At 58.4% G+C, this 115,343-nt stretch carries 100 protein-coding genes (2 of these 100 running past the window's edge); 48 read left to right on the top strand and 52 right to left on the bottom strand.

All coding sequences use genetic code 11. From position 1 onward, the window contains the following. Both Pan181_RS07905 and Pan181_RS07900 read right to left on the bottom strand, forming a co-directional pair. A protein-coding gene (locus Pan181_RS07905; protein WP_145246313.1) for a lamin tail domain-containing protein crosses the window boundary here: on the bottom strand, nt 1-201 show its 5' portion. The gene continues 507 nt to the left of window position 1, outside the view; 201 of the gene's 708 nt are visible here — the first part of the coding sequence; the start codon lies at nt 199-201; its stop codon lies beyond the left edge, outside the window. A gap of 279 nt (nt 202-480) precedes the next feature. Next, entirely contained in the window at nt 481-1,269 is a 789-nt protein-coding gene (locus Pan181_RS07900; protein WP_197529026.1) for an AMP nucleosidase, read from the bottom strand. Nucleotides 1,270-1,546: 277 nt separating this feature from the next. Between Pan181_RS07900 and Pan181_RS07895 the strand changes: the two genes are divergently transcribed. From Pan181_RS07895 to Pan181_RS07885, 3 genes are all read left to right on the top strand, one after another. Beyond that, nucleotides 1,547-2,269: a hypothetical protein gene (locus Pan181_RS07895; protein WP_145246312.1), complete on the top strand. Its 723-nt coding sequence runs from the start codon at nt 1,547-1,549 to the stop codon at nt 2,267-2,269. A gap of 270 nt (nt 2,270-2,539) precedes the next feature. Continuing rightward, complete coding sequence (locus Pan181_RS07890; protein ID WP_231943783.1) at nt 2,540-4,237, top strand: GspE/PulE family protein; 1,698 nt, start codon at nt 2,540-2,542, stop codon at nt 4,235-4,237. Nucleotides 4,238-4,391: 154 nt separating this feature from the next. Next, the gene (locus Pan181_RS07885; RefSeq protein WP_145246311.1) at nt 4,392-5,603 is read left to right on the top strand and encodes a type II secretion system F family protein; all 1,212 of its coding nucleotides are present in this window, start codon (nt 4,392-4,394) and stop codon (nt 5,601-5,603) included. A gap of 44 nt (nt 5,604-5,647) precedes the next feature. On the opposite strand, the gene Pan181_RS07880 is transcribed toward Pan181_RS07885, so the two are convergent. Together Pan181_RS07880 and Pan181_RS07875 are read right to left on the bottom strand one after the other, a co-directional pair. Then, nucleotides 5,648-6,295, bottom strand: a complete 648-nt coding sequence (locus tag Pan181_RS07880; RefSeq protein ID WP_145244957.1) for an IS630 family transposase — start codon at nt 6,293-6,295, stop codon at nt 5,648-5,650. Next, nucleotides 6,283-6,747 (bottom strand): helix-turn-helix domain-containing protein, encoded by a 465-nt coding sequence (locus tag Pan181_RS07875; protein ID WP_145244956.1) that lies wholly within the window; start codon nt 6,745-6,747, stop codon nt 6,283-6,285. Before Pan181_RS07875 ends, Pan181_RS07880 begins: the two co-directional genes overlap by 13 nt. A gap of 153 nt (nt 6,748-6,900) precedes the next feature. On the opposite strand from Pan181_RS07875, the gene gspG reads away from it, so the two are divergent. From gspG to Pan181_RS07830, 9 genes are all read left to right on the top strand, one after another. Beyond that, nucleotides 6,901-7,326: a type II secretion system major pseudopilin GspG gene (gene gspG / locus Pan181_RS07870; protein ID WP_145246310.1), complete on the top strand. Its 426-nt coding sequence runs from the start codon at nt 6,901-6,903 to the stop codon at nt 7,324-7,326. A gap of 85 nt (nt 7,327-7,411) precedes the next feature. Continuing rightward, nucleotides 7,412-8,020 carry a prepilin-type N-terminal cleavage/methylation domain-containing protein gene (locus tag Pan181_RS07865; RefSeq protein ID WP_145246309.1) on the top strand — a complete coding sequence of 203 codons (609 nt, stop codon included), beginning with the start codon at nt 7,412-7,414 and terminating at the stop codon, nt 8,018-8,020. A 2-nt stretch (nt 8,021-8,022) separates the two neighbouring features. Further along, nucleotides 8,023-8,508: a type IV pilus modification PilV family protein gene (locus tag Pan181_RS07860; RefSeq protein ID WP_197529025.1), complete on the top strand. Its 486-nt coding sequence runs from the start codon at nt 8,023-8,025 to the stop codon at nt 8,506-8,508. A gap of 2 nt (nt 8,509-8,510) precedes the next feature. Then, the gene (locus Pan181_RS07855; protein ID WP_145246307.1) at nt 8,511-9,530 is read left to right on the top strand and encodes a hypothetical protein; all 1,020 of its coding nucleotides are present in this window, start codon (nt 8,511-8,513) and stop codon (nt 9,528-9,530) included. Next, on the top strand, nt 9,530-11,152 hold the full coding sequence (locus tag Pan181_RS07850; RefSeq protein ID WP_145246306.1) for a type II secretion system minor pseudopilin: 1,623 nt from the start codon (nt 9,530-9,532) through the stop codon (nt 11,150-11,152). Before Pan181_RS07855 ends, Pan181_RS07850 begins: the two co-directional genes overlap by 1 nt. A gap of 141 nt (nt 11,153-11,293) precedes the next feature. Continuing rightward, complete coding sequence (locus tag Pan181_RS07845) at nt 11,294-12,775, top strand: type IV pilus biogenesis protein PilM (protein ID WP_145246305.1); 1,482 nt, start codon at nt 11,294-11,296, stop codon at nt 12,773-12,775. Then, on the top strand, nt 12,772-13,740 hold the full coding sequence (locus Pan181_RS07840; protein ID WP_145246304.1) for a hypothetical protein: 969 nt from the start codon (nt 12,772-12,774) through the stop codon (nt 13,738-13,740). The genes Pan181_RS07845 and Pan181_RS07840 overlap by 4 nt, the downstream gene beginning before the upstream one ends. Nucleotides 13,741-13,973: 233 nt before the next feature. After that, nucleotides 13,974-17,756 (top strand): secretin N-terminal domain-containing protein, encoded by a 3,783-nt coding sequence (locus Pan181_RS07835; protein ID WP_197529024.1) that lies wholly within the window; start codon nt 13,974-13,976, stop codon nt 17,754-17,756. 62 nt (nt 17,757-17,818) lie between these two features. Then, a complete protein-coding gene (locus Pan181_RS07830) occupies nt 17,819-18,604 on the top strand; it encodes a hypothetical protein (protein ID WP_145246302.1) in 786 nt (261 codons plus the stop codon). A gap of 39 nt (nt 18,605-18,643) precedes the next feature. Here the strand turns inward: Pan181_RS07830 and Pan181_RS07825 are convergent, their stop codons facing one another. Continuing rightward, complete coding sequence (locus Pan181_RS07825; RefSeq protein ID WP_145246301.1) at nt 18,644-19,345, bottom strand: BON domain-containing protein; 702 nt, start codon at nt 19,343-19,345, stop codon at nt 18,644-18,646. A gap of 239 nt (nt 19,346-19,584) precedes the next feature. Between Pan181_RS07825 and Pan181_RS07820 the strand changes: the two genes are divergently transcribed. Both Pan181_RS07820 and metH read left to right on the top strand, forming a co-directional pair. Next, complete coding sequence (locus tag Pan181_RS07820; RefSeq protein ID WP_145246300.1) at nt 19,585-21,384, top strand: hypothetical protein; 1,800 nt, start codon at nt 19,585-19,587, stop codon at nt 21,382-21,384. A gap of 142 nt (nt 21,385-21,526) precedes the next feature. Continuing rightward, entirely contained in the window at nt 21,527-25,243 is a 3,717-nt protein-coding gene (gene metH / locus Pan181_RS07815; protein WP_145246299.1) for a methionine synthase, read from the top strand. A 6-nt stretch (nt 25,244-25,249) separates the two neighbouring features. Here metH and Pan181_RS07810 read toward each other — a convergent pair whose 3' ends face one another. The 4 genes from Pan181_RS07810 to Pan181_RS07795 all read right to left on the bottom strand — a co-directional run bounded on the left by Pan181_RS07810 (nt 25,250) and on the right by Pan181_RS07795 (nt 28,009). Further along, nucleotides 25,250-25,573: a type II toxin-antitoxin system RelE/ParE family toxin gene (locus tag Pan181_RS07810; RefSeq protein WP_145246298.1), complete on the bottom strand. Its 324-nt coding sequence runs from the start codon at nt 25,571-25,573 to the stop codon at nt 25,250-25,252. Beyond that, complete coding sequence (locus tag Pan181_RS07805; protein WP_145246297.1) at nt 25,573-25,803, bottom strand: type II toxin-antitoxin system ParD family antitoxin; 231 nt, start codon at nt 25,801-25,803, stop codon at nt 25,573-25,575. The genes Pan181_RS07810 and Pan181_RS07805 overlap by 1 nt, the downstream gene beginning before the upstream one ends. Nucleotides 25,804-25,856: 53 nt before the next feature. Continuing rightward, entirely contained in the window at nt 25,857-26,558 is a 702-nt protein-coding gene (gene msrA / locus Pan181_RS07800) for a peptide-methionine (S)-S-oxide reductase MsrA (protein WP_197529023.1), read from the bottom strand. A gap of 71 nt (nt 26,559-26,629) precedes the next feature. After that, nucleotides 26,630-28,009 carry a matrixin family metalloprotease gene (locus Pan181_RS07795; protein WP_145246296.1) on the bottom strand — a complete coding sequence of 460 codons (1,380 nt, stop codon included), beginning with the start codon at nt 28,007-28,009 and terminating at the stop codon, nt 26,630-26,632. 602 nt (nt 28,010-28,611) lie between these two features. Here Pan181_RS07795 and Pan181_RS07790 point away from each other — a divergent pair. After that, on the top strand, nt 28,612-29,454 hold the full coding sequence (locus tag Pan181_RS07790; protein WP_145246295.1) for a class I SAM-dependent methyltransferase: 843 nt from the start codon (nt 28,612-28,614) through the stop codon (nt 29,452-29,454). Between the two features lie 43 nt (nt 29,455-29,497). Here the strand turns inward: Pan181_RS07790 and cdd are convergent, their stop codons facing one another. Continuing rightward, entirely contained in the window at nt 29,498-29,884 is a 387-nt protein-coding gene (gene cdd / locus Pan181_RS07785) for a cytidine deaminase (RefSeq protein ID WP_197529022.1), read from the bottom strand. A 106-nt stretch (nt 29,885-29,990) separates the two neighbouring features. On the opposite strand from cdd, the gene Pan181_RS07780 reads away from it, so the two are divergent. Next, nucleotides 29,991-31,358: an outer membrane protein assembly factor BamB family protein gene (locus Pan181_RS07780; RefSeq protein WP_145246294.1), complete on the top strand. Its 1,368-nt coding sequence runs from the start codon at nt 29,991-29,993 to the stop codon at nt 31,356-31,358. A gap of 24 nt (nt 31,359-31,382) precedes the next feature. Here the strand turns inward: Pan181_RS07780 and Pan181_RS07775 are convergent, their stop codons facing one another. After that, nucleotides 31,383-32,669, bottom strand: a complete 1,287-nt coding sequence (locus Pan181_RS07775; protein WP_145246293.1) for a hypothetical protein — start codon at nt 32,667-32,669, stop codon at nt 31,383-31,385. A 37-nt stretch (nt 32,670-32,706) separates the two neighbouring features. Then, on the bottom strand, nt 32,707-33,198 hold the full coding sequence (locus Pan181_RS07770) for a hypothetical protein (protein ID WP_145246292.1): 492 nt from the start codon (nt 33,196-33,198) through the stop codon (nt 32,707-32,709). Between the two features lie 342 nt (nt 33,199-33,540). Between Pan181_RS07770 and Pan181_RS07765 the strand changes: the two genes are divergently transcribed. Next, on the top strand, nt 33,541-34,452 hold the full coding sequence (locus tag Pan181_RS07765; RefSeq protein WP_145246291.1) for a helix-turn-helix domain-containing protein: 912 nt from the start codon (nt 33,541-33,543) through the stop codon (nt 34,450-34,452). Here Pan181_RS07765 and Pan181_RS07760 read toward each other — a convergent pair whose 3' ends face one another. From Pan181_RS07760 to Pan181_RS07740, 5 genes are all read right to left on the bottom strand, one after another. Next, nucleotides 34,453-34,719, bottom strand: coding sequence for a hypothetical protein (locus Pan181_RS07760; RefSeq protein WP_197529021.1), 267 nt, complete (start codon nt 34,717-34,719; stop codon nt 34,453-34,455). Nucleotides 34,720-35,000: 281 nt separating this feature from the next. Then, nucleotides 35,001-36,515 (bottom strand): MFS transporter, encoded by a 1,515-nt coding sequence (locus tag Pan181_RS07755; RefSeq protein ID WP_145246290.1) that lies wholly within the window; start codon nt 36,513-36,515, stop codon nt 35,001-35,003. 62 nt (nt 36,516-36,577) lie between these two features. Next, nucleotides 36,578-37,672 (bottom strand): calcium/sodium antiporter, encoded by a 1,095-nt coding sequence (locus Pan181_RS07750; protein ID WP_145246289.1) that lies wholly within the window; start codon nt 37,670-37,672, stop codon nt 36,578-36,580. Nucleotides 37,673-37,802: 130 nt separating this feature from the next. Next, entirely contained in the window at nt 37,803-38,009 is a 207-nt protein-coding gene (locus Pan181_RS07745) for a hypothetical protein (protein ID WP_145246288.1), read from the bottom strand. A 56-nt stretch (nt 38,010-38,065) separates the two neighbouring features. Next, on the bottom strand, nt 38,066-38,644 hold the full coding sequence (locus Pan181_RS07740; RefSeq protein ID WP_145246287.1) for a hypothetical protein: 579 nt from the start codon (nt 38,642-38,644) through the stop codon (nt 38,066-38,068). Nucleotides 38,645-38,816: 172 nt separating this feature from the next. On the opposite strand from Pan181_RS07740, the gene proC reads away from it, so the two are divergent. The 4 genes from proC (at nt 38,817) to Pan181_RS07720 (ending at nt 41,187) form a co-directional block, all read left to right on the top strand. After that, the gene (gene proC, locus Pan181_RS07735; protein ID WP_145246286.1) at nt 38,817-39,629 is read left to right on the top strand and encodes a pyrroline-5-carboxylate reductase; all 813 of its coding nucleotides are present in this window, start codon (nt 38,817-38,819) and stop codon (nt 39,627-39,629) included. A 54-nt stretch (nt 39,630-39,683) separates the two neighbouring features. After that, nucleotides 39,684-39,920 (top strand): hypothetical protein, encoded by a 237-nt coding sequence (locus Pan181_RS07730; RefSeq protein ID WP_145246285.1) that lies wholly within the window; start codon nt 39,684-39,686, stop codon nt 39,918-39,920. Between the two features lie 54 nt (nt 39,921-39,974). Continuing rightward, entirely contained in the window at nt 39,975-40,487 is a 513-nt protein-coding gene (locus Pan181_RS07725; protein ID WP_145246284.1) for a hypothetical protein, read from the top strand. Between the two features lie 136 nt (nt 40,488-40,623). Then, nucleotides 40,624-41,187: an elongation factor P gene (locus tag Pan181_RS07720; RefSeq protein ID WP_145246283.1), complete on the top strand. Its 564-nt coding sequence runs from the start codon at nt 40,624-40,626 to the stop codon at nt 41,185-41,187. A 100-nt stretch (nt 41,188-41,287) separates the two neighbouring features. On the opposite strand, the gene Pan181_RS07715 is transcribed toward Pan181_RS07720, so the two are convergent. Beyond that, complete coding sequence (locus Pan181_RS07715; protein WP_145246282.1) at nt 41,288-41,614, bottom strand: hypothetical protein; 327 nt, start codon at nt 41,612-41,614, stop codon at nt 41,288-41,290. 236 nt (nt 41,615-41,850) lie between these two features. On the opposite strand from Pan181_RS07715, the gene Pan181_RS07710 reads away from it, so the two are divergent. Then, nucleotides 41,851-42,096 carry a hypothetical protein gene (locus Pan181_RS07710; protein WP_145246281.1) on the top strand — a complete coding sequence of 82 codons (246 nt, stop codon included), beginning with the start codon at nt 41,851-41,853 and terminating at the stop codon, nt 42,094-42,096. Next, complete coding sequence (locus Pan181_RS07705) at nt 42,023-43,240, top strand: ISKra4 family transposase (RefSeq protein WP_145246280.1); 1,218 nt, start codon at nt 42,023-42,025, stop codon at nt 43,238-43,240. Before Pan181_RS07710 ends, Pan181_RS07705 begins: the two co-directional genes overlap by 74 nt. Nucleotides 43,241-43,391: 151 nt before the next feature. Here the strand turns inward: Pan181_RS07705 and Pan181_RS25960 are convergent, their stop codons facing one another. From Pan181_RS25960 to ettA, 3 genes are all read right to left on the bottom strand, one after another. Continuing rightward, on the bottom strand, nt 43,392-43,640 hold the full coding sequence (locus tag Pan181_RS25960) for a hypothetical protein (RefSeq protein ID WP_197529020.1): 249 nt from the start codon (nt 43,638-43,640) through the stop codon (nt 43,392-43,394). 135 nt (nt 43,641-43,775) lie between these two features. Then, complete coding sequence (locus Pan181_RS07695; RefSeq protein ID WP_145246278.1) at nt 43,776-44,756, bottom strand: C45 family autoproteolytic acyltransferase/hydolase; 981 nt, start codon at nt 44,754-44,756, stop codon at nt 43,776-43,778. Nucleotides 44,757-44,792: 36 nt separating this feature from the next. Continuing rightward, nucleotides 44,793-46,469: an energy-dependent translational throttle protein EttA gene (gene ettA / locus Pan181_RS07690; RefSeq protein WP_145246277.1), complete on the bottom strand. Its 1,677-nt coding sequence runs from the start codon at nt 46,467-46,469 to the stop codon at nt 44,793-44,795. Nucleotides 46,470-46,603: 134 nt separating this feature from the next. Between ettA and Pan181_RS07685 the strand changes: the two genes are divergently transcribed. Further along, nucleotides 46,604-47,293, top strand: coding sequence for a hypothetical protein (locus Pan181_RS07685; RefSeq protein ID WP_145246276.1), 690 nt, complete (start codon nt 46,604-46,606; stop codon nt 47,291-47,293). 396 nt (nt 47,294-47,689) lie between these two features. Next, nucleotides 47,690-48,241: a hypothetical protein gene (locus Pan181_RS07680; protein ID WP_145246275.1), complete on the top strand. Its 552-nt coding sequence runs from the start codon at nt 47,690-47,692 to the stop codon at nt 48,239-48,241. A 23-nt stretch (nt 48,242-48,264) separates the two neighbouring features. On the opposite strand, the gene Pan181_RS25955 is transcribed toward Pan181_RS07680, so the two are convergent. The 3 genes from Pan181_RS25955 to surE form a co-directional block, all read right to left on the bottom strand. Then, nucleotides 48,265-48,747, bottom strand: a complete 483-nt coding sequence (locus Pan181_RS25955; protein WP_197529019.1) for a hypothetical protein — start codon at nt 48,745-48,747, stop codon at nt 48,265-48,267. A gap of 142 nt (nt 48,748-48,889) precedes the next feature. After that, on the bottom strand, nt 48,890-49,354 hold the full coding sequence (locus Pan181_RS07670; RefSeq protein WP_145246274.1) for a hypothetical protein: 465 nt from the start codon (nt 49,352-49,354) through the stop codon (nt 48,890-48,892). After that, nucleotides 49,336-50,106 carry a 5'/3'-nucleotidase SurE gene (gene surE / locus Pan181_RS07665; protein ID WP_145252068.1) on the bottom strand — a complete coding sequence of 257 codons (771 nt, stop codon included), beginning with the start codon at nt 50,104-50,106 and terminating at the stop codon, nt 49,336-49,338. The genes Pan181_RS07670 and surE overlap by 19 nt, the downstream gene beginning before the upstream one ends. Nucleotides 50,107-50,276: 170 nt before the next feature. On the opposite strand from surE, the gene guaA reads away from it, so the two are divergent. The 3 genes from guaA (at nt 50,277) to Pan181_RS07650 (ending at nt 53,223) form a co-directional block, all read left to right on the top strand. Beyond that, a complete protein-coding gene (gene guaA / locus Pan181_RS07660) occupies nt 50,277-51,827 on the top strand; it encodes a glutamine-hydrolyzing GMP synthase (protein WP_145246273.1) in 1,551 nt (516 codons plus the stop codon). A 51-nt stretch (nt 51,828-51,878) separates the two neighbouring features. After that, the gene (locus Pan181_RS07655) at nt 51,879-52,073 is read left to right on the top strand and encodes a hypothetical protein (RefSeq protein ID WP_145246272.1); all 195 of its coding nucleotides are present in this window, start codon (nt 51,879-51,881) and stop codon (nt 52,071-52,073) included. Between the two features lie 118 nt (nt 52,074-52,191). Continuing rightward, a complete protein-coding gene (locus Pan181_RS07650; protein ID WP_145246271.1) occupies nt 52,192-53,223 on the top strand; it encodes a DUF3239 domain-containing protein in 1,032 nt (343 codons plus the stop codon). Here the strand turns inward: Pan181_RS07650 and Pan181_RS07645 are convergent. Both Pan181_RS07645 and Pan181_RS07640 read right to left on the bottom strand, forming a co-directional pair. Next, nucleotides 53,220-53,510 (bottom strand): bS21 family ribosomal protein, encoded by a 291-nt coding sequence (locus tag Pan181_RS07645; RefSeq protein WP_197529018.1) that lies wholly within the window; start codon nt 53,508-53,510, stop codon nt 53,220-53,222. The genes Pan181_RS07650 and Pan181_RS07645 overlap by 4 nt on opposite strands. Nucleotides 53,511-53,648: 138 nt before the next feature. Beyond that, on the bottom strand, nt 53,649-54,605 hold the full coding sequence (locus Pan181_RS07640; RefSeq protein WP_145246269.1) for a bestrophin family protein: 957 nt from the start codon (nt 54,603-54,605) through the stop codon (nt 53,649-53,651). Nucleotides 54,606-55,084: 479 nt separating this feature from the next. On the opposite strand from Pan181_RS07640, the gene Pan181_RS07635 reads away from it, so the two are divergent. Beyond that, a complete protein-coding gene (locus tag Pan181_RS07635) occupies nt 55,085-56,302 on the top strand; it encodes a lactate racemase domain-containing protein (RefSeq protein WP_197529017.1) in 1,218 nt (405 codons plus the stop codon). 24 nt (nt 56,303-56,326) lie between these two features. Here the strand turns inward: Pan181_RS07635 and Pan181_RS07630 are convergent, their stop codons facing one another. Next, the gene (locus Pan181_RS07630; protein ID WP_145246267.1) at nt 56,327-56,581 is read right to left on the bottom strand and encodes a YecH family metal-binding protein; all 255 of its coding nucleotides are present in this window, start codon (nt 56,579-56,581) and stop codon (nt 56,327-56,329) included. Nucleotides 56,582-56,720: 139 nt separating this feature from the next. Here Pan181_RS07630 and Pan181_RS07625 point away from each other — a divergent pair, with 139 nt between their 5' ends. The 3 genes from Pan181_RS07625 (at nt 56,721) to rpsU (ending at nt 59,344) form a co-directional block, all read left to right on the top strand. Next, the gene (locus tag Pan181_RS07625) at nt 56,721-58,262 is read left to right on the top strand and encodes a sulfatase family protein (RefSeq protein WP_145246266.1); all 1,542 of its coding nucleotides are present in this window, start codon (nt 56,721-56,723) and stop codon (nt 58,260-58,262) included. A 420-nt stretch (nt 58,263-58,682) separates the two neighbouring features. Beyond that, nucleotides 58,683-58,883 (top strand): cold-shock protein, encoded by a 201-nt coding sequence (locus tag Pan181_RS07620; protein ID WP_145246265.1) that lies wholly within the window; start codon nt 58,683-58,685, stop codon nt 58,881-58,883. A 263-nt stretch (nt 58,884-59,146) separates the two neighbouring features. Continuing rightward, nucleotides 59,147-59,344 carry a 30S ribosomal protein S21 gene (rpsU, locus tag Pan181_RS07615; protein ID WP_145246264.1) on the top strand — a complete coding sequence of 66 codons (198 nt, stop codon included), beginning with the start codon at nt 59,147-59,149 and terminating at the stop codon, nt 59,342-59,344. Nucleotides 59,345-59,525: 181 nt separating this feature from the next. Here rpsU and Pan181_RS07610 read toward each other — a convergent pair whose 3' ends face one another. From Pan181_RS07610 to nadC, 3 genes are all read right to left on the bottom strand, one after another. Then, complete coding sequence (locus tag Pan181_RS07610) at nt 59,526-60,686, bottom strand: hypothetical protein (protein ID WP_145246263.1); 1,161 nt, start codon at nt 60,684-60,686, stop codon at nt 59,526-59,528. 650 nt (nt 60,687-61,336) lie between these two features. After that, complete coding sequence (locus Pan181_RS07605) at nt 61,337-62,092, bottom strand: PEP-CTERM sorting domain-containing protein (protein ID WP_197529016.1); 756 nt, start codon at nt 62,090-62,092, stop codon at nt 61,337-61,339. Nucleotides 62,093-63,100: 1,008 nt separating this feature from the next. Then, a complete protein-coding gene (gene nadC / locus Pan181_RS07600; protein ID WP_145246261.1) occupies nt 63,101-64,015 on the bottom strand; it encodes a carboxylating nicotinate-nucleotide diphosphorylase in 915 nt (304 codons plus the stop codon). A 190-nt stretch (nt 64,016-64,205) separates the two neighbouring features. Here nadC and Pan181_RS07595 point away from each other — a divergent pair, with 190 nt between their 5' ends. Further along, nucleotides 64,206-64,568 (top strand): helix-hairpin-helix domain-containing protein, encoded by a 363-nt coding sequence (locus Pan181_RS07595; protein ID WP_197529015.1) that lies wholly within the window; start codon nt 64,206-64,208, stop codon nt 64,566-64,568. Nucleotides 64,569-64,586: 18 nt separating this feature from the next. Here Pan181_RS07595 and Pan181_RS07590 read toward each other — a convergent pair whose 3' ends face one another. Continuing rightward, the gene (locus tag Pan181_RS07590) at nt 64,587-66,470 is read right to left on the bottom strand and encodes an ABC transporter permease subunit (protein ID WP_145246259.1); all 1,884 of its coding nucleotides are present in this window, start codon (nt 66,468-66,470) and stop codon (nt 64,587-64,589) included. Between the two features lie 116 nt (nt 66,471-66,586). Then, nucleotides 66,587-68,014, bottom strand: coding sequence for a sulfatase-like hydrolase/transferase (locus Pan181_RS07585; protein WP_145246258.1), 1,428 nt, complete (start codon nt 68,012-68,014; stop codon nt 66,587-66,589). Between the two features lie 222 nt (nt 68,015-68,236). Here Pan181_RS07585 and Pan181_RS07580 point away from each other — a divergent pair, with 222 nt between their 5' ends. Then, nucleotides 68,237-68,650 (top strand): BlaI/MecI/CopY family transcriptional regulator, encoded by a 414-nt coding sequence (locus Pan181_RS07580; protein ID WP_145246257.1) that lies wholly within the window; start codon nt 68,237-68,239, stop codon nt 68,648-68,650. Next, the gene (locus Pan181_RS07575) at nt 68,647-70,833 is read left to right on the top strand and encodes a M56 family metallopeptidase (RefSeq protein WP_145246256.1); all 2,187 of its coding nucleotides are present in this window, start codon (nt 68,647-68,649) and stop codon (nt 70,831-70,833) included. Before Pan181_RS07580 ends, Pan181_RS07575 begins: the two co-directional genes overlap by 4 nt. Nucleotides 70,834-70,866: 33 nt before the next feature. Here Pan181_RS07575 and Pan181_RS07570 read toward each other — a convergent pair whose 3' ends face one another. The 3 genes from Pan181_RS07570 to Pan181_RS07560 form a co-directional block, all read right to left on the bottom strand. After that, nucleotides 70,867-71,301, bottom strand: a complete 435-nt coding sequence (locus Pan181_RS07570) for a zf-HC2 domain-containing protein (RefSeq protein WP_145246255.1) — start codon at nt 71,299-71,301, stop codon at nt 70,867-70,869. Nucleotides 71,302-71,380: 79 nt separating this feature from the next. Continuing rightward, entirely contained in the window at nt 71,381-72,109 is a 729-nt protein-coding gene (locus Pan181_RS07565; RefSeq protein WP_145246254.1) for a Crp/Fnr family transcriptional regulator, read from the bottom strand. 149 nt (nt 72,110-72,258) lie between these two features. After that, the gene (locus Pan181_RS07560; RefSeq protein WP_145246253.1) at nt 72,259-73,590 is read right to left on the bottom strand and encodes a dihydroorotase; all 1,332 of its coding nucleotides are present in this window, start codon (nt 73,588-73,590) and stop codon (nt 72,259-72,261) included. A gap of 150 nt (nt 73,591-73,740) precedes the next feature. Here Pan181_RS07560 and Pan181_RS07555 point away from each other — a divergent pair, with 150 nt between their 5' ends. Beyond that, nucleotides 73,741-74,442 carry a PIG-L deacetylase family protein gene (locus tag Pan181_RS07555; RefSeq protein WP_145246252.1) on the top strand — a complete coding sequence of 234 codons (702 nt, stop codon included), beginning with the start codon at nt 73,741-73,743 and terminating at the stop codon, nt 74,440-74,442. A gap of 39 nt (nt 74,443-74,481) precedes the next feature. Here the strand turns inward: Pan181_RS07555 and Pan181_RS07550 are convergent, their stop codons facing one another. Next, the gene (locus Pan181_RS07550) at nt 74,482-76,353 is read right to left on the bottom strand and encodes a DUF3352 domain-containing protein (RefSeq protein WP_197529014.1); all 1,872 of its coding nucleotides are present in this window, start codon (nt 76,351-76,353) and stop codon (nt 74,482-74,484) included. A 358-nt stretch (nt 76,354-76,711) separates the two neighbouring features. Next, nucleotides 76,712-78,502 (bottom strand): vWA domain-containing protein, encoded by a 1,791-nt coding sequence (locus Pan181_RS07545; protein WP_145246250.1) that lies wholly within the window; start codon nt 78,500-78,502, stop codon nt 76,712-76,714. A gap of 1,022 nt (nt 78,503-79,524) precedes the next feature. Here Pan181_RS07545 and Pan181_RS07535 point away from each other — a divergent pair. From Pan181_RS07535 to Pan181_RS07520, 4 genes are read left to right on the top strand one after another with little or no spacing between them, the layout of a single operon-like run. Further along, complete coding sequence (locus Pan181_RS07535) at nt 79,525-80,067, top strand: hypothetical protein (RefSeq protein ID WP_145246248.1); 543 nt, start codon at nt 79,525-79,527, stop codon at nt 80,065-80,067. A 56-nt stretch (nt 80,068-80,123) separates the two neighbouring features. Then, nucleotides 80,124-81,479: an ATP-binding protein gene (locus Pan181_RS07530; RefSeq protein ID WP_145246247.1), complete on the top strand. Its 1,356-nt coding sequence runs from the start codon at nt 80,124-80,126 to the stop codon at nt 81,477-81,479. Then, on the top strand, nt 81,464-82,813 hold the full coding sequence (locus tag Pan181_RS07525; RefSeq protein WP_231943780.1) for a tetratricopeptide repeat protein: 1,350 nt from the start codon (nt 81,464-81,466) through the stop codon (nt 82,811-82,813). Before Pan181_RS07530 ends, Pan181_RS07525 begins: the two co-directional genes overlap by 16 nt. A 22-nt stretch (nt 82,814-82,835) precedes the next feature. Further along, nucleotides 82,836-84,125 (top strand): tetratricopeptide repeat protein, encoded by a 1,290-nt coding sequence (locus Pan181_RS07520; RefSeq protein ID WP_197529012.1) that lies wholly within the window; start codon nt 82,836-82,838, stop codon nt 84,123-84,125. A 423-nt stretch (nt 84,126-84,548) separates the two neighbouring features. On the opposite strand, the gene Pan181_RS07515 is transcribed toward Pan181_RS07520, so the two are convergent. Next, the gene (locus Pan181_RS07515) at nt 84,549-85,820 is read right to left on the bottom strand and encodes a valine--pyruvate transaminase (RefSeq protein WP_145246244.1); all 1,272 of its coding nucleotides are present in this window, start codon (nt 85,818-85,820) and stop codon (nt 84,549-84,551) included. A 124-nt stretch (nt 85,821-85,944) separates the two neighbouring features. Between Pan181_RS07515 and Pan181_RS07510 the strand changes: the two genes are divergently transcribed. Then, a complete protein-coding gene (locus tag Pan181_RS07510; protein WP_145246243.1) occupies nt 85,945-86,421 on the top strand; it encodes a dihydrofolate reductase in 477 nt (158 codons plus the stop codon). Here Pan181_RS07510 and Pan181_RS07505 read toward each other — a convergent pair whose 3' ends face one another. The 5 genes from Pan181_RS07505 to mtnB form a co-directional block, all read right to left on the bottom strand. Beyond that, nucleotides 86,422-87,690 carry a tetratricopeptide repeat protein gene (locus Pan181_RS07505; protein ID WP_145246242.1) on the bottom strand — a complete coding sequence of 423 codons (1,269 nt, stop codon included), beginning with the start codon at nt 87,688-87,690 and terminating at the stop codon, nt 86,422-86,424. Between the two features lie 153 nt (nt 87,691-87,843). Further along, nucleotides 87,844-89,955, bottom strand: a complete 2,112-nt coding sequence (uvrB, locus tag Pan181_RS07500; protein WP_145246241.1) for an excinuclease ABC subunit UvrB — start codon at nt 89,953-89,955, stop codon at nt 87,844-87,846. Nucleotides 89,956-90,069: 114 nt separating this feature from the next. Further along, nucleotides 90,070-90,768 (bottom strand): acireductone synthase, encoded by a 699-nt coding sequence (gene mtnC, locus Pan181_RS07495; RefSeq protein ID WP_145246240.1) that lies wholly within the window; start codon nt 90,766-90,768, stop codon nt 90,070-90,072. Beyond that, on the bottom strand, nt 90,768-91,349 hold the full coding sequence (locus Pan181_RS07490) for a 1,2-dihydroxy-3-keto-5-methylthiopentene dioxygenase (RefSeq protein ID WP_145246239.1): 582 nt from the start codon (nt 91,347-91,349) through the stop codon (nt 90,768-90,770). The genes mtnC and Pan181_RS07490 overlap by 1 nt, the downstream gene beginning before the upstream one ends. 23 nt (nt 91,350-91,372) lie before the next feature. Next, complete coding sequence (gene mtnB / locus Pan181_RS07485) at nt 91,373-92,089, bottom strand: methylthioribulose 1-phosphate dehydratase (protein ID WP_231943779.1); 717 nt, start codon at nt 92,087-92,089, stop codon at nt 91,373-91,375. A gap of 208 nt (nt 92,090-92,297) precedes the next feature. Here mtnB and Pan181_RS07480 point away from each other — a divergent pair, with 208 nt between their 5' ends. From Pan181_RS07480 to Pan181_RS07455, 6 genes are all read left to right on the top strand, one after another. Next, nucleotides 92,298-93,854, top strand: coding sequence for a hypothetical protein (locus Pan181_RS07480; RefSeq protein WP_145246238.1), 1,557 nt, complete (start codon nt 92,298-92,300; stop codon nt 93,852-93,854). Nucleotides 93,855-93,916: 62 nt separating this feature from the next. Beyond that, the gene (locus Pan181_RS07475) at nt 93,917-94,888 is read left to right on the top strand and encodes a sugar phosphate isomerase/epimerase family protein (protein ID WP_145246237.1); all 972 of its coding nucleotides are present in this window, start codon (nt 93,917-93,919) and stop codon (nt 94,886-94,888) included. Between the two features lie 13 nt (nt 94,889-94,901). Next, a complete protein-coding gene (locus Pan181_RS07470) occupies nt 94,902-95,399 on the top strand; it encodes an acyl-CoA thioesterase (RefSeq protein WP_145246236.1) in 498 nt (165 codons plus the stop codon). Nucleotides 95,400-95,585: 186 nt separating this feature from the next. Beyond that, entirely contained in the window at nt 95,586-96,191 is a 606-nt protein-coding gene (locus tag Pan181_RS07465; protein WP_197529011.1) for a GNAT family N-acetyltransferase, read from the top strand. A 105-nt stretch (nt 96,192-96,296) separates the two neighbouring features. After that, nucleotides 96,297-98,399, top strand: coding sequence for a S9 family peptidase (locus Pan181_RS07460; protein ID WP_145246234.1), 2,103 nt, complete (start codon nt 96,297-96,299; stop codon nt 98,397-98,399). A 26-nt stretch (nt 98,400-98,425) separates the two neighbouring features. Further along, nucleotides 98,426-99,331: a polysaccharide deacetylase family protein gene (locus tag Pan181_RS07455; protein ID WP_145246233.1), complete on the top strand. Its 906-nt coding sequence runs from the start codon at nt 98,426-98,428 to the stop codon at nt 99,329-99,331. Between the two features lie 24 nt (nt 99,332-99,355). On the opposite strand, the gene Pan181_RS07450 is transcribed toward Pan181_RS07455, so the two are convergent. Then, nucleotides 99,356-100,438: a glycosyltransferase family protein gene (locus Pan181_RS07450; RefSeq protein ID WP_145246232.1), complete on the bottom strand. Its 1,083-nt coding sequence runs from the start codon at nt 100,436-100,438 to the stop codon at nt 99,356-99,358. A 394-nt stretch (nt 100,439-100,832) separates the two neighbouring features. Here Pan181_RS07450 and Pan181_RS07445 point away from each other — a divergent pair, with 394 nt between their 5' ends. Next, on the top strand, nt 100,833-102,155 hold the full coding sequence (locus Pan181_RS07445; protein ID WP_145246231.1) for a reverse transcriptase family protein: 1,323 nt from the start codon (nt 100,833-100,835) through the stop codon (nt 102,153-102,155). A 5-nt stretch (nt 102,156-102,160) separates the two neighbouring features. On the opposite strand, the gene Pan181_RS07440 is transcribed toward Pan181_RS07445, so the two are convergent. From Pan181_RS07440 to Pan181_RS07405, 8 genes are all read right to left on the bottom strand, one after another. Next, entirely contained in the window at nt 102,161-102,856 is a 696-nt protein-coding gene (locus Pan181_RS07440; protein WP_231943778.1) for a class I SAM-dependent methyltransferase, read from the bottom strand. Then, a complete protein-coding gene (locus Pan181_RS07435; RefSeq protein WP_145246229.1) occupies nt 102,831-104,114 on the bottom strand; it encodes a DUF3419 family protein in 1,284 nt (427 codons plus the stop codon). Before Pan181_RS07435 ends, Pan181_RS07440 begins: the two co-directional genes overlap by 26 nt. Before the next feature lie 316 nt (nt 104,115-104,430). After that, nucleotides 104,431-105,252: a UDP-2,3-diacylglucosamine diphosphatase gene (locus Pan181_RS07430; RefSeq protein WP_197529010.1), complete on the bottom strand. Its 822-nt coding sequence runs from the start codon at nt 105,250-105,252 to the stop codon at nt 104,431-104,433. A 2,100-nt stretch (nt 105,253-107,352) separates the two neighbouring features. Next, nucleotides 107,353-107,826 carry a DUF6714 family protein gene (locus Pan181_RS07425; RefSeq protein WP_145246227.1) on the bottom strand — a complete coding sequence of 158 codons (474 nt, stop codon included), beginning with the start codon at nt 107,824-107,826 and terminating at the stop codon, nt 107,353-107,355. 171 nt (nt 107,827-107,997) lie between these two features. After that, nucleotides 107,998-108,663 (bottom strand): REP-associated tyrosine transposase, encoded by a 666-nt coding sequence (locus Pan181_RS07420; RefSeq protein ID WP_145246226.1) that lies wholly within the window; start codon nt 108,661-108,663, stop codon nt 107,998-108,000. Between the two features lie 102 nt (nt 108,664-108,765). After that, a complete protein-coding gene (locus Pan181_RS07415; RefSeq protein WP_145246225.1) occupies nt 108,766-110,640 on the bottom strand; it encodes a polysaccharide biosynthesis protein in 1,875 nt (624 codons plus the stop codon). Nucleotides 110,641-110,660: 20 nt separating this feature from the next. Further along, complete coding sequence (locus Pan181_RS07410) at nt 110,661-113,363, bottom strand: O-antigen ligase family protein (RefSeq protein ID WP_145246224.1); 2,703 nt, start codon at nt 113,361-113,363, stop codon at nt 110,661-110,663. 52 nt (nt 113,364-113,415) lie between these two features. After that, a protein-coding gene (locus tag Pan181_RS07405) for a polysaccharide biosynthesis tyrosine autokinase (RefSeq protein WP_145246223.1) crosses the window boundary here: on the bottom strand, nt 113,416-115,343 show its 3' portion. Its footprint extends 355 nt past the window's final position; 1,928 of the gene's 2,283 nt are visible here — the last part of the coding sequence; its start codon lies beyond the right edge, outside the window — the gene reads right to left on this strand; its stop codon occupies nt 113,416-113,418.

Here is a 115,343-nt window from a genome sequence, read left to right as displayed (position 1 = left end):
CAGATCGGTATTGGAGTTCGACTGCACGATGATGCCACCACCACTAAAGGTGTAGTCGGTGGAGCTGGTGTTGGTGATTTCGACGAACTTGGGATTACCGCCAGCGAGGGTGGCGTCGACGACTTCAGAGATAATCAGACCGGCTTGGGCCTGAGTTGCGATCACGCAGAGGACCGCAGCTGCAAGTGAAGCTAACTTCATTAGAACAATTCTCCTTCTCCGACAGAGGGGGCTCTGTCATGCAAGAATAACTAAGGTGCCAATCCGCCTGAAAGATTGAGAGAGATGGGGGCCCTACGGAGCGCACCCGGCTTGACGATTTACAATACGCTCACCATGTTACTTACGGTGAAAAATACTGCCAGTACTAAGCCTTGAATTCATTCAAGATTCACTGACCGTCAATATTACGTGGAGGTTTCTTTCGTCCACGATCTTGTCACAAACAGTGACTAGCACACGAGTTAAGACACAATTCACCTAATAAGTGAAGTGCTTAATCGTTTCACCTTTTTCGCCAATTTCTGTGAGTGATTGGATACCGATGTCGAGGTGAATGTCGGACCAATTCTTCGATACCGCTGCATCGCTTCGACTGGTCTTCACCCCATCAGGGGTCATTGGCTTGTCGGAGACCAACAGCAGCGCTCCGCGAGCGATGTGGTTGCGGTGGCCAACCGCAAAGATCGTTGCGGTCTCCATATCGATTGCATTGCATGAGTAATCCCGCAACTTGTCCTTGAACGCTTCGTCGTGCTCCCACACCCGTCGGTTGGTGGTATGCACCACTCCGGTGCGGTACTCAAGTCCATGCTCAACAAGCACTTGCGACACAAACTTGTGCAGCTTGAACGACGGAAGTGCGGGAACCAGCGGCGGCAGGTAATCGTCCGAAGTGCCTTCGCCGCGGATGGCGCCGATCGGCAATATGAAGTGACCGATCTCGGTGGAGTCCTTCAGTCCACCGCACTTGCCCAGGAACAACACGCACTCGGGCATACAGGCGGTGAGCAGATCCATGATAGTCGCCGCATTCGGCGAACCGATGCCGAAGTTCACGATGGTCAGCCCGTCGGAATTCGTCGCCGCCTGCATCGGTCGATCTTCGCCATGGATTTCGCAGCCAAAGCGATTGGCAAAGCGGCTCATGTAGTCGCGAAAATTCGTGAGCAGGATATAGTCGCCGAATTTCTCAAGCGGCATGCCGGTATACCGGGTAAGCCAGTCGCGTGCGATAGACCGTTTGTCGACCATTTGGTTGCGAACCACGAGAGAACCCCCAACAGGCGTTAAAGCGTTTGACCAAAGCAACTTACGCCTAGTGCCCGGGTTTCGCAATAGTCGTTCGGTCGAGAGTGCTTAGGGGATGAATAATTTGCCTGAAAAGCTCGAAACACTTTGGTTCCGTGGGGGTTAAAACTGTTAGGCCTTGGTTTCCAGTCTCTTGGAGATGGCAAGACTCAACTTAGCCTGTTCGGCTGAAAACCGCTCCACCCGATGGCGGTAGCGTTTGGATTTCACCCTTGTTTTTATGGAGTATATGGCAATGTCATTGGTACGTTTGAGTTTCTGGATGGTGGCTGTATTTGCTGTTTGCGCAGCCCCGGCTCTGGCACAACCTGGCGGACGTGGTGGTCGTGGCCAAGGTGGCTTCGGCGGTATGATGGGCGGCGGCGGCGGTGGCCTGAACGGTCTGCTGATGTCGGAAGATGTCCGCAACGAGCTGGAAATCACCGACGATCAAATGGACGATATCCAGGCCATGGGTCAGGAAATCCGCGACGAAATGCGTTCGATGTTCCAGGACATGCGTGATCTTTCGCCGGAAGAACGCCGTGACCGTATGGAATCGATGCAAGAAGACATGCAGAGCCTGCAGTCGGACATCGAAGATCGCATGGGCGAGATCCTGCTTCCCCATCAAATGGATCGCCTGAAGCAAATCAACGTCCAGCAACAGCTGAGCCGTGGTTTGCAGGGTGGTTTGACCGGTTCGCTGGCTGAAGAACTCGGCATCACCGAAGAGCAACAAGTGGAACTTCGCGAGAAGGCCCAAGAGGTTCAAGCCGAACTGCAAGAGAAGATTGCTGAGCTCCGCAAAGAAGCTCAAAAAGAGATTCTCAGCGTGTTGACTCCTGCTCAACAGGAAAAGCTGGAAGAGATGACTGGCGAAGCCTTCGAAATGTCGAACGCCTTCGGTGGCCCTGGCCAACGTGGTCAGCAGGGTCAGCGTGGCCAACGCGGCCAACGTGGTGGTCCTCAGGGCTAAAACCCCTTGATTTACCGCATGTGACTGGCTGAAGAAATGACCGAAAGCTCCTTGTCGTAATGATTTGCGGCAAGGAGCTCGGTTGTTCATAATAGAGAACTCGATTAGATTTCGCTGGCAGAGTTCCCGCAACGAGAATAAGCCCCACCCCATCCGGCGGTTGGGCAGCAGACCAACACCCCTCGATCCTCCCCTTCCCCCCGGCGCGGCGATTCCCCCTCTCCAGCGCATTCCTGTCCCCCTCCCTCTATTTGGAATTGGCGGCTTTCCGTGGAAACTGGCGCGCTACTCATCGAACGTGGTTTGCTCACCGCCGATCAGGTGACGGAACTGCGTGACTCGGCCAATGGGGCGCCGATCCGTTTGGAGATGGCCGCAGTGGACCGCGGCTGGGTGCGTGAGGACGAAGTACTCGAAGCCCTCGGCGACGCGATTGGTGTCGACGTGGTCGACTTGGAGCACACCGAGGTCGACCTGAGTCTGCTAAACGAATTCCCCCAGCGGCTGATCCACCGCTACGACCTCTTCCCGGTGCGCCGCGAGAATGGCTCGATCGTGGTTGCCACGAGCAACCCGTTCGATCTCTACGCTCTCGACGAACTGGCCAACCAAACCGGCAAGCACATCGAACCGGTGCTGGCCGAACGTCGGCAGATTGCTGAGCGCATTAAGAATCACTTAGGCGTTGGTAGCGAAACGGTCGAAGGCCTGCTCGCCGCCCGCCAGGACGAGATCCAACTACTCGAAGACATCGATGCCGACGCGGCCGAGCTTGCCGAAGAAGCGCAAGAAGCCTCGGTGGTGCGACTGGTGAACGAGATTCTGCTCGAAGCCGTCGAGACGCGAGCGAGCGACGTGCACATCGAGTCGCAAGGCTCCGGCATCAAGATTCGCTACCGTATCGACGGTATCCTCCACGCCCAACCGGTGCCACCGGAAATCAACCATTTTCACGCGGCGATTGTCAGCCGTTTGAAAATTATGGCTCGGCTCAACATCGCCGAAAAACGACTGCCGCAGGACGGCCGCATCAAGCTGCGAGTCTCCGGCCGCGAGGTCGACGTGCGTGTGAGTGTGATCCCCATGATCCATGGCGAGAGCATCGTCATGCGTCTGCTCGACAAGGGATCGATGGAGTTCTCGCTGCTCAAGCTCGGCATGGGCGATGAGCTACACAACAAGTTTGGCAACTTCATTCGCATGCCGCATGGCATCGTGCTGGTGACTGGGCCAACCGGTTCGGGTAAAACAACCACTCTCTACAGCTCACTGATCGAGATCAAAAGCGAAGACACCAAGATCATCACTACCGAAGACCCGGTAGAATACCAGCTCGAAGGCATCAATCAGATCCAGGTGCATCCAAAGATTGGTTTGACGTTTGCAGCATCGCTGCGGTCGATTTTGCGTCATGACCCCGATGTGGTGCTGGTGGGCGAAATCCGCGATCACGAAACCGCCGAAAATGCCATTCAGGCGGCCCTCACGGGTCACTTGGTGTTTAGTACCCTGCACACCAACGATGCCCCCAGTGCTTACACTCGGTTGGTCGATATGGGCATCGAGCCGTTCCTGGTAGCTAGTACCATCGAAGCGGTCATGGCCCAGCGACTGGTTCGCAGACTCTGCCAGGAATGCAAGAAAGCCTACAAGCCCGACCGCGATGACCTGCCTAGTGATTTCCCCTGGGACGAGTTCCAGGAAGCCGGCGGGCTGCTGTATGCCCCTGCGGGCTGCCGGCGATGTCGCGAAATTGGCTTCGCGGGCCGGCAAGGTGTTTTCGAGCTCTGCACCACGACCGACTCGGTCCGCCAGCTTGCCCACGATCGGGCGAGTAGCTGGGACATCCGTCAGGCAGCGCTCAAAGATGGCATGCTCACCCTGCGACAAGATGCCTGGAAGAAAGCCATCGCCGGCATTACGACCGTCGACGAAGTATTGCGTGTCACCAAAGGAGATGTGGTTTAGAATCGCCGCGGTGCTAGGCCGCTGGCTGGTAAGCGGTTTCGCACAAACCAGACAGTCGCCCTCGATTCCTCCCAAAGTCACTGCCAGTTTTTTTGAACAAGTTCGTCGACGCTAGCCGTCCTATTTAGTTGATCCTTCGCCTCGCCAATCCTCCATGCCCGACTTTGCCTATATCGCCCGAAACCTCACTGGCCAACGTGTCGAAGGCACGCTGGTAGCGGGCAGCGAGCGCGAAGCACTCGCCCAACTGGCTGGGCGAGACTTGTTTCCGGTCAAAGTCACCGCCGACAAGAAGTCGCTGGAGAACGCGGCAGGCACCGCAACGATCAAGGTGCCGGTCCGCATTGTGGTGCCGGTTTATTCGCAACTGGCTGCGCTGTTGCGGAGCGGTGTCCCCCTGCTCCGCTCGTTGCAAGTGATCAGCGAGCAATCGTCCAACGAAAAACTGCGCGCGGTACTCGAAGATGTGCGATCGCGGGTCGAAGATGGTGCGAACCTGTCGGACGCCATGGGCCACAATCCGAAGACCTTCGACGAATTGTCGGTCAGCATCGTGCGAGCCGGCGGCGAGGGTGGCTTCCTGGAGGATGCCCTCGAACGCGTCGCTGCGTTTGCCGAACAGCAAGGCGAACTACAAAGCCGCGTGGTGGGTGCCCTGGCTTACCCGATGATGCTCTCGGTAATCGGCACCGGTATCGTGACCGGTTTGATGGTGTTCGTGGTGCCGAACTTCGAAAAGATGTTTGCGACCCTCAAGGAGCAGGGCCAGTTGCCGCTAATGACCACCTGGTTGCTATGGATCAGCGATTTCATGGTGAACTATGGCATTTACATCCTGGTCGCCTTCGTTGCGTTGTATTTCTTGATCAAAAAATACCTGGAGACGCCGGAAGGGCGGATGAGCCTCGATAAACTGCGGCTCAAAGTCCCCATGGCGGGCGACATTTACCTGAGCCTGGCGGTCGCCCGGTTCTGTCGCGTGCTGGGTACTCTGCTGCATGGTGGTGTGCCGATCGTGCGGTCGCTCGAAATTGCTTCCGACTCCACCGGCAACAAAGTGCTGATGGAAGCCGTAAACCATGCAGCCGAAAACATCTCGTCGGGCGAGAGTTTGGCCGAGCCTTTAGGGGCCAGCGGACACTTCCCCCGGAATGTTGTGGAAATGATTGCCGTTGCCGAGCAGTCCAATAGCCTCGAAACGGTGTTAACTCAAATAGCGGAAACACAAGAGAAGACAACCTGGCGTAAGCTGGACCTCGCGGTCCGGTTGCTCGAACCTTTGTTGCTGGTACTGCTAGCCATTGTGGTATTAATGGTGGTGATGGCCTTGCTGCTGCCAGTGCTTAAGATGAATACTGCGATGTAGTGATGTTTTACTTGGGCTTGGAGCCTAGTACGTCGTCCCGGAAGTCATTTCCTATAGAGTTCAGGGAAGACGCGTTTGGCGTCTTTTCGATGGAAGGTCCAATTGATTTTGATTTTCTTCCGATTGCGGTCGCGTGAACAGTGGGAGAGTTCGCTTTGAACCTTGTCGAGCGAAGCCAACCGACGTCCCAGGCATTGTCGCTGTATGGCCGAGATTTCGATCTCGGCCATGTTGAGCCAACTGGCATGCTTGGGGGTAAAATGCCACACAATCCGCTCCAGCATTGGCCGAGCCGCCTCCTCGCCAAAGGTTTCGATCAACGACTTCTCGTTGTGCGTGTTGAGGTTGTCCATCACCAGATGAACCCGCTCTGCGTCGGGATAGCGCTTCAAGAGGTCGCGGACGAACCGGGCGAAGTCGGCTCGCTTGCGGTGACGCTTGGCCTGAACGAATCGCTTGCCCGCCTTCGGCTCGACCGCCACGAACACGCTGCAGGTTCCGCAGCGGCGGTACTCGTAGTCCTGCTTCGCGATCTTGCCGGGTGCCGCGGGCTCGGGCGGCCGCGCGTCGTCGACCCTCTGATAGGGCTGCTCGTCGAGGCAGACGACCGGCTCGTTCGGGTCGAGCGGCTTCTCGTACTGCTCGAGGACGTCCTCCATCCGCTCACAGAACTCGTCGTTCAGCTTGGGCACGCACCAAGTTTTTTTCGCCACGGCTTCAGGTCGTGTTCCTTGAGCCACAGCGAGACCTCCGTCACGCTGAGCGAATCGACGAAGCCTTCCTTCACCGCGTGCTCGCACAACAATTCCAGCGTCCAGCGAGCCCGTCCCTCGGGCGGCTCGCTGCACGCCAGGGCGATTACCTGTTGCTGCTGCCGCTTGGTGAACTCTGGGGGGCGGCCCGAGCGAGGCGCATCGTACACCGCCCGCTGGACGCCCTCTTCGCAGAACCGCTTTCGGACGGCTCGGACGTTGCGCGTCGTGCAGCCCACATGCTCGGCGATCTCTTCGTCGGTGCATCCCGAGTCCGATTTCAATAATATCTGGCAGCGACGCACCACTTGCGCCGCGCGGGCGCCTGAGCGTGCTAGCTGCTCCAAACCTCCACGGGCCTGGTGGTCCAGGCAAACAATGTGCTTTTTCATTCCGCAGCATATAGCAGCGGAATGGATTTCAGGAAAGACGTACTAGTTGCGAGCACCGAAGCTCGCTACGAACCTGCGAGTTCAGCCCTTCCAAACCCCCGCTCCACGGCGAGCAGCCCGCCTCAAAGTGTAGTTGTAACAGGAGATTGAGTCATGCATTCCCAAACAGTTAGCCGTCGCTCGCGTCGCGAAGGCTTCACGCTTATTGAACTGTTGCTCGTGCTGGCCATTTTGGTGGTACTCGGTGCCATGGCAACCGCCATCTTTGGCGGTACCCGCGAAAAGGCCTTGGTCGATGCCGCTAAGGGCGAAATCGGCATTCTGAAGGGTGCTGTGGACCGCTACGAATGGCACATGAAAGAGTATCCAAGCTCTCTAGAAGACCTGATCAATCAACCTTCCGGCGATAACGCTTCGGATTGGGGTGGTCCTTATCTCGATGGCCAGGAAATCAACAAAGACCCCTGGAACAACGACTATCGTCTGGCGGCTCCCGGCAAGCACAACGAGAAGTACGATCTGTGGTCGCTCGGTCCCGATCGCCAAGATGGCACCGACGACGACATCGGCAACTGGTAATGCCGCTGGCCCGTGCGAATTATTGAATACTATGGCTAAGCCGCGGGTCGCTGCTCGCGGCTTAGCCCTTGAATAGCCCTCGACCATGAACACGCCGATCTACCAACGTCGCGGTTTTACGCTCATCGAGCTTTTGCTCGTCATGGCGTTGTTGGTCATTATCTCCGGGTTCGCAGTGATTGCCTTACAAGGTTCGCTACTGCGATCAAAAATGACTAAGGGTGTCAGCCAGGTGCGAACCGCCTGGAGCGACGCTCGTCGCGAGTCGGTGGAAGGGGGCGACCGCATTGCCTTTACCTGCATGTTGGGAGGCCGTGAGTTTCGCCTGACCAAAGTCGGTAACGTACAACCGGCAGATGCTCAGGCAGCAGGAACCGGCGTTGTAGCCAGCGACGTCGATGGAACAGGTAACGCCAGTGGGAACGACGATGCCTTTGGTACAAAGGAATTGCCCGAAGGCGTGAAGTTTGTTTCTGTCACGGCTTGCCCTAGCAAAACGGTGGGTGCGGTTGCCCTGAACGGCGTGCAAGAAGAAGGCACCTGGTCGTCGCCGGTGGTGTTCAGCCCCGACGGCACCTCGTACGATGCGGTGGTGGTGTTCGCTTCGGATTCCGGCAAGCAGACGCAGCTCGCGCTTCGCGGACTGACTTGCACCGTGGAAGAATCCAACATCTTGTCACCTGGGGAGCTATGAGCATGCATCAACGTTCCCCCTCTACGAGCAATGGTTTCACGCTGATCGAGGTGATCCTCGCCCTCGCGATTCTGGCGATCTCGCTGACGATGATCAGCAAGCTGGTCGAAACTTCGTTCGACAATGCAAACAACGCATCGGATCGCCTGGAAGCACGCATGGTCGCCCAGTCGATCATCGATCAAATCAAATGCGGCGCGCTCGAGCCCGAAAATCTTGGCCCCATTCAACTCAACGCCGACGAGGCGTTGGCAGCCTGGTACACCCAAGTAGTTGTCGAACCAGTGAACACCGATGCGGGCTCGATCGATATGCTGCTGCAAGTGCGCGTGTATGTGAGTCGCGACGCCGACTTCAATCAGCCCGCCTGCGAATTGGTTCGCTGGTTCCAAAGTCCCGCGTTTAAGGAAGAGCTGGCCCTCATGGAGTCGGCCGCTGCGACCAGCGCGTCGTCGAGCTCGACCTCCACGGAAACGGAGGAGGAATAGCGATGCGATACCAGCCAAGTGCTAACGTCCGCGGTGGTTTTACGCTCATCGAGTTAATCCTGGCGCTCGGTTTGTCGGCCGTGCTGGTGGTGTTAATCGGCAGCGCCCTGGTGATGGGAGCGGCCGGGGCGATGGAAAGCCGCCAGAAGGTGGAACAAGCTCGCCTGGTGGATGGCGTCGTTTCGCTCATCCGCAGCGACTTGCATCGCGTAGTGATTTACGATCCGCAAGATACCTCGACCGCGATGGAGTTGGCCGAATCGACCGCGGAGTTCGATGTCGATTCGATCGACGACATCTCGGCCATGGGAGCCAGCACCGGCAGTAGTAGCGGTAGCAGCAGCGGCAGCAGTAGCTCCTCTTCGAGCAGCGACGACAGCTCGAGCGACACCGGCGAGGTCGTGCTGCGGCGTCCCCTCGGGCTGTATGGCACCTTGCAAGAGATGCAGATCGACGTGCTCCGCGAACAGTCGCAATACGAAGTCGACAGCGCCGGCAATTTGGTAGCCCCTTCGGCCCTCTCAGGCATTACCACGGTGCGTTACGCTTTGTCTCAAGGGGTCGCGACGCTCGGCATCAGCCAATCGCGTTCGGTAAAAGACCTCACGACCGGCCTAGTGCGACAAGAAGCGAATCGCGACCTACTGAACTGGGCCGATCAGGTTGGCACTACCGTCGATCTGGTCGGCGAACCACAGCTGCTGGCCCCCGAAGTGGTCGGGCTGGAGTTTCGCTACTTTGATGGAATCGACCTGCTCGATACCTGGGACAGTGAACTCATGGATGGCGAGCTACCGGTAGCCGTGGAAATGCGAATCTGGTTCCAACAGAATCGTCTCGACGTGCGAGGCGACGTACTCGAAGAGCGGCAGTCGAACCCTTACGTGGTGACTGTCGCCTTGCCGAGCATCTGGAATGCGGTGGATCCCGACCTGGCGGTGCTCACCGAAGGCACGAGCAGCACCAGTTCGTCGACCAGCTCTGGCAGCACGTCGGGCTCTTCCAGTTCGGGAGGCTACTAATGCTTAGCTCCCCGGCCATCCCTAAGCGAAGCGGAAGCATCCTAATCACGGTGCTGGTCGTCGTGTTGATGATGACCATCACCTGCGCGGCGTTTTACGACTGGTCGTTTTCGCAGTACAAGTCCTCGGATGTCGGTCAGCGTCAGTTGCAAACCAACATGGCTGCCGAGTCGGGCATCGAGTACCTGCGTTACCTGCTCGTCCTCGACGAAGCCACCCTCACCCAGTATGGCGGGCTCACCAACAATCCCGCGGTGATGCAGTCGACCTTCACCGACAGTCAGGGAAGCCTGGCAGCTCAAGCGGCCTTGCGGTATCGCTTCACCGTGCTCTCCCCTGCTCTTGACCAGAGTTACGGCGAGTACTCCGGCATTCGCATCGGGCTCGAAAACGAATCGTCCAAGCTAAACCTGAACACCATCCTGGTGGTCGATGCCAGCGATCCCACCGCTTCGCTCGGACGTACTCTGCTAGTGAACTCACTACCAGGCATGACCGAGTCGATGGCCGACGCGATTCTCGATTGGCTTGACGAGGACGACGACCCGCGCGACTTCGGCGCCGAGCGCGATTACTACTCGGGGCTGAGTCCCGGCTACGAGCCGCAGAATGGCCCACTGGAGAGCCTCGATCAATTGCTGCTGGTCCGCGACGTCACCCCCGAACTTCTGTACGGTTACGATCGCAACCGCAACTTCACGCTTGATGCGGCCGAGCAGCAGATGTTTGCCTTGGAGCAGGTCGACAACTCCACCGGTAGCATGAACCGCGGCTGGTCGGCCTATCTCACGTTGAGCAGCGCCGAGAAGAACCTCACGCCCGAAGGCGAGGCGAAGATCGACCTGAATTCCGATGATCTTGAAACGCTGCACGAGCAGCTCAGCGAGATCCTGGACGAAGAAATGGCGAGCTTCATCATCGCCTATCGGCAAGGTGGAGCTTACGAGGAAGACTCCGAATCAAGCAACGCCGCAGCCACCGGTGGCGAAGAAGTCAAACTGGCCAGCGAAATCGAATTGGACTACGAACAGGGAGGGTCGGTACCTTTGGAGTCGGTGCTCGACCTGATCGGCGTGCAAACCCGCGTGGTCGAGAGCGGCCAGACCCAGCGAACCGTCGTCGAAGCGGCGTTTCTCGACGATACCGGCTCGATGGCGGCCTACCTGCCGATTCTCATGGACTACTGCACCACCAACGGCGATGCGGTGATTCCCGGGCGGCTGAACATCAACCAGGCCCCGCGGACACTGCTCGAAGGGATGAGCTACACGCTCCCCACCGCCTTACCCCCCGATGTGGTGGAGGCCATTATCTCGAATCGAGTATTCGAGCCCGGCATAAATGACCAGATCGACCAATCGCACGAAACTTGGCTACTAACTATGGGGTTAGTAACAGTAGAGGAAATGAAGCAATTGATCCCGATGATCACCGCCGGCGGCGACGTGCACCGTGCCCAGGTGGTCGGTTATTATGAAGCAGAAGGCCCCTACACCCGTCTAGAAGCGATTATCGACGCGTCGGGCACCACACCCAAGGTGCTCTCGATTCGCGACCTGACACCGCTGGGAGCCGGATTTACCGTGGAGCAACTCGGTTACAACGAACAAGTGGCGGAATAACGCCGAAGCGTTCGCGATTTGCCGCCAGGGTGAATAGAATATCCAAATAGTAATTCCAAACAGAACGCGGGTGGCTGCGGCAACCTGCAACAGGTAGTATCCCTGGTTGCTACCCCCCGCCCTCCATCCCCCCTCCCCCGCATGTCCGATTTTGTACTACTCGACTGGGACACCCGCCAAGTTCGATTGCTAGCTTGCAGTCACTCGGGTGGTGTTCTGTCCGTTCGACACGCCGAATCCGCACCGCTGGAGGACGAAGTCTCCGCGGCCAGCCTGATCGCGGCTTTCTCGCCTTTGGTAAAACGCGTGAGCGGCGGCAAGCATAAAGCAGTACTCGTGCTCGGTGGGCGCGACGTGCAGAGTCGCATTCTGCGTATTCCGCCGGTGCCGGCCGAAGAACTGCCCGACATGGTGCGGCTGCGAGCCGGCACCGAGTTCTCGACCGCCGACGAAACTGCGATCGTCGACTACCTGCCGTTGCTCGAGCCGGAAGATGAGCCAGCGACCTTGCTCGTCGCCCGCACCGCGGAGAACCGCCTGGAGTTGGCCAAGCAAGTGTGTGGCAAGTTGCAATTGGGCTTGCAGCATATCTCGCTCCAAGGCGATGGCATCGCCTCGCTGGCAATTGCTGGCAACGAATCACTCGCCCGGGGAACCCATCTGGTGGCTGCTTGCCGCAACGACGGAGTCGATCTGGTCGGCCTGTACGATGGCAAGCTCGCTTCGGTACGAGCGGTACCGCTGCCGAAGGATGGCGACCTGGCGACCCAAACCAAGGCAGTTGCTCGCGAAATCCGCCGCACGATTGCAGCGTTAGCTAGTGGTCTGGAGGCTTCGCAGATTGAGTCGCTTGTCTGGCTCACCGCCAACGAGCACGACCAGGCGCTCGCCGAGAGCTGTGGCAACGAACTCGCCCGCAAGATGGTTGCAGTCGATCTCACGAGTCTTCCAGGTTTGAGATTGAACGACCTGGAGAGCACCGACACCCTGGCGCCGTTCGCCAATCTGCTCGGCACCGCCATCATGGCCGACGAAGCCAAGCTCGGCTTCGATTTCCTTGCTCCCCGCAAGGCCCCCGAGCCGAAAAAGCCGTTCACGATGTACGCCTTGGCCGGCACGCTAGCTGCTATCGTGCTGCTGGGCGGCGGTTGGCTGATTCACTCCAGCGTTGCTAGCATCGAAAGCAAGGCCGATGCTGCTCAGGCACAGCTTGCCACGTTGCGTAACGATATCGAAGAGATGTCGGACGAAGTCAAACAATCGCAACAAATCCAGCAATGGCACAATACAAACGTCAATTGGCTCGACGAGCTCGATCGCATCGCGGTCACTTTGCGTCCCGAACCGCTCGACAACCATGAGAAGTTCGATAAAGAGGGCGACGTGATCCTCACTCGCATTAACGTCCGCCAGGCGGCTGGCAAGAATGGCCGCGGCGGTACTGTGGAGCTTGCCGGCGGGGTCCGCGAGTTCTCGGTGATCGACGAAATGGAACAGCGACTCGGCGGGGCGGATCGCGAAGTGCAGCAAAAGCCTGCGATCGAAGACCCCGATGCCAAACCTTATGTATGGTCGTTCCAAAACGATATCGTGGTGACTACGCCACAGGAGGGCCGATCATGAACGATCGTGAAAAGAAACTTGCTGCTGCCGTCGGGGTGATCTTCGCCCTCTGGGGCTGCTACTGGGGTTGGAACAAGTACTCCGACTGGAAGCAAACCGCCCAGAAGTCGCTGACTTCGGCTCAAAACAGCTTGCAAGAAGCCGAACTCGACAAGCTCAAGGCCGAGGATGCGGTGAAGCAGCTTAATGAATGGCGCAACCAATCGCTGCCCGCCGACCCTGCCAAGGCCCAAGCGCAGTACCGCGGCTGGCTCGTCGAACAATTGCAAGACGCTCGGCTCGATGTCGACAACGTGACTCCTCGCCGAGTCACTGGGCGGAGCGACGCCTACGAACCGGTCAGCTACCAGGTGGAAGCCACTGGCAAGCTCGACTCGGTCGTCAAGTTCCTCGATACATTCTACCGCAGCGACTTGCTGCACAAGATCAGCAGCCTTCGTTTAACTCCCCGCGACGGAAGCAGCGAGCTAAGCGTGTCGCTATCGGTCGAAGCCCTCGTGGTCGACGGCACCGAGCGAACCGAAGGCCTGTCCGAAGGGACCTCCGATCGCTTGAAGCTAGCATCGTCGAAGGAGTACCTCGACCGCATCGTAGGCCGAAACCCCTTCGCGGAGTACAAGGATCCACCTCCCAAGCTTCCCGACCGAGTGGTTACAACTTCCCAACCAGAGCCTCGCCAACCTGCCCCCAAGCCTTCGTTTAATCATGCGGAGTTTGCCACGGTCACTGGCTTTGTGAGCGATGGCGACGACTACCAGGCATGGGTCTGGGCCAAGACCCTGGAAGACGAGCGTCTCCGCGTGAAACGGGGCGATGCGATCGAGGTCGGCGAATTCAAAGGGACCGTGGTCGATGTGTTCAAGCAAGAACTCGTGGTCGAAACGCCCGAAGGTCTGATTGCGTTCCGGCTGGGCGACACGCTTCTGGAAGGCCGAATCATGGCTTCTGCACCGGCTGGCGGCTGAGATTTTCTTCGATTCGTCCCACGAATGGCGGCAAACCCTGCATTCTGTGGGAAAAAGGTTGGCGCGGGTTGTTAAACCTTACCGATTATTCCGGTAGTAACGATCCGGCAGATCGTAGGCGAGCGGTGCGCGTGAGTGCTCGTTTGCTTTCCGTCTAACCTCTGACAAACGAATCGCTCATGGACGGGCTAGTTTTATCCCACAGACATTCGCAATTCACCCGCACTTTCGGCGTGGTTGTTCTGTTGCTTTCTGGATTCTTGGCAGCCGCCGAACCGGTTGCGGCTCAAACATCCATTCAACAGCGAGCCTACCCGGTGAAGCACCTGAGCCTCGACGAGGCAACTCAGCAGGTTCGCCAGCTGCTCTCCGGAGACACCAACTGCGTGGTCTTCGCCGATCAGGAGTCGAATCGCTTGCTGGTGCAGGCCCCGGCCGACAAGCTGGCCCAAGTGGGGCAGTTGCTTGGTCAGGTCGATCGCCCAGCGGCGCCAGCACAGCCTGCTCCGACCGTCGCGGTCGAGCCCTACCTGAAGGCCTACCCGGTGGCTCCTCAGCAACAAGCGGCAGCAGCCGAATGGGCTGCCAAGCTTCAGCTGCCTGCAGGCAACCGCGTGGCTTACGACCAGCACAACAATCAACTGCTGGTGATGGGTCCCGATAACCTGCACCGCTTTGTAGGTCAGCAGCTCGGCACGACCGGAGAGCCAGCCCCAGCGGCGGCCCTTCCGCAAGTCGCGGCCAATCAGGAACCGACGCCAGCTCCTCAGCAGCCCCAGCCAGCTCAAGTCGCCCAGCCAACCGTGGCCACCGGCGGCACCGCCATGCGGTTGCAGCTTCGCACCATGAACGGTGAGCAGCTGCACCAACGCTTGGAGCAGTTGCTCTCGCGTCCGCTTCCAGCCACCGCGACCAACGGCGACCAACGCATTTCGTTCCGTGCGGAAATGATTCCCGGAGCCGGAGTCACCTTAAACGTGGCTCGCGATTCAGGCGACCTGCTGCTCTCGGGCACGCCCGAACAGAAGCGGGCCTGGCAAAGCGTGCTGTCGGCGATGGACACTCCTCAGACCAGCCAATCGTCCACGCACGTGGTCGCTACCAAACCGAAGACCGAAGCCCAAATCCGCGAAGCCCTGCAAGTGGTGCAAGCGAGTGCGGGTCAGCGAGGCACGAATCGCGCCCAAGCACGCATGGTCAACATGCTGTTCCAACCCCAAGACGAATCGGCTCCGGCCGAAGGCGACGATGCAGTAGCCGCGGTGCCGTTTACCGGTGCCGGCGATGAAGAAGGTGTCGAAGGTGCCGACGGAGCCTTGATGGGCCCTGTGCAGATTCAATTTGTCGAAGGCTTGGACATCATCCTGATCAAAGGTAACAAGCGTGATGTCGAACGGGTGAAGGCCATCATCAATCGCATCGAACAGGTGAGCCTCGAAACGGTTCCCAAGGTCGAAGTAGTTTCGCTCGAGCATGTCGAAAGCAGTGCCATGGCACGCTTGCTCGAACGGGTTTACACCGAAGTGCTTGGCCCACGGACTGGTACGCTTAGCATCACTCCGCTCGGCAAGCCCAATTCGCTAATGCTGATTGGCCGCCCCGAGAACGTCGAGACCGCTTTGGAACTGGTCAAGCAAATTGACGTACCAGTGGAACCAACGACTCGCTTCGAGGTGTTCCCACTGAAGTTTGCCGTGGCCGGCGATGTGAAGCAGATTATCGATGCTTATATCACCGACCAGGAACAAACCTTCTCGAGCAACCCTGGCAGCAACAACAACCAAGACGATCTACCAAGCTTGCGTCCGCGAGCCTTGGTGGTAGCCGACTTCCGTACGAACTCACTGTTCGTCAACGCAGGTCCACGCGACATGTCGGAGATTGCCACGATGATTCGCAAACTCGATGTGAATCGCGGGGCAGCCATCGACGAAGTCCGCGTCTTCCCGCTCCGTAACACCTTGGCCGAAGACATGGCTGATGTGCTCCGCGAAGCGGTACTCGCCCGCGACGAAGGCTCCGCCCAAGAGGGTGGCGACGCCACCTCGGCACGGGTTTCGGCTCTGCAGTTGATGATCATCGATCCCGAGAACCAGCGCAAACTCGAATCAGGCGTGCTGGCCAACATTCGCATCGCGGCCGATTCGCAGGCGAACAACCTGGTGATCACCGCTCCCAGCGAAAGTATGGAACTGATCGCCGCGTTGATCGAGCAACTCGATCGCGTGCCGGAAGCCGAAGCGGAAATCAAAGTATTCACCATCGTCAATGGCGATGCAGTCGCTCTGACCGAAATGCTGCAAGAGCTGTTCACCAGCGACAACAACAGCGGCGACGGCCCCAGCATGGGTGCCGGCGACAACTCGCTGGTTAAACTGCAGTTCTCGGTCGACGAACGCACCAACAGCATCATCGCTGCGGGTACGCAGGACAATCTGGCAGTGGTCTACGCGATCCTTCTGCAACTCGATGCAAGTGAGACTCGCGAGCGACGCACCGAGGTGTATCGCTTGAAGAACTCGCCGGCGGAAGACGTTGCCGAAGCCCTGAACGAATGGCTGCAAGAAAAACGCGATGCCGAAGAAGCGGCCGAACTCACCATGAGTCCGTTCGAACAAATCGATCGCGAAGTGATCATCGTTCCCGAATTGGTGAACAACAGCCTGATCGTCAGTGCGACCGATCGCTACTTCAAAGAGATTGCTCAGCTGATTGAGCAGCTCGACGAGCGGCCACCGATGGTGATGATTCAGGTCTTGATTGCTGAAGTCCGCCTGAATGATACCGACGAGTTTGGTGTGGAGCTGGGCCTGCAGGATTCGATTCTGTTCGACCGCTCGGTGCTCGATAGCTTCGAAACGATCGACACGACCACCACGACCCAGTCGGCGGGTGGAGCCACGATTACCACGACTCAACAGAACGTGATTAACTCGCCTTTGTCGCCTGGTTTCAACTTTAACAACCAGACGCCAGGCAACAACGGTAGCACCCAAGCCTTGGCAACCGCGGGCACCGTGGCCACGCAGGGACTTTCGAGCTTTGCTTTGAATCGGGTGAACCAGGAACTTGGTTTTGGTGGCTTCGTGTTCTCGGCCAGCAGCAACAGCGTGAGCACCTTGCTGCGGGCGTTGCAGGAAAACCGCCGACTCGAGGTGCTTAGCCGTCCTCAGGTTTCGGCCCTTGATAATCAGGTTGCCACGGTAAGCATCGGTCAGAGCGTGCCGCGTATCGTGGGTACCAGCATCTCGGAATATGGCCAGCAGAACTCGGTATCGTACGAGGACGTTGGTATTATCATGCAGGTCACCCCACGGGTGAGCCCCGATGGCATGGTGGTGATGAATATCGAAGCCACGAAGTCGGACGTTGGTTCCGAGTCGGAAGGTATTCCCATCTTCGCTGGTACCGATGGCACCGTGATTCGGGCTCCGAAGATCGATCAGATCACAGCGACCACCACCGTGGCTGCGGCCTCGGGTCAAACCGTGGTGCTCAGCGGTCTGCTCTCCAAGGAAACCTTGGACGTCCATCGCCGGGTGCCGATTCTGTCGGAGATTCCGCTGCTGGGCGACCTGTTCCGCTACGACGGCGTTACCGAACAACGTAGCGAACTACTCATCATCATGACACCTCGCGTGATCCGCAACGAAGAAGATGCCGAAATGATCAAGCAGGTGGAATCGGCTCGCATGAGCTGGGTGCTGGGCGACGTGATCAGCATGCATGGTCCGAGCGGGCTGCGTAGCCGCTGCGACGACTGGAGCGATGCCGATAGCGTGTTCCCCACGCAGATCCCAGGCGATAGCGAACTGATGCCGGTACCGACCGAAGGCGACATGTACGAACCTCAGGAAGCAGAACCTCAACTGCAGCAACCTGAGCAAGCTTACGATGTCGTGATTCCCGAGAGCCAATCGGCCAACTCGCGAACCGGTTCGGCCACGGTACCAGTTGGGTACCAACAGCCCACCGGCCCTGCGATTCGTCGCCTGCCAGCCTTGGGCACTCCTTAGTCGATTGTGTGTTGCTGGTGTCATCCCTTACGAATTGTTTCTTGCTTTACGCGAACACTGCCATGTCGATTCTGAACTCACGATTCCTTGCGGCTACCCTGGTTTGTGGAACCGTCCTGACGGCCATTGGCTGTCAATCGACTGGCGAGAAGCAAAGCAAGTTCAATCCGCTGGCTTCATTCCAGGAAGCAGAACCGACACCTCAGACTCCCGACCGCGTGGTCGCCACTTGGTCGGAAGCGGTGTTGCACCAAAATGGTGCTGGTTCGCGAGGCTTTGGCGGTCGACTCTACTTCTACGACCGAGTCTCGGATGAGCCGGTCATGGTCGAGGGACAGCTAGTCGTCTACGCGTTCGCCGAAGACGATCGTGCCGAAACCGATAACCGCCCGACTCGGCGTTATGTATTCCCCCCCGAGCAGTTCGCCAAGCATCAGAGCGACTCGGAAATTGGGGTGTCCTACAGTATTTGGCTGCCGTGGGACGAACTTGGCGGAGAACAAGCTGAGGTGAGCTTGATCGCCCGCTTCGAGCCCCTCAAGGGGGGCGGGCTCGTTGTGAGCGATCAAGCTCGCCAATTCTTACCAGGGCGGGCGAAGACCCCCACCCTCGTTGCGCAGAGCACCAAGCCGGCCAATATCGAGCAGGCAGGGTACACCACCAAGGTGGAAGTGCGTGATGCCACTACCGCTGAGCAGAACAAGCTGCAGATGAAGGCCACTACGATCTCGCTGCCGGGCAAGTTCCGTCGCTCGCCAGTGGTGACCACGCAAGAAGGGGACGTTACCACCAGAGTGGAAGTGGGCAACGCACCTTCGACGGCCACGTTGCCTTCGATCAAGAAGTAAGCAGGGCCTTAGTTCCCAACAAGTAACGCGCGTAGCAGTCTATTCCGGCGAGGGAGTGCTGACCGTTTCGGAAACACTCATCTCGTTCGATACGCTGACCACGGTAGGCTGCAGCGAGACGAGTTTCTCAGCGACCTTGCGATCCCAAGCCGTGGGAGCGGTGCCACCGAGCACTACGCGTCCTTCGCTACGAGACATGCTGACGCCCGACAGATTCTGGTCGGTGAGCAGCTCCATTACTTTTTCGTTCTCAGCAATCGTTCGCTGTGGAGTACGAATCGCGGGGTGATCGAAAGCCACTTTCAGGGTCACACGAACTGGCTGCTGGACTCGGTTGGAGCTACTGCTCCGAGTGCTACGGTTGCTGCTGTTTCGCGTGCGTCCCGACTGACCGCCCTGGGTATTCTGGCGGGTCATGTTGTTAAACATGTTGGTTACGTCGTCACTCGTGCGACCGACGAACCCACTGTTGGACTGATTTCCAATGCCAGAAGTGCTTTGGCCGAAGCCGCCTTGGCCGATTCCGCTGGTGCCAAAGCCGCCGGAACCAATTCCGCTAGTTCCGATGCCGCCCCCCAGCGAGCTACCTCCAATGCCGGAGGTGCCAATTCCCGAGCTCATTCCGGTAGTGCCTGTGCCGGTGGTCCGGCTGCCGCCGATGCCTTGCCCCCAAACAGGGGATACGGCAAAAAAGCCGGCAACGGTCGCGACGATCATTAGCTGGCGAAAGTGGCGAGACATAAGAAAACTCCAGATTGCGAGAAACAACTTGCTATTTGCGGGGGTAAATGGCAGTAGGACAGCACGCAGTAGTATAACTTATGAACAGGTGCTGACCGCCTCGGACCAACTAATCTGCTCTCCATTTGGCATCTTCTATTATGAAACCCCGCTATTTTTTGCCGGTTCTCCTTCTTGTCTCACTCCTCACGCCCCCGCAGCTCCACGCCCAGGAGGCCGTAGAATCCCGACCTTCGGCAATGCGGCTATTTCCCTACGAAACAGCTGCTTTTTTCCGAATTGCCCATGGTCGCGAGCTTTACGAGCGCTGGCGTCAAACTGGCGTCGGAGCCATGCTGAACGATCCCGAAGTCGCCCCCCTAGTGGGTGGTATATGGAGCCTAGTCGGCGACCAGTTTAACGAGCGGAATTCGGAAGAAGCTGGCTTTGAGTGGGCCGACCTCGATCGTATTCCCCAAGGTGAAGTCGCCATCGGCCTCATCGATCGCGGCGACGACAACCTCGGCATCCTGCTGCTGGCCGACTTCGACGGCGCCCAGGAGAACGTCGACTTCCTGGTCGAGGTACTCGATCAACGATGGGCCGATCGGGCCATGGTGGTCGAAGAGCAAGAAATCGGTGGCGAAACCGTAACGATCGTCCGCGACGGCGACGACCGCTCGAGTTCGTTCGGCTACTTGATCAAAGATTGCTGCCTGATCGGAAGCAACGACGAAGTGCTGCTCGGCCACGTGCTTGATCGCTGGGCGGGGCGGACTCCCACGGTTGAACTGACCGAAGAGGACGTTGCCGAAAGCGATGACGACACCCTGGAACCAGGCCCGCTGCCAGGCGAGCGGTCGTTTGCCGAGAATCCCCAATTCCAGACCATTCTCAAGGAGTGCAGCACCCAACTCGAAGAACCTCCGCAGATTGTTGCCTATATCGACCCGATTCTCGTGGTGCGTCGCACGATGCGAGGCAACGTCGGCGCGTCGATCACGCTGGCCACGTTCCCCGCTCTGGGGCTCGATGGTATCCTGTCGCTCGGCGGCACCTCGAGCTTTGCCACCGAAAACTGGGACACGCTGATGCACATGCATCTGCTGCTCGATAATCCTCGCGCAGGGGTGCTCACCCTGCTGCGTTTCGTCGATGGCGATATCACTCCGCCAGACTACGTGCCTGCTCAAGCCTGCAACTATGGCACCACCTATCTCGATCCGGTCGGCATCTATGACCGCGTGATCCAACTCTACGACCACTTCCGCTACGACGGAGCGTTCCTCGACGAAGTCGAGTCGGGCGCGACCAATGCTTGGGGAGTCGACTTCCGTGAGTATTTCATTGACAACCTCTCGGGCAGGGTCACTCTATATTCTGGCTTTGACGAACCAAACCGTATTCAAGGTGAGCAACATGCAATCTGCCTGGAGCTGATTGATCCCGAAGTAGGCCAAGAGCTGCTGGATGCGATCCGCGAAACAGCGGGCGAATTCTGGGAAGACGTGGAATTCGGCGGAGTACAGTACTACTCGATGGCTCCTCCGTGGATGCGGAACATGCCGGAAGAAAATCGCCCGTTCACGCCAGCGGTCGGCATTTTGGACAACACACTGATCGTCACGATGTCGTCGAACGTGCTGGAACAGATGATCGAAGCCCACCAGGATTCGCGTCCTCGTTTGTCGGATTCGATCGAGTACAAAGTGATTCAAAGCCGGGTCGAGCGTCTGACCCGCGGCAAGCAGATGGTTGGCTTCCTGTATAACAATCCCGCAGAGACGTTCCGTCACTGGTTTGAGACCTCGCAGTCCGATGGCACTCGGAGCTTCCTCGGCACGATCGGCGAAAACAGCCCGTTTGCTAGCAACATGCTCGGCGTGCTCGAAGCGAACGAACTGCCTGAATTCGACAAGCTGGAGGGCTACTTCGCCCCGACCGGCGGCTACTTGCTCGATACCAATACCGGGTTGCACGCGATGATGTTCAACATGGGTCGCGAACTGCCCGAAGCCGAGGTGGAAGCGGCCGAAGAAGAGCTATCGGAACAACCGTAAACCGCGGAAATTGGCCCCCCAGCGAACATCGCCCCAGGCATAACTGTCCTGGGGATAGGGTTAAGTAGCCCCGGGTTCCATGTTATCATGGTCCACTTTGGCTATCGCAACGAATCGATCCCTATCCCCAAGATACTCATTTATGCTGACACAATCGGCGGTGAAAAATCGTACGGCTGAACTGGACGAACTGCTCCAACGCCGCATCCTGTTCCTCGATGGAGCCACTGGCACCCAGGTGCAAGCACTTGGCATCGGCGAGGCAGAGATCCGTGGCGAGCGATTTGCCGATCATCACAAAGATCTCAAGAACTTTGCCGACCTGATCTGCATTACGCAACCCGAAGCGCAGCTCACCATCCATCGCAAGTACCTGGCTGCTGGTGCCGACATCGTCGAAACCAATACGTTTGGTGCCAGCCCGATCGGCATGGGGGACTTCGAGTTCGCCGATCCGGTAGGTCTGACTCGCGAACTAAACGTCGCCGCGGTGCAGCTGGCCAAACAAGCCTGCGCGGAATTCACCGAGCAAACGCCCGACAAGCCACGGTTCGTCGCCGGATCGATTGGTCCCACATCGAAGCAGATGGCCATCTCGACGAGCGTGGAAGATCCCGCCCATCGCGACGTGAACTTCATGCAGATGGTCGATTCGTACCGGGTGCAGGTCGAAGCCATGGTGGAAGCCGGCGTCGACATCCTGCTGCCCGAAACCGTGATCGACACGCTGAACCTCAAGGCCTGCTTGTTTGCAATTGAGGATTACTTCCGCGAAAGCGACAATCGCGTGCCGGTGATGATCTCCGGCACGTTCGACAAAGGTGGCGGCACCTTCGTGTCGGGTCAATCGATCGAAGCGTTCTGGAACTCGATCGAGCACTTCCCAATGCTCTCGGTCGGCATGAACTGCGCACTCGGCCCCGACATCATGCGGCCGCACATCGAATTACTGCAAAGCGTGGCCACCTCGTACGTAAGCTGCCATGCCAACGCGGGCTTGCCAAACGAAATGGGTCAGTTCGACCTCGGCCCGGCCGCGATGGCAAAGATCGTCGGCGAGTTCGCCAAGCAAGGTTGGGTAAACATCGTCGGCGGTTGCTGCGGCACCTCGCCCGATCACATTGCCGCCATGGTTGCGGAGCTGAAGGACTTTGCTCCCCACTCGAAGACTACCGTCGCCCCACGATTGCGATTAAGCGGCACCCAACCGCTCGAACTGCGCCCCGATAGCAACTTCCTGATGATCGGCGAGCGGAGCAACGTGACCGGCAGCCGCAAGTTCGCCCGCCTGGTTCGCGAAAAGCAGTACGAAGAAGCGGTGGAAGTCGCCCGCGAGCAAGTGGAAAACGGCGCGAACGTGCTCGACGTGAACATGGACGAAGGGCTGCTCGATAGCGAAGCCGAAATGGTGCACTACCTGCGGCTGCTGGCCGGCGAAGGCGAGACCGCCGCGGTGCCGGTGATGATCGATAGCAGCAAGTGGGACGTGATCGAAGCCGGCCTGCAAGCCGTGCAAGGCAAGGCCATCGTTAACTCGATTAGCCTGAAGGATGGCGAGCAGGAATTCCTGCGTCGTGCGCAGCTCTGCCGGCAGTACGGCGCGGCGATCGTCGTCATGGCGTTCGACGAGCAAGGCCAGGCGGCCACCGAGGACGAAAAGGTTCGCATCTGCAAACGAGCGTACGAACTGCTCACCAGCGAGCTGAAGTTCCCGGCCGAGGACATCATCTTCGATCCCAACATCCTGACCGTCGCTACCGGAATCGAAGAGCACAACAACTACGCACTCGATTTCATCAATGCGACCCGGCGCATCAAACAAGAATGCCCCGGCGTGAAAGTGTCGGGTGGCGTGTCGAACGTGTCGTTCTCCTTCCGCGGCAACGATCCGGTTCGCGAGGCGATTCATAGCGTGTTCCTGTACTATGCGGTGCAAGCCGGCATGGACATGGGCATCGTGAACGCGGGCCAGTTGGTGGTGTACGACGAGATCGAACCGAAACTCAAGGAACTGGTCGAAGACGTTATTCTCAACCGCCGCGACGATGCCACCGAGCGATTGGTCGACTTTGCCGAATCGGTGAAGAAGCAAGACTCCGGCGAAGCCGCCGCCACGGCCGAGGAATGGCGTTCCGCCCCCGTGGAAGAACGCCTGAAGCACGCGTTGATCAAGGGCATCGTCAAGTACGTGGACGAAGACACCGAGGAAGCCCGCCAGAAATACAGCAAGTGCCTGGAGATCATCGAAGGCCCGCTGATGGATGGCATGAGCATCGTCGGCGACCTGTTCGGCGCGGGCAAAATGTTCCTGCCGCAAGTGGTGAAGAGCGCCCGCGTGATGAAGAAAGCGGTCGCTTACCTGACTCCTTACATGGAAGCCGAAAAGGCCGCTGCAGGCGATGCGGCGAAGAGTCGCGGCAAGGTGCTGCTGGCTACCGTGAAGGGCGACGTGCACGACATCGGTAAGAACATCGTCGGCGTGGTGCTCGGCTGCAACAACTTCGAGGTCATCGACCTCGGCGTCATGTGCTCGTGCGAGAAGATTCTCGAGGCCGCCAAGGACGAAGGGGTCGACATGATCGGGCTGTCGGGCCTAATTACGCCGAGCCTCGACGAGATGGTTCACGTCGCTCGCGAGATGGAGCGACTCGAAATCGATCTGCCGCTGCTCATCGGCGGTGCAACCACCAGCGCTAAGCATACCGCGGTGAAGATCGCCCCGGTCTGCTCGATTCCCGTGCTGCACGTGGTCGATGCGTCGCGGAGCGTGCCGGTGGTCGAGAAGGTCATGAATCCCGAATCGCGGCCGAAGCTGATCGAAGAGAACAAGGTTCTGCAAGCCGATTTGAAGGCGAGCTACGAGAAGCGTCAGGCGGTGTCGCTGTTGCCTTACGCCGAGGCCCTGGCCAACCGCTTTACCACCGACTGGCAAACGGTCGACATCCCCACGCCGGAGTTCACCGGCACCCGCACGATCGAAACCCAATCGCTGGCCGAGCTTCGCGACTATATCGACTGGTCTCCCTTCTTCCTCACCTGGGAAATGAAGGGCAAGTATCCCAAGATCTTCGACGATCCCAACCTCGGCACCGAAGCGAAGAAACTATTCGACGATGCCAACGAGTTGCTCGATCGGGTGATCGCCGAGCAGTTGCTCACCGCCCGCGCGGTGTACGGTTTCTGGCCGGCCAACTCGGAGGGGGACGACATCGTCCTCTACACCGACGACTCGCGGTCGACCGAGCTGGCGCGGTTCCACGCCTTGCGGCAACAGTGGGAACGTAAGGGACAGAAGGCCTACTACTCGCTGGCCGACTTCATCGCCCCCACCGACTCGGGCCGGGCCGACTACTTGGGCGGCTTTGCCGTAACCACCGGCGTTGGTTGCGACGAGCTGGCTGCCAAGTACGATGCGGATCACGACGACTACAACAGCATCATGATTAAGGCCGTGGCCGACCGACTGGCCGAGGCCTTTGCCGAATCGCTGCACGCCAAGGTGCGTCGCGAGTGGGGTTACGGGCAAGACGAGTCGCTTAATAACGACGAACTGATTGCCGAACGCTATCGCGGCATCCGTCCCGCGGCCGGATACCCAGCCCAGCCCGACCATACCGAGAAGCAAACGCTGTTCACGTTGCTCGATGCCGAAGCGAAAACCGGCATCACGCTCACCGAGAACTACGCGATGCATCCCGCAGCAAGCGTCAGCGGCTTGTACTTTGCTCACCCCGAGTCACGGTACTTTGCCGTCGATCGCATCACCAAGGAGCAAGTGGAAGACTACGCCCGCCGCAAAGGAATGAGCGTCGCCGAAGTCGAACGCTGGCTCGCCCCGAACCTGGGTTACGAAAAGTAAGGGGAGTTAATCCCCTGACAGGTCTTCGGCTGTCACCGGCCCCAGAGCACCGATACGTATGCACATGACGATCACGTCCTGATCGCGAATCGTATACAACACGCGCCATTTTCGTTTGCCTACGAGGATCTCTCGAAGTTCCATTTTTAGTTGAATGGACTCCCTGGCAAGCGAGTGCCGTCGTGGCATTATTGAAAGTGAAGTGATCTCCGTGAGTGTCTTTTTGAACCAGCGCTGGGCTGTTTCTGGAGCACGTTGTTCAATCCACTCAACTATCTCGTGCAATTGTGCTGATGCGCGGTCGGTTATTAGAACACGAAAATCCGCCATCAGGTTTGCCAACCTCTGGCTGAACGCACTTCGTTAGCGACTTCACCGATGGGACGAAGTCGGCCTGCTTCAATATCTCTTAGGCTATCTTCCAGATCGGTGAGCGTCGCTTGATGTTCCGCGTATAGATCCAAGGCTTCGTTGATGACATCTTCGGCATGCGAGAACTTTCCCGTGGCCAATTGGGCGTCAATCTTCTGCTGAGTGGCGAGCGATATCGAAAGTTCCATAGCATGCTCCTGAAGGAAATCGTTCTTATTTTACACTCGTAAGATGAGTGTCGCTACTTTTCCACTTCTTCCTTCTTCAGCTTGTCCTTGAACACCTTGCGGAACTTCTCCACCTTCGGCTGGACCACGCGCTGGCAGTAGGGGTTTTGGGGATTCTCGGCCAGGTAGTTCTGGTGGTAATCCTCGGCGGGCCAGAACTTGGTGAACTCGGTCACTTCGGTGACGATGGGGTTGTCGTACACCTGTTCTTCGTTGAGGGCCTTGATGATTTGCTCGGCGACTTCCTTTTGCTCTTGCGAGTGATAGAAGACCGCGCTGCGGTACTGCGAGCCGACATCGACCCCTTGCCGGTTGCGGGTGGTGGGATCGTGCGTCTTGAAGAACACCTCGAGCAGTTCGTTGAAGGTGACCTTCTCGGGATCGTACTCGATCTGGATCACTTCGGCATGGCCAGTGTGTCCGTTGCACACTTGCTTGTAGGTGGGATTCTCGGAGTGCCCGCCGCTGTATCCGCTGGTCACACTGGAAACTCCATTGAGTTCCAGGAACACCGCTTCGGTACACCAGAAGCAACCGCCACCAAAGGTGGCCAGAGAGGGTTCGGTCATCGGCTTTTTCTCCTCCTTGGACTCCGTTTTCGCCGCCGGCTTGGCTTCGGCCGTCTCCTGCGCGTAGGAGGCGGAGGGCCCGCTGCAAGCGGTGGAAGCAAGGAGCAACATCGCAGCCGCGGCGAGACATTTTGAATGGTACATCATAGCAATCGCTTGGCCTCATTGGGGTGGGGGCGAATCGACTGCCATTATTTTAGCTCGCGGGCGGGCGATGACTACGCCCGCCGACGCCGCCATCGTACGATGCCTAACAATCCGGCCGATAAAATGGCGAGCGAAGCCGGCTCAGGCACGCTAATCACGCTCAATTGATACATTTGGGCGGCATTCGTCGTGCTGCCGATGCGTACGAAATACTCGCCTGGATCGGTGAGCGTCACCTCCTCGATCCACTCGTCCAGACCAAGCCCAAACGTATTCTGGAGCTCGATGGTGGTCGATCCATCCATCGCCAGTAGCGCGAGGCTCAAGTCGCCCAGGGCCGAGGTATCTAGCAGGTCTTGCCGGCCGTTGTCGGCCGAACCTTGCGCCCCTTCCAAATAGGTGGGGCCTTTTGGCTCGAGCAGCAGCGAGATCTGCATCGGAGCATCGATCGTGAATCGAAAGAAATCGACATCGGAGTTATCGTCGATGCTCACAAAATCAACATCGGTGTAGGCCACGTACTGATCGTCGGCATCGGTGCCAATCATCAGCTTCGCCCCGAAAGCGAGAGCGCCCAGGCTGGTGGCGGTACTCGCAGTATCGTTGCCGCCATCCTTTTCGTACACGTCGCCATACAAGCGTTGGATGCCGAGGATGTCGTCGAACTGCGGGCCGTCGAAGTTTACCGAGAGGGTCGGCTCCATCAGGAAGGTGCCGAACACGTGGTCGTCATCGTCGTCGGTGGTATCGACCGACTCCAAATGGGCGAGGCCCAGCCCGTGGCCGATTTCGTGCGTAAGCGTGTTGCGGAATCGCAAATAGTTTTGCTCCGAGTTACCAAAGATACCTGCTTCGGAGGTATCGATCACCATGTCGGAGTAGCTGGGAAAGTAGTTGTACGCCAAGTTGCTGGGGCGGACGTCGCCATCGATGTAATGCCCGCCAATGCGATGATCGCCGCGGGTGCCGAGCACTCCTCGATTGGTCGGCATACTCGCACCATCGTCTTCCGGCTCGTAATTGAAGGTCAAACCAGCGACTTGCGACCAACGCTCAAAGGCGCTGTTCATCAGCCCCCACCAGGCGCGTTGCGTGTAGTCGTCGCCGCCAGGGCTTTCGCCGCCGTGGTGGAGTCCGTCGAGGAACTCGATGAGATTGCTGTCGCTGGCTGGCTCGCTCACCCCGCGCGGCAGCGTGGTGCCATCGGGCACGATGCTCCAGGTGAGAATCGCAGGGTTGCCGATGCCGGAGTACCCGGACGATGTGGTGCCCCACCCGCTGCCTTGCGTGCGATAGGCCGACGGAACCGATTCTTCGTCGCTACCTTCGTCGCTGCCATCAATATGAAGCTCGGAGACTCCACAACTGCAGAAGAAACACGCCCTGGCCGGCGATGTCGCGCACATCAGTACCACTACGAGTAGTAGCAGCCAGGTTTTGATCGACGACATTGGCGACTCCGAATGTTCCGTTCTGCCGGATGCCTGGCCAACGGTCCCTCAGCGAGAGACATCGCTCCACGAAGGGGAACGCAGGAAACCTACCGCTCATCACGAAGCGCGAGGGGGGTGGGTTGCCGGGTTGGGGTGGTCATCAGCAGCAGGGGGTAAATCTCTGCAGCAGGTGTTGTTTATCATTGCCTACAAGCCCAACCTGCGAATTCTGCGGTTAAGCAGCATGGCTGTCGAAGCGATGCCTGGCACGATGAAACAACAATTCCCCAGCCGGCTCAGCCTGAGCGGTTGTCGAACGACAAAGCACCGGCGGAAACCATAGACTGTCCGACTTTTTTTGGAGTCGAGTCGGAAGATACGCCCCGCACGAGCGAGGGGCAAAGGGAAGGTTATTTCACGAGCAATTCGGGCAAGGGAGACAGCGCTGCTACCAGTGCAGCCACGAGGATGGACTAATAACTTTTAGAGTAAGTGCGATCGAATTGTGTTGCAAGCATATGGTTAGCGGGTACCCTGAGATTCGCCCTGACCAGCCGATACATTCCCACCCCCGCGTCGACGCCCCCCGCGGACGCCGTGCCTCGAAACAGGACCCGATCATGCCGATTTCGCCCCATATTCGACGGTTTTTCGCGGTTTTTACGATCCTGGCGACCACCATCTCGCCGGCTGCCCTGCTGGCCCAGGAGAAAGACCCGAAGGATTCACGGGAAACCGCTAACAACACCCAAAACAGCGATCGCCAAGGTTTGGACCGCGGAAAGACGCCGGCGGAGAGGTTGAATCCTCAGGAGTTCATGGGCCGGCGGATTGCCAACACCATGCACTACCTGGCGGCCGACTGGCTGACGCGCACCACCCGCGAGCGCGAAGAGGCCTGCAGCAAGCTGCTCAAGGCGCTGCCGATCGAGCGTGGGCAGACGGTTTGCGACCTGGGCTGCGGTAACGGATTCTACACGTTGCAACTCGCCCGCCGGGTCGGGAGCAAAGGCACCGTGTGGGCGGTCGACATCCAGCCCGAGATGCTCGAACTGCTCGGCGAGCGGGCGAAGGCGCGCCGGATCACGAACATCCGCCCCACGCTCGGCAAAGAAGACTCGCCGCAACTGCCGGAGGGGGAACTCGACCTGGTGCTGCTGGTTGACGTGTACCACGAGTTCTCGCACCCCAAGGAAATGCTGGCCGCGATGCGGGCGAGCCTGAAACCAACGGGGCGGATCGCGCTGGTGGAGTACCGCGCCGAAGACCCCACGGTTCCGATTCGCGAGCTGCACAAGATGACCCAATCGCAAGCGATGAAAGAGTACACGGCCAACGGCTTCAAACTGGTGGGGCAGTACGACGAGCTTCCCTGGCAACACGTGTTCTACTTCGCCCGCGACGACTCGCCGCTCGAAGAAGTAGAGCTAAAAACGTGGGAACGCCCAGCCGACGAGCAGTAGTAGCCCCTCGTCCGCTCTTCGCCGACAGCGGCTTGCTAACGACTTAAAGTCGAAAACCTTCTGGCAATAGCTCCTCCAAACGGAACTCTTGCACGTGTTCGGTGTTATTTGCGATGAACACCTGCATGTCGTCGGCAAACTCGTACAGCACTTGCCGACAGGCACCGCAGGGGGAGACCAGCCGTTCGGTAGGGGTAAACACCGCGACCGCAACGATTTTGGTCGCCCCGCCGACCACGGCCGCAAACACGGCCGAGCGTTCGGCACACATGGTTAGCCCGTAGGAGGAGTTCTCGACGTTGCAGCCAACGTACACGTTGCCATCGTTGCCGAGCACCGCCGCGCCGACAGAAAAATGACTGAACCTGGCATAAGCCTGGCGGCTCGCCTGCTTGGCCTGCTCGATGAGAAGCTCGCGATCGATTTCCAACTCTTACTCCTTTACTGCGTCAAAATTCGCCATCCCCAAGGCAATGCGATACAATCCTTTCGCTCTACCACTATACCGTTTTGCCTGCACCGCACGAGGAACGTTTATGAAATCCCCCTGCCTGGCCTCTCCCTTCCTGGCATTCGTCGCCTTGATTTGCCTGCCCTGGACGATATCGCTTGCCCAGCAGCAGGAAGCTAGTTGGCCAAGCTGGCGGGGTCCCGAACACACCGGCGTCGCTCCCAGCGGCACTCCTCCCACCGAGTGGAGCGAAGACTCCGCCACCTGGAAGGTCGATCTCCCTGGGCGCGGTAACGCGACTCCCATCGTGTGGGGCAACCGCATTTTCATTGCTACTGCGATTGAGACCGACCGCGCGGCCGACGCTGCAAGCGACGAGCCTGCCGCCGAAGAACCACCCCAAGGCCCTGGTGGCCGACGCGGCGGGCGGTTTGGTCGCGGGTCGTCAAAGCCGACCAACTACTACCAATACGTTGCGATGTGCTTGGACCTGGAGACCGGCAAGACGCTCTGGCAGAAGACCGCCATCGAAGCGGTGCCGAGCGAAGCGGGGCACTCCGACAACACGCACGCTTCGGCCTCGCCGGTGACCGATGGCAAGCACGTCTACTTCTTCTTTGGTTCGCAGGGACTCTACTGCTACACGCTCGATGGCGACCTCGTCTGGTCGACCGATCTGGGCGACATGCAAACTCGCGCCGGGTTCGGCGAGGGTGCCTCCCCTGCCCTGCATGGCGATACCCTGGTAGTGAATTGGGATCACGAAGGGCCGTCGTTCATCACCGCACTCGATGCGAACACCGGCCAGCCTCGCTGGAAGAAAGATCGCGACGAGCGAACCACGTGGGTCACGCCGCTCATTGTCGAAGCGGCCGGCAAGACTCAAGTGATCGTCAACGGATCGAATCGCACCCGCAGCTACGACCTGACCAACGGCGACGTGATCTGGGAATGCGGCGGGCAGGTCGGCAACCCGATTCCCTCGCCGGTGATCTTCGAGAATTTGGCGATCTGCATGAGCGGCTATCGCGGGGCGGCCATCCTGGCGATTCCCCTCGACTCCACCGGCGACGTCACCAACAGCGAGACCATCGCCTGGCAGTCGGAACGCAACGCGCCGTACGTCCCTTCGCCACTGCTGTATGGCGAGCGGCTCTACTACATCAAATCGAACAACGGCATCCTGTCGATCGCCAACGCCCGAACCGGCGAGCTGTTGGTTTCGGCCCAACGCCTGGGCGACATCAGCAACGTGTATGCCTCGCCGGTGGGGGCCGACGGGCGCGTCTACATCGCTGGGCGGGATGGAACCACCATGGTGCTGGCCGATTCCGACGAGTACCAGGTGCTCGCGACGAACCGCCTCGACGAAGGCATCGATGCGACTCCCGTCGTGGTAGGTGGCAAGCTGCTGATCCGCGGCTACGACCACCTGTTCTGCTTCGGCGAGTAGACCACCAGCAGCAAAGTCGTTTCGCTAGAACGAAGCGGTGGGATCGAGGGCGATGCCACCTTGCGGCAACCGCTGCACCCCTGCAGGAGCGCCATAGCCAACGGGAGCCCCCAAGCCCGCGGGATCGCTGCCGCCGAGCGGGGCGTCGACACTCGTGGGGGTGTCGTAGCTGGTCGGTCCGATCAGCGAGCCCGACAAGTTCGGCTGAGTGGTTGTGGGAATCGTATTGGCCGGCGAGCCATACGCGCTCGGCAAGCCGCTGGCGGCCGATGAGTTGCCCATCATGCTTGGTGTGCCCAAGGTGTTCGGAGTGCCCAGCGTGTTCTGTGTACTGGATCCATACGACGGGGCGGCCGCCGACGGATTGTACGCAATCGGCGGAGGCTCGTTCGGCACCACGGTCTGCGGCGGGATGATCGAGGGATCGAACGCCATGCCGGCCGGCATGCTCCCCAGGTCAACCCGCGGATAGTTCGTCAGTGCCGGCGGCGAGAACATCGTCGTACGGTTGGCCACCGGAACGTTCACCGCCACCGAACCGACGTTGATCGTGAGCGTCAGCTCCGAAGCAGGCACCGTGATCGTTACCTGACGAGGCAACGAAACGTTGGCTACCGTGTCGTAGCGGAAGTCCTTCGACTTGGCGCTGGCCACCAGATTGCCCGATTGATCGTACAAGTACTGCTCAAGCACCCACGCCCGCGTGGCGTCGACCACAATCACCCGCGTCATCGGGCCGCTCGGCGCGGTGATCGGCGAGCGAAGCTCCAACGTTCCGTCGGGGCGGGCGATCGGTCCCTCGTAATTGGCAGTGGGATTCAGCTCCACCAAACCGAGTGCGTCGCCAATCCAGGTGGGATCGATCGGCAGCATCTGCGGCGCCGCGCTCGATGCGTATTGATCGTGCCGGCAGTAATACATCGCCGGCGGCGAGTTGTACTTCACCCAAAACCAGAGCATCTCCTGGTTGCTGCCGAGGTCGATCACGTCGCTCCCCAGCCCCAGCCCCGCGGTTAGGCGGAAATCCATCGGGCGGTCGAGCACGATCTTGCCCCGCAGCAGCGGAATGCCAGCCACTCCAGGCACGGTGAACGTTGCCGAGTTGGCGTGGTACGATTGCACCCGCGCGGTATTGGCATTCACCGCTCCCACGATGTCCATCGCGGTCGGCGTGGTATTCAGCACCGACGGCGCGGTCGGCCCAGGCGGCTTGAAGAACCCTTGCCGGAATCCACGGCAACCGGTCGCGAGCATCAAGCAGAGCAAACCTGCAGCCAGCAACGTTCGGCGGGTAGCGACTTGGGAAGACAAGGGGATGCTCGCTCGCGAGGGGTGAATGTTGGTAGGGTTATTGATTGTCGTAGAGTAGTTCGATCAGGCGCTGTTGGATCTCGTCGGCCCGCTGCGGAGTGACCTCCACCACCGGCACCTCGTACTCCGCCGCCCGGGTGGGGCAGAAGAGCTGCAACTGCTCTTCCGGCGAGGCCTGTTCGGTGAAGGGGCTATCCGAAAAGCGAAACACCCGCTTGCGGACCAACAGCAGCGCGAGCACGTAGGTCGCATCCGCATGCTCGGGCTGATCGCGCCAGCGGTCGAATAGTTCGAGTGCCACCTCGCTCGGGGCGAGCTTCGGCTTGGCGTTCTCATCGGCTGGCACCTGAGCGGCCCACCAACCGAGGGCTCCCTCGGGCGGTCCCTGCCAGGCCGACTTCGCAAAGTCGCGGCGCACCACGTCGGCCCCTTCGGCCAGCAACACCGAGTAATAGGCGTCGCCCGGCTCCAGCGGAACCTCGGTCGCAGCACAGCGGCGCGTACAACGTTGAACGTCGAAATCGAGCACGGATGACCCTTGAACAACCAAACCGGGAGAGACATAGCTGCGAGACCGTAGCGGATTTCGCGGACCAACGCAACGCGGTTCGGCCCATGCCAGCACTCCGCTCCAACACCAGCGATCGAGCTGGCAACTTGGCGAATTTGGGCACCCAGCCGCCCCCCTACACCTCGGCTGCCAGCCCCCCGCTGCGGGGCATTTTTCTGCGATGGAAAAGCTGATCCAGCGGGCTTTTCAGCCCTCGTTTTGCCCATTTCTTGCTAGGAAATGGCCACCTGGCTTGCTACAACAACTAGTGCATATGTGTGCGCATGTATAGTTATTATTGACGCAAGAAAGGACCCAACCATGGGACGAGTAAGAGTGCTGGATGAGACCAAAAAACGCGAGATTTGCACGTTGCTGACCGCCGGGATGAGCTACCAGCGGATTGCCAGCTACGTGGGGTGTAGCCGCAAGACGATCGTGAACGAGCGACGCGTTGACGAGTTGTTCGACCAGCGGTTGCGGCAAGCTCGGGTTGCGCATGAGCTGAGCCCGCTGCATGCGATGCGTAAGTTCGCTGCGACCCACTGGCGGGCGGCCGCCTGGATGCTGGAACGCGAGGAACGCCTGGAGCGGGCGCGGCGCGAGGAGCGTCGTCAGCAGCAGTTACAGCCGAGCGATATCGAACAACTCGCCCAGCGGGCGCACGACCTGGTGAAGCATGCGGATATCATCCAACTTACCGGGCAGCCGATCGCCGAGCAGGTGGCCCAACTGATCCGCGATGCGGCCGGCCAGCACGAGTCGGCCCGCAGTGCGGATCTAGACGATTGGGAGCTAGATGACTGGGGCGAGGGCGATTGGGACACCGAAGAGTTGGACGAGGGCGAAGTGGACTGCGACGAGTTCGCTTCTGACGAGCCCGATTCCGATAATCTGGAGCCCGAGGAGACTGAGCCTGCACGCGAACCGTTGGAGGTCGCCGACGAAGCTCCCGAAGAGCCTGTCGAAGCCTGCGATGCGTCGTCGCCGGCGGATGTGGAAGGCGCTGAGAATAGTTTCCCACGTGGGAATCTATCGACGGAGGATTCTCCCCCGAGCGCGAGTGAAAACCGCGTAAATCCCGAGGAAAACGCAGCGTCGGACCCGCGCGAAATAGATTCCCACTCGATCGAGTTGGGCAAAGTGGGAAACAATCGCCCGGATAATAACTCGCCGGTCGGAATGCCGACTATCGCGCTGCCCGACTCGCTTTCGGGCTGTGCAGCTGGCTAGCTAGCTGGCTTGGAACATCCGCGAATCGGACCCGCCGGGTCCAATAGTGAACCTCACCGGCTTCGCGCAGCGTGGGCAATGGCCGATGTACGCACTGCGGTCGCGGTTCACGTATACCCGCGAGTAGACATCGCAGCACGCGAAGTGAACGCCGATAAACTTGCGGGCCTCCTCCGCGGCCGCTCGGCGCGGGGCAGGTTGCTCGCTTGAGAGATCCAGATGCTCACCAGGCATGTTGCTTGGCCTTTGCGACAAAATGGAAAACATCAACGGTTCGAACACACACGGAAGCATCCGGTGCTTGTGGACAAGATTATCAGAAACATCGCTGCTCCGGCAATCGGAGTAAATGATCCCCCGGCAGAGCCGGGGGCTTTCAAGTGTACGCCCGGAGGGCGTGCTCATTTGTTTAATAAGTGGAAGTACGGCGTAGCCACCTGATTGTGACCACGTCCAGAGGACGTGGTTTTCCTTCAGAATAAAAAACCCGCTGTGCAAGCATGGCTCACACAGCGGGTGGATTCGTAATGTCGAACCTATTTGTTCGCTTAGGTGTTCTCTTCAATCGCAGCTTCCGAAGCCTTGCGGTCGAAGAACGTCAGGGCGAACAGCACCAGGATGGCTCCGGCCATGCCGGCGGGAATCAGCCAGAACTGCTTCCACTGATCCATGGTCGTGCTGTAGCGTGCCTGATCGGTTCCTTCGGGCACCTTAGCTGTGAACATCAAACCAAACTGCTCGACGAAGCTCGGGGCGGTGACGCCTGGCATTTCGGCAAGCGCAACGGCGAGTTGCTTGCCGGCTGCTTTGATTTGATCGCCAGCGTCTTCCGCATTGGCATCAGCAGCAGCCAAGGCAGCTTCGCCAGCAACAATCGCTTGTTCCAGGTTGGCTTTCGGCTCCGCAGCTTCGGCTTCGGTCGCTTGAGCGACCAGCGGACGGGCTTCGGCAATCTTCATGTCGAGGTCGAGCGCGGTGTAGCTGGTCATGGTCGAAGCAAACAAGATGCCGGCAACCATGTAACCAAAGTACATGCCGACGCCTTGGGTGAAGAACACCAACAACCCTTGGGCTTGGCCTCGCACTTCGGCTGGAGCTTTCTGATCGGTGTACATGAAACCGGTGACGAAGAAAAAGTCGTAACACACGCCATGCAGCAAGATCGCCAGCAGTACCATCCACTCCACTTGCCCGGGAGCACCGAACGCGAAGAGCATATAACGCACGACCCAGGCGCCCATGCCGACCAGGATCATCCACTTCACGCCGAGACGGCGGAAGAAGAAGGGAATGAGCAGCATGAAGATGATTTCGCTCATCTGACCAAGGGTCATTGTCGAAGCAGTTGCTTGGTAGCCGAGCTGACCGAGCAGGTTCGACGTGAAGCTGTAGTAGTAAGCCAGCGGAATACAAATGAGCGTCGAGCAGATGATGAACACCAGGAAGGGAGTGCTGGCCATCAACTGGAACGCATCGAGCATCAACACGGTGCGGAAGTCGGCTGGTTTGCCTTTAGCGGGCGGAGGAGTGGTCGGCAGCGCGAAACTGAAGACACCCATCACCAACGAAGCGATACCAGCGAGCCAGAGAATGTTCGGCGTCGGCGACCAACCCGAGAAACCAACGACCAGACCAGCGACGATCCAACCGATGGTGCCCCACACGCGAATCTTGGGGAAGTCGTTTTGGTCTTCGATATTGGTAAACGCAATAGTGTTACTCAACCCCAAGGTCGGCATGTAGCACAACAGGTGACCAAGGAACAACCAATACAGCATATTGCTGTTACCAGCAACCAAGTAGTGCGGAGCCATACACATGAGGCCACCACCGATGAGAAACAACACGCCCATCACTTTCTCGGATGGGAAGAAGCGGTCGGCAATCAGGCCCAGAAACAAAGGAGCAATGATGGCTGCCAGCGGGGCGGTACCGAACGCGGTGCCGATGAAGCCTTCCATGCCGTTCTCGCCGAGGCACTGACCCAGCGTAGCGAACCAAGCTCCCCATACAAAGAACTGCAAGAACATCATGATCTGCAAGCGAATCTGGACGCTAGGCATCGAGGGAGCTCCTCACGCAAGGGACAAGTGAAACAGGGAGGGTACGAATCAGTCTCTGGGGTTTAGCTCGTGCTCTTGCTTTTCCATCGCGATACGACGATTACCGTTAGCACTAGAGGAACCAACGGAGCAAGAAACAACACGGTTTCCATCGCAGGAGTCACCGTGCCGGCGGGACGCGATGCGTGCCTCACCAGGTAACCCAGATACGACAGGTAATAGAGTAACATGGCGATACCCTCGATGCGAGAGATCACCATGCCTGAAAAGAACACCGGGATCGCTGCGACGCTCATGGCGATCAGCACCGGAATGTCGAAGGCCAGCGACTGACGATCGACGTTGATGCCATCTGGAGCCACAACGGAAGAAAGCCCGAGGACCAACAAAATATTTAGAATATTGCTACCGACCACGTTGCCGACCGCCAGGTCGCGCTCGCCTCGCAGGCTAGCCATGAGCGAGGTAACCAGCTCCGGAAGCGAGGTGCCGATCGCAACGACCGTGAGCCCGATCACCAGTTCGCTCACTCCAAATCCTTGGGCGAGCGACACGCAGGCTTTCACCAGCCAGTCAGCTCCCTTCACCAACAAGGCTAACCCAATCAGGAGTTTCACGACATCGAGTATCGTATCCTTCGCGGTGCTTTTCTTGGGATCGTAAGTGATCTCCTGAACGGCAATCTGCGACTCGGCCGCAGCGATGGCCGACTCGCGGCGACCTTGCCGGACAGTAAAGATGAAATAGCAAACCAGCGTGAGGAAGCAGACCGCTCCTTCGACGCGATCGAGTTTACCGTCCCAACCGAACCCGAGGAGCATGAGCGCCGCGACGATCATCGCAGGAATGTCCAACCGGAACAGTCGCAAGCTTACTGCCAGCGGAGCCGCGATGGCCGACACGCCGAGGATAAACAACAAGTTCGAGATGTTGCTACCGACCGCGTTGCCGACAGCCAGGTCGGTTTTGCCTTCGTAGCACGATTGGATGGAGACGGCGAGTTCCGGCGCACTGGTGCCGAACGCAACGACAGTGAGACCAATGATGAGAGGAGAAACTTTAGCAGCTGCCGCCAGGTTCGAAGCCCCGCGAACCAAGAGTTCGCCTCCTGCGATCAAGGCGACGAAACCTCCGACGATACCAAACAGAATATACAAAACGTGCGAGACCCTTCCTTGCGCAGCGGATCACTGCCCACTTGGTTGATGGTGACATCGACAAGTCGGCTAGTTTATCCGATTTTCGGGTGTCGCGTGGAGGGGTGAGCCGCAACCGAAGTCGACGAGGTTACTCGTCTTCGTCGGTGAGTCCCACCTGCTCGGGGGTCGGAAACGAGCTGGTCTCGGCGAATTTTTCGATCTCGCGATCCTGCTTGGCAGCCGCCAGGCTCGGGAGCATCGCTCCCGGAGGCCGGTACATCTGGCATCCGGTACTCGAAACCATCAGAACAGCAGCCAGCAGCATCGCATTACGAAAACGAGGCAAGATCATCATCAACCTACTAATAGAGAAGAGAAGTCGAGTTTACCCCCATCGGTTCGGCGAGCCGACTAACGCTGTAGGGTTTGCCCCGGTTGCTGGGCGACCATCGGCGTTTCGGTCTCCGGCAACTCCGGTTCGTCGGGAGCAAACAGCTTGTGCCAGAAACCAGGTTCCGAGTCCCCCTCGGCCAGCTGGGTGCCATCCTGCTTCTGACCAGGCAGCACGAGCTTCATCTTGTCGAGCGAGCCGTTCCAGGCAGTCTTGGTCTTCTCGGCTACGTTGCGAGCGCCGGACTTGGCCTTGGCGGTTTGCTTCTGCAACCAGCTCGGTTCGCCGGTCTCCGAGGGTTTCCAAGGAGGATTCCACTCGACTTTCGGCATCTTTACTTCGGGCCAGCTCACCTTGGCAATCGGCGAATCGACCCACCAGTTGGACTTTTCGGCTTCAACCGCAGCAGGCTGCTGCAACGTGGGGTCGCCCAACAATACAGGATCGCTTTGCACCGGCTCGGTCTGCTTCTCTTCGGACTTTCCGAATGGGAACAGATTGCGAATTCCTCCCTCCTCGGCAACGCACAACGACGAGCCAGAGAAAGCGGAACTAAGGAACAAAACGAAACAGGCGACACTTCGCGAATAGGAATTCATCGTACTGATTTCCTTCGGGAAACGGGAAACAACAATTCGGCGGGGAGTTTGCCAAGGGATGGCTATCGCGTCCAGGCCAATTCCAACGTAGACTGCTAGCAGCGACTCGCCCCTAGAGTTTGCGGGCTTTTTGGGCCTTGCGGCTCGCGTTCACATCGATCATCACATAGCTATGCCACAGTACAAATACGGATTCATCGGTGCCGGCCGCATGGCCTCGGCCTTGGCTGGAGGATTAGTCGACGCTGGCCTGGCGGCGGCTTCGGAGATAGCTGCCAGCGACCCCAACGCCGAGGTGCGTCAGGCGTTCGCCGAGCGTTTGCCCGGCGCCCACTTACACGGCGACAACGCCGCGGTAAGTCGCCATGCGAGCATGCTGATCCTGGCCGTGAAACCGCAGGTCATGGGTGCGGTACTCGGCAATCTGCCGCTCGGCGAGTCGGCTCCGCTGGTAGTGTCCATCGCCGCGGGGGTGCCGATCGCCAAGCTCGAAGCGGGCCTGGCCGAAGGAACCCACGTAGTGCGGGTGATGCCGAACACGCCGGCCCTCATCGGACGAGGAGCGAGCGGTTTTAGCGGGGGAACGCACGCCACGGCCGACGATCTCGCTTCGGTTTTGCAGCTGCTCGAAGCGGTCGGAATCGCCTTTGAAGTGCCGGAATCGCTGCTCGATGCGGTCACCGGGCTCTCGGGCTCAGGCCCTGCGTTCGTGTATACTATGATCGAAGCACTTAGCGACGGCGGAGTGCTGGCCGGTTTGCCGCGAGCGGTCGCCCATCAGCTGGCTGCTCAGACGGTGTCGGGTGCAGCTGCCATGGTGCTGGAGACCGGAGAGCACCCTGCGTTGCTCCGCGAAGCGGTCGCCAGCCCTGGCGGGACGACCATCGCCGGTTTGGCCGCCCTGGAACAGGGAAGCCTGCGATCGACTGTGATCGGAGCGGTGAAAGCCGCGGCCGAGCGATCGCAACAACTCGGTCGCAACTAACGAGAACAAACGCCCCCCACATCCGAACTCAACCAACGCACGGGAGTCCAACCGATGTCGATTCTTTGCCTGGTCGACGATAAACAGATCCCTCTTTATCGGGTTATGTGGGTCGCAGCTACGCCGCACTTTTGTGGCGAAGAAGACTGCGTCCGCGAAGGCTACTACGAAATCCGACTTGAGCAAGGCGAAAGCGTCTGGGCCAACCAGAAAGAACGCGACGACATGATCAAGATGCTCGAAGCCTGGCAAGGTGGCGAAGGCCTGCCGGAAGAAGAGGAAGACTGGTAACCCTTTGAAAAAGTCACGATACACAGGAACCACACGTTTCAAGGATTCCACGGAATGAACAGCGACGGAGAACAACTAGCTTGGCGCGAAACCTATTTCGTGCTGTTCTCGACTGAGCGCCGACCGACCATGGCGAAGGTTGAGAAAGCCATTAGCAGGGCCAGTTCCCGCTTGCGCGTTACCGATCTGCAATCGACCGAAGATGGACTCTTCATCTCGGCCGTGGTGCAGGCGCCGGAAGACAACGCCGCGATGGAAATCAGCTACGAAGCAGGCGAGTCGGTCGTGGAACAAAGCACCGACCTGGCGCAGAAGCTTCGCAAACAACTCGACGGCGACCAACTCGCGCAGCTCATCCGGGCCGACGCCCGGCTCGACGTCATGCACTTCGAGCGACTTGCCGACTCCGGCGACCAGTACGATCTGGGCGACGAGTTCGGCGACGACGACGACGAACTGCTCGACGAGTCGCTGGATCCCGCCAGCCTGATCACGGTGGTCGACGCATTGACCCAAATCACCCGCGGGCTGGCCTTCGACCCCGCGAGCGGCGATTTGATGGTCTAGGCCCGCACGCAGCCCGTTAAGTTAAGGGATTTCGGCTCCGCCCGAGCTTCCCCAGATTCGCTCCCAAGTGGTATCATGCGGAGCCATTTTCCGTAGCCAGCTACGATATTCCTCCCCTACATTCCCCTGTCGCAAGATGCTCGCCAAAGACCTGAAACCTGGTTCCGTGTTTGTCCACAACGGAGCCCCCCACATCCTTGAGAGCGTAACCGTGCAGTCCCCCTCCGCCCGAGGTGGCAACACGCTCTACAAGTTCCGTGCCCGCAATCTGGTCTCGAAGCAGAAAGCCGACCTGACTTGCAAGGGAACCGACAACTTGGAAGAAGCCGATTTTCAGAAGCGGGAAGTCTCGCTGATGTATAGCGACATCGAAGCAGTGCACCTGCTCGACTCGGCCGACTACAACCAGTACTCCATCGCCCTGGCAGATGTCGAAAACGAAATGAAGTACGTGTGCGAGGGACTCGAAGGTCTGGTCGCACTCATCTACGAAGGCGAATGCGTCGGCCTGCAGGTGCCAGCGACCGTGGAGCTGACGATCACTCAGACCGACCCCGGCGTGAAAGGCAACAGCGCCACTGGCCGCACCAAGCCGGCCACGCTCGAAACCGGCTGCTTGATTCAGGTGCCAGAGTACCTGAAACAAGGCGAAAAGATCAAAGTCGACACCCGCACCCATGAGTTCCTCGGCCGCGCCTAAGCCGGGGACTGCGGAGTGCGATGGGTATATAAAAAACAGACGGTCGTTCCTGCGGGAACGACGGTCTGCTGTGTGTGTTTTGCAACTCGAACCAGGAGACTTAGACAGTCAGGCTAGGCTCGGTATGAGGATCGTGCACCATGTCCAGGTCGTGGCGAACTTCGTGCACATCGGCATCGCTGAGCTGATGACGAATGCGATCAACAGCACCGGCCGACAAAGCGCGGTCGAGCAGCAACTGCTTGCCCGATTCGGTGTGCACGCGGATCGAACGAGTGGTCTCGCCCGATTCGGGGTCGCGAAAATGAACGCGATGGGGAGTGACGTTATCGATTTCAACCTGTCCATCAGCCACTTGGTAGGCCACTACCAAGTCGACTCGGCGGTTGTTTTCTTCATCCTCCCATGCTGCCTTGAACATACCCATGGTCGTCACTCCTAAACACGCGGTGGTTTGGGTTTGGCCGGTGGGGCTTGGAACAAATGCCGCGCGGCCGAAATTTAGATACAGCCCCACAGTATAGCGCTGGGGCATACAGATAGCTAGACCAATCGTCCAAAGTTTGGGGATTGGTGTAAGCGTCTCGAAAGTAGGCATGAAATCGGTTCTAATATATTGTGCCGGGTGACTCTTCCTATTTTGCCACACGCCAGGAGATGATCATGGCCTATTCGCCGCGTGAGCCAATCGAGCTAAACGAAGAGGAGCAGCGAGTTTACGAGCTGCTGGGAGATTGCTTCGAGCAGGAACGCCGGCGGATCGCGAAGGCGCTCGCTGGCAAGGAGGACTCGAATCTGTTTGGGCAGACGGAGTTTGACCTCCGCGACCGAGTGCATGCACTCGGAGCCAAGGCCTTGGAAACAGTCGCCGACGAGCGACAAAAAAAGGGGCGGGTACGAGAAAGCTAGCTGCGTCTGCCCGACCTGCGATGGCGATGCTCGTTGTGTTAGTATTCGCCAGCGGTGGGTCGATAGCCTGCTTGGCCCATTGCAAGTGAGGCGTCATTACTATCACTGTCACAAGTGTCGTCGTGGTCTCTGTCCGCGTGACAAAACGCTGGGACTTGGCAAGCGAAAGTTTAGTCCGGCCGCGGCCCAAGTGGTGAGCATTGCCGGCGTGCAAACGAGCTTCGCTCAGTCGAGCGAAGTGACACTTCGTAAACTGTGTGGACTGAAGGTCAGCGAGTCGACCGTCGAGCGAGTCACCGAAGACGCCGGGGAGCGATTGAAATCGCTACTCGCCGAAGGCGAGACATTTGGCAACACAGAGCCGTTCGCCTGGCAACGCGATGCGCATGGCAAGACGTGCGCGTACGTGAGTCTCGACGCCACAGGCGTGCGACAGCAAGGCCCTCGTGGCGCGCAGGCCGAGGGCCGCATGGCGTACGTCGGGATGGTCTACAACACGAATAGCGAGCATGATGAGCGAATGCCCGACCCGCATTCGGTGCGGTATTTATCGGGGTTTTATGAACTCCCGGAACTCGGGCGACAACTGCGTCGCCAAGCGGCCGCGGTTGGGTGGGACGAGGCGGAGCAGCAGATCGCGATCTCGGATGGTGGTGCTGGTTTAGAAGAGTTCTTGCGAGTGCACTTCCCGTGTGCGGAGCGGATCCTCGACTTCTGGCACGCGAGTGAGTACCTGGTGGAATTAAGCCAGTCGCTCTATCCGGACGACGAGGAGCACCGCACCGCTCAGTTGGCATCGTGGTGTCACCGGCTGAAGCACCAAGGAGGCTTGAGCATCGTGTGGATGTTGCAGTCGCTGGAAAAGACCAACTGGTCTTCCGCTCAACGCGAAGCTCATGCGACCTGCCTGCGATACTTCCAAAACCACCAGCACAAGATGAACTACCCCCGCTACGTGGCCCACGGCTGGCAGATCGGCAGCGGCCCGGTCGAGAGCGCGTGCAAAACCGTCGTGGCGGGGCGATTGAAACAAAGCGGCATGCGATGGAGCCAACACGGCTCGAACGCCGTGTGCCACCTCCGCGCCCTCTACCTCAGCCAACGCGGCTGCTGGGAAGACTACTGGCAAAAGTACGCAGCTTAAGCAAACTGCCCACAATTGTGACGCTTACACTGGGGATTGGATAAGAGAACCGGGGAAAATGCCGCTTGAAAACCCGCAGCACTACCCATTCTTCCGATTTTAACGCGCCGCGGGACGAAGCTCGCCCGCAGAAGGAACGCCTAGCCTTGCACTATTTTTTCTTCTTCGCCGTCTTCTTCTTGGCAGCTTTCTTCGGCGAGGCCTTCTTCTTGGTCGCCTTCTTCGCCTTGGCCGGCGTGGCCGCGGCTACGGCTTTCTTATTGGTCGACTTCTTCTTCGCGGTCTTCTTGGCAGCCTTCTGCTTCGCGGTGGTCGCCTTCTTCTTGCCTTTTGGACCACTGAAGATCGAGTCCCAGTTATCGGCATACTGTTGAGTCGAGCCTACTCGAACAACACTCATTGTTAATTCGCTCCTCAAAAATTCAAACCAGTTTCAACGTTATAAGGAGACCGAGTTTAAGGAATGCAACCTCGAAGAACAACCGCGGAGCCGTGTGCAAACCAAGAGTTACTCGGAATCGATCCACGCGACCGGTTACGAAACCAGACTCGTGGGAACGCAGAGCTGCATACGATTCTCGCGAGGACGCATCACGATGTGCTGCGCGGTAATACCCAAACGAACTTGCGAGTCGCTCAGCACATACAGCAACTCGTCGTCAGGCATCGCTCGACAATCAGTCGGAAGCAACTGCTGCATAGCGGCAAGTCGCCCGCAGCTGGTAGAACCCAAGCTCCCCGCGTCGAGCTCCAGGTCGTCTTCGTCCGCCTGGTAGTGGTTGGTGGTCAGCAGCGGATCGTCCCCTTCCGCGCGTCGGATGCAGCACGTGGTCGGAGTCCGCTCCACACAGACCCGCTGGTGGTTCTCGGTGCCGACGATCGTCACCAGGCAAGGCGCAGCGAGCGACTGTTGGGCGACGCGCTCGACCGCCTGATCGAACGAGCGGCAATCGTCGATCACCCGCCGCAGGTGCAGCATCACCGGGTAGCCGGTTTTGTTGAGCCCGGTTCCGTCGCCGACCGCGTTCATCGCCAAGGCGAATCCGTGCTGCGACATCCCGGTCACCAGCCCAATGGCCCCGGGCCAGCCAGCCACGGTGGTGCGGGCCATGGGGCCGTCGAGTTCGCGAAACACGTAGCTATGCCTGGCGAGCGGGCGTTCGGGCCACCAGTCCATGTTCCGCGCCAGCACGGGCCCCTCCTGAGTGGCGTGGGCCATCGTCGAGCAGCCGAAGTACGCGAGCGTCAGGTCGTAGGCCACGCCAGCAATCATCAAGTCGCGCCAGTCGATGCCCATCACTTCGGCCTGAGCCTTGGCCAGCGAGTGGAACCGGCGGGCGGTCCGCAGATCGACCAGGTGGGCAATCCGCGGCAACCAGCTCGGCATCTCCTGCTTCATGGCGACCAGCAACTCCTCGGCCGCTTGCTGGTAGGTCTCACGATGCACAAGAAACCGCCGACGTACCGGGAGCGCCAGGTCGAGATCCAAGGTCCCGCATGCGGTCCAAGTCGACATCGCTGGGCCCCTCCCGAATCGACTGCCTGTGCCAAGTTACACGTGCAGCTTCTTGTACTTGAAGCGTTTCGGCTCGTCGGCATCCTCGCCCAACCGCTCGCGGCGTTGGCGTTCGTACATATCGAAGTTCCCCTCGCAGTAATGCACGTAGCCATCTCCCTCGAAGGCCAGGATGTGGGTGGCCAGGCGATCGAGGAACCAGCGATCATGGCTCACCACCACCGCACAGCCGGCGAAGTTCGCAACCGCTTCTTCCAAGGCCCGCAGCGTATCGACATCGAGGTCGTTCGTCGGTTCGTCGAGCAGCAACACGTTCGAACCACGACGCAGCAGCTTGGCCAGGTGCACGCGATTGCGTTCACCACCCGAGAGCACGCCAACCTTCTTCTGCTGGTCGGTCTTTTGGAAATTGAACCGCGAAACGTACGCCCGGGCGTTGAGCTTGTGGCCACCCATGTCGAGTGTTTCGTGCCCGCCGGAAATCTCTTCGTACACGGTCGCGTTGCCATCGAGGGTATCGCGAGACTGGTCGACGTAGCCGAGTTCGACCGTGGGGCCGATGGTCAGCGAGCCGCTATCGGGCTCTTCTTTGCCCATCAGCATCTTCAGCAGCGTGGTTTTACCCGCACCATTCGGGCCGATGATGCCAACGATCCCGCCAGGCGGCAAGCGGAAGTTCACCTTGTCGAGCAGCACCTTGTCGCCGAACGACTTCGACAGGTCGTTGGCCTCGATCACCTGATCGCCCAGCCGAGGTCCCGGCGGAATGTGAATCTCGAGTTCCCGTTCCTTGGCATCAAAATCCTCCGAGGCCAGCTGCTCGTAGGCAGAGATACGGGCTTTGCTCTTCGACTGGCGAGCCTTGGGAGCCATGCGAACCCACTCCAGCTCGCGCTTGAGTGTCCGCTGGCGGGCCGACTCTTGCTTCTCTTCCACCTCGAGCCGCTTCCGCTTCTGCTCGAGCCAGCTGGTGTAGTTGCCCTCGAACGGCAGACCTTTGCCGCGGTCGAGTTCGAGAATCCAGCCGGCCACGTTGTCGAGGAAGTAGCGATCGTGGGTCACCGCGACGATGGTGCCGGGGTAATCGGCCAGGTGCCGCTCGAGCCAGGCGACGCTCTCTGCGTCGAGGTGGTTCGTCGGTTCGTCGAGCAGCAGCAAGTCGGGCTTCTCGAGCAACAACCGGCAGAGCGCCACACGGCGACGCTCGCCGCCCGAGAGTTTGGTGACGTCGGCATCGCTCGGCGGCAGGTTCATCGCGTTCATCGCCACTTCGATCTGACGATCCAGCTCCCAGGCATTGGTCGCGTCGATGCGATCCTGCAGCACCGCCTGGCGGTTCATCAGCTTTTCCATAGCATCAGAGTCGTCGGCCACTTCGGCGTACTTGTCGCCCAAGGCTTCGAACTCGACCAGCATCGCCCGCGTGGCGGCTACCGCCTGCTCGACGTTCTCCAACACGTTCTTGTCAGCGTCGAGCTTCGGTTCCTGCTCCAGCAGCCCCACGGTAAAGCCGTCGGTCAGGCGGGCTTCGCCGTCGAACTCCTTGTCGATCCCCGCCATGACCCGGAGCAGCGTACTCTTGCCGGCGCCGTTGCGTCCGAGCACGCCGATCTTAGCCCCCGGATAAAAGGCAAGGTAAACGTCGTCGAGCACGAGCCGTTGACCGATTTTCTTGGTCAGTCCGGCCATTTGATAGATGTATTTTTGCGACATATGCAAAGAGCGTAGGTTCTGGGGGCGGGAAACGGAAAGCTTGCGAAATTGCCTCGGCCGGCGAAGGCCAGAGTGGTACAATGACTCGCGGCTCGGGATTGCGGATCGGCAATTTTACACACGAGGGACCAATCGTGGCAGGCGTCTTTCCAGATCGGCCGAAGTTTGAGATCGCTGCGTCCGACCATTGGGCGGCACGCAAGAAGAACAAACCGCTCCGCACCACCTATCGCAGCGGCGATCTGGCAACCGAGCGTTTTTTGCTGGAACTGGCCGAATTTCGCGAGCAACAACTGGCCGACTCGACACCTACGGGGAACTGGCTGCTAGCGTTCCGCCGAGATTTCCAGGCGATTCTCTCGCTCGCTCCTTGCAGGGGACTGCAACAGGTGCTCCAAAAGCTACCGCCCGAGTCTCCGGTGTTTCCGGTCGCCCTCTGGCTGCAAGGACGGTGTTCGACCCGAATGAAGAGCCACGACCTCGAGTCACTGCCTGCCGAGGCGACGCCCACTTTGCGCAAGCATTTCGCGAAGGCGCTCTACCGGGTGGAAGCCTGGCCGCGGCTGCGACGGCTGGCAAACGACTACCCGAACGACCCGTTTGTGGCCGCGATGAAGAGCTGCCCGTTTCGCCGGTCGCTGGCAAGCCGCATCGCCCGCTACGCCGAGCATGTGAGTCAGCCGCCGGAGCTAAATCCGGCCGACCATCGCCCGACGCCATTGTGGATTCGCGACAGTCCATGGACCCTCACCCCACCGAAATCGAATCGCTGGATTCGGATGATGCTGGAGCGGATCAGAGTGTGGGTTCGGGGAGTTCACTAGATGTTCGAACTCGCCCTTCCACCAGGCAAGTGGCTTTCACAGGGCCAGGATTTTTGAACAGGGTGGGCACTCCCACTTCGAGTAAAGTTAATCCGGAGTGTTTGGCGAACTCTTTCGCCGCCGCTGGCGAATAACTCCGGCAAATATGCCGAATAGGTTCTTGGCCAACCGCTTCGGCCTTGGCCCACCTTTTCCTAACATAGTGGTCGATCGTACCGACGCAGCCCGCTGCGGGTAGCGTCAATATACCACCCGGCAGTCGCCTCGACGGCAATTAAGGAGCCGCTTATCCCGAATAAGGGGGTCCCCTAACTAGTTCCCGGCCCACGCCCAAAACTAAGCTTCAAAGCCGGGAGTCGGCTCGCCAATTCCTTCCGAACGCTCTAAGATATAGCCATGATCTACCTCTTCGAAAATCCGATTCCGCTCTTAATGATTGGCCTGGTGCTGCTCACCTTTAGTGGAGTGATGTACTACTCCACCCGCAGCGTGGGGTCCTTCTTGGCAACGGTGCTTATCGCGGTGCTGACGCTCTGCGGGCTGGTGATGGAGCAAATCGTCTACACCGAGCGTGAGCTGGTGGAGGTCGCAGTGACCAGCATCTGCGATGCGGCGGAGAATAACGACATCGAAGACGTTCGCGCCCACCTTGCGGCCTCGGCGACCGAGACACGGAAGATGGTCGACAAGTTGATGCCGATCATCCAAGTCGAAAAGGCGAACGTGATCAGCGATATCAAGATCGAACTCGATGACCCCAAGAATCCCAAGCACGCGACCGCGCGGTTCGAAGGATACTTTGCGGGTAAATACAAAAAGACGGGTACGCCAGGGGCGGGGCGTTCTTCGGTTACCGTGAGCCTAGTCCGCGGAGAGCATCGCTGGTTGATCGAGAATGTTGTATCTGATCCCGACTTCGAGCAATTGATTAATCAACTAATCAACTAGCGAGTCGATCCCTACTCGACTTGTTAAGGTTGGCCGAAGCCACCTCGGTAACCATAACCGTAGCTGCGATTTGGATAGCCACCGTATCCGCCGTAGCCGTATCCACCATAGCCGCCGTACGCGGAGCCATTGTAGTATCCGCCCGACAGGTACGACTCTTTCCAGGCGTCGTGGAACCGCTCCCATTCGGCATCGATCCCGCCGCGACCATTGCCCCAGCTCTGCACCTGGTAGTAATTGTCAACGCTACCGTTCACGCCCCGCAAGCTGGTGCGGGTGGTGCGATAGCCGCTGGTGACTAGGCGAGGGTCTGGCAACTCTTCGACGTACGCATGTCGTTCGTACTGGGCGACGCGGGCCCCGGACTCGGGGGCGTGCGAGTAGGTGCTGCGTTGGAACATCCAAGTCGGCTGTTCGCAGCAATCTTCCGCATGAGCGGCTACCGACCAACCGGCAACCGAAGTAAACAGGGTAGCGACCAACAAAGCATGACGAGTAGCAAACATGAGGAGCACATCTAGCTGGAAGTAAAAAGGCGAGAACCTACTTCCAGATTAATCACCGCGCGCGTTTGCCCCAAGCAAAAGCCAGTAATTCGGCCGCTACTTGCGTAGCTGGCACCGGTTGTGACGATTCTACGGGGCCAGACTACTCGCTGTCGGCCCATTCATCCTCGTGACCAATGAGTACCTTGTAGACTTGGTGATCATCGGCAAAGTAGCGGAACTCGTAGCCTTCCTCAATTTTCGGCATGGCCATCAACTGTGGCTCCCAAGCTTTCTTCATAAACTCCTCATGCGACTTGGGATATCTACCGTTTGAGGCGTAAAACTGATTAATCGCTTGGCCGAAGCGTTCGGTCCCAGCCCAAGCTTCTACTTGGCGATGGGCACCCGCTTTGGCACTTAGAAGACCTTTGACTTCGACCCCTTCAATGGGTTCACTTGCTAATACTTTGATTGGTCTATTAACAACTTCATTTTCCACCGGTTCAGTAACCTCAGCCTGAGAATTCTGAGGTACCGGGTCGATCGACATCTCGACACCGGAGTCGCAACCAGTAGCGACCAGCAGCATGAACGCGGCAAGCAGACTCAGATTTTGATGTCCCATGTTTTCATCTCCGCGAGGTAATCCGCCCGAGTCCGATCGAACTCCAGCGGGGTGAGGGTAACGTGTCCCTGTTGAATCGCGTTGAGGTCGGTCTCTTGGGGAAACCCGGTGGGGGGAGTTCCGGTTGCCCAATAGTACCGCCGCCCTTTCGGATCGCGGCGTTCCTCGAACTCGGCCGGCCAGCGGGCCACGCCCATCGGCACCACGTGCAGTTCGGGCGGATCGTCCACCGACCGCAGCGAGGCTGCCGTCGACATATTGAAACTATACAGCTTTTGCTTGTCGAAAGCACGCTTTTCGAGCAATTGCTCGATGACCTGCACCCCCATCTCGGCGGCTCGGTCGAAGCGTGGGTTGTCGTCGTACTCGAGCGACACTGCAATGCTGGGAATCCCGTGCAGCGCCCCCTCGGTGGCGGCCGCCACGGTGCCGGAATACAGCACGTTAATGCCGACGTTCAGCCCGCCGTTGATACCGCTGACCACGAGATCGGGCTGCTGCGGGCAGAACTTGGCGATTGCCAACTTCACGCAGTCGGCCGGGCTTCCCTCAACGGCCCACCCGCGGCGATCGTCGCCAAACGAGGCTTCTTTGGCCATCAGAGGGGTGAGAAAGGTGATCGAGTGCCCGACGCCGCTCTGTTCGGTGGCCGGAGCCACGACTACCACGTCGCCCAGTTTCTGCAATTCCCGCTCCATCGCCGCCAGGCCGGGAGCATAAATACCATCGTCGTTCGTCAGCAATATAAGCATCGTGCAGCAGCTAGTTTCGTCGGAGTACGGTGAAGCGTAGGGGAGCGAGTCCTCACTATAGCGCGCGGGTTTGGGGTCGGACAACGGTGCGGATAGGCGGGCGACGCAAACTTGCTACAATCATAGGTTTTCCCGGTTCCCCATCCTCCCAGCCCCCTCCCCTACCCTGCATGTCCAGCCTTGCTAACCAGCGTGTTCTGGTACTCGATTTTGGGTCGCAACTTGCACAGCTCATCGCCCGCCGGGTACGGGAGCAGCACGTCTACTGCGAAATCGTCCGCCACGATATTACTGCCGACCGACTCCGCGAGCTTGCCCCCAAAGGCATCATCCTCTCCGGCGGTCCCAGCAGCGTGTACGCCGACGGTGCCCCGAAGTGCGATCCCGAGCTGTTCGAACTCGGCATCCCCGTGCTCGGTATCTGCTACGGCATGCAGCTTGCCTGCCAGGCGTTGGGTGGCGAAGTAAAGAGCGTTAATAGTCGCGAGTATGGCCGCGCCCATGTCGATGTGCTCGACCACAGCGATCTGTTTGCCGATGTGCACCCCAAGACGGAAGTCTGGATGAGCCACGGCGACCAGGTTACCGCCATCGACGAGACGTTTGTGCCGCTCGCCAGCACGGGCACCTGCCCCTACGCGGCCGTGCGTCACAAGACCCGCCCGGTGTACGGGCTGCAGTTCCATCCCGAAGTCACCCACACGGTCGAAGGCAAAACCTTGCTGGCCAACTTCGTTCGCAACGTGTGCGACTGCGATGGCACCTGGCGTCTCGGCGACTTTGCCGACGAAACCATCGAGCGCATTCGCGAGCAGGTAGGCGACAATCGCGTGATCTGCGGACTCTCGGGCGGGGTCGACTCGTCGGTGGTTGCCGCATTGCTGTCGCGGGCCATCGGGTCGCAACTCTCCTGCATCCTGGTCGACAACGGCTTGCTCCGCAAAGACGAAGCCCGGTTGGTGGTTCAGGAGTTTTCGGGCCACTTCAAATCGGACCTGCATGTGGTCGAGGCCGAAGACCGCTTTCTCGACAAACTCGCTGGCATCGTCGACCCACAAGAAAAGCGTCGCCGGATCGGGCATGAGTTCATCGCTTGCTTCAAGGAAGAAGCCGACAAAATTACTGGAGCCAAGTACCTGGCCCAAGGCACCCTGTATCCCGACGTGATCGAGAGCGGGGCCTCGGCCGATGGTCCTGCGGATACAATCAAGCTGCACCACAACGTCGGCGGCCTGCCCGAAGAACTCGGCTTCGACCTGATCGAGCCGCTTCGCGACCTTTTTAAGGACGAAGTCCGCCAACTCGGTTTGCAACTCGGCTTGCCCGAAGAGATTGTCTGGCGTCATCCGTTCCCCGGCCCAGGCCTGGCGGTTCGCTGCCTGGGCGAGGTCACGCGCGACAAGCTGGCGATGCTCCGCGAGGCCGACGCCATCGTGGTCGGCGAGATTAAAGCCGAAGGTCTGTACCGCTCCACCAGTCAGTCGTTTGCGGTGTTGCTGCCGGTGCAAAGCGTCGGCGTAATGGGCGATAGTCGCACCTACGACAACGCCATCTGCGTTCGCAGCGTGAATACCGACGACTTCATGACCGCCGACTGGAGCCATTTGCCGCACGAACTGCTAAGTCGCATTGCCACGCGGATCATCAACGAAGTCAAAGGCGTCAATCGCGTGGTCTACGACATCAGTAGCAAACCTCCTGCAACGATCGAATGGGAGTAGCCCGCGAGGTTGGCTCCCTTTACCTACAACCTTATTTGATTCGCAACGATCATGGGACCTTTAGTCGGGCTGTGGCGTGACACTTGGTGGGTTTGGCTCATTCTGGCCGTGCTGGTCATTGTGCTGGGGGTGCTGGTCACCTGGTTCTATTTCGTGATGCTGCCGGCGCTGCCTGGCATGTTCGTCTACTTTGCGTTTAACCGCTACGACGAAAACGGCAACGAAAAACCGGACGTCGACCGGTAACCGCTCCCCGCGCGCGGAGCGAGGCTTGGTTTTTTCTGCAGCAAGCCAGTCTGGCTGCTACAATCGGCAGCTTGTGGTTTCCTGCAACACTGTCAACGCCTCGCCTTCTGCATTGCTTATGTCCGATCCCGCGCCGCAACGTATTCGTGTGACTTGTCCTCACTGTGGAGCCAAGGCCAAAGCCCCCCTCGAGTACGCAGGGCGAAAGGTGAAGTGTGCCTCGAAAGAGTGCGGGCAGTCGTTCCAGATACCTGCGGCCGAAGCAGCTTCGCCGGACAAGCAACCAACGCCCGCCGCGGCGAAACCGACACCAAAACCAAAAGCTGCGAAACCAGCCCCTCCGAAGCCAGCTGCAAAGCCAGCACCGCCGAAACCCAAAGCGACTCCACCTGAAGACGAAGGTCCGCTGTTCGATAACGACTTTCTATCAGAACTCGAGCGCGAGGCTCCCCGGCCTTCTACCGGCGTGTTCCAAGAGACCGTGGCCAGCAACCCGGGACTCATCCGCTTCAATCCGTTGCAATGGTGGAAGTACCAACCACTGGGACTCATCGCTGGCGTTGGATCCGCGGCGCTCGTGCTGTTGATCTGGCTGGGACTCGTTCTTAGCGGGCACTCCGGCACCTTGGCCACCAAGGATGGAGGGGCCACCCCGATCTGGCTATTCAGCCCCGCGATACTCGGCACGCTCGCTTACTTCACCTGGAACAAGTCGCATAAGTTCCGCCGCGGCGACGCGAATCCTGGCATCGTGGTTTCGCTTGAGCCAGCACTCATTGCGGTACCGACCGACCTTTCGCAAGGAGTCGGCGAGTACCTGGCGGTCAAGATTCTACCGATCAAACTCAAGTCGTCGTGCGGCAAGCCTCTCGAAATCGGCAGCGTTGTTCCCACCATCGCTTACTATGGTGCCCCGCACAACAAGCATGCCGAGCATTGGAGCGACTTCTATCCCGATCCGGCCGAGTACGCCACCGGCGATCAGGCCACGCTCGAACGACTGGCGGCCAGCTTTCCCGAGGAGCAATACGCGTTCCTACACGAAGCCCTGCAGTTGATCGAGCGTCCTTACGCTCCTGGGCTGTACGCTTTGTGGGAAGCCCCAGGCAAAGCGATTGGTCGCAAGATCAACAACAAGAACGACTACTAACCTGCGTGCGGTTTCTTGCGTCTCCCTCGCTTAAAAGGGGGCTCTCGAGCCATTAGATGCTGCATGGTGAGGTACACGGTGTTGTACCCATCGTATCCATGAGCAGCGAGCCAGGCGTTTCGGCGACTCAGCGCCCGCTTGTTGCGAGCCAATTCACTCGGCTTCATGTAGTGACCGGGCCTGGTCTTGGACCATTGCCTGCGAGTCGAACGATGAACCACTCTACGGAAACGGCGGAGTGCGTCGGGTAACAATTCCCCTTCACGCACGACAATTCGTCCGGGCATCGATGGCGTCTTCGTGGCCGACGCTGAGCCAAGTTCTAGAGGTCGGTTTCGACCTACCATTCACAAAGTACTGCCTTCAAGTTAGTCGATTCCACTCGTCGGCTGCAAGTCACAATAGGGATGCTCGCTTATCCCTTGCTAGAACACGATGCCATGAATCGGCACCGGCTTGGTGGGCAGGTTGGGATCGCCCATCATTTCTTTCAGGTTCTCTTCGATCGTCAGGCTGATGCTCGTAAGCGGCGTGTCGCCCGGGCGGTTTTCGAAGGGGTCTTCGGTACGTTCACCAATGTAATCGAGCGTAATGAACACGAAGTTAATCACCAAGGCCAGCGGAATATTGAACGGCCCCAGTACTTCGATAAACGCAAATGGCACCAGCGTACCATGGATGAACACGAACAGTCGCGAGAAGAAACTGTAGGGCCGCGGGAACGGAGTGTTCTTAATCCGCTCGCACATGCCTTGATGGTTGTTGAACTCGGTAAGCGTCTCGTGCAGCTTTACATAGCGATAATCCGAGAGCCACCCCCGCTGGTACGCACGGAGCAGGTCGTCGCCTTGTTCCATCAATAAGTAGTTCGGTGGATTGCGTTTGCTGAGTACCATTTCAAGGTCGTTATTCGCCAAGAACGGCTCGATGTCGTGATACTGGTTGTGCGTTTCGAGTAGTTCGTTTTCGATCTCGTTGTAAGCATGCCGCTGACGCAGGAACACACGCAGCGCATGCACAAAGGCAATGTGCCGATAGATCATGCGATGCTGCCATTGCTTCAGCTCCTCGCTGCCCGGCTGATTGTCGTCGATGGCCAGGTTCAGCACCTCACGCCCCCACGCCCGACTGTAGTTCACCAGCTTGCCCCAGATTTTTCGGGCTTCCCACCAGCGGTCGTACGCACTGTTGTTCTTAAACCCCAAGAAGATCGCCAGTGCGGTACTGAGCGTGGCAACCGCATTAAAGGGAATGGCCACCCAGGTCAAATCGAATTCGTGATGCAACACGTACACGATGAGAGAGAGCGTCAGAAAGTAAGCCATGCTCTTCCACGTATAGAAGATGATGTGGCTCCACTGAATTCTTCTGGCAATGATCATGTAGTGCTGTCACCAACCGGAGGGCTTGGGAATTCTTGCGAACTGCGGTGCTCCGGCCGCTACTTCGATGAGTCGCCTGCTGCCGGAACCGTTGCGGTGGATCGTAAGGGTGAGAAACGAGAGGGGACGAACAGACGGGGATTAACAGTGTAGCGGGACGTGCAAGAAATGGCACGTGCAGTCGCCCCACCGGTTTCCCCCATGCGGCTCGAAGTGGCTTAAAACAGTTGTTGAAACGCGCCGTCGACCTGCTCTAATACATGTTTAACCGTTGGCAGAGTGCTTCGTCCGGTGCACGCCACGCTTTGTTTAATGCCCCCACCCCGGGGGCAAAATAACTCACTTACGTCGATGACTCATCCCGTTACTGCTGGTGTTCCAACAACTTACGAAGGGAACGCTCGCCGTAAGAATTGCCCCCACGGATCGATTTCCGCGAAATGGGGGCTTTTGAATCCAATCCTTGGGACCTCCGATTCATGAAACTGCACCACGTTCAACAACAACTCGCCAACCACCCGATTGCCGACATTCCGGCTGCCGTGCATGCAGCGCTCGACAAGCTCGCCCACCCAGTGCCCGCCGGCGAGATTGCCATCACCGCTGGCAGTCGCGGCATTTCGAATATCGCCGCAATCACCCGCGCGGCTGGCGACTGGCTCAAGAGTCGTGGGGCGAAGCCGTTCATCGTGCCGGCCATGGGGTCGCACAACGGGGCGACCGCCCATGGTCAGCGGGCGATGATCGAGTCGCTCGGCATCACCGAAGAAGCGATGGACATGCCAATTCGGGCGTCGATGGATGTCGTCGAGATCGGCGAGACCTTCACCGGCCCGATCACCATGGACAAGTTCTGCCATGAATCGGATGGGGTGCTGGTGCTCAATCGCATCAAACCCCACACCTGCTTCGTGGGCCCGATTCAAAGTGGGCTGATGAAGATGATGACCATCGGCATGGGCAAGATCAACGGCGCCCGCACCTTCCATCAGGTTCCCTGCTTGAAGAAAGCCGACGCGATCATCGCCCTCGGCGAAGCGATCATCGGCACCGGCAAAATCTTCGCTGGCCTGGGCATTATCGAAGATGGTTACGACCAAACGGCCGAACTTCACGCGCTGGCCCCCGAGCAATTCGCGAGCGAAGAACCTAAACTGCTCGACCACTACACGAACGATTACTTCCCCAAGCTACCGGCCGAGGAATTCGATGTGCTGATCGTCGACCAGATCGGCAAGACCTTCAGCGGCCTCGGCATGGACCCTAACGTGATCGGCCGCCGCGGCTTGGCCGGAGTGCCCGATTTTCCTTCGCCGAGGATCGGCAGCATCGCCGCCTTGGAACTCACCACCGCTTCGCAAGGCAACGCACTCGGCTTCGGTCTCGGCGATTGCATTACGCAACGCTTGTACGACGCGATCGACTTCGAGAAGACTCGCATCAATGCCGAGACCACCGGCGACATGGATCGCATTCGCATGAATCACATCGTGAAGGACGATGTCGATGCGTTTAACTGGTGCGGCGATCGCAGCGGCACCGACCGCTGGTTGGTGGTACCCAACACGTTGCACCTCGACTCGATGTACGCCAGCGAAGGGCTGGTCGACGAGTTGAAATCGAATCCCCAATGCACGGTCGCCGACGAGCCGGTGGAAGTAGAGTTTGTCGACGGGCGGATGAAGCTGGCGTTTTAACTCTGCTAACTAGCCAGGAGCCCCCTACTCATGATCACAAATCTTGCCTGCTTCGGTCGAGAAGCCTTCGCTGGTCGGTACGAACTTGCCACGATCGGCGAGGAAGTCGATCAGCTGGCTGGCATTCATGCCACTCGCGCTGCAGGTGCAGAATCGCGCCTCAGTGCCAAAGCGGTTGTGAATCGCAGCCTCGAGCGACTCGCGATCGTACTGCTCGCCCGATTCAACCATCATCCGCATCACTTCATGCCCATGGATGTCGGTGGTGCTGGATTCCATACCTGAGAAACTCCCTAATTCGAGAAAAGTCGAGATTTACCTGCCGAGAACCTTTAAGATGATCGTGTTGGCCAGCGAACGCAAGGCCATCGCACCGCCCTCACCGCTTTTCCCTCCTCCCGAGCCGGTTGTCATGAACATGCGATTTCTCCCCCTGCTGGCCCTCTTCTCTATGGTCTCGACCTGCCCGCTCGCAGCAGCCGACGAAGCGGCCTCGCTGCCGAACGTGCTGATCCTGTACGCCGACGACATGGGCTTCGGCGACGCGAGTTGCTATAACCCCGAATCAAAAATCACCACTCCTAACATCGACCGCCTGGCCCGCGAAGGCATGCGGTTCGTCGATGGGCATTCGTCTTCTGGCATCTGCACTCCCAGTCGTTACGCACTGCTCACGGGGCGGTACCACTGGCGCAAGTTTCACGACATCGTCGGCGCGCTCGGAGCCTCGCGGTTTGATGCCGAGCGATTGACGCTTCCTGAGATGCTTCAGCAAAAGGGATACGACACCGCGTGCGTCGGCAAGTGGCATCTCGGTTGGGACTGGAATGCGATTCGTCACCCCAACGCCAAGAAAACCACGGCCGCTGGTGGCAAACAAAAGTACTGGGGATACGATGCGTTCGACTGGTCGAAGCCGGTGCCAGATGGTCCGCTCGCGCACGGGTTCGACTACTACTTCGGCGACACGGTGATTAACTTCCCGCCGTACGCGTGGATTGAGAACGATCGGTTGATCTCGCCGCCAGATGCCAACTTAGAGATCACCGCGAAGACCAAGGAAGGCAACTGGGAAGCCCGCCCCGGCCCAGCGCGGAGCGATTGGGACTTTTACGACGACTTGCCGACGCTCACCAACAAGGCCGTGAGTTGGCTGGCATCGCGCAAGGATCAGACGAAGCCGTTCTTCCTGTACTTCGCGTTGCCATCGCCACACGCGCCGATCATTCCGATCGATAAGTTCGACAACGCCTCGCAGGCCGGAGCCTATGGCGACTACGTGGTACAGAGTGACTGGTCGTGTGGCGAACTGCTCAAGACGCTCGATAAGATTGGGCTGGCTGAGAACACCATCGTGGTGTTCACCTCCGACAATGGCCCCGAGATCTATTGCTACGCTCGCGAAGAACGCTTTGGCCATCGTTCGAACAATCCCCTGCGGGGCATTAAACGCGACATCTACGAAGGGGGGCATCACGTGCCGTTCATCGTTCGCTGGCCTGGCAGAGTACCGGCCGACACTACCAACGAAGCGCTGATCTCGCAAATCGACGTGATGGCCACGCTGGCCGAAGTGGTTGGCTTCGACCTGCCCGACGGCGCGGCCGAAGACTCTTATAGCCAGCTCAGCATGCTTGAAGGTGGTTCGCCTGTTCGAACGACACTCGTGCATAATACGTATCGCGATCGCTACGCACTACGCGATGGAAAGTGGTTATGGATCAACGCCCCCAACGGCTATCATCGCCCTGCAAACAAAGCATGGGAAGCTCGACACGACTACCCATCCGACGATCACCCTCAACAGTTGTTCGATCTCTCGACCGACCTGGGTCAACGACATAACGTCGTCGATTCCCATGAAGACATTGCCCAACGCATGGCAGCGCAACTTCAACAGATTCGCGAAGCCGGCCACAGCGCCCCGCGACTGGACGATGCCAATCAGGCGGGAGGTTAAAAGAGGTGCCTAATAATGTTGGGTTTTGCAACCAATGGCACCTTTAGAATGCTTTGGAAATCCCATTTTGAGAGGGAAAACTGAGACTGAGTTTCGTTAAGGCAAAATACCGACAAAGGGACTTGCAAAAACTTGACTGGCCCAAAACCCGGCGTTACGATGCTCGGTGGAATTACGGTGGCAATGGTGTTCCTGAAGCGATGCGATCGCTGGCTTGGCTCCACGTTCTCAGAACTTCCAAATTGCCTTAGTTTCCTGCAGCAGGCCCTCTCCTCTTTCTTGGGTTAACCAGCTCTGGAAGCTCAGACACCGATGGGGGATCACGTTTCCGTAAATCCGCTAGTTGCTCAACCCACTGGTAGATGGTACGGCCTGTGGGTCGTGTTTTCATTTGTTGCTACGTACCAGGAGTGTTATGCAGTGTCGCAAGGTACGATTAAGAAGCTGACGGACAAGGGATTTGGATTCATCGAGGGAGAGCGGGGGGATATCTTTTTCCACAGCTCCGCCGTCGAGGGGGAGATTCGCTTCGACAATCTCCGTGAAGGACAGCAGGTCGAGTACACCGAGGGCCAAGGCCCTAAGGGTCCTCGTGCCGAGAACGTGAAAATCGTCTCGTAAGCAGTAAACAGGATCTTCGGATTCAAAGGCTCGCTCGACCGGCCCGCCCGGTTGAGCGAGTTTTTTGTTTCCCCACGCGGGGGCCCGCGACGCCCCCACCCGGCCAGCAGTCGCCAAAACCGGACAAACCGGTCGAATTTGCCACGTTTACCCCTGCCGACCACGCCTGGACGGGGACCCGTGTGTTAGGCTATATTACGTGACTTGTTCCTCTAGTGAGGACCGCACCGAACCTTTCCATTCCTCAGGAGTTGAGATTACCCGTGGTAAAGTTAACGCTTCGCGAACGTGAAACGGCCCAAGAGGCAGTCCGTCGGTTCCGTAAACTGGTGGAACGCTCTGGCATCAAAAAGGAAATCCGTGTTCGCGAGTTCTACGAGAAGCCCAGCGAAACGAAGCGCCGCGCGAAGATCCGCGCCGAGCGCCGTAATCGCCGCGAGCGCATGCTCGGCCGCGCCTAATCCAGCTGCTGCACTCCGCCGGCTTTCGGCGAGTCGATACCAGGTTCGCCACGCGTACCCATCAGTTTAGCTGTTAGCGTGCCGCGTGAGCGACTGAAGAACGAAATTAAAAAAAGACAGCCGACCCATTTGGGTCGGCTGTCTTTTTATTGAGTCAGCAAGTTCCGCTTCCAGGCAGAGCCTAGAAGGCGGTCTCAGCCCGCAGGAAGAACCCGTCGAAGCCCATGATGTTGGCGTCGTCGTAGCTGGTCTGCAGTTGGAAGTCGTACTCGTCGCGGAAGCCAAGGTCGTGCCATGCAGAGAAGAAGTAACCACCGCTAATGCTAGTGTTGCAGGTCACGAATACGGTACCACCCATTTCGATTTCGGTAACCGGAATGAGACGACGACCGCTAATGGTCTGCGTACCAGCTCCTACCGGCGCGGAGCCGGAGTAGTCGACCGACGACTGAGTAGTGCTGTAGTCGCCGACGAGCAGGGAGATATCGCCCTTCATGTACAGGCTGCAGATACCTTGACGACCCAGGTAACGACGCCCCAGCAGCCCTACGCGACCACCAGCACCCTGGAAGTCAGAAACCGAAGTTCCCCGCTCCAGCAGTTCGTCCGAACCATCGATCGTGCTGTAGATGCGAGTGGTATCGAAATCGACCGCACGGAACGCACCAGTGAAGGTGATATCCCAAGCAGGACACCAGCCATCACAACAAGTGTCGCAGCAGTCGCCACAACCGGTATCACAGCAGCCCAAAGGCGAGCCCAACGGGATGGTCTTCGACCAGCCGATGTCGAACGAGTTGAGGGCTATATCAGCGGTACCGACAACACGAGAGCCATCGAGTAACGGAGTCTGCTCAAGCGGCGAGATGATCTGATTGGTCGACGAAAAAGCGGGGCTTTCGAATCCGCTATCCGTATCGAAGCGAGTGTAGGTAAAGCGTACTTCTTCGCCACAGCAGTTGCGAATGCCGCCGTAGACGCGGAACGAGCTACTGTAGTCGAAATCGAGCTCGTGGAACGTATCGGTCAGGTTCGGAATGTCCCGCTCGAGGTAAGCCACCGCTTCGCTCGGATTGGCACGCACCCACAGGGCCTCGCCACCGACAAACAAACGGTTTCCCCGGCCAGTCGGCAGCAGGGCAAGATCGGCCACGCCTGGCCCGCAAGTATCGCAACTTGCCATCTGTACGCCGGTATCGAGCTGAGCCAGCGTATCCGACCACACGACTCCCTCGCCTGATTGATCGGTGCTGAAACCCGCCTGAGTTTCTTCTTGGGCACATGCCAGCGAGGCCATGGCCATGCTGAGCGCTACGGTAGCGCATGCAAATACATATTTCATCTAGATTCCCCCCAGAATCAGTAGCATGCCGGCTACGCTGCCCCCCCTTTGAGACATCCGTACCAAGCCTTGCAGTTAGGTCTAAATGGAGAGCGGGACCAACCACAGGCTTAACGGGCAGCACTGCGTCGGTATATCCTCCCCTGTCCCGTATGCTTTCGGAACATGGAAAGTAATCGGTATCGCTAGAACCGCAACTTTGGTGTTTCTCCTTACAACTGGATAAATGGGCAAAGTCCGTAAACTCACCGCAACCCGCATCCCGCCAAGTTGACCATCTGCGCACACAAAAAGACGGTGCTGTGGTCGAGGGAAAACCACAACACCGCCTTAAACAAATTTCGACGACAACCTTTTCGCCTAACGGCGGGGCGGCCTAGAGGGTGGGCGGCACCGCCGGCGACTGGGAATCGCTCGGCACCGTCGGCGACTCGACTCGCTACTCTTGCGAGTACGATGCCGCTCGGCCACCATATCGGTGCAAGTGGGCACGCACTGACGTTCACGCTCGCACCCAGCCACCGATTGCACGTGACCTCTTTGAGCTAGCATGGCAAAAACCTCTCAATGCTCTTCCCGAGTGAACGGAAAGATCACCTCCTCCCCCACGAGGGAGGAACTCGTTCGTAGGATAAATCGCCTAACCGCGGTTAAGCAGTTTTCCGACGATACCAGATGGTCGAGCCGACGAGTGCCAGGCCAACTAGCACCACGGACGAAGGCTCAGGCACCTGAGTGGGATCGGTAAGGGTACCGGCTACAAAGGTATCGATGCCTTCCATCACGCCGTACGGACGAAGGATCTGGTTGTAGTACAACGACTGGTTGCCGGATACCTCGTAGTCTTCGAGTTGGGCAGCAGCGGTTTTAGTGATCGATTGGTCATTGGTATCGACGAACAGCGCCGAAGCAATGGCATTGTCGCTCGCATCGCTACCGTTCATGTCGAACAATACCAGACGGAAGTCAGGATAGGGGAACAATCCGTCGACTCCTGCGTCGGGATCGATATCGATACCGAAACGAACAATCTCGCCAGGGGCTAGACCGCCGTTACCGATAGACACCACGAGTTCGTCGCCGGTGGAAGTCGATGAAATCGAAATACCAGGAGTTGAATCACTCAATAGCGCGTAGGTGCCGTAGTTGGTATCACCAAAGTTGTAGTCGGTGTCGCCAATCGTGATGCTGAACTCGGTCAGATTGCCGGTCGACTCTTCGAGATTCTCGACTTCGATCCAAGGCATGTTGCGGTTCTGGATACGCTGATAGGCCGTATCCCACATGGCGTACATTTTGTAATCAGGATCATCGGGGTGCTCCAGAATCATCTCTTTTTCAGAGATCTTGATCTGGAAACCTACTTCGTCCAACTCGGCCCGAGCCGACGACGAAATGCAAAGCATGACGAGTGCAATAAAACTTAGGTTCACAAGGGAACGCCAAGTACGTATGGCAAAGTTGTTAAGAATCATCTGTATTTCCCTCAAAATGGATATTCGTGCAGCATCCCATCACGAAAAACCTTGGGTGCGTGCTCTTTGGGTAAAACTCATGTAGCAACTCGCACACACATCCCAAGAGAGGTGTGGGCTTTGGGGTCCAATACGGCTGCCAGACATCACGTTGTTGCAGGTGAACTAGGAAGCAAGCGTTTGCTTGCTGGCAGCACTTCAGAAAGCGGCATGTGATACTGCAAGGCTCCCTACAGGAACCTGCAGCGCGCAACGCTACGCACCACGGCACGCCGGGCACCACGACCGTTCTACCTGGTAGGTCCGCCGGAATTGCACCTTGAAATCAGGCGTCTTACAGCAATTACCAACCAATAGAAAACGGATCACTCCACGGAAAACGCGAAAGGATGTTTGCTAGCCCGAGGACCAACAGGCAAACCATCGCCACCAGAGTATCTGAGGAGCAACACTCCACCACGCAATTGGATTGAGGAGCTACAAAGAGGTCTGGAAGCCGTGGATAGTGAATGCCAAGCGAGCGAAGTGGCAACGCCACTTACACGCCGCTTTGTCGACATTCATGAGCACAGCTCCCGGTAGCATGAAGAAAATAAATGACCTGCTCAGGAAAATACTCCTAAGCCATAATGACAGACTAAGTAGTTTGAAGTCCCATGTCAACAAGTTGTTGCGGTTTTTCTCAGTTTTCAAAAGCCCAAAAATAGACGTGGCGGGGTCCCCTCTGGAGCCTCGCCAAAGCCCGCCACGTCCGTGAGCCTCCTCCCCGGAGAGCCTACTTTCCAAAGCTAGGATGTTGCTCGTGGATGTCAAATATGGGGATTTCCAGGATGCACAGAAGCGCAGCCGCCGACCCGCCAGAAATTGGGATCGCAAGCATTGCCAAGCCTTTGGCGGAGGAAGCCATCGCGCTGGCCGCGAAGCTGTAGAACCCCTGGCCTACCGCCCGGAATCGTGCCAATCGAGGCCGATATCCAAACAGGGTGCCGAGTGGGTCAGAGCCCCCACGCTGATGCGATCGACGCCGGTTTTTGCGATTGCTCCGATCGTAGCGAGCGATACGCCGCCAGAGGCTTCGAGCAACATTTGGGGAGCAGATGCATCGCGAAGCTCCACGGCCGCCCGCAGGTGGTCATTTGTCATGTTGTCGAGCAGCACAATGTCGGGTTGGGTTGGCAGCACCTGGGCGAATTGCTCGAGGGTATCGACCTCAACCTCAATGGCCTCGACCGCAATTTGCTGATCGGCCAGTCGGCTCCGCACCTTTTCGGTGGCTTCCGCCAGGGTAAGTCCCTGCTGGCTGGCGAGGGCCACGTGATTGTCTTTAATCATCACCGCCCGATTCAAACCGAGTCGATGGTTCTGCCCGCCGCCGCACCGAACCGCGTACTTTTCCAGTAATCGCCAGCCTGGTGTCGTCTTGCGAGTGTCGTACACCTCGGCTTTGGCGCCGACCACTGCGTCGACATAGGTCCGCGTGAGTGTGGCGACTCCGGAGAGTCGTCCTAAAAAGTTCAGCAGCACCCGCTCGGCGGTCAGGATGTCGGCCGCCGAACCCGTCAGGTTGGCGAGCACCCGCCCGGGAGCGACTTGGTCGCCATCCTGGCTCGAGAGCGTCAACCGCACGTCGCTGGCAAGCTGCTCGATCAACAGCTCCACGACCTTGAGTCCGGCCACCACCCCATCCTGGCGAGCTACGACGTCGACGGAGCCTGGCGCCCCGTCGGGCACCAGCATGGCGGTGGTCCAGTCGCGCTGGCCCCCCAGATCTTCGGCAACCGCCAGGCGAATGAGTTCTGTAGCCGATTCGGCGACCTCGCTGCCCCAATCGAGTTGCTGAAATTGTCCGTTCATTGCGAAGCCTCCGCCAGATAAATCGAATTGCCGAAGCCTCTATTGTAGAGTTTCAGAGGTCGAGTGACGAAGGGGCGGCAGAGCGGCGAAATTGCCGGGTGCAAAGCTGGATTCGGCTGCTGTGGGCTGCTTTAATGGAGCCTGCCCCCTGCCCTCTCCCCACCGGTCGTCCGCCGAAATGCCCAAGCCGATGCTCGATGCCCGACAGCAGTCGACGGTTGCCAGTCTGGCGGCGGTGGGCTTGGCTATTGGGCTGGTATGGTGGGTCGTGGCCGGGGGTCAGTCGGGGCGGTTGATCGAAATCGACCAGGCAGAGCCGGTGCCCTACGAATTTATGGTCGATCTAAACACGGCCACCTGGCCCGAGTTGGCTCAGTTGCCTGAAGTGGGGGAGATCCTCGCTCGGCGCATTGTCGAGACTCGCGAGACCGAAGGGCCGTATCGCACCCAGCAGGATCTACTCAAAGTTCGTGGTATCGGCCAAATCAAGCTACTGCGAATGGCTCCGCATTTATTGCCACTGCCCGACGATACCGCGGTGGCGGGCAATTAGCCCAAAAGCTTGGCTTTGCTAGTGAGTCGTATCGTCTTGTGGAGTATCCGGCGCTGGCTCCTGCGGAGGGTCCAGCAAAGGCAATACCTTTGAAGTGCGTGGCGGCAGCGGAGGCATATTACTTGGCATCCCCTCGCCAGGAGCCTGCGGGCGCAACGGGGCCGCGTATTCAGGACGGAAGGTGCGCCCCACGAGCTCGTCGAAACGCGAGACCAGGGTTGCAAGAATCATGATTCCCGCGGCCGCGTAGATCATCAGACCTAGAATCATATCGACCACCACCCACTCTTCGCCGTGGACTCCCTCGATCATGATCATGCCGGGGGCAAAGTGCAGGAAGGGTACGAACAGCACGAGGGCAAGTTTCATGATCTCATCGTCGCCGCCAGTAACGAGTAGCGGCATGCAGCAACACATCATGTAACCACCGCCGAAGAAGAACAGCGTACCGATAGTTGCCCCGATCGATCGAAGTGAGCCTTTGAACTTTAGCGAGTAGGCCAAACCAACCGAGGTCGCGAATAGCCCGGTTGTCAGCACGGCCAGCACATGAAACGGGATTGCGAGCATGAACTCTGGCGAGAGCGTCAATTGCAGGAACCAGACCAGCGCGAGCGGCGCTGCCAGCCAGCGGAACGCGTAGAAATTGCCTAACGCCTTGGCCAAAATGATGTCGCTACCGGTGAGCGGCGTGGAGATCAACGATAGCCAGGAATCGTGCTCTTTCTCGTTAGTAATCAAACTCGCAGCCCGCAGGCCCATGAGGATTACCCCACCGACTCCGATCAGCGTGGAGATCGACATGCTAACGGCGATGTATTGATTGCCGGGTGAGCCTCCCCAGCCGCCACGGACCACGCCGACCGCTACCGCGTATTGATAGATCGCTATGCTCAGGGTGCCGAGCATGATGATTCCCATGCAGACTCGGCCGAGGAACCCCAGTTTTGTCGCCGAGGTGCGGGCGAATAACTCCTTCCAGAGCATCGGATGCTCTCCGAGCGGCAACCGAATGCGTGGCAGTTCCCACTTCCACGATCTGGTCGTCGCCCCGGCGCTGCTCACCGAACGCAGATGCACCCGACGAACCGCGATTACTGCGATGCAACAGAGTACTAGTGAAAGCAATAGTTGCCAGCCAACGAGTTGCCACACTTCGCTCGCCCCGTATCCCATGCCGAGACCGGAACCAATCATCTGACTGAACATCACCGGTAATGGATTGATCGCCAAGCACCAATCCACGACGTAGCCAAACAAAGTGAGGATGGTGCCAAGCACCCCGCCCTGCATACCGAGGGCCATCATCCACGACCCTAGAAAAAAGGGAAGCAAAAACACCAATGCTTCAACCAGATAGACGCGAATCAACGCATCGCGGGCGCGGGGAGACCACACCGAGATACACATCGACCCCACGGTCACCAGCGTGGCGGTACTCGCGAGCATGGCAAAGTAAGTAAGCAACAACGAGCCTGGGATGCCCCCCATCAAGCGGAAAATCGCAAGCACTGGCAATGCGACCATCACCAGTTTGCCGACGAGCAGCAGCTTTCCGAAGAGCTTTGACAACACGATCTCGGCGTTCGACAAATCGGTGGCGAACAGGTACTCGATGGTCCGCCGCTCCCGCTCGGTGGCAATGGCTCCTGCCGCTACGGCCGGGGCGACGAGCAGGGTGAGAATCATCGACAACCAGGCAAACGTCACGAAGAACCCAGAAGCGAGATTGGCCGCTTCGCGAATCGAAAGGCGATCGTTGCCATACCAACCGGCGACCCCTTCGTAGCACATCCAGAGCGAAAACAGGAGCATGCCGGCGAACAACACACGCAGCAAGTAATACCGCCGGCGTCGGGCGTTGGCAACTAGTTCGGTCTGAAATACGGGTCCCAGTAACATGGCTGCCAGTGTACCACCAGTTTAGGCGGGAAGCCACATCTCGCGCGAGGTTCTCCTGGTCAATTCAGGCGTCTCGATTGGCCTGACCGATTAGCCTCCAAGAAAACAATCACGCCTTACTTTTTGTCCCACGGTTGGGGTGGATTCTTCTGGTACTTCGGCGACGCGTCCTGCTCTGGCAGCGACTCGACAACCTGCATCAATGCTCGCTTGGCTGCCAGCACCGGAGGCGCGCTGGAGTCGATCAGATTCGCTTCTTCCCAAGGATCTTGCTGCAAGTCGTATAGCTGCTCAGGCTGGTGATTCGCATCGACCCAAAGCTTATAACGGTCGTTACGGACCACTCGTTCGTCATAGCTTAACTCCGGATGCACACGCCCCTGGCGAAGCACAGCCGGCCCGCCTCCCATCGAGAGGATCCACTCTCGCGGCTGGTAGTCCTCGTCGCCCAGCAGCAGACCGGCAAAGCTTGCGCCGTCGACCTTCCGCTCCGCCGGCAGAGTGCCACCTGCTAGCTCGGCGAAGGTTGGCAGCATATCGGTAAAGTCGACCAGTGCGTCGGTAGTCGCTCCTTGTGCAATGCGTCCTGGGCAACTGACGATCAGCGGCTGGGCAACGCCGGTTTGTTCGTCCTTGCGTGCTTTGCCACCACGGACCATCCGCCCTAACCGTTGGTTGCGTGTCCACGACGCACGCCCGGTGCCGTTGTCGGTGGTGAAGAACACGATGGTGTTTTCGCGGATACCCTCTTCTTCCAACGTTGCCATAAGTCTACCGACCAGTTCGTCGGTGTATTGCACCATGCCGACAAACTGCTGGCGTTTGCCGGTTTCGTCTTTCGTGTCGGGCGTGGTGGTGAGCGGGCTGTGGGTTAATGCCATGGGATAGTACAGCAGCATCGGCTGCGACTTGTGCTCGCGAATGAACTTGATCAGGTAGTCGCAGTAAATGTCGGGGCCGAACTGACCTTGATGGGTGCGCGAACCCTGCCCGCGAGTATTGATGTAGGGGTCCCAGTACCGATTCCCGCTCGGCGGATTGCCGGTTTCGTAACCGGTCCACATGCACCAATCGTCGAATCCCGCTTCGTCCATGGCGTTGGGCTCCACGCGAAAGTCGTCGATCTGCCATTTACCCGCCGCGCAGGTGGTGTAACCTGCTTCGCGCAGCACCTTGGCGAAGGTCGTATGCTGCGGGGCGTCGAAATGGCACCCGGCCCCCCACCGCGGCACGTCCCAGTGATTCGTCCAGCCATGTCGAAAGGGATACTGCCCGGTTAGCAGCGTCACCCGGGTCGGCGTGCACTGCGGCATGCACCAGGCGTTGTTGAACTTCATGCCTTCGTCGGCTAGGCGGTCGATATGCTTGGTGTCGATGCCTTCGCCGCCATAGCAATGGATCCACTCCTTGCCCAAGTCGTCGACCAGGATGAACAAGATATTGGGCTTCTGCGATACAGCAACCGGAGTCTCGGCCCACGATGTCGACTGCGTCATCGCAGCACCAACAAAGAGCATCATCCAACAGAGTAATAGAAATCGCATCGTTGCCCTTTCGCACAGCTTGAATCGATTGCATCCGCCTACGAGTGATTCCTCACTCAACAAGCTAGTCCGCAGTATAGAGCAAGACGTTCACGGAGTGGCTGTTTGCCTCAAGGAAAAGAAAGGGCGTCGACATAATCCGGCAGTAATGAAAAACTGCCCTTGCCATTTACTACACATGTCGTAAAACTAACGCCGTCGATCAACAGAAAGGACGATGCCATGGGCAAGAAGCGGGCGAAGATGCCTCGACTGCCGGAAGGTGAAATCGAGATTCTCGAAATGCTATGGCGCGAGTCGGCGGTGACCATTCAGCAAGCACAGACAGCACTTGGGCAGCCGATTGGCTATACCACCGTGCAGACTCGGCTGAATCGGTTGGTAGAAAAAGGGCTGGTTGCGAAATCGAAGACCCGCCCGGCTCAGTACTCGGCCGCGGTGACGCCTGAAGAGGTCCGCCAGCGTGATCTCGACACCCTCGTCGAGCGCGTCAGCGATGGGCGAGTCGTTCCGCTGGTGGCTCATCTGATCAATCGCCAGGGCGTGACGGCCGATGAAATCGCCGAGCTCAAGTCCCTGGTTGCAGAGGCCGAGCGTCGCACCAAAGGTTCGAAACCTCAGGGAGGCAGACCATGAATGACTCGCTGGAATCGATCGCGATTGCCTTGCTACGAACCACGTTGGTCACGAGCGTCGCTGCAGTAGCAGCGATGGCACTGCTGAGGCTGCTCAAAATCCACCGCGCCCGCACGCATCGCATCGTATGGCTGTTGGTCCTCGCCCAGGGATGGCTGTTGTGGCCATACACCTGGAGCGTGGAAGTCGCACCGGTGCAAACGTCGGTTATTGTGTCCCCAACCATCGAAGCAAGTTATGCGGATGGCCCCTTGGTTGCATCCAGTTCGCTCCCCAGATCGTCCGGGGAACCAGCGTTCGACATGCCGCTGCTGCTCACGCGAATCGTGTTGGCGACGTGGGGAATTGGGGTTCTATCACTCGTGCTGCTGAGCGTGGTTCGCTATCTGCGAGTTTATTCCAGCGGCCGACCTGGTGAGCTGGTAAGCGAGCCACATTGGTTTGCCGAATGGGATCAAGTCCGCCAGGAGTGCGGTCTGAGGAGCGCGGCCGAACTTCGCACCACCCGCGATACGGGTCCGCTCGTCTGCTGGGTGCCTTGGATACTGCTGGTATTGGTGCCGAAGTCCCTATGGGCGAAGCTCGAACGGACCGAACGCCAAGCGATCCTACGACACGAGTTGGCCCACTGTCAGCGGGGCGACCTGTGGAAGAACCTCGTCGTGCGATTGCTTGCGCTGCCGCAATGGTTCAATCCCCTCGTCTGGCTCGCAGTCCGGCGATTTGAAGAAGCGGGCGAGTGGGCGTGCGACGAGCAAGTCGCCCGGGCCAGCGGAGCCTCGCCCGCGACCGACTACGCCCGCGTGTTGTTGCACGTGGCCGACTACGCGACACAAGTTCCCGCAGGCACCGTGGGGCTGACAGGCGGGCAGCTTTCGAGACGGATTCAACGACTCATTCATTCACCAAACATGGAGGTTCGGGAAATGCGAAGCTATCTACTGCTGCTGATGTTGATCGTAATCGGACTGTTTCAGGTCATCCGTATCGAACGCGTGGAGGCCGAGGAGCCAGCCACCAACGCTGCGCTGAATCCGCTTACTTCCGACGAACCTGCTGCCGCTCCAACTCCTAAGTCCAAGTATTCATTCGATCAACCCTATGTGATCGAACCGCCAGACATCCTGCTTATCAACGTCACTGGCGACGAGCAAGTCTCCGGCGAACACCTGGTAGGCCCCGATGGTCGGGTGAACCTGGGCTCCTTTGGCTCGGTAAGCGTTACAGGTTGCACGCTGGAGGAAGCCAAGCAAGCGGTTGAGAAGAAACTATCGCCCTACTACCACGCTCCTGTCGTGTCGGTGGATGTGTTCGCCTACAACAGCAAAAAATGCTACGTGATCACCAAACATCCCAGCGGCGACAACGTGGTCTCCATCCCCATTACTGGCAACGAAACCGTACTCGATGCAATCGCTCGCATCGGCGGGGTCAAAGGTCAGGCGAAGCTGTGGATCGATCGTCCGGCAGAGAAAGCAACCGATAGTCTCATCAAGCAGGTCGATTACCAGGCCCTTACCCAAGGCGAAGACACCAGCACTAACTTCCAGCTACTCCCCAGCGACCGGCTGTTCATCGAATACCCCGATCCAACTCGCCTTCGACAAGCCTTGGAAGCAGATAGTCAAACGATCGCCAAATTACGACGTACCGAGTCAGGTTTGTTTCAGGTAGAAAAGGAGTCGGACACCGTCGCTCCTCCCACTCCGTTTGCCTATGATGAGCAACCCCAAGCATCCGATTCGCAGACGGTGACCGTCCGCACTCGCATCGTCACCGATCCCAAGCAAAACCTTCGTGCTATCGAAGGACTTAAAAGTGGCACCTCCATCACCGGTGAGTCGCAAATCCTTGAGGGGCTACTCGGAGTACTGGATAAGAACGATCTCTCCAAGGTACTCGCGACTCCCTCGATTACCGTGCGGAATGGTCAAGTCGCCCAGGTTGGCATCGACAGCAACGAGTCGTCTGACACCCCAAACCTGGCCATCAAGCTGCTCAATCACCATAGCGGCAAGCTGGTGATTTTCGACGCCGAGGTGAGTGTCACCGGACTCGCAGGGGGCTCGTCCGAGAGCAAAAGCACGTTTGCCCTGAACGCTGGCGAGTCGTTTCTCACGCGGATTCCTCAAGAACACATGAAAGAATCGGAGGACATCTACCTGCTGATCACCCGCGAGTAGTCGAATCGATTGCGTGCGAATCGTCGGGCGGGGCTACAAACGCAGCGATACGGCCAGCGGCAGTTGCACGTCGCGGCGGGCGAGCCACTCGCCTGACTGATGCAAGCCATCGGCCAGCAAGCCGGGGAACTGCTGCTCGAACGCTTCGCGGCATCGCTGGCAATGCTCGAGATGCGCCTGCATGCTGTGGGCTTCGGGATCCGCCATCGGCGTGGTGCCGAGCAGGTGGTCGTGATACGCGGTGAAGTGATCGTGACACTCAGTGCAGGTAATGCGCGCGACCGGCGGGTCGCTCGTCCAGAACATGCCGAGTCCCACGACCGCGATCAACAGCGCCGCCGCAGTGATCACCGGCATGAACGCGCCGACCTGCTCGCGGCGGTACTGGCGTTCGAGCCGAGCCGTAAGTTTAGACAGCTCGCCGGACGAGCAAGGGTGCCATTCATCTTGTCGAGTTTCGTGCGACATGCGTGTTCGTGCAAGGCGGAAAAGGAAAGCAACTACGTTTGATTATCCGCAAGCGGTCGGGGTTTGTCTGTAAAGCGATTCACACTGTGGGAAAAAGCGCTCGCCTGGGCAATCGCGGCACAGGAGCCTTGATGCTACTGGCCAGGTTATCGAGGGCGGTAATCGTGATTTTTCGCCGGCCGAGTGTCAGAAACTCCTCGGTCTGCAGTTCGCCGAGCAGCACGGTCACGGTTTCGCGGGTGCTACCAATCACGCTAGCCAGGTCCTGGTGCGATAGCTTAATGGCAAGCTGCACCCCGTCAGGAGTGGGCTGGCCGTACTGTTCGGCCAGTTCCAGGAGCAAACTGACCAGGCGTTCGCGATTCGAGCGGAACAAGAGCGACTTCAGCCGACGTTCGATGCGACGCCGCCGCAACCCAATCAGCTTGGTAATGCCGAGCGAAACGTGGGCATGACGCTCGGCCAGGCTCTCGATCACGTCCTGCGGAATGAAGATGATGTTCGATTTTTCGACCGCTTCGGCGTACTCTTCGCGTTCGCCGGAGTCGAGCAATGCTAGCTCGCCGAAAATTTCGCCTGGCTCGACAAACGCCAGGATGGCCTGCTTGCCTTCGTCGGTGTAACTACAGATCTTTGCGCGACCTTCGGCCATCAAGAGCACGCCCGACGCTTCGTCGGCCGGCATGTAGATCGGTGCCGCTCTGGCGAACCGCCTCGACAGGCAGCGTCGTTCGAGCATGGCGAGATCGTCCGCCTCGAGTCGGCGGAATAGCTCACAGCTCTTCAGGAACCATAGCTTCTCAGTCATGCAGGAATGCTCGGACGACTCAACGACGATCGGACGACAGTTGGCAAGCCCATCCAGCAATGGGCCTACTTAAATATGTACCATATGACCACCGGTCGGCAACGGTGATGGCAAAAGCCGCACTTTGCCGGGGATCCGCGGTACCGCGCTTAGTACTGCGTCGCCCAGTAACCGCCACGTGGATGGTCGTATTTCGCTTCGCGGCCCGGTTGTTCGGCCGTAATCTTACCTTCCGCGAAAACCGTATGGCCATGCACCCAGGTACGGACCGGCCATCCGGTGAGTTCGACCCCATCCCAGGGGCTCCAACCACACTTAGTGAGTTGTGTGAGATTGCTAACAGTTTGGGTCTTATTCATGTCGACCAGCACCAGATCGGCATCGTAGCCCCCTTCGATTCGCCCTTTGCCCACGATGTCCCAAACCCGCGCGGGGGCGTCGGCCATCCAATGCACGACCTGGTCGATCGTGCAGCGACCACGATTCACCTCGTTGAGCATCAGGGCCAGCGAGTTTTCGACCGCTGGCAATCCCGAGGGACTCTTGGGATACGACTGACGCTTCTCGTCGAGCGTGTGCGGGGCGTGGTCGGTGGCCACCACCTGCAGGCGTCCGTCGAGCAGCGCCTGCCAGATGGCCTCGTTGTCGTCGGCGGTCTTGAGCGAAGGATTCATCTGCACCAGCGTGCCGAGCCGCTCGTAGTCGTCGACGTTGAAGAACAGATGGTGCGGGCAGGCTTCGCCGGTGACGAGTTCCTGGTGGTCGGCCAGAAAATTGCACTCCGCAGCGGTCGACACGTGCAGCACGTGGAATCGATGGTCGTGCCGAAAGGCCAGGTCCATCGCCCGGGTGGTCGCGATCACGGCCGCCCGATGATCGCGAATCCGCGAGTGATCGGCCACATCGGTGGTCTCGCCCACCTGCTCGCGATTCGCCCGCACGGTGCTTTCGTCCTCGCAGTGAGCGGTGAGCGGCAACGTGGTTTCGGCAAAGATGCGTTCCAACGCTTCCTGTTCGTCAACCAGCAAGTCGCCAGTGCTCGAGCCGATGAAGATCTTGATGCCAGGCGTTCGCGTGGCTTGCTTCAGCTCGTCGATATTGTCGGGGGTCGCACCGATGTAGAAGCCGTAGTTCACAATCGACTTCTCAGCTGCCAGGTTCAGCTTCTGCTCGAGCAGTTCCCGAGTGGTCGCGTTCGGCACCGTGTTGGGCATCTCGAGGAACGTGGTGATGCCACCCTTGGCACACGCCCGCGAAGCGTGGGCGAGGTCTTCCTTGTGGGTCAGGCCCGGTTCGCGAAAGTGCACTTGATCGTCGATCATCCCCGGCAACAGATGCAAGCCTGATGCGTCGACAATCTCGTCGGCCGGCGTCTGCACTGCCGGGTCGATGTCGGCAATCTTGCCATTTTCGATCACCACGTCGACCGCAGCAATCATGTCGGGAAACACCACCTGAGCATTCTTGATTCGCGTACGCAATTTGGATTCCTGGTTCTCGGTCGAAGTGTTCGGTTGGTTCTTGGGGCAACTCACTCGGCGGAGGCCCGCCGATGATTGCCCTTTTGGGCCCTACGTTTTACGATCAGTGCCAGCCCGCCCGTTTACTCATGTTCAAAGGACGTTCAACTCATGAGCAGCACCTCGCCACGGATGTTAGTGATCGCTCCCCACCCCGACGACGAAATTCTCGGGGTCGGCGGCACCATGGCCCGCTTTACCCAGGCCGGCGGGGAGCTGACCGTACTTACGGTTGCGGCTCATATGCCTCCGTTGTATCCCAAGGAGGTCCACGAGCAAACCGTCGCCGAGGCGCATCAGGCCCACGCGGTGGTGGGAGCCTGCCGATCGGAGTTTCTCGACTACCCTGCCGCGCTAATGGACGACGTCCGCGTGCCCGACTTCAATCGCCGCATTCACGAGGTCGTGCAGCAGGTGGCCCCCGACGTGCTACTGATCCCCTACCCCGATCGGCACATCGACCACCGCCTGATTTTCGACGCCGCGATGGTCGTCTCGCGACCGGTCGGCATGGGCCGCGGCATCAAGCTGGTCGCCGCCTACGAGACGATCAGCGAAACGCACTGGAACGCCCCGCACATCGAGCCAAATTTCACGCCTAACTGGGTGGTCGACATCACCGACACCATTGAGACCAAGCTCGCTGCCATGGCGTGCTACGAAAGCCAGGTGCACACGTTCCCCCAACCACGCTCGGTCGAGGCCCTCAAGGCACTGGCCCTGTTCCGCGGCAGCCAGGCCGGGTTCGGGTACGGTGAAGGGTTCCACGTGATCCGCATGACCGCCCCGCCCGAGATGTTCATCGGTGGGTAAGCGGCTGCGAGTAAGGTAGGCTCTAGGCCAGACGAACGTTTAGTTCTCGGCCTTGTTGAGCAACACGCCGGTCATCAGCCAGCCATCTACCTCGGCACGCACCGTACGGCCGCTCGGACCGAAGTACCGCCGGGCGAGTTCGAACGAAGGCAGCTTGCTGCCATCGAGCTTTTGCTCACGCAGCAGCTGGTTCTTCTGATCCTCCGGCGGAGTGAGCAGTTCATTCAGCATGCGGGCGAAGAACGACTCGCTTTGCGGCAACCGGTTCTCACGCAGCAAAGCATACGTGGGACGCATTGCTTCGTCGGTACGCGTGAAGGTCCAGCTGCATTGCGGGCCGCCGGCCAAGTTCTCGAGCGCGGCTTGCACGGCCTGGTAGTCGAAGCTCTCGGCGAGGGCTTCGTTTTCGGTCGCTTGCTTGAATGCCAACCGCAGGAACTCCACGTCCGAAGCGATGAACAGCTGACCGTCGGAAGCACAAACCGCCGAACGGGTGAGCAGACGTTGCTCTTCCTCTTCTTGCGGTTCGTCGAGCAATCCGCCATCGAGACCGATGTCGAAGTCCTCTTCCTCTTGAGGCTGGAACTCCCAGATGTCGTGCCCCTCGAGTTCCTTCTTGATGTAGCCATCTTTCTCCAGGTACTTGGCAATCGCCGCCTGAAGGGTCGCCATTTTATTCGGCTTTACTTCGATGGCCACCAGGAATCGCTCGCTGGTCGTGTCGATCGGCAGCGTGTAGTCGGTCATCGCACAAATACGGGTGCCGAGCGAGGCGATGATCTCGTTGCGGAAATCAATGCCAGGACCAAAGGGATCGTTCTTAAAGCGGTCCATGGCGGTTTCGAACGCGTCGGGATAGCCTGCAATCATGCTATCGAACAGGGTGCCGAAATGATCAAACGCATTCAGCAGGTCGATGTTCAGCGTGGTGTAGCGAGCGATCATCCGCGGAGTCCAATTGTGCAGCTGCATGTCGCTGCTATTGGGCGTTTTGAACATGTTCATCGCCAAGCGATACTTTTCTCCGGCTTCGGTTCCCGTAGCTGCGGGGGCGTAGATGAACGTGCGGTGGATGAAGTCGCGCTTCGCGTCGGGGCTCACTTTGATCAGGCCGCCGATGCCTTGGATGGCATCGAAGCCTTGTTCACGGAACTGGGCCATGCGATCTTCGCCCTCGCGGGTGCGGGGGCGGATCGTACGAATGGCGTCCACCAGCTTGAACGGCTGAATGAACCACCGCACGTGACCGTCACTGAAATCGCCACTGTCTTTGCAGTTGCTCATTACGGCCGCGTATTCTGGCAGCGACTTCAGCGGATTCGGTGCGGTGCCACCCAACCGGCTCGCCAGTTGTTCGGCTACGGCCAGCTGATCGGTAACGCACAGTAAATCGCCTGCGACAAAGTAAGCCGCGTAGCGAGTTTTGTCGTCGGCATTTTGAGCCGGAACCGTGTAGCTGGTAATCGTCTGGCCCGAAGCTTGCACCGAGTCTTTGGTGGCTTTGCGATCGGCCAGGTAGCTATCAATCTTCTTGATCAGAGCATCGCGAGCAGCAGCGTTGCCGGTGGTATCGACGAGCAACACCGAACCAGCGGTCCCTTTCTCGCGGGCGACGATCGACCAGGCCAACTCGCCGCCGGCTACGCCGCGGAGATCGTCCATGGTGATGCCGATGCGCTCGCGGAAGTCGCCCATCTTCTCGGTGATGCTGTCGCGCACCTGCTCGACGAATGGCTCGAGGCTCGGGTCTTGGGCGAACTGCCCAAGCTGGGTGCGGTCGAAGCGTTGTTCGAGGTCGGCCGGGTTGGCGACACTCAAATAGGCAACCGTACTGGCCGGCAGTAGCGACTCGCTACTAGGAACCGCGGCCTGCGTATGGCCGACGATTTGCACCGACAAAACGATAGCCAAAAGGCGCACACCGATAGTCCGAATCGCATGTTTCACGTTGCAACTCCTCCAACCCTGATTTGGTCGACACGTCGACTTCTTACTTGCAAACACATCCATTACCTATGGCAAATGCAAGCAAACACCGTCCCTATTCATCATCGGTTGAGTACTGCTAGTAGTCTTCCATCTTTTTGGCGAATCGCTTTTTCCTGTACGGATTCGCTAATGTTTGACGGACATACTCAAGAAACGGGCTTGGTAAGGTGCATAATATATCGCAATCGCAACGATTAAGGAAATCGCCCGGCAGCGATGCAAATGTTCCGCAATCGACATTTCGCACGCAGGCAGGGTATTTTGGGCGGTTTTCGAATTTTTAGCTCAAAATGTCTCGTCGACGGGTCAAGTAGTCCCAGACCACGTAGCGATCAAGGTCGCGACCAGCCGTGAAGAAAACCCGCCCCGAGGTCGACTCCGCCAGGCGGTAGGCGAACCGCACGTCTTCTTCGGTTTGCGACCAGCTCGGCAGCAAGAACAAGTTGATGGTGATCCCTTCCCGCTTGCAGAGCGCCCCCTCGCGCATGGTCGCCTGCTCGGTCCGCGGATCTGGCGGGTACAAAAGATACAGTGTCTCTTGCTCGAAGTGGGCAGTTGGCAGTCCGTCGGTGATTAACACGATCTGTCGGTTGGGGGTATCCTGCGCGGCCAGCAACCGCCGGGCGGTCGAGAGGCCGTGTTGAATGTTCGTGAAGTGCAGCGGCACCATCGACTCGCTGATGTCGTCGCGACTCATGTCGGCCTTGAGCTGCACTACCGGATTGGTAATGGTCACCGGCTTCGGCATCAGATTCACGACCCGCCCTGGCTCCACCAATTTAGCGAAGCTAAACATCTCGATGAACGACAGGTAGTCGCCCGGGTACTCGGTCCGCAGCAAGCCCTGCAGCGCGAGGGCCATGCGTTTGACGTTGATGTACTGCCCGTCGTACCGCATCGACCCGCTCATATCCATCACCACGCAAGTGGCGCACTTCGGCTGATTGCGAGTTTTGTGGATCTCGATATCGTCCGATCGCAAACGTACCGGCCGCGCTGGTCGGCGGGGGGAGGTCGCTGCGTTGCCGTTGGAGTGGTCGGATCCGGCGGCCGAGTCGTCGTCTGCTGCAGCAAAGGCGCTATCGTCCTTCGAGTGACGTAGCAAGGCGTTGGTCACCGTGCCGACCACGTCCATGTTGGCCACCGAGTCGCCAAACTCAAACGGTTTGGTCGCTTGCATTTCGACGGCCCCGTCGCCGACGATGTCGCCTTGGTGCCGGCCGGTGCGGGAGGCTTCCAACTCGCTGAACAAGCGGGCGAGCAGCTTGCCTTGAAACACCCGATACGCGTGCGGCGTCAACTGATACCCACTGCCCGACTGTTTGAGCCCTTGCTGCTCGGCAACCTCGCGCATGTAATCCTGCACCTGCTGCTGCAACGCGCTCAACTGGTCGACGTCGCCCGGCTCGGCAAACTCGCTGAGCATCTCCAGGTCGATCACCCCAATCTGGGCGGTCTCGGCTGCTTCTTCGAGTTGCTCCAACAGTTCGTCGATCTGCTCCAGTTCCTCCTTGATCTCGAGCGCCTGGGGAACCGTCATCGTCTCGCGACCCGTGAACATGTACTTGGCGGCTAGCTCGTCCACCTGGTACTTGTCGCCCATCCGTTCGATCAGCTGCATCATCTGGCGGGCGAAGGGAGAGTTATCGTCTTCTGCGGCATACCACAAACGCTGCAAGTCGCGGAGCTGCTGGTTGGCGACCGCCCGATGCAGCGCGTCGGCGAACTCGGCCGGCGGGCGGGTCTGCGACGCGGCGTTGCTCACGGCCTTGCGAGCCCGCTTCAGCACTTTGCGGGTTTCGTATCTCTCTAGAATCTTCCGCTTCCGCTCTTCGAGCATCGCCCGCAATGCGTCGATACTCGGCCCCAGCCCGGCAATCTGGCTGGGATCAATCCGCACCGCGCGGGCGAGTTCCTCGTCGGTCAGCTCGCGATGCTCGCCGAACATCAGTATGTGCTCAAAGGCTCCGCTCACCAAATCGGGCGGCGGCTGTGTCGGGCTCGGAAACCGCACTGGGTCGAACTTCTGATAGGTGTGAATCACACCCCCTAACGTGTCGCGCGTGGCCATAAATCATCCGCAAGTGTAAGCTCTGCCAAAATCGGCTCGTCCCTCGATGACGGCCGTTCCGACGATACTCGAATACGGTGGGAATTATAGGCATCGCGGGGAAAACGGGTCCAATTTAAATCACGACCTTTTGCTCTCTTTTGCTATCCGAGGATTCCTTGATTGCCTCGAGGAACCCCGCAAGCTATGCTCCACCCCAACAGCGGTTCGCCACATGGAGATTCATGCAGATTCGAGAGGGGGGATACACGCGATGAGTAACAACCCATTCCAGTCGCCGCTGGAGCAGACTCATCCCCCCACTGCGATCGCCGACAAACCAGCCACCAATGATATCCAAGTCGATGGCAACTGCCTTGTCGTAAAGCCAGGCGCCGTATTGCCCAACCGATGCATCCGCACGAACGAACCCACCCCCCCACAAGATCGACGTCGCCAAACGCTGTATTGGTTACCAGTTTGGCTGGTGGTAGTTGCTGTTCTGACCTTGCCGCTGCTGCCAATCGTCTATTTTGGAACTCGCAAGGTTTGTACCATCACCTATAGTGAGTCAAGAAAGTCCAGAGCCCGTCGGCATGCTTTCGTGGTTCATGCTATTCTCGTTGGGATTGGGTTGTTCTTGGGAATGCTCATTTCCACTTCACACGGCATGTGGAACGCTAGTGTAGTAACAACCGTGGGCTTCCTATTCACTTTGATTGTCACTGCCTTTGCCGCGCGAGGCCCACTCAAGATCACTCGACACAACAATAACCGCTTCTGGATTAACGGCTTTAGCTCCGAATACATCAGCGCCCTCGAGAGCGGCCCTCTCTGATTGCAGGCCGCCACGATACTCGAATACGGTGGGAACTATAGGCATCGCGGGGAAAACGGGTCCATTTTAAATCACGACCTTTTACTCTCTTTTGCCCAACCAAGGATTCCTTGATTGCCACGAGGAACCCCGCAAGTTATGCTCCACCCCAACGGCGGTTCGCCACATGGAGATTCATGCAGATTCGAGAGGGGGGATACACGCGATGAGTAACAACCCGTTCCAGGCGCCGCTGGAAGCCCCGGCAGCGCCATCGCTGGCCGACGCCATTCGCGTAGTCGACAATGCCCTCGTCGTCCCAAGCGGTGTGCGACTTCCTCCCCGCTGCGTTGCGACCAATGCCCCTACGCAGGCTGACGACGCGGTACGCAAGAAAATTGCCTGGGTTCCGTCGATGATTTACTTACTGCTTCTGCTCGGCCCATTTCCATTCCTCATTGGCTATTTCGTTACACGCAAGGAATGCCTGATCGAATACAGCGAATCTCGCGAGGTGCGAAGCCGACGACGAAACATGGTGCTTGTGAATGCATTGGCTTCGCTGGCTTTCTTCCTGGGCATCTGTGGAATGACCGTTCTGGAGATGCCTTTCGGAGTGTGGACCATGGTCATGTTGTTCCTACTTTCGCTCATCGCGTTTGCCTTCACTACCAATGGAACGATAAAAATCGCTCATCACGATAATGGTATGTTCTGGATCAAAGGCTTTCATCCTGATTATCTCTATGATCTCACAACCGGCGCTTAAGCTCCTTGTGCTAAGCTGTGGTAAGAAACACTGTTCATTCAATTGATATAAATACGATGCCTCCCGAATCCGACCCCACCGCCCCGCTGCGGGCTGCTCTTGAAGTCACTCCCGATAACGTTCCGCTCCGTCGCCATCTGGCCGACACGCTGGCCAGCCTGGCGCGTTACGACGAAGCGGTGCAGGAATATCGCACCGTGCTCGAGCAGTCGCCGGGCGATCCGCAACTGCAATACTCGCTGGCCGACGCCTACTACCAATCGGGCCATCCCAGCGAAGCGGCCGTGATTCTCGAGTCGCTGATCGCCAAGCCCAATCCGCCTGCGATCGCGTGCGTGCTCTACGCCCGGCTCGCCCTCGGCGAAGGCCGCATCGACGACGCGGTGGCCGCTTACAAGCAGGCGCTCGACATCAATCCCGAAGCAGCCGACGACGAACTCACATTGCGGCTCGGCGTGTCGCCTCGTGGTTTCGAGGAGGAAGAGAACGAGGTGTTCGAAGGGCGTGTCCGCATGCGTGGTTCCGGCGGCGACGATGCCTTCGAGACCGAACTCGAGCGGCCCAAGGTTCGCTTTGAGAACGTCGGCGGCATGGCCGATCTCAAAGAAGAGATCCGCGTGAAGATCATCTATCCGCTCGAGCACCCCGAGATCTACCAGGCGTACGGCAAATCGCTCGGCGGCGGCATCATGATGTACGGCCCTCCCGGATGTGGCAAAACATTCTTAGCGCGGGCCACCGCTGGCGAAATCGACGCGGCCTTCCTTTCCATCGGCATCAACGACGTGCTCGACATGTGGATGGGCAACAGCGAAAAACGACTGCACAGCATCTTCGAGCAGGCGCGGGCCAATGCCCCCTGCGTGCTGTTCTTCGACGAAGTCGACGCCCTCGGCGGCAAGCGTTCCGACATGAACAGCGGCACCGCTCGCCAGTTGATCAACCAGTTTCTCGCCGAACTCGACGGGGCCGAGCACTCCAACGATGGCGTGCTGGTGCTGGCCGCTACCAATGCTCCCTGGCACGTCGATCCGGCGTTCCGCCGTCCGGGCCGGTTCGATCGGGTGCTGTTCGTGCCGCCACCAGACGAAGCCGCCCGCGCCGACATCCTGCAACTACAGTGCGCGAACAAGCCGACCCGCGACATCGACTACAAGCACTTGGCAAAGAAAACCGCCAAGTACTCGGGCGCGGATCTCAAGGCGATTCTCGACCTGGCCATCGAGGCCAAACTGACCGACTCGATCAAACTCGGCGGCCCTCCCCAGCCGATCACCGGCAAAGACCTGCTAAAGGCGATCAAATCGCACCGCGCGACCACGCAGGAGTGGTTCTCGTCGGCCAGAAACTACGCCCTGTACGCCAATCAAGGTGGTTTATACGACGACGTACTGAAGTGGCTGGAGAAGTAGACGCATTGTTCGATCCAGCAGCCGGCCTTATCGACACTCGCTGGGAGTACGTCATGCTCTTGATCGATCGTGGCGAGTTTCCACGTGCGATCGAGCAACTAACCCAGATTTTGGAGCACAATCCAAACAGCGCCCAACCACTGGCGATGATTGGGTTCTGCAAAGTTGCGCAAGGCGAGCACGAGAATGGTCTGCAGATTGGCCGCGCGGCGGTCAGCCTCGCCCCAAGCGACCCCTATACACACTATCTACTAACTTTTGGCCTCCTATTCGCAGATCAGTTAGAAGCCGCCGAAGCTGCTTTGGCAGTTGCCATGGAACTATCGCCAGACGAACCAGCATTTTTTGTGCTCCAGTCGAGATTGAAAATCGCGTCAAAGGACTGGGACGCCGCGCTGGCATCCGCCAACGAGGCCCTAAGCTTAGATCCCTCATTCGTCAGCGCCCATTCGTTGCGGTCAACAGCGCAACTCATGCTTAAGAACAATACGGCCGCCAGCGAGAGCGCGGCAAGTGCGTTAGCCTTGGACCCTGAAGATAGTACTGCCCATGCATCGCTCGGCTGGGCGTTGCTGGAGAGTGGACACGTTGACGAAGCACGCCAGGCTTTTTGCGAATCGCTCACTATCGACCCTAACAGTTCGTATGCCATCAAAGGATTGGTTGAAACCCAGAAATCGAATCGGTGGCTGATCAATTTTTGGCGAAAGGGACTCCTCTGGGTTGGCTTGCAGAACCCACATGCGATCACGGCACTATGGGCAAACATTCTACTCTCTGCACTGGTGTTCGCAGTGGTGCTGACCACCGGATTTTACTTTCCCATGGCCTGGAGATTTGCCCCACTGCCGCTTGCTTCGTTGGTATTCCCGCTCTCTTGCCTGGCTTTCTACGGGGCGATCTCCGCAGCCTTAATCAGTAACGACCCGCTGGTTCGCGCTATTCTCGATTCCGCACGCATACGCCGAGGCTATTTACTGATAGTCATCCATGCTTTATTCGTCTTACTCATTATTAGTGCACTGCTGACTGCCTCCCCACCGCTCATAGCAACCGCAATTGCCCTTGGCCTCGTGCTCGAGGGCGCCGGAATGTGGAGCGTCTCCCGCAAGAAGGTCCCCCTCCTGGAGCGCGCCTTTGCGTTTACGGTGTGCCTGAGCGTTGGATGCTACGGCTGTTTGTTCATCGGAGTTGGCGGCGAATCACTTTCCCAAATCACCAGCATGGCAGAGTCCGATCTTTCGAAATGGGCCAAATACCTTGCCCTAATCCCTTTCGCCATCTACGCATCCTTCAATGCGTTGCTCCTTCGAAACAAAAAGCCAAGTAGCTGAAACCATTCGACCACAAGCCATCATGAACCCACATATCCAACGCGCCCAGATGCTTTACAATCGTTCTCGCTATGCCGATGCGGAGCGGGAACTTGGCATGGCCTTGCAACTCGATCCGCACGAAGCCTGGGCCTACGCGCTATTGGGAGCTTGCCGGGCCGCGCAAGACGATTTTTCCAAGGCCGAAGAGCTTGGTCAGCAAGCCCTGGCGTTAGCACCCGACTCGGCCGAAATCCGTTACCTGGTCGCCCGCATTCAAATGGCTCGCAACGACCTGCCGGCCGCACTGCAAACCATCAACGAGGCGATTGCCTTCGAGCCTCATACGCCGGAGTACTACTCGGCGCGAGCATTGATTCACGCCCGTCGCAAGAAGTGGAAAGAATCGCTGGCCGACTGCGAGGCCGCGCTCGAATTGGATCCCGAGAACGTCGAGGCGATCAACGTCCGCTCGCACGCCCGTCGTGCAACAGGCGACACCGAAGCTGCTACCCGCGAATTGCGCGCAGCCTTGCAGGTCGATCCCGACGACGCCTACTCGCATGCCAATCTCGGCTGGACCCACCTGCAACGAGGCGAGCTAGCCAAGGCCGAGGAGCATTTTCGCGAAGCGTTGCGGCTCGACCCAGAACTTGAGGTCGCCCGCGTCGGAGTGCTTGAAACGTTGAAAGCGAAGGTTCCCTTCTATCGGTGGATCCTCAATTACTTTTTGTGGATGCAAACCAAAGCGGCCGGCGCGCAGTGGGCGATCGTCATTGGGTTGTTCATTGCCTATCGCATCTTGGGAGGCGTCGCGGCAAACAATCCGCAACTGGCGCCGTTTCTGGCCCCGCTACTTATTTTGTACGTACTGTTTGCCCTGGCTACCTGGTTTGCCAAGCCGCTGGCCGATACCGCGCTATTGTTGCATCCCTTCGGTCGCATGGCACTCACCGGGCAAGAAAAGCGCGAAGGATCGATCGTCACACTGTTGGTGCTGGTGGTCGTTGGATTCGTGACCGCTGGCCTGCTCACGAACGAGGGAATCTATCTTACTTATGCTGTCTTGATTGGTTCCCCCGCCCTGGCGGTAGCCATGAGCTTTAAGTTCGATCCCCTTCAACCACGCCGCATCCTGCAAGCAACGGCAGCGGTGCTGGCTTGCATTAGCTTGTATTTAGTGGCGGAAATCCAATGGTCGGCAGGGGAACTCCTGCTGCCCCCTGCCCTGTATCAAGCGGTCACGCGACTCTGCCTGCTGCTGGTCCGATTCTCGATTCTTGGCATTCTGATTGGGGCCAACATCCTCGCTTCGAAGCAGTGGCGACGGTAGCCAATTGTCCCGCGTCAACATCCGTAAACATGGCAGTTTGTTGTAGAAATTGGCCACCTGGTATGGTCCAATGAATAACAACCTGAAACTACGTTCAGGCTGCCCGCTGGGCCTATCGAGGTTGCTGATCTCGGAGATTGGCAGCGTCGACGAGCCAAGCGACTGATGGTGAGTGCTGCGCGCTCGTTGGTTGTCCCGCGTGAGTGGGACCGCCGGTGTCGCACGCATGGCAAGTGCCCCCAGTCGACCTTTTTGCCCCCACTCGAAGTGGGGTGGGGCGAAACGAAACTTAGACCGCATCCGCGAATGGCTGACAAACGCTATAAATCAAGCGATTTTTCAAACTCTGCGGCCCCTTCTCAACACTCGATTTTGCCCCCACGAATCGATTTCCGTACTTTGGGGGCAATTCGCCAGCAGGGGTCAGCCGTGCAGCCGACGCAGCTCGTCGGCCAGGATGCGAATGCCGCTTTCGACCACTTCTTCCGATTGCGAAAAAGTAAGCCGAATGCACTGCCGGCGGTGCGGCCAGTCGGCATCCTCCTGGTCGTTGAGCCCAAAGAAGAAGTACTCGCCTGGCACGATCAGCACGCCCCGCTGCTTGAGTCGGGCGTACAGCTCCTGCGTCGAGACCGGCAGCTCCGGGAACCACAGCCACAGGAAGAACGCCCCTTCGCTGCGATGCACCTGGTACGGAAACTCGTCGGCAAAGTACTGATCGATCCACTGACGCGCGGCCGTCGACTTGGCTTGGTAGAACGGCAAAATCACTTCCTGCGAGATCGCCCGCAGTTTGCCATTCGCCAGCAGCGGTTCGACCAACGCTTGCCCAATGTTGTTATTGGCCAGTCCAACGACGCCGGTCATCGCACGAATTCGCGAGGCGATTTGCTCGTCGGCCAACACGATGCCGGTGCGAGTGCCAGGCAAACCAAGCTTCGAAAGGCTGAACGTCATCACTCGATTGCGATCCCACACCGGAGCAATCGGCTCGAACACCGCACCGGGGTACGGTTCGCCATACGCGTTGTCGATGATCAGCGGAATATCATGGCTGGCCGCCATGCCGGCCAGACGCGACACTTCGTCGTCGGTCAGCACGTTGCCCGTGGGGTTGGTCGGGCGGCTGACGCAAATCGCGGCGGTCTCGTCGGTGACTTCGATCGCGTCGAAATCGATGCGGTACTTGAACGAATGATTCTCGAGTATCTCGATGCGCGGGCGGTAGCTGCGGAACGTCCGCGGGTCGAGCTTCTGATCGGCGTAACCAATGTACTCCGGAACGATCGGAAACATCACGTGCCGAAAACCGCCGTTGGGCATCTCGCCTGCCAGCAGCGTGAACAGGAAGAAGAACGCGGTTTGCCCCCCGTTGGTCACCGCAATGTTCTCGGGACCAACATCCCAGCCGTAAAGTTCACGGAGCGATGTCGCAAACGCTTCGCGAAACTTGGGACTGCCGGCCGGGCCATCGTAGTTGGCCAGCATGCGATCGCAATACGTGGTGTCGGCCACGATTTCCGAAAGCCGCTCGCGCCAGAGCTGCTGCAACTCGGGAATGTGAGCCGGGTTTCCGCCGCCGAGCATCCGCATGTCGCCGCCGCCTGCCATGGCCGCGCCGAGATCGTCCATCAACTCCACAATGCCAGACTGACCAGAAAGACGCTCGCCGATTTGAGAGAATTGCAGTTTCATGATGGCAGTTGCATGATCGTCGTACGGTGGGAAGATCCACGGTCGGCTGCATGCTCGGCAGCCGCCCCGCTGGTGGCCCAAACCTTCCATTGTATCTACCAACGCCCTGTTACGTGAGGAGCCCATGAAAATCATTGCTGCGATGAGCGAAAACCGAGTGATCGGCCAGGGCGACGGAATGCCGTGGGATGTGCCGGACGAGTACCAGCAGTACCTGGAATTCGTGCGTGGCACGACCGTGCTAATGGGCCGCCGGACGTTCGAGATTTTCGGTGCCGACACCACGGCCGACCACATCGTGGTGCTCAGCCATACTCCCCGCCCGGTAGCCGGCGGGGCGGTCTGCACGAATTTGCAGCAAGCACTGAGCACCGCCGCCGCGTACGGCAAACCCATCTTCAGTTGCGGGGGAGCATCGATCTACGCACAGACCATTCCGCTCGCCAGCGAGATGCTGCTGTCGACCATCAAAGGAGAGCACCCCGGCGATACGTACTTCCCCGAGTTCAACGCGTTCGAATGGCAAGTTGCCGAAGAGCGAGATGAAGAGCACTACTTGTTCCGACGATGGGTGCGCCGCAACCAAGCGAGGAACACATGATCAATAGTTGTGGGTTTCCATCCAGTACTGCCCCTCAGGCGACTCGAGAAACTCCCGGTACTCTGCAAGCGATCGCAAATCGCCCCAGACCACTCCGTAGCGTTCTTCCAAGGTTTCCATGGCTGCGGCCACCTTGGTGAACTCCTTCAGTGGCAAACCAGCAGCAACGGTTCCGTAGAACGCGGTATCCATATCGAGGCCCGTTTCCATGACCTTATCGAAGTACTCCATCGCCTTGGGATAATTCTCTTGCAACAGGTAGGTATTGCCGCGGAGTGCGTCGACATAAGGATCGCCACCAACGGCCTGGTCGACCGCATCCAACGCCTGCAAGGCTTCGTCGTATTTTTCAGCAATGAGTAGCGAATCAATCAACATTAACTCCAGCCCTGTTGCATCGGAATGGTGCGTACGAATCGCGTTCGAGATCTCCATGATTTTGTCTTCGCCGGTCCGGTTCGAAAGCGCGTAGGCTTGGATCAACATCCCCTTTGAAAAACGGACTTCCTCCGGTAGCGAATAAAACAGGTTCCACGCTTGAGCATCGCTCTGGCCACTTAAGACAAGGTTTTGAAATTGACTCACCTTATCAATACTCTGCACGTAGGCCGACTCCTTCGACGTGGCTCGTTGGAGCCAGTTTTTATTCATCTCGGCAACATGCGGCAGCAGTCCACGTCGCCAGGTTTCGGTAATGGTCTCGCCGGTGAGGAACACGTACAGATCGACCGCCTTGAGTTGCCCATCGACGCGTTGCAAGGTGTATTGATGGTAGTTCACCCCATTATCGCCGGAGGCACGAAAGATGACGACCCGGTTGCCATCCTTCTCCAGGATGTTGACCAACTGGTAGTCCGCAGTGTTCCCACCCCCTCGGCGAATCTGCGTGACGAACGAACCGACCGAACGCATGCCAACCTGCAATCCATTCATGACCTCCGTGCGATCCGATTCACTAAGATCCAGCCCCGCTGTCGCTCGCATCGCCATGGTGTCCCAGTCGATCATGCCGTCGAACGTGCGCGTGTCGTTGTCGTCGTACGCTTGCTTCATTTTGTCGGCGAATTGCTGGGCTTCTTCGGTCGTTACCATCCGTGCGGCGACCGGGCGCACCTCGCGCTCTCGCGGTGCAGCAGCCGAGTTCGTCTCGACAGCCGACTCGTCGGCGCTGGCATTCCCGTCCGACTCGAGGGCGGGATCTCCTCCGCAACCGAGGACGGCCAACATCGAGAAACTACAGAGAATCGCCAAAGACCATGTACGCAACATACAGAGTACCTCCCCACCTGCGATCGCAGGAATGAATCGACGAGCAATATGCCGAAAACGCCAGTTTACCGCACCCACCAGTGGAGGACCAGTAGAACTTTCCCCTGAGAAGCATCGCACCAGCACTGCATACTGGTGCGTCAACCAAACAGCTTAGACACCGCGTTTCGGCTTGGGGATGCGACCTGTCGCTCGGCGGGTGCCACCTTCGCCGTCGGACAGGTTGCGTTGATTCGAGCCACGCCGGCCGCGTTTCACTTTGCCTTTCCGCTCGCGCACCGAATCGACCGGCTGGCCCATGCTGTCCTTCATTTGCCCAATCCGATCACGAATGGCTGCCGCCCGTTCGAACTCCATCGCTTCGGCTGCTTCGTACATCTCTTTTTCGAGTTCCGCAATGTACTCTTCGGTAATGTACTGTGTTTCGTCGCTCCGCCCGACCGCGGCGTTGGCCGCTGCGTGGGCTTCCTGCTCGGCTTCGATGCCCATGCGAATGGCCTTTTTAATCGTTTGCGGAGTGATGCCATGCTTTTCGTTGTACTCCTGCTGCAACTTGCGACGGCGCTCGGTTTCGTCGATCGAGCGTTGCATGCTGTCGGTCACCTTGTCGGCATACAGAATGACCTTCGAGTTCACATTTCGCGCGGCTCGTCCGATGGTCTGCATCAGCGAGGTTTCGCTGCGGAGGAAGCCCTCCTTGTCGGCGTCGAGAATCGCGACGAGCGACACTTCGGGCAAGTCCAAACCTTCCCGCAACAAGTTCACGCCGATCAGGGCCTCGAACCGCCCTTGCCGCAAGTCGCGGAGCAACTCTACCCGCTCGAACGCATCGAGTTCGCTATGCAACCATTTGCACAACACCCCTTGCTCGTTCAAGTACGTCGACAGATCCTCGGCCAGGCGTTTGGTAAGCGTGGTTACCAGCACCCGCTCGTCCTTGGCGGCCCGCTCGCGGATCTCTTCCAGCAAGTGGGGCACCTGCCCGCGAGCGGGGACCACTTCGATCACCGGATCGAGCAACCCCGTGGGGCGGACCACCTGCTCGACGACTTCGCCGCCGGTTTGTTCGAGTTCCCACTTGCCGGGCGTCGCTGAGACGTACACCGCTTGCTTCGCGCGCTCGTGCCATTCGTCGAACTTGAGCGGGCGGTTGTCGAGTGCACTTGGCAGCCGGAAACCATGCTCGACCAGCGTGGTCTTGCGGGCGCGGTCGCCGTTGTACATGGCACCGATCTGGGGGATCGTCGCATGAGACTCGTCGATGAACAACAAGAAGTCGTCGGGAAAGAAGTCGAACAGCGTGTTCGGCGGCGAACCTGGCGGGCGACCACTCAATGGCTGGCTATAGTTTTCGATGCCGGGGCAGTAGCCCATTTCGAGCATCATCTCAATGTCGTACCGAGTGCGGGCGTTCAGCCGCTGGGCTTCGAGCATCTTGCCTTGCTCTTTGAACAGTTGCAGCCGGCCCGACAGTTCTTTGCGGATCTGATCCACCGCGTTTTCAATCCGCTCCTCCGGCAGCACAAAGTGCTTCGCAGGGTAGACGTAAACTTCCTGCAGTTTGTCGACGACCGTTCCGCTGGTTGGGTTGATGATCGACAAGGCCTCGATTTCGTCGCCCCAGAACTCGATGCGGTAAGCAAACTCTTCGTAGCTCGGCCAGACCTCGACCGAGTCACCACGCACACGGAACTTGCCCCGCTCGGGATCGAAGTCCTTGCGTTCGTATTGAATGTCGATCAACTTGCCGAGCATCTCGTCGCGTTCTACCACGTCGCCGACCGCCAATCCAATCATCATCTGCTTGTAGTCTTCCGGCGAGCCCAAACCGTAAATGCAACTCACGCTGGCCACGACGATCACGTCGCGGCGACTGACCAGCGAGCTAGTCGTGGCCAAACGCATACGATCGATCTCTTCGTTGATCGAGGCATCCTTCTCGATGTAGATATCGCGCTGCGGAATGTACGCTTCCGGCTGGTAGTAGTCGTAGTAGCTCACGAAGTAACTTACCGCGTTGTTCGGAAAGAAATCTCGGAACTCACCATACAACTGGGCGGCCAGCGTTTTGTTGTGCGAGAGCACCAGCGTTGGCTTCTGCAACTGCTGGATGATGTTGGCCATGGTGAACGTCTTGCCCGAGCCGGTCACACCCATCAAACATTGCTCGCGACGCCCTTGCTGCAGGCCCTCGACCAATTGCTTGATGGCAGCAGGCTGATCGCCGGCAGGCGCGAATTCGGAAGTCAATTGAAATTGGGGCATCGCTGTAATCCATCGAAAAACACTAGTTCGGAGCTACTCTCTCATTCGCACTGTCGAACTCAGGCAAACCGAGAGCGACTTGAAGCCCGCTCGAATGGTACAAGCCAACCTCAGTTAATCAACTACTTCCGCAAAAGTTTGCAACTCTGCATGCCCGTGGCCGGGTTCGACCTCGGCATTTCCGGGGCGCAGGCAGAGGCCGGTTTGCATGCCCGCTTCGCGAGCCGCATCGAGTTCGGCGACGACGTCGCTGAGGAACAGGATCTCGCCGGGGGCAAGTTCCCAGTCCTTGGCGATCCGCTCGTAGCTTTCGGCTTCGCGTTTGGGTCCGATCGTCGTGTCGTAGTGACCGCTGAAGTAACCAAGCAGGTTGCCCGCCTTGCTGTGAGCGAAAAACAACCGCTGAGCGTGGGCACTGCCCGACGAGTAGACGCGGAGGTCGATTCCTTGCGACTTCCACTGCTCGAACGCCGGCGGCACATCGTCGAACACGTGGGCTACCAACTCGCCGCTGGCGAAGCCGGCTTGCCAGACGAGCCCTTGCAGCTGCTTGAGTCCGGTCGCTTTGATGTCGGCATCCATCAGCCGCACGATTTCGGCCTCGAACGCCTGACGATCGCACCCCAGCGCGGTGCTTTTGGCATCGCTGGCCACTTGTTGTCGCACCTCAGTCAGGGCATCGGAGTCCCAATTCGTATCGAGATACTCACCCAGCCCACGACGGGCGAACGGAAACATCACGTCGTACACGTACGAAACCATCGAGGTGGTTCCCTCGACGTCCAGCAGAATGCCTCGCGGCTTATCGCTCATTACAGCTCCACCGGCGGTTTAAACTTCGATTCACTTGGCAAGTAACTATTTCCCCAACAGACAGGCGGATGCTTCTCGTGCACACCTTGATCGATATACTCCGGAGTCCACCCCGTGGGATCCTGGAACAACCGAATGCAGCGTATGTGGCGATCGTCGCACAGATGGAACCAGTGCTTCACGCCAGCTGGCACGTTGATCAGGTCGCCCGCTTCGACTTCGATCGAGAACACCGGTCCATTCTCGGGATTCACCCAGAACACCCCGCGACCTTCGACCGTGAACCGCACCTCATCCTCGCTGTGCGTATGCTCTTTATCAAACTTGGCGAGCATCGCATCCAGGTTCGGGGTGTCGGGCGCAACGTTGATCACGTCGGCGGTCACGTATCCGCCTTGAGTCTTGAGGCGTTCGATCTCAGGAGCGTACTCCTGCAGAATATCGTCGGCCGTTGCCTGTTCGGTCAAACGCCCTTCCACGGCCCAATGTTCGTACCAAATACCAAACGGCGACAGGAACTGTTCAATCTCTTGAACATCGCTGGTTCGTCGTTCGTTGTCCGCGATCGTGAGAGTTGCCATAGGTTTATCCGTTGGGATAGGGTTTACGATTTCGCTGAGAATTCGAGCCGACCGACGCACTCAAACAGAAACTCGAACACTTCGATGTGTCGGCGTGCGGCTGCCAAGTCGCGTCCCCAGGTGTACAGGCCATGCTTGCGGATCAAGAAACCATGCTCCAGGGGGTTCTCGGCATCACGCAAACGCTCACGGACCTCGGCTGCCAGGCTAGCGATGTCTTGCGTGTTTTCGAAAATGGTCACCCGCTTGGTAGTTTCGTGGGTGGGGATCCCCTCGAGCCCTTTGAGCATCTCAAAGCCGGAGATCTCGACATACCCTTGCTCGAAAAATCGGTCGGAGAGCAGCGTGCCCCACACCGAGTGGGTGTGCAGCACCGCGCCGGTGTCGGGGAGTTCGGACAGCACTACGTGCAGCAGCGTTTCGGCCGAGGGTTTGTTTTCGGCGGGAAAATCGTCGCCAGGGCGTTCAATCCGCTGCCCGCGGTCGTTCACCCGCACAAAATCGGTCCGCTCCAGGCGTCCTTTATCTTTACCACTAGCAGTCAGGAGGAGCTCCAGAGGCCCCCGCTCGAGCACTACGCTGTAATTGCTGCTGGTACCGAGCGACCACCCCCGAGCGTGCAACATGTTGCCGGTTTCGCGAAGTCCATCGAGCTGGGTACGCAGCATTTCCGCGTTCGCTTGTAGCTGGCGTTCCACTTCAGCGGGGTCGATGTCGATCGTCGTACTTCGTCCGGACATGGGAATACGTAAGCGAATAGGGGGCAATCGGTTGGCGAAAACAACATCGCCGAGAGCATTAGTATACGTACTTTGCCACGATTACCATACCGACGCCCCACGGGTAGAAATCAATCCAATACTTTCCCCAGAAAATGTGGCAGGACGCTGGTCACTGCTCTATAACTACTAATTCAGGCAAAATTGAATGCAAGTGAAGGAACCATCTATGCGGAGTCCTGCATGCTTCTGGCTGTTGTTGATGATCAGCGGATGGCTGATGATCAGCGACACTTTGGCGGACGACCATTTCCTCACCATCGGGGGTGGTTACGACCCACAAGGCAACCAGGTGTCGCTGGAGCGAAATGTCGAGTTCTTTCGGCAAGTGCTCGCCGAGCAACGCCCCGACGACCCAGCGCACACGGTGTTTTTTGCCGATGGGGATGATGACCATCGTGACCTGCAATATCGCGATCCCTCGTTCGAATGCTCGCCAGGCCGGCGAATTGCCATTGAGCTGTTTGGCGATGCCGATGATCTCGATATCGCCTACCGTAACCATTCCCTTTCCAACGTCACGGGCAGTACCTCGCCAGGGGTAATCAGCAATTACCTCGAGCAACTTGGCCGACGCGTGGAAGGCGACGACCGACTCATCGTGTACGCAACCGCCCACGGCGGCTCTGGCGACGAGAAGACCCCGCACAACACGTCGGTCTACACCTGGAACCACCGCCGATTCTCAGCAGCCGAGTTTTCGAACTGGCTCGGTAAGCTGCCGGAGGAGACTCCCGTGGTGCTGGTGATGGTGCAGTGCTACGCGGGGGGCTTCGCCCACACCATGTTCAACGAAGCCGATCCCACCAAGGGCATCGCTCGGCAATTGCGAGCCGGTTTCTTTGCCCAGGTCCACGACCGCCCCGCAGCGGGCTGCACGCCCGGCGTGAACGAAGAGTCGTATCAGGAGTACAGCTCGTTCTTCTGGGCGGCGATCGCCGGCCACGATCGGCTCGGCAGCACCATCGACAAAGTGGATATCGATAGCGACGGTGTGACCTCGTTTGCCGAAGCCCACGCCTACGCGGTATGCGAGAGCGAGACGGTCGATATTCCGATTCGCACTTCAGATGCTTACCTCGATTACTTCAGCACCGATGGCAACTCGATCGAGACTCAGTACCATCGCGACCGCAAGACGAATGAACCACGCCGGCTCCCGCTGCCCGAACTGCAGAAACTCGAAGGCTCGCTTCCCGCGTTGTTGGAGCAGGCCGATCCGGTCGATCGGTACATCGTGGAGTGCATCTCCAAGAAACTCTCCCTCGACCTCGATGGTAACGTGAGTCAAGTGAAGCAGGCGCTCAACCGGGTGCGACGCGACATGCAGCGGGCCCGCCGCAGTTCGAGCCGCACCACCGGAAATTACCGCCGCACCCGCGACCGCGTGCTGGCCGAGGTCCGCCGCGAATGGCCCGAGCTCGACTCCGATCTGTCGCCGATGCTCGCTTCGTTGATGGCCGAGCGAGCCGACGAGTTCGAAAAGAAGGTGACCTCGATGCTGGCGTACAAGTCGATGGTTCGGTTGGCCGAGGAGAAATCGAAAGCGGACGAAGCCGTCCTGAACTACCGCAAAGACGAAGCCCTCGTTTTACGCCTGGATCGCACGCTCAAACGCATCGTGCTGTCGATCAACCTGCCGAAGGTGGGTTCCCCCCAGGTGGTGAATCGTTATAAAGAACTCTTGGCGTTGGAGTCGAGCAGTTTGGCTGCTGGTTCCCCCTAGGCATCTTTCCCGACGTATATGCAGGCCTTTTTCCTCCTATATCCATCCCGGAATTGAGCACCATGAATCCACAATCCTCTTCCGCTCTCGACCGCCGTAGCTTCGCCAAACTCGCCGCTGTTGGTGGTGCTACCACCCTGCTCGGACAGAGTGCTCAGGCCGAAACGATCCAGGCCACGCCGGCGAAAGCGAATCCAATCGCTATTTCGACTTACTCGTTTTGGCGTTTCCGCGACAATCCAACCGACCGCTTGAGCATCGAGCAATGCATCGACGAAGCCGCCCGCATGGGGTTCGATGCGGTGGAAATCCTGCACATGCAGATGTTCGACGAAGAGTCCCCCTCGCGTCTGCAGAACCTCAAGCGTCAGGCGCTGATCAACGGCCTCGATCTGTGCGGGTTCTCCACGCATCAAGGCTTCGTCTCGCCGGACGAAGATGAGCGGAAGAAGAACATCGACCACACCATCCGCTGCATGCAACTGGCCCACGAGCTGGGTATTCCGACCATGCGAGTGAACACCGGCCGTTGGGGAACCTCGAAGGACTTCGACGAGCTGATGGCAAACCGCGGTATCGAACCCACCCTGCCCGGTTACACCGAAGAAGATGGCTATGGTTGGGTGATCGACAGCTTCGAGAAGCTGCTGCCGGCTGCTGAAAAGTACGGCGTGCTCATGGGACTCGAAAACCACTGGGGCCTCGGCCGCACCGCCGAAGGCGTGATGCGCATTGTCGACGCGGTCGACTCGCCTTGGTTGCAAGTCACGATGGACACTGGCAACTTTCTGGAAGATCCCTACGACCGCTTGGAGATCCTGGCTCCCAAGGCGGTGTACGTACAAGCCAAAACCTACTACGGCGGTGGTTTGTGGTACACGCTCGACCTCGACTATCCCCGTATTGGCAAACTGATTCGTAAGCACAACTACCACGGCTACGTTTCGCTGGAGTTCGAAGGCAAAGCGCCTTGGAAGGAAGCGATTCCCAAGAGCCTGGCACTTCTGCGAAGCGCCCTCGATCCGACCACTTGATCTGCGACCCTCCATGCTACTGAAACCTTCGATCGAACAGATCAAGCAGTTGCCTCATACGTATGAGGCGGATATTCCAAGCGACTACCTCGACGAGATGGGCCACATGAATGTCATGTGGTACACCCACCTGTATGGACAGGGCATTCGAGGCTTTCTCAATTCTGTGGGCTTTGACCGACAGTATATTGAGGAGCAACGGTGCGGCACCTTTGCTCTCGAAAAGCACGTGCGTTATCTGTCGGAAGTACGGGTTGGTGAGAACGTAGCGGTTTACACGCGACTGGTCGACTGCAACGGACGCCTCTACCACCTAATGCAATATCTGGTGAATGAGACGCAGCAGAAGCTGGCCTCGACCATGGAAACCGTGAGTGCGCACGTCGACCTGAACCATCGCCGAATGGCCGAGATGCCGCCGCATCTCACCGAAGCATTCGAAGCCACGGCGGCGACCCACGCCGAGCTCGATTGGAAATCGGCCACCTGTGGGGTGATGGGCATTCGCTAGCACGTAGCGAGAGGCCAACTGTCGGCCTCCCGCAGTGCTCTTCACGGAATTTTTAAGTCGATCCGTTAGAATTGCCGGTATCGGTATAGGCTGCACCAGGCTGCCGCTACCGAGCCGCGACCTGGAAGTTACGCCAGCAGGCTGCCGTTCGACGGTGGCAACAGGGCCTATACTTCCTGTATGCAAATGACTTTTCGACAATCCGATGCCACGAATGTGGTCATGCCGCAGATCGAGACCATTTTGACCGCCGACATGTCGCGCGCCGACGCGTTGGCCATTGCCGAGTTGCTGATCCGCATCTGGCCCCGCCCAGGGGTCACGGTCGAAGATCGCGCCGACAAACTGCAAACCAATCGGGGCGATCAAAATCCCCCGCCCGAGATCGCTAGCCGATCTTTTGTGATCCGCGACGCAGGTCGGGTGATCGGGCACGCGTTGGTGTTCCCTCGAACCATCGGCACCACCGCCGGAGAGATGACCATCGCCGCGTTGGGCTCCGTGTGCACCGATCCGAACTACCGTGGCCAAAAACTGGGCGAGCGATTGGTGCAATCCGCATGGCGGGGAGTCGACGAAGGACTGCTGCCTTTCTCGCTGTTTCAAACTAGCCAGACTGCCAAGCAGTTCTACGACCGCTTCGGGTGCCTGCTGGTGGAAAATCAGGTGACCGACTCCACCGCGGAGGATCCTACCGCGTGCCCCTTTAAGGACGACCACATTGTCCGCTATCCGGGGCGCAACCGCGACTGGCCGACCGGTCCGATAGACTTGCGGGGTCCAGGCTACTAACTGTGTAGCGCGTCGCCGAGCGAAGTGGTGTACAATGAGAGCTTGCGTTGCCAACTGGCATCGCTCGATTTCTTTATTCGATCGACACCACCCATCGCTCTCGCCATGAAGTACTCGCTTAGCCCGTTGCTGTTCGTTGGTCTCGCCCTCTTTCTCATCACTCCACCGACCATGGCTTTCGACCAGTCGGCGGCCGATAAACTCGACGAGCGTTTTCGCGACAAATACCAAGAAGTCAAGGTGAAGCCTCACTGGATTTCGCCGCACGAGTTTTGGTATCGCCGCCCTGCAGCAGAAGGCAACGAAGAGTTCGTATTGGTCAACTGCCAACAAGGCGAGACCAAGGTATTCGCGAAACGAAGCGAGCTGCCCAACGGGCTGCGTAGTCCCTGGCGTCCTGATGCCCGCCAGCGAACGAGTGTTCCGTCGGAGACCTCGCCGGATGGCATGTGGAAAGTTGAGCAGCGAGACCACAATCTCTGGCTCATTAATACCGAGAACAATGAGGAATCGCAGCTCACCACCAATGGCGAGGACCGCCATGGCTACGAGCCCCGGGTGTTCTGGTCGCCCGACTCCAAGAAGCTGGTCGCCATGCACGTGAAAGCCGCTGGCGATCGACGGGTGTACCTGGTGGAATCGTCGCCCGAAGATCAACTGCAACCCAAGCTCGATTCGTATTACTACTTGAAGCCAGGGGACGATATCGAACTGCGTCGCCCCCGCTTGTTCGATGTCGAATCGAAGAGCGAGATCGAAGTATCCAACGAGCTGTTCGACAATCCCTGGAGCCTTGACGAGTTGCTCTGGGACGCCGAGAGCGAGTTTTTCACGTTCTACTACAATCAACGCGGTCATCAGGTCGCCCGCGTGATAAAGGTCGACTCCACTTCTGGTGAAGTCACTCCGGTAGTGAACGATGAGCAACCGACGTTTATCGACTACGCCCACAAGCACTTCGCCTACTACCTGAACGATACCGACGAAGTGGTGTGGATGTCGGAACGCGACGGCTGGAATCATCTTTACCTTATCGATCTGAAGTCTGGCGAAGTGAAGCACCAGATCACCTCCGGCGAGTGGGTGGTGCGAGGGGTCGACTTTGTGGATGTTGAAAACCGTCAGGTGTGGTTCCACGCCGGCGGCATTCATGCCGACCAGGACCCTTACTATGTTCATTGCTGCAAGGTGAACTTCGACGGCACCGGCTTGGTGGTTATCACCGCGGGCGACGGCACCCACGAGGTGGGTCACTCGCCGGAACGCGATTACGTGATCGATCGCTACTCGCGGGTCGATATGCCGCCGGTGACGGAAGTGCGTCGCACCAGCGATGGCGAGTTGGTGGCCACGCTCGAGCAAACCGATATCGAGCCGGTAAAAGCGGCTGGCTGGCAAGCTCCCGAGCGATTTGTTGCCAAGGCACGGGATGGCAAGACCGACATCTATGGCGTGATCTATCGCCCCACCGATTTCGATCCCAATCGCAAATACCCCGTGCTCGAAGATCTGTATGCTGGCCCGCACAGTGCGTTTGTGCCAAAGGGTTTCTCCTCGATTCCATGGTTGCAACGTTGGGCGGAGCTTGGGTTTATTGTCGTGAAAATCGATGGCATGGGAACTTCGTATCGCTCGAAGGCGTTCCATGATGTTGCCAGCAAGAACCTGGTGGATGCCGGGCTGCCGGATCGCAAACTGTGGATGCAAGCGGCCGCTGAGAAGTATCCTCAGCTCGACCTTTCGCGGGTGGGGGTGATGGGGCACTCGGCTGGGGCGCAGAGTGCGATGGCGGCCTTGCTCTGGCATAACGATTTCTACAAGGTGGCTGTGGCTGGCTGTGGTTGTCACGACAATCGCATGGATAAGATCTGGTGGAACGAACTGTGGATGGGGTGGCCGATCGGTCCACATTACGCCGACCAGTCGAACGTGACCAACGCCCACCTGCTCAAAGGCGATCTGCTTTTGATCGTTGGCGAACTCGATAAGAACGTCGATCCGTCCTCCACCATGCAAGTGGTCGATGCACTGATGAAGGCCGACAAGGACTTCGACATGCTTGTCGTGCCTGGGCGAGGGCATAACACCGACACGCCTTACATCATTCGCCGAAAGCGGGACTACTTGATGGAACATCTCGACGCGACCACAGTGCATCCGCTCGAAGCGGAGCAATTCGAACATGTCGATTCGGCGGAAGTCCAGTAGCCCGACACCACGATGGCCCAATCGTCATGATCGCCCGGTTGTTTGGTTGGCTGACCATCAGTCTGCTCGTCGCTGCGATGGCTCGGTTTGCTATGGCCGCGTTAGGACTGGGGAACGACTGGGCCTTTCGCGATAGCTGGCTGGGGATTGGCATGCTCTCCGCAGGGGTCCTGCTGGGCTGCGCAGTCTGGTTGTTCGCGAGCAAACACCGCCGGAGACTCAAGCTGCTTGCTGGGGGCTTGGTGCTTCCACTCTCTTGCTTGTTGATTGCCATTTTTCCTCCGTTATGGCTGCTGAATACGGTCGACTACTTTACCGCAGCTACTTTTTGCTTTGACACCAGCGATAAAGTGCTGGCGATTACGATCGATGATGCCATCGATCCGGTGACGACCTCGGCCATTCTTGATTTGCTCGACGAGCACGCGGTGCAAGCTACTTTCTTTGTGATGACCGACACAACGGGCGAACAGCCCGAATTATCGTCGACTATCTTGCAGCGTATCGCCGAGACTCACGAACTCGGCAATCATCAAACTCGCGACCAACCGGCATGGCAGATGTCGGCCGACACCTTTGCGGCCGACGTTGCGGAAGCACAGCATACGCTTAGCGATTTTGGTTCGGTGCGGTGGCTCCGACCGGGCGCGGGGGTGCTTACTCTTTCGATGGCCGGTGCCGCAGAATCGCAAGACTTGCAGCTACTGCTGGGCAACGTTTTTCCTTGGGATAGTCATCATACTTCGGTTTCGTTCTCCTCTCGTTATGTCATGGGGCGTGTCCGCCCGGGGGCGGTGGTCGTGCTGCACGATCAGGGAGCCCGCGGGGAGCGCACGCTGGCGGTACTCCGCGAGATCATTCCGCAGCTTCAACAACAGGGCTATCGATTGGTCACCGTGAGCGAGCTTGCCAAACTGGCTGCGAAGCAATGAGTGAGCTTCGCTAAGAGTTACCACTTACTTGGCACGAGTCTCACTAAGTATCGCTTCGATGGTTGCCACCGCTTTGGGGGTTCCGTCAAACTCCTCCTGGCGGCCTTTCAGGTTCTCACGGTACATTTCTATGTTGGCCATGAACGCATCCAACTGCGACTGCTCCACGCGTTCAACGTAAGCCCAATCGCCACCGCCGAGTTCCTTCAGAAAACAAGCGTTGATGCGTTGCTCGAAGTGCTTTCGCTCAGGCATCGCAAAAAATGGCTTGCCCAGGTACAACGCTTCGCCAAGCAGTTGATTGCCTGCTGCGGCGACCACCGCCTTGCAGGTGACGAGCGATTCGGTAAACGAGTGCTCGTCGACTTCAAAGAACTCGGCATTGCCTTGCGGAGGACGTTTGCCGAGCCCATAGATTCGCACCGGAAGGCCAAGGCTACCAAGCTTACGAACCGTGGCCTCGGGCGTTTGTCGCCGGAGGTACGAAAGCAAGAATCCCTGGTCGCTGGTCTCGCGCTGGCGAATCGTGGGACGCAACAAAGGACCTACCTGCACCACGTCTTCGTACCCCCGTTTGAGCGGAGGACTATAGAACGCACTCACCATGGTTTTTTGCTGCCCAATGCCAAACATCCAGACCGCCAAACGCATACTACGGGCCCACCAACGAAGTTGGGTTGGCAGGATCGAAAGGTCGTAGGCCAACAGAAAGTGCTGGTGATCGAAGCTCAGCACCGGTACGTTCGTGCGATGGGCCGCGCGGGCGACGAGTGGTTCGAAATCGCTGATCACCAAGTCTGGCTTCTCTTGCTTGATCGCTTCGACCAGCGGCTCGAGCAGCTTTTCGACACGCATCCAGAGCGACAATCCCGAGCTGATGGTCTTATAAAGATTCAAACGCTTTTCGGTGTAATGGAACTTAAGCCCCTCGATCGAGCGAACTTCCACATCGGCGGCGTTTTCGTATTGCTTCCAGAGAAACTCCAACGCGTCGTGCGACGAGTAGAGCACGATGCGATGGCGGTGGCGGAGCTCTTCCACCACGGTCCGCGCCCGCGCTGCATGCCCACGCCCTTCGCCCATGACGCTGTAGAAGATCGTAGACATGCTGGAAGATTGGGTTGAAGAACGAAACACGCGGTTTTACCCCGGTTGTTTGGCACCGAGTTCCCCCATTAGAACAAACCTAGCCAACGTTTCAACAGTTATATTTAGCCACTTAGTAACCCTGTTTATGCTTGACGGCTAATTCGCTGGGCGATTTTTTGCCTTGCTCCTGCACACCGATGCTGGCTTGGTGTATGGTGGATTTTCGCAGCGTTGGGCGACAGAGTATCCCAAGCTGGTAATGCCCGAACTTTGGTTCGGCTTACCTCTCTGGGGTTACCCCAGGGCAACGTGAAAGATGGATGTTTCGTCGCGCGAAGCGTAATGCGCTGCACGCATGTCGCTTCGCGCCAGACTAGAATCGTTGGGATACTCTGCCGCCTGCCTGATTGCTATGAGTTCGCCAAAACGCATCGCCGAACCACTCGCAGCCGCCTTTCTGGCGGGGCCGCTGGAAGTAGAGGGAATGGTCGCCCGCGGTAGCCAGTTGCTTGGCAAGCGGTGGAGATGGCTCTCGCCGCTGGCGAAGCGGATGCATCGGTATTTCGGTGGCACAACGCGTCCTCGTCAGGCGCGGCTCATCAATGTGATGCTATGCGACGAAGGATTCTATCGCGCGTGCACTAAGTACGAACTGCAATTGGTCGACTTGCAAGCGTGCCAGCCTGCGATGGCCCCCAGCCTTGCCGCACTGTCGTGGAATGTTCCCGCGCTCTGCACCACCAAGCAACTGGCCGACTGGCTTGGCTTGGCGGTGAGCGAACTCGAGTGGTTTGCCGACATGCGTCGCTGGGAAACGAAGCCTGCTTCGATGCAAACGCAGCACTACCGCTATCGGGTGTTATCGAAACGAAATGGCCGACTGCGATTGATCGAGGCTCCCAAGTCGCGGCTCAACATGCTGCAGCGGCAGATTCTCACGCACCTGCTCGATCGATTCCCCGTACACTCTGCGGTGCATGGGTTTCGCCAAGGTCGATCGATTCGCACTTTTGCCGTGCCCCATATCCACCGCCCCGTGGTGCTCAAGCTGGATCTTCGCGATTTCTTTCCCACCATCCGCATCGCCCAACTCAGCGCGTTGTTCCGCACCGCGGGTTATCCGGAAAGGGTAGCCGATTTGCTGGCGGGGATATGCACCAATACGACTCCCACTGAGGTGTGGGACGATGAAGGCCTGGCTGCGTCGCCGAGCGAGATCCGGCGGATGCGAATGCTCTACGAGCAGCCCCATCTACCGCAGGGGGCGCCAACCTCGCCGACTCTGGCAAACCTCTGTGCTTACCGACTCGACTGCCGACTCGCGGGGTTGGCCGAAGCGTCTGGCGGGGTCTACACCCGCTACGCGGATGACCTCGCTTTCTCAGGCGACGAGCGATTTGCTCGCACGGCGGAACGCTTTGCCATCCATGTGATGGCGACGGTCATGGAAGAAGGCTTCGAGGTTCATCCCCGCAAAACTCGGCTTATGCGGCCTGGAGTTTGCCAACGCCTGACCGGATTGGTGGTCAACCAGCATCTGAACATCGCCCGCAGCGATCGCGATCGCTTGAAGGCGATTCTGACGAACTGTGTGCGGCACGGCCCAGCAACTCAAAATCACGAAGGCCACCGCGATTTTCGCTGCCACCTGCGAGGGCGTGTTGCCTTTGTCGAGTCGATCAATCCCACGTGGGGCAAGAAGCTCCGCGGATTGTTCGACCAGATTGTGTGGTAGCGAGACTACCCTCGCTTACGGCCGACGAATCGGAAGTAAGGAATCCTTAGGAACGGAATCATGATGATCTTACCCGCCTGCTCGTTGAGGCTTACCGTTTCGAAACGAGTCTCCAGGTAAGGAAGCAAATCGGGGTTCGGGTGGACGTTGTCGCTGGAGAACCATACCGGCCAGAACTGGCGACGGAACCAGGAATGGCTGGCATGCCCTTCCGCGGGGTACTTTTTGGAGACATAAAAGTCGACCACTCCGATGGTGCCGCCAGGCTTGAGGAGCGTGAGCGCGTGGTCCACAGCATCCCACCAGTTGGGAATCATCGTGAGCGAATAGCAGAAGGTCAGCACATCGACCGACTCGGGCTCGATTTCCACCTTCGTCGCATCGGCGTGCAGTAGCTTGACGTTCTGCCAGCCATTTTTCTCGACCCGCTTGCCGGCGATGCCGAGCAGCGACTCCGAGAGGTCGACCAGCGTTGCCTGCTGAAAGTTCGTGAGGCGGTCGCCCCAGGCTTCGACATTGCGAGCGGTACCACAGCCGAGGTCGACCCACTGGCCCGCTTCGGGCGCAGGGAGATCGGTGAATAACTCATCACGACCATGCAGCATTTTCTGCCGCGTTTCGTCGTAGTGTTCGGCCTGGCCTGAGTAGAAGCTATCGAGACGCTCCTGGTGCGACTCACCCCGAATGGGCGAGAGCACCATGTGGTAAATTGCCTTCAGTTGCCCCATTGCGCTCATGGTTGTCGTCCGTCGCGTTGTTGGAGGGATTCTTGTGTAGCGTGGCGATATCGAAGCTGCCGTAGGTGTTCACGCGATCCTTGGCATGCAGTTCGTTCGCCAGCTCGCGGTTGTATTCGAGCACGTCGCCCAACGTGTACTTCTTACCGTTGAGCTCCACTTCGATGGGATCGATGAAGTCGACCTCGAGGGCTGCACTACGCCAGAGCATGATGCTCAGATCGTCGGCATGATTAATGATCGCCTGCCATTGTCGCTGCAGGATGTCGGCATGGTGCTCGGCCAACCAGTCCATGTGATCGAGCAGCACGTACCGCGAATAGGTTTGATCGGTCGATTCCAGGTAATCGAGAATCGTCGACGTGTGCGTGTGAATGCGGTCGACCAGGCCACCCTTCAAGCGATTAAAATTCTCTTCGCGCAAGTACTCAGGGCAGCACTCGTGGGTGTACTCGCCGGTCATATAGACCCGCCAGAAGTAGTTGTCCTTGATCGGCAGCTTGGTGAAGACCTGGTCGAGGCGGTCTTCGATGAACTTGGCGATGCCGCCTGGATAGTGCTTTTCCAACTGCCGGCGTTGCGCCCGCGGTACTCCCAGCATCGACAGCACCGAGTCGCGACGCAGGAAGAACTCCATCTTGGGGCCCCAGAAGGCCTGCTTCACGTCTTTACGGAAGATCTCTTCCTGCTCTTCCAACGACTGGGCTTCGAGCAACCGCTCGATCGCCGGGCGGATGCGGGCGAAGCGGTTGATGTACACGTTCATCGACCAGGCAAACATCCCGGCGGTACCGCGGAAGTAGAAACTCGGCCGGCGACCTTTGCCGTAGAAGAACTTGCCTTGCTTGTCCCAGTATTCACGGGCCGAAGCAGGCAGGCTCTCGCGGAGCTTCTCTTTGTAAATCGTGTCCCAGTCGGTCAGTCGGCCGCGGCCGAACATCTCGAAGAAAGTCTCGTAGTCGAGTTCGCGAATCGCGGCTTTCTTGAGTTCCAACAGGGCGTTCTGGCGAGCGTTGACATCCACGGTGTCGATCCGCTCAAGCCCATCCAAGGCGTAATCCAGGGCGTTGCAGCCAGCCGAAGTAATGACCAGCAAGCGATCCGATTCAGTAAGTTTCAGCGCAACGCGATCGAGCCGAGGATCTTCCCAGCAAGTGTTATAGACAAGGTTTTTGCCGTGCGTCAGATTAAAAACGACTCGGCTTAGTTTGGCGGCGAGCATGCAAATTCCTGTGGCCTGATGGACAGTGGACAGGCGGAGGACATGCATGCGACGACTGTGCCAGCCGGGCCGCGAAGGGGCCCTCCGCTGGAGGTCGTGGTCCATCGTGCCACAACCAATAACGCCGTTGTTGGGGAGGGAAATTCCTACTTCGCGTAGCGGATTGCCAGGCGTAAAAACACCTATGCACCGATCGCATGGACATCCTCATGGTGTTATCACCAATCGCGTTATGGTCCACGTTTTACCGCCCCGTGGCAAGGGGCAGCACCCACAGGAGACACGAAAATCGACGAAAACTACCAATTTAGGCAGTTTAGGCAATCAGAACCCCGGCCATCGACTCGTCGAGCTCCGTCGCGGGTTGCCGTGACTTGAGCGTCGCCAGAATCCGGCCATCGGCTCGATTCAGCTCGAACGAACCATCTTCGAACTCCACCAAGGCGGTGCAGTTCTCGACCCAGTCCCCCGTGTTGAGATAGGCGAGGTTGTCGAGATGCATGATTCGCGGCGAGTGGATATGGCCGCAGATAATGCCAAAGCAGTCCTGCTCCGCAGCTGCTTCCATCAGTTGCGACTCGAAGTCGCTGATATGCTTGACCAGGCCCTTGATGTTGCGCTTGATCAAGTTGCAGAACGCGTAGCGATTGTGCTTCTTGCCCCGCGCCCAGTTCAGCCAGTAGTTGGTGCTGAGCAGCACGTCGTAGGCATACGTGCCAATCAAGCTGAGCCATGGCATCGACTGCTCGACTTTGTCGAACTTGTCGCCATGGGTCACCAGGTACCGGCGCCCATCGGCCGCTTCGTGCACGAACTCCTGCTCCAGCTCGATCAGCCCGTAGTCGGCCAGGAAGTTGCGGAGAAACTCATCGTGATTCCCCGGGGCGTAGCGAATCTTGGTGCCACAGCGTCGTAGGTCCATCAGGCGATGGAAGATGCGATCGTAGGTGGGATTCCACCGCCAGCGGCGTTTCAGCTTCCAACCGTCGATGAAGTCGCCGACGATGTAGAGTTGCTCCGGCTCGTAGTGATTCAGCAGCTTTAGCAACGCCTTGGCCTGCGTATGCTTCGAGCCAAGGTGCACATCGCTGATAAACAGCGAGCGAATCGGTTCACGGCAAGGGGTGTCCTTCGCCATTCCATGTTTGGCGAGCGACTGGGGATCCACATGTGGGCGTTGGTGGGTCGTCAATCTACTACCCTTCATCGAACGAGGATGTTCGCTGCGGGAGGACGCTTCCACTGCGACCGACCCTTCACAGCAAACCGGAAAAGGCTTTACCTCTAATTGTATTATCTTACCGGTTCGTTGTGGTTCCGCTAACGTATCGTTGGAAGTGCGTTAAGTTTAGGTTCAGTTTTCGTGAAGCACGAGAAACACTGCCATTATAGTGTCTGCCGCTGACGATCAACAGGCAATTGGCAAATCCAGGAGGGAAGTTTCCCCCTCGCAGAAGTAAGCCAGTGCAGGCGTCACGAAAGTAGTAACTGGAACATCATTCGGCATTTGGCTCCCAATCTTGGAGCTTCCCATCCTTTTGCTCACCAAGTCCGTCGAATTCGCCAGCTCCCCCCATGCGCGATCCCCCACCATGATGGCTCCGCTGCTAGCAATAGATTCCCAACACCCGCGAATAGATTCCCAATTTACCCACCGATGGGAAAATTGAATCTGCACACACTCTACAAAACCAGTGGTTTTCGGCCTCGAATAGATTCCCATCTCCCAAAACGCATCGAGTGGGAATCTATTTTCCCGCTGCGCATTTACCGTAAGTCGTTTGCTATTAATGAGTTGCATCAACACCTCCGCTGAAAGTGCCCAAAATAGATTCCCACCGGTGGGAAACTATTCTGGGAGGAGTCAGGAAGCAGGATTCAGGGGCCAGGGAAAGCGGGATTTGGGATATCGGAATGCGGAATGTCATCTTGAAGGAGCTTCCAGCGACTGAAAGATCTCCGCTCGCCATTTCGAGCGTGTCACCAACGAGCGCCGCGTAGGGTGCGGTCCAGGAGCTTCCGGCGACGCAGCCCCACCAACCGCAATACCCAAACGCGCAGCAGCGAACGCCCACGCCAGCAACCATTCGCAGCGTGTCGATGCTGTAATTCAAGGGAATTCAAAAACTGCTAAACCATTCCACCCTCCAACAACGGACTACTGACCACTAACAACGGACCAAACACACCTGTCCATTAGAACACCACCGATGGCCAATTCCCAGCGAAAAGTGGAAAGAATCTAAGCATCAAATTTCACCCTCTCGCTTGCGGCCAATAAAGAGACACGGGTCGGGCTATCAGGCCCGGGGAGGGCAGCACCAGAGTACGGCGCGAGAATCGAGCCAGCATGGCAGAGTCGCCGAGCCCGCAGAGATTTTGGCTAGCACCGACAGCAGGGCGGACTACGCATGGCCACTTCGCAAAACGCACCACGCCCTGTTGTCGGTGGGCGAAGCCCAAGAGGCCACCCCATCCGTGATAATCCGCGTTCGTCCGTGGCTAGAAACCGCTATCCAAATCCCAGGCCACGCACTACCGCCGATCGGTAGCCGGCGTTCGTTAGCTGCTCAGTTCTTCGAGTGCAGTAACGCCCCACACCAAGCATCCAGCCCACTGCTGGCGATTGGGCAACGTAACGGATCATCATCGAGCCGTTGCTACTGCCATGCGATCTACAAACGCTGTCCGCGACAAGCCAGCAGTGGCACTCAAAAAAGAATGGCTAACAGTGCCGCCCCGCCGTGTGTACAAAAATTTGGCAGAGGGTGCTTTTGGCCCAAGTGGCGATCCCCTGCCAGCCCCGCCGAATCTGGGCACCTTACGGTTCGGTGGGGTCTTTTCAGAACAGACAGGTAGGCCGATAGGTCTCCCTATTCAGAGCCCGTCACATCTTCGGATGTAGCGGGTTTAATTCTTGAAAGGCGACTTGGAACCGTTCAACCGGCTAGTACTGCCAGATTCAAGTGAGGCGGCTGGGGTTTTGGGCTTGGGTGCTGGGGGTACTTGGGGCTTGGTTCTTCGGACAGGGGGGGAAGCTACACCAAGCAGCCAGCACACTGCTGGTGAGTGGGGAACGTGGCGGATCATCATCTGCCGTCATACGATCTGGAAAGGCTGTCGGTGGCAAGCCAGTCGCGGCACCCAAGGGCGGACGCCGCACCTTTGCCATCCTGCCGCCCCAATACTGTTGCCGGAGTTTAAAGCCTACGCCATACTAGCTTCCTGCATGACATCATTAGGAGCTGGATTCTGACCATCTTGTCTCTAAAGATTCCTCAATCATTGGTTGCGCAGGACCATTCTCAAGGTCATTCAGACGGAGTACTAAGTAGTTTCGGACTGCTTTTCGCTGCTCACTGTTCAATAGGGAAAACTGCAAACTCGCATTTTCACTTTTCAAACATAATGTGAAGGCAATATCGTGATTATACAGCCCCTTTAGATCCGCGATAAGAAACGCTGGAAGATGGAACTGCATTCCTCTAGCATCAAAAAACGATAGACTGCTGTAACAGTTGTTTAAATCGGATGCATCTATCTTGCTCCAATCATCCTTTTCATCTTTCAATCGAAGCAGATCCAATTCTTCTTCAGACGCATAGTCATCTAGTCCTTGCGCTTGGTGTAGCCCAACGCCCTCCCCAAGAGTAATACCTCTAAAGGCACTTTCAATGTGTTCGAGAACTGTTAGTTCATCTTGCGTTATCATATTGCTCAAGAAACCTTAGAACAGATTAAAACAGGAATTAGAGGTGCTTAATTTCTTATATCATGTCGGGTGGCGGAGTTGTGTCGTAATATAAACCGTGATCGTACAACTTGTATCCCTCGCAGCCTTTCCAACGCAATAGGTACAGTCCAGAGGCAATAAGGGGACATTCTACTTTTCCGCCTTCTTTGGTCTTCCCCGTGGTCGGAGCGATGACTCCAACCCTAGCGATTTGGCGGTTTTGTGTTGCCAATCGGTGTCGCCGTAGGGGGTGCCTCGCTCGACACTCTTTCGCAATGCCGCCAGCTCCGCTTCTGTCTCCGTGCCGTTGACGTAGTTGGTCCAGCCGCGAAACTTTTCCAACGGGCCATCACTCAGCAGCTCTTCCGGGCAGCTCCGTGTGGTGGATTTCAGACTCGACCATTCCCAGTCTTGGCTTCGCGCGACCAGGCCGGCACGTAGCGGGTTGCGTTCGACGTACCGCAGCACGGTCCAGTAGTGCTCGTCGTCTTGGATCGGAAACGCTTTGAACCGCCCCTGCCAAACGTGCCCGCTCGATTGGTAATGACGATGGTAGCGACGCACATGCGAAGTGAGCAGCCACTGCATCCAGCGGCTGAGGTCGCCGTCGTGGTGGGACCACAGCAGCAGGTGAAAGTGGTTGGGCATCAGGCAGTAGCCAACCAGCCGCATGGGGAGCCGCTCGCTCGCCTCGACCATGAGATGGACAAACGCGGCGAAGTCGTCGTCCTTGTGAAACACCTCGCCCCGGGCGTTCCCCCGATTGAGAACGTGATAAACGAATCCACCTTGCGAAGCGCGAGCAGTTCTGGGCATGCCGACAGTTTAGCACACGCTGGAGCCTAGAAAAAGTAGAATGTCCCCTTTACTCCTTCCCTTTACTCCTTGCTACGAGCGGGAATAGCACCAACGGCCCGACTAAGCCGCCCGCCGTTCGGCAGCAGGTTCGTGGTACAGCGGCACCACTTCGGACAGGGCTTGCCGGACCCGCTCGGGCCGGGCGTTGGACAGTTCGGCGAGCTGGCTGATTTCGTTCACTACCTGCACCAAGTGCCACGACTGGCTGTCGGCGACCATGATCTTGGGGTGCGACGTCTTGCGGTGGGTTTCCTGCTCGCCGTAGAGTTCTTCGAACAGCTTTTCGCCAGGGCGCAGGCCGGTGAACTCGATCTCGATGTCTTCTCCCTCGCGAAGTCCGGAGAGACGGATCATGTCGCGGGCCAGGTCGACGATCTTGACCGGCTCGCCCATGTCGAGCACGAAAATCTCGCCCCCCTGCCCCATCGCTCCCGCCTGGATGACGAGTTGAGCCGCCTCGGGGATCATCATGAAAAAGCGAATGATGTCGGGGTGAGTCACGGTGATCGGACCGCCGCGGGCGATCTGCTCGCGAAACACCGGAACCACACTGCCCGCTGAGTCGAGTACGTTGCCGAACCGCACCGTGATGAACCGGCACGACGACGTGGCGGCCTTCGCCTGCACGTAGCGTTCGGCCAATTGCTTGCACGACCCCATCACGCTGGTGGGGTTCACCGCTTTGTCGGTAGAGATCATCACCAAGCCTTGGGCCTGGTATTCTTCGGCCAGGTCGACCACGTGTCGTGTGGCGAGCACAATGTTCTTGATGGCCTCGCCGGGATGATCCTCCATGAGCGGCACATGCTTGTAGGCCGCCGCATGAAACACAATGTCGGGTTGGTGCTCCTCGAACACGGCCTTCATGCGAACCTGATCGGTCAGATCGGCCAGCGCGACGACAATCTCTAGATCGTCGGCCAACCGGCGTAGTTCACGATCGAGGAAAAACTGCCCCGTCTCCGATCGATCGACCACCACGATCTTACCAGGACGTAACGCGACCAACTGTCGGCAAATCTCAGAACCAATGCTCCCCGCCGATCCAGTGACGAGCACGGTTCGGCCCCGCAACCATTGGCTGATCGCGGGCGTATCGAGCGAGAGCGATTCGCGGCGCAACAGGTCTTCGATGGCTACCGCCCGAGGTTGTACGCTTACTTTGCCACCGAGCAGCTGCTCGTAGTTGGGGAGCACATTGATGTTGAACGCGTAGTCGTTGGCTGTTTCCATCAGCTCGCGAACGGTCTTGCCTGGCAAGTCGCCGGAGTGAATCAGCACTTCATCGACCGAGTAGCGTGCGGCCAGTTCGGCCAGCTCGTCGAGCGTACCCACCACCGGCACGCCGGCGATGCGGTGACCAACCAGACTTGGTGTTTCGTCGACAAAGCCAAGCACCTGGTAGTTGAGCCGGCGATTATGCGAGATGGCCCGCAGCAAGTTTTCGCCCGACTCGTTGGCTCCCACAATCAGTGCTCGCAAGCGAGTATCCGAGTCGCTCCACTGCTGCTGCAAATGCCGCCACGCCCGGGGTACGGAGCGAAGCAAGCCCACCAAGGCAATCGAACCACCCCAGTCGACCAGCACAACGGTGCGGGGAATAGAATACTCCGGCACCAAAAACCAATCGATTAGCACCACGCCAACAGTGCCACAAGTCATGGCCTTGGCAATGGTCCCCAGATCGTGAAAAGTAACAAAGCGATGCCAGCCTCGATGCACATTAAACCAACTAGCAGCCATCATCTTGGCGACCAGCACCCACGGCAACGTTGCCCACAGCCGCCAGGCAAACTCGCCGGTAGGGAACCCATCGAACCGCAGGCAGTAGGCGAGAACGTAAGCCGCTTTCATCGCGCACAGCAGCAGCACCATGGCAATCACCACGTGAAGGCCAGGTCGGCTGCTCGGTTTGTCGCTCGCGATTAACGGCATGGAACGTGATAACTTAAAGGCTATTGATATCGATTAGAACGGACTCGAGTGGCCGTGCTGGGCACCACCTCTTGCCGGCGTTTACCGGACGTGGCTTTGTGCAAGTACTGTCGCAGGCTTCTGTCGGTAGAGTCTCGCGCCAAGCACCAGCGGAAATGCGACTCGCATTCGTTGAACTTCCCAGCCTCAAGCAAAGCAACCGCGTAGCTCTTACGCACAGGAACCAACGTGGGGTTCAAGTCCATCGCTCGTTCGAGACAGGCAATCTGGTGCGATTCGTTTCCTACATCCTTGTACATAGCGGCCAACCAGATCCAAATGTAGGGTTCCTGCACGTTGGCCGAGGCTGGGTCGTATTCGTCCGCCCGCTGTTCAGCGTATTCGAGCAATTCGGCAAGCGACTCTGGGTCGGCCGTATCGCGATACCGCTTCCAGACTAATCGCAGTGTCTGCCAATCAGGAGCAAAGGTGGTAAGGTAGTGGTTGACGGGGATGTTACCTGCCATCGAGGCCACGACCATGAATCGATGTTGTCCAGGATGCTCGCAACTTCGCACCCAGTATTCGATGGCTTGTTCCAGGTTGTTGACAGCCATGTGTCTTTTACCAATCTCAAACAACAGGTTCCCGTCTTGGGGAGCAAGCTTATCGGCTTGTGCTAGCAGCGGTTCCACGGGACGGTCATGCAGAAACGCCACGCTTGCCAGGCAGACATAGCTCATTTCCTGCAACGGGCACAATTGTAGTGACCGCAAGGCGTGCTTTTCTGCCGCTTCGAGAAACGCTACGTCTGGACCAATCGCTCGCTCGAGCCACGACTCGATTTGCTCTGGCGAGGTAAATCCACCGTCGGCCACTGCGAGCTGAATATGGCCTAGACTCATGCGATTTTCGCGAACCGGGGCGCGCAGATCGAACCACTGCAGATAGGCACGAGAGAGTCGCATGTGGGCGCCGGAATCACTGGGATCGAGGCTCACTACTTTCCGCAAAGCTTCGATTTTGCGCACGAGAATCGACTCGTCGGCTTCCAGCTTGCCGAGATCGCCGGTTTCCGCTGCATCCCGCAACGTAAGCGGTTGCCGCCAGCTATCGGCTTCCGACGCGGCCAGGTAGGCTCCCATCGCACTGCTTGCCAGCGCCGGACGGATGAGAATCACCCCCATCACAATGATGGAACACATGGCGACCAGTGCTAAATCTGGCGAAGGTCGACTAGTTGATGTATCCGCCTTGCGATGGTCATCCTGGCCCTTTGCCAAATAACGCAGGACCGCCATCAATAAGATCAGCAGTGTGAAAGTGGCCGGGATGTACCACACAAAATCGGTAAGGCTATGCACGGCGCTGGCCGCGATGCCTGCCAGCACCGCTCCCAACAAGGCAGACTGTTCACGGGTGGTACAGTTTTTCCAGGCCGCGATTGCCCAGCGGACGGTTGTTACTCCCATCGCAATTAGCAACGCAATACCAGGCAACCCAAGTTCGGTGGCGACTTGCAGGTAACCATTTTCGGCATGGGTGAACACTTTTGTGTGGGTGCGGTCGAGATAGGCCGGATAAACCATCGCGTGGCTCCCCGCGCCTGCTCCCACCAACCACCCGTGCGAAATCGCTTGCAAGTTTGCATTCCAAATGGCTCGGCGGGCACCATCGTGGTCTACCGCGTCTATCGATCCACTGGTGAGGTCACCCAAGCGATCGGTGAAACGTTCGTCGACTTGTAGCGACATGCCAATCACCACGACAGCCGCTACGATAATGGTCGTCACCAACGGAACCACGCCAATCAAGCGTTTCTTCAAGTATACCGCTAAGAGCACCAGAGTGGCTGCGACCGCAGCGAGCATAGCCCCGCGGGACGCCGACATGATCAAAGCAAGCACCGTAACCGCCAGCGACGCAGCCCACCCAACGACGGTCAGAGTAGCTTTATCGAACGTGAAGGACTGGTGTCGACCATGTACAGGAAGCGATTTCATCGAAGCCGGCACCGCCATCATCAGTTGATAGACAATGGCCCCTGCACTCATCACCAAGAAACTGGCGAAATGGTTGTGATTGATGAAGCTACCACAAACATAGTCGTCGGAGACGCGGAAGGGATACTTGTAAACCCAGAAGAAGAGACCACCAGCCGTCAGGTGCTGAAGCAATCCGAACACAGCCATGAACGTGCCTGACTGGGCGATCCAGAGGACGATTTGGTTCGCAAATGTCTCGTTTCGCATCCGCGAAAAGACGACGACCATCGTCAGCGAGCAGGAGAGCATCATTGCCATCGAAACCTGACCACTCACCGGGTCGAGCGACAACGTGCTCCACCCCGTGAGGCCATACTGCTCGAGCCACGCTTGGTCCTGCCAAAGTGGCAGCAGTTCGGTGGTTCGTGGTGCGAACCATTCGATCACTGCACTCGGCATTGGAATGAGCTGAAGCACCATCCACGCGACAGCGAGCAATGGTAACCAGAAGACCGGCGACCAGTTCCACTCACTACGGCCCGACAACCATTGCCTTACCAGCCATATCGTTACTAGGGCCGCGGAGAGAATCGCATAAACCAGGCGAGCAATCTCGCCTCGTCCGCCCCAAAAAAGCGGGGCAAGCACAATCATGCCCCACAGCATATGATGCACGGTTTGGTCGAACACCTGCTCCCATTGCCAGTTGCCAATCAAAGCAAACGGCGAGAGTTTTCGACTTTTGGTTATCCCAAACATGAGTCATTGCATCCTAAATTTAGGTTTCTAGGTGTCCGATTCCTAGAAGCTATTAAGCGGCGCGACGAGAATCGTCGTCGTGAGGAAGCGATGCCTCGCCAGGCAGTGGCTCTTCCTCATCTTCGCTATGGTAGCTGTACCCGTAGCCATAGCCGTAGCCGGAGCCATGCATGTCGCTCACATCATTGGCCACCACGCCTAGCACTTGGCTTCCAGTATTGCGGAAGCTCTCGCATGCACGGGCGACCAACCGGCGATGGTTCTTGTCGGGACGCACCACCAGGATGGCTCCATCCACAAGCCGGCCCACGATTTGAGCATCGCTCACCGCTAGGACCGGGGGACAATCGACCAGCACTTGGTCGTACTGCGAATCGGCCCAAGCCAGCAGTTCGATAAACTCTTGGCTCGAAAGCAGCTCCGCTGGATTCGGACGCCGTAGGCCAGCCGGAATCACGTCGAGTCGTGGTTCGTCGGTGTGAACGACATGACGAGGGGCGATGCTGGCCGTAGGTTCTTCCGAAGTAAGAATGTCGGCAACACCGGCTTGCCCTTTAAGTCCGAGCAAGGTGGTCATGCCAGGGCGACGCAGGTCGGCATCGATGACCAAAGTGCGTTTACCAGCCTGGGCAAAAGCCACCGCCAGATTGGCCGATACGGTGGTCTTTCCGTCGCTCGGTTCGGCACTCGAGACCAAAATTCGCTCGGAAGCGTCGGTCATCAGCGACAACGAAGTACGCAAGGTACGAAACGCCTCGCTGTCCGACGCATTCGGACACATATGAGTGTGGAGCGATTGCAGCCCGTCGCCAACCAACGGTTCCAGTCGCTGCACCAAGGTAAGCACTGGCACCCCAAGCTGGGCGGTGAGTTCTTCCGGCGAATTGAAGCGGTCGTCAAGTGCGTCCTGAATGTATGCCAGCGAAACACCGACGATTAATCCCGAGAGCACCGACATCAGGAACACGGTTTTGATTCTCGGCGAGACTGGCTTTAGTTCAGGCAGGGGGTCTTCCACCACCACGGCTTGAATCGGCCCCTGCGATTGATAAATGTCCGCCGAGTCGAGGCGATCGATCAAACTATCGTGCAGGTTTTCGAGTCGCACCAAATCGCGCTCGCAGGTGCGTAGCTCCACCAGTTGACTACTTTGTTTGGCTGCTTCGGTGCGGGCAGCCACGAAAGCGGCTTCCTTTTGTTTTTCCTGTTCCAGCGTTTGGGCGATGGATTGCCGCAAGAGTTCTTGCATCATCGGCCCCAGCTCATTGCCAGTCATGCCAGCAATTCGCTGTCCGGCAGCAGTACGGTAATTCGTTAGGTACTGATCGATGCCATCGATGCGTGCTTTTAGCTCAAGCATCCGCGGGTTGTTCGGGCCAAGATAAGGGGACAGGCTTTGCATTTCGCGTTCTGCTTCTAGCCGCTCGCGTTCTCGCTCGCGGATGCTTGACAGATCGTCGCTCGACATTCCCAAGGATGAAATGAGCACTTGCTGGCCCAACGTTTCCTCGAGAGACATCAGGTGCTGGCGCATGTCGTCACCACGAGCAATCGACGAATTCACCGCAGCCAGTCGTGCTTCGAGGTCAACCCGTTGCTGCTGGGCTTCGATCCAACTTTCATTCAGGCTTAACGCCCGCTGTACAATAGGATCGATGGCTTCCTTTTCATCGCCTAAAGCCAAGTGGCCAACTCGGTCGCGAAGCTCAATGAGCTGGCGCTGTTTGTCTTGAATATCGGTTTGTACTTGCTTGAGCCGACCATCGAGCATTTCGATCGTGTCGCCTGCCGACCCTTTATGAGTTTGGTCGACAAAACTCAAATAGGAGTTCACCACCTCGCTCACTACCGCGGCGGCGGCATCGGGATCGAGCGAACGATATCGCACTTCCACAAAGCTACCTTTGCGACTGATCGAAGCCGACAAACGATCGGTGAGGTCCTCTACCCAATCACTGCGTGGCACTCGTTCGAGATCGA

Source organism: Aeoliella mucimassa (genome assembly GCF_007748035.1).
Classification (GTDB): domain Bacteria; phylum Planctomycetota; class Planctomycetia; order Pirellulales; family Lacipirellulaceae; genus Aeoliella; species Aeoliella mucimassa.
This window is presented reverse-complemented; position numbering and strand designations above follow the sequence as displayed.

Bases quoted from the DNA above. Each gene is read 5' to 3' on its own strand.
- Pan181_RS07895 (WP_145246312.1), top strand. From the start codon at position 1,547: ATGTCATTGGTACGTTTGAGTTTCTGGATGGTGGCTGTATTTGCTGTT.
- Pan181_RS07885 (WP_145246311.1), top strand. From the start codon at position 4,392: ATGCCCGACTTTGCCTATATCGCCCGAAACCTCACTGGCCAACGTGTC.
- Pan181_RS07875 (WP_145244956.1), bottom strand. From the start codon at position 6,747: ATGAAAAAGCACATTGTTTGCCTGGACCACCAGGCCCGTGGAGGTTTG.
- gspG (WP_145246310.1), top strand. From the start codon at position 6,901: ATGCATTCCCAAACAGTTAGCCGTCGCTCGCGTCGCGAAGGCTTCACG.
- Pan181_RS07865 (WP_145246309.1), top strand. From the start codon at position 7,412: ATGAACACGCCGATCTACCAACGTCGCGGTTTTACGCTCATCGAGCTT.
- Pan181_RS07860 (WP_197529025.1), top strand. From the start codon at position 8,023: ATGCATCAACGTTCCCCCTCTACGAGCAATGGTTTCACGCTGATCGAG.
- Pan181_RS07855 (WP_145246307.1), top strand. From the start codon at position 8,511: ATGCGATACCAGCCAAGTGCTAACGTCCGCGGTGGTTTTACGCTCATC.
- Pan181_RS07850 (WP_145246306.1), top strand. From the start codon at position 9,530: ATGCTTAGCTCCCCGGCCATCCCTAAGCGAAGCGGAAGCATCCTAATC.
- Pan181_RS07845 (WP_145246305.1), top strand. From the start codon at position 11,294: ATGTCCGATTTTGTACTACTCGACTGGGACACCCGCCAAGTTCGATTG.
- Pan181_RS07840 (WP_145246304.1), top strand. From the start codon at position 12,772: ATGAACGATCGTGAAAAGAAACTTGCTGCTGCCGTCGGGGTGATCTTC.
- Pan181_RS07830 (WP_145246302.1), top strand. From the start codon at position 17,819: ATGTCGATTCTGAACTCACGATTCCTTGCGGCTACCCTGGTTTGTGGA.
- Pan181_RS07825 (WP_145246301.1), bottom strand. From the start codon at position 19,345: ATGTCTCGCCACTTTCGCCAGCTAATGATCGTCGCGACCGTTGCCGGC.
- Pan181_RS07820 (WP_145246300.1), top strand. From the start codon at position 19,585: ATGCGGCTATTTCCCTACGAAACAGCTGCTTTTTTCCGAATTGCCCAT.
- metH (WP_145246299.1), top strand. From the start codon at position 21,527: ATGCTGACACAATCGGCGGTGAAAAATCGTACGGCTGAACTGGACGAA.
- Pan181_RS07810 (WP_145246298.1), bottom strand. From the start codon at position 25,573: ATGGCGGATTTTCGTGTTCTAATAACCGACCGCGCATCAGCACAATTG.
- Pan181_RS07805 (WP_145246297.1), bottom strand. From the start codon at position 25,803: ATGGAACTTTCGATATCGCTCGCCACTCAGCAGAAGATTGACGCCCAA.
- msrA (WP_197529023.1), bottom strand. From the start codon at position 26,558: ATGATGTACCATTCAAAATGTCTCGCCGCGGCTGCGATGTTGCTCCTT.
- Pan181_RS07795 (WP_145246296.1), bottom strand. From the start codon at position 28,009: ATGTCGTCGATCAAAACCTGGCTGCTACTACTCGTAGTGGTACTGATG.
- Pan181_RS07790 (WP_145246295.1), top strand. From the start codon at position 28,612: ATGCCGATTTCGCCCCATATTCGACGGTTTTTCGCGGTTTTTACGATC.
- Pan181_RS07780 (WP_145246294.1), top strand. From the start codon at position 29,991: ATGAAATCCCCCTGCCTGGCCTCTCCCTTCCTGGCATTCGTCGCCTTG.
- Pan181_RS07765 (WP_145246291.1), top strand. From the start codon at position 33,541: ATGGGACGAGTAAGAGTGCTGGATGAGACCAAAAAACGCGAGATTTGC.
- Pan181_RS07760 (WP_197529021.1), bottom strand. From the start codon at position 34,719: ATGTTTTCCATTTTGTCGCAAAGGCCAAGCAACATGCCTGGTGAGCAT.
- Pan181_RS07755 (WP_145246290.1), bottom strand. From the start codon at position 36,515: ATGCCTAGCGTCCAGATTCGCTTGCAGATCATGATGTTCTTGCAGTTC.
- Pan181_RS07745 (WP_145246288.1), bottom strand. From the start codon at position 38,009: ATGATGATCTTGCCTCGTTTTCGTAATGCGATGCTGCTGGCTGCTGTT.
- Pan181_RS07740 (WP_145246287.1), bottom strand. From the start codon at position 38,644: ATGAATTCCTATTCGCGAAGTGTCGCCTGTTTCGTTTTGTTCCTTAGT.
- proC (WP_145246286.1), top strand. From the start codon at position 38,817: ATGCCACAGTACAAATACGGATTCATCGGTGCCGGCCGCATGGCCTCG.
- Pan181_RS07730 (WP_145246285.1), top strand. From the start codon at position 39,684: ATGTCGATTCTTTGCCTGGTCGACGATAAACAGATCCCTCTTTATCGG.
- Pan181_RS07725 (WP_145246284.1), top strand. From the start codon at position 39,975: ATGAACAGCGACGGAGAACAACTAGCTTGGCGCGAAACCTATTTCGTG.
- Pan181_RS07720 (WP_145246283.1), top strand. From the start codon at position 40,624: ATGCTCGCCAAAGACCTGAAACCTGGTTCCGTGTTTGTCCACAACGGA.
- Pan181_RS07715 (WP_145246282.1), bottom strand. From the start codon at position 41,614: ATGGGTATGTTCAAGGCAGCATGGGAGGATGAAGAAAACAACCGCCGA.
- Pan181_RS07710 (WP_145246281.1), top strand. From the start codon at position 41,851: ATGGCCTATTCGCCGCGTGAGCCAATCGAGCTAAACGAAGAGGAGCAG.
- Pan181_RS07705 (WP_145246280.1), top strand. From the start codon at position 42,023: ATGCACTCGGAGCCAAGGCCTTGGAAACAGTCGCCGACGAGCGACAAA.
- Pan181_RS25960 (WP_197529020.1), bottom strand. From the start codon at position 43,640: ATGAGTGTTGTTCGAGTAGGCTCGACTCAACAGTATGCCGATAACTGG.
- Pan181_RS07695 (WP_145246278.1), bottom strand. From the start codon at position 44,756: ATGTCGACTTGGACCGCATGCGGGACCTTGGATCTCGACCTGGCGCTC.
- ettA (WP_145246277.1), bottom strand. From the start codon at position 46,469: ATGTCGCAAAAATACATCTATCAAATGGCCGGACTGACCAAGAAAATC.
- Pan181_RS07680 (WP_145246275.1), top strand. From the start codon at position 47,690: ATGATCTACCTCTTCGAAAATCCGATTCCGCTCTTAATGATTGGCCTG.
- Pan181_RS25955 (WP_197529019.1), bottom strand. From the start codon at position 48,747: ATGTTTGCTACTCGTCATGCTTTGTTGGTCGCTACCCTGTTTACTTCG.
- Pan181_RS07670 (WP_145246274.1), bottom strand. From the start codon at position 49,354: ATGGGACATCAAAATCTGAGTCTGCTTGCCGCGTTCATGCTGCTGGTC.
- surE (WP_145252068.1), bottom strand. From the start codon at position 50,106: ATGCTTATATTGCTGACGAACGACGATGGTATTTATGCTCCCGGCCTG.
- guaA (WP_145246273.1), top strand. From the start codon at position 50,277: ATGTCCAGCCTTGCTAACCAGCGTGTTCTGGTACTCGATTTTGGGTCG.
- Pan181_RS07655 (WP_145246272.1), top strand. From the start codon at position 51,879: ATGGGACCTTTAGTCGGGCTGTGGCGTGACACTTGGTGGGTTTGGCTC.
- Pan181_RS07650 (WP_145246271.1), top strand. From the start codon at position 52,192: ATGTCCGATCCCGCGCCGCAACGTATTCGTGTGACTTGTCCTCACTGT.
- Pan181_RS07645 (WP_197529018.1), bottom strand. From the start codon at position 53,510: ATGCCCGGACGAATTGTCGTGCGTGAAGGGGAATTGTTACCCGACGCA.
- Pan181_RS07640 (WP_145246269.1), bottom strand. From the start codon at position 54,605: ATGATCATTGCCAGAAGAATTCAGTGGAGCCACATCATCTTCTATACG.
- Pan181_RS07635 (WP_197529017.1), top strand. From the start codon at position 55,085: ATGAAACTGCACCACGTTCAACAACAACTCGCCAACCACCCGATTGCC.
- Pan181_RS07630 (WP_145246267.1), bottom strand. From the start codon at position 56,581: ATGGAATCCAGCACCACCGACATCCATGGGCATGAAGTGATGCGGATG.
- Pan181_RS07625 (WP_145246266.1), top strand. From the start codon at position 56,721: ATGCGATTTCTCCCCCTGCTGGCCCTCTTCTCTATGGTCTCGACCTGC.
- Pan181_RS07610 (WP_145246263.1), bottom strand. From the start codon at position 60,686: ATGAAATATGTATTTGCATGCGCTACCGTAGCGCTCAGCATGGCCATG.
- Pan181_RS07605 (WP_197529016.1), bottom strand. From the start codon at position 62,092: ATGCTTTGCATTTCGTCGTCGGCTCGGGCCGAGTTGGACGAAGTAGGT.
- nadC (WP_145246261.1), bottom strand. From the start codon at position 64,015: ATGAACGGACAATTTCAGCAACTCGATTGGGGCAGCGAGGTCGCCGAA.
- Pan181_RS07595 (WP_197529015.1), top strand. From the start codon at position 64,206: ATGCTCGATGCCCGACAGCAGTCGACGGTTGCCAGTCTGGCGGCGGTG.
- Pan181_RS07590 (WP_145246259.1), bottom strand. From the start codon at position 66,470: ATGTTACTGGGACCCGTATTTCAGACCGAACTAGTTGCCAACGCCCGA.
- Pan181_RS07585 (WP_145246258.1), bottom strand. From the start codon at position 68,014: ATGCGATTTCTATTACTCTGTTGGATGATGCTCTTTGTTGGTGCTGCG.
- Pan181_RS07580 (WP_145246257.1), top strand. From the start codon at position 68,237: ATGGGCAAGAAGCGGGCGAAGATGCCTCGACTGCCGGAAGGTGAAATC.
- Pan181_RS07575 (WP_145246256.1), top strand. From the start codon at position 68,647: ATGAATGACTCGCTGGAATCGATCGCGATTGCCTTGCTACGAACCACG.
- Pan181_RS07570 (WP_145246255.1), bottom strand. From the start codon at position 71,301: ATGTCGCACGAAACTCGACAAGATGAATGGCACCCTTGCTCGTCCGGC.
- Pan181_RS07565 (WP_145246254.1), bottom strand. From the start codon at position 72,109: ATGACTGAGAAGCTATGGTTCCTGAAGAGCTGTGAGCTATTCCGCCGA.
- Pan181_RS07555 (WP_145246252.1), top strand. From the start codon at position 73,741: ATGAGCAGCACCTCGCCACGGATGTTAGTGATCGCTCCCCACCCCGAC.
- Pan181_RS07545 (WP_145246250.1), bottom strand. From the start codon at position 78,502: ATGGCCACGCGCGACACGTTAGGGGGTGTGATTCACACCTATCAGAAG.
- Pan181_RS07535 (WP_145246248.1), top strand. From the start codon at position 79,525: ATGAGTAACAACCCGTTCCAGGCGCCGCTGGAAGCCCCGGCAGCGCCA.
- Pan181_RS07530 (WP_145246247.1), top strand. From the start codon at position 80,124: ATGCCTCCCGAATCCGACCCCACCGCCCCGCTGCGGGCTGCTCTTGAA.
- Pan181_RS07520 (WP_197529012.1), top strand. From the start codon at position 82,836: ATGAACCCACATATCCAACGCGCCCAGATGCTTTACAATCGTTCTCGC.
- Pan181_RS07515 (WP_145246244.1), bottom strand. From the start codon at position 85,820: ATGAAACTGCAATTCTCTCAAATCGGCGAGCGTCTTTCTGGTCAGTCT.
- Pan181_RS07510 (WP_145246243.1), top strand. From the start codon at position 85,945: ATGAAAATCATTGCTGCGATGAGCGAAAACCGAGTGATCGGCCAGGGC.
- Pan181_RS07505 (WP_145246242.1), bottom strand. From the start codon at position 87,690: ATGTTGCGTACATGGTCTTTGGCGATTCTCTGTAGTTTCTCGATGTTG.
- uvrB (WP_145246241.1), bottom strand. From the start codon at position 89,955: ATGCCCCAATTTCAATTGACTTCCGAATTCGCGCCTGCCGGCGATCAG.
- mtnC (WP_145246240.1), bottom strand. From the start codon at position 90,768: ATGAGCGATAAGCCGCGAGGCATTCTGCTGGACGTCGAGGGAACCACC.
- Pan181_RS07490 (WP_145246239.1), bottom strand. From the start codon at position 91,349: ATGGCAACTCTCACGATCGCGGACAACGAACGACGAACCAGCGATGTT.
- mtnB (WP_231943779.1), bottom strand. From the start codon at position 92,089: ATGTCCGGACGAAGTACGACGATCGACATCGACCCCGCTGAAGTGGAA.
- Pan181_RS07480 (WP_145246238.1), top strand. From the start codon at position 92,298: ATGCGGAGTCCTGCATGCTTCTGGCTGTTGTTGATGATCAGCGGATGG.
- Pan181_RS07475 (WP_145246237.1), top strand. From the start codon at position 93,917: ATGAATCCACAATCCTCTTCCGCTCTCGACCGCCGTAGCTTCGCCAAA.
- Pan181_RS07470 (WP_145246236.1), top strand. From the start codon at position 94,902: ATGCTACTGAAACCTTCGATCGAACAGATCAAGCAGTTGCCTCATACG.
- Pan181_RS07465 (WP_197529011.1), top strand. From the start codon at position 95,586: ATGACTTTTCGACAATCCGATGCCACGAATGTGGTCATGCCGCAGATC.
- Pan181_RS07460 (WP_145246234.1), top strand. From the start codon at position 96,297: ATGAAGTACTCGCTTAGCCCGTTGCTGTTCGTTGGTCTCGCCCTCTTT.
- Pan181_RS07455 (WP_145246233.1), top strand. From the start codon at position 98,426: ATGATCGCCCGGTTGTTTGGTTGGCTGACCATCAGTCTGCTCGTCGCT.
- Pan181_RS07450 (WP_145246232.1), bottom strand. From the start codon at position 100,438: ATGTCTACGATCTTCTACAGCGTCATGGGCGAAGGGCGTGGGCATGCA.
- Pan181_RS07445 (WP_145246231.1), top strand. From the start codon at position 100,833: ATGAGTTCGCCAAAACGCATCGCCGAACCACTCGCAGCCGCCTTTCTG.
- Pan181_RS07440 (WP_231943778.1), bottom strand. From the start codon at position 102,856: ATGGTGCTCTCGCCCATTCGGGGTGAGTCGCACCAGGAGCGTCTCGAT.
- Pan181_RS07435 (WP_145246229.1), bottom strand. From the start codon at position 104,114: ATGCTCGCCGCCAAACTAAGCCGAGTCGTTTTTAATCTGACGCACGGC.
- Pan181_RS07430 (WP_197529010.1), bottom strand. From the start codon at position 105,252: ATGGCGAAGGACACCCCTTGCCGTGAACCGATTCGCTCGCTGTTTATC.
- Pan181_RS07425 (WP_145246227.1), bottom strand. From the start codon at position 107,826: ATGATAACGCAAGATGAACTAACAGTTCTCGAACACATTGAAAGTGCC.
- Pan181_RS07420 (WP_145246226.1), bottom strand. From the start codon at position 108,663: ATGCCCAGAACTGCTCGCGCTTCGCAAGGTGGATTCGTTTATCACGTT.
- Pan181_RS07415 (WP_145246225.1), bottom strand. From the start codon at position 110,640: ATGCCGTTAATCGCGAGCGACAAACCGAGCAGCCGACCTGGCCTTCAC.
- Pan181_RS07410 (WP_145246224.1), bottom strand. From the start codon at position 113,363: ATGTTTGGGATAACCAAAAGTCGAAAACTCTCGCCGTTTGCTTTGATT.